Origin of the sequence: Stenotrophomonas sp. TD3 (assembly GCF_001939825.1) — a bacterium.
GTDB lineage: Bacteria > Pseudomonadota > Gammaproteobacteria > Xanthomonadales > Xanthomonadaceae > Stenotrophomonas.
In genome coordinates this window covers 455509-542087 of record NZ_MOYM01000002.1, presented here as the reverse complement: position 1 = coordinate 542087, position 86579 = coordinate 455509, and the positions used below count along the sequence as shown (strand labels likewise).

82 protein-coding genes (1 of these 82 running past the window's edge) are annotated in these 86579 nt (G+C 67.0%); 41 read left to right on the top strand and 41 right to left on the bottom strand.

Annotation, left to right across the window (positions count from 1 at the left end):
* Nucleotides 1-211 precede the first annotated feature (211 nt).
* The 5 genes from BKE09_RS19340 to lpdA all read left to right on the top strand — a co-directional run bounded on the left by BKE09_RS19340 (nt 212) and on the right by lpdA (nt 8291).
* Nucleotides 212-1624 (top strand): cupin domain-containing protein, encoded by a 1413-nt coding sequence (locus BKE09_RS19340; RefSeq protein ID WP_075677347.1) that lies wholly within the window; start codon nt 212-214, stop codon nt 1622-1624.
* A gap of 9 nt (nt 1625-1633) precedes the next feature.
* Nucleotides 1634-2530, top strand: a complete 897-nt coding sequence (locus BKE09_RS19335; protein WP_075677346.1) for a GNAT family N-acetyltransferase — start codon at nt 1634-1636, stop codon at nt 2528-2530.
* Nucleotides 2531-2716: 186 nt separating this feature from the next.
* Nucleotides 2717-5548 carry a 2-oxoglutarate dehydrogenase E1 component gene (locus BKE09_RS19330; RefSeq protein WP_075677345.1) on the top strand — a complete coding sequence of 944 codons (2832 nt, stop codon included), beginning with the start codon at nt 2717-2719 and terminating at the stop codon, nt 5546-5548.
* A 40-nt stretch (nt 5549-5588) separates the two neighbouring features.
* Complete coding sequence (sucB, locus tag BKE09_RS19325; RefSeq protein ID WP_075677344.1) at nt 5589-6791, top strand: dihydrolipoyllysine-residue succinyltransferase; 1203 nt, start codon at nt 5589-5591, stop codon at nt 6789-6791.
* Nucleotides 6792-6854: 63 nt separating this feature from the next.
* Complete coding sequence (gene lpdA / locus BKE09_RS19320) at nt 6855-8291, top strand: dihydrolipoyl dehydrogenase (RefSeq protein WP_075677343.1); 1437 nt, start codon at nt 6855-6857, stop codon at nt 8289-8291.
* Nucleotides 8292-8430: 139 nt separating this feature from the next.
* On the opposite strand, the gene BKE09_RS19315 is transcribed toward lpdA, so the two are convergent.
* Complete coding sequence (locus BKE09_RS19315) at nt 8431-9336, bottom strand: LysR family transcriptional regulator (RefSeq protein ID WP_240502942.1); 906 nt, start codon at nt 9334-9336, stop codon at nt 8431-8433.
* Nucleotides 9337-9459: 123 nt separating this feature from the next.
* Between BKE09_RS19315 and gstA the strand changes: the two genes are divergently transcribed.
* Entirely contained in the window at nt 9460-10062 is a 603-nt protein-coding gene (gene gstA, locus BKE09_RS19310; protein ID WP_075677339.1) for a glutathione transferase GstA, read from the top strand.
* 25 nt (nt 10063-10087) lie between these two features.
* On the opposite strand, the gene BKE09_RS19305 is transcribed toward gstA, so the two are convergent.
* The 11 genes from BKE09_RS19305 to BKE09_RS19255 form a co-directional block, all read right to left on the bottom strand.
* The gene (locus tag BKE09_RS19305) at nt 10088-10336 is read right to left on the bottom strand and encodes a hypothetical protein (RefSeq protein WP_075677337.1); all 249 of its coding nucleotides are present in this window, start codon (nt 10334-10336) and stop codon (nt 10088-10090) included.
* Nucleotides 10333-10545, bottom strand: coding sequence for a hypothetical protein (locus BKE09_RS19300; protein WP_010486834.1), 213 nt, complete (start codon nt 10543-10545; stop codon nt 10333-10335). Before BKE09_RS19300 ends, BKE09_RS19305 begins: the two co-directional genes overlap by 4 nt.
* Before the next feature lie 169 nt (nt 10546-10714).
* Nucleotides 10715-12304, bottom strand: coding sequence for an alkaline phosphatase D family protein (locus BKE09_RS19295; protein WP_075677335.1), 1590 nt, complete (start codon nt 12302-12304; stop codon nt 10715-10717).
* Nucleotides 12304-14541, bottom strand: coding sequence for a TonB-dependent receptor (locus BKE09_RS19290; RefSeq protein ID WP_075677333.1), 2238 nt, complete (start codon nt 14539-14541; stop codon nt 12304-12306). The genes BKE09_RS19295 and BKE09_RS19290 overlap by 1 nt, the downstream gene beginning before the upstream one ends.
* A 173-nt stretch (nt 14542-14714) precedes the next feature.
* A complete protein-coding gene (locus BKE09_RS19285; RefSeq protein WP_075677331.1) occupies nt 14715-16145 on the bottom strand; it encodes a replicative DNA helicase in 1431 nt (476 codons plus the stop codon).
* A gap of 298 nt (nt 16146-16443) precedes the next feature.
* Complete coding sequence (locus BKE09_RS19280) at nt 16444-17004, bottom strand: NAD(P)H-dependent oxidoreductase (protein WP_075677329.1); 561 nt, start codon at nt 17002-17004, stop codon at nt 16444-16446.
* A gap of 66 nt (nt 17005-17070) precedes the next feature.
* The gene (gene asnB / locus BKE09_RS19275; RefSeq protein ID WP_075677327.1) at nt 17071-19014 is read right to left on the bottom strand and encodes an asparagine synthase (glutamine-hydrolyzing); all 1944 of its coding nucleotides are present in this window, start codon (nt 19012-19014) and stop codon (nt 17071-17073) included.
* A gap of 3 nt (nt 19015-19017) precedes the next feature.
* A complete protein-coding gene (locus BKE09_RS19270; RefSeq protein ID WP_075677325.1) occupies nt 19018-21297 on the bottom strand; it encodes a thiamine pyrophosphate-dependent enzyme in 2280 nt (759 codons plus the stop codon).
* 78 nt (nt 21298-21375) lie between these two features.
* A complete protein-coding gene (locus BKE09_RS19265; protein WP_075677379.1) occupies nt 21376-22032 on the bottom strand; it encodes a glutathione S-transferase family protein in 657 nt (218 codons plus the stop codon).
* 176 nt (nt 22033-22208) lie between these two features.
* A complete protein-coding gene (locus BKE09_RS19260; protein WP_075677323.1) occupies nt 22209-22751 on the bottom strand; it encodes a GNAT family N-acetyltransferase in 543 nt (180 codons plus the stop codon).
* A gap of 125 nt (nt 22752-22876) precedes the next feature.
* Nucleotides 22877-23722: a glycine zipper 2TM domain-containing protein gene (locus tag BKE09_RS19255; RefSeq protein ID WP_075677377.1), complete on the bottom strand. Its 846-nt coding sequence runs from the start codon at nt 23720-23722 to the stop codon at nt 22877-22879.
* A 163-nt stretch (nt 23723-23885) separates the two neighbouring features.
* Between BKE09_RS19255 and BKE09_RS19250 the strand changes: the two genes are divergently transcribed.
* Together BKE09_RS19250 and BKE09_RS19245 are read left to right on the top strand one after the other, a co-directional pair.
* Entirely contained in the window at nt 23886-24101 is a 216-nt protein-coding gene (locus BKE09_RS19250) for a DUF6116 family protein (RefSeq protein ID WP_075677321.1), read from the top strand.
* The gene (locus tag BKE09_RS19245; RefSeq protein ID WP_075677319.1) at nt 24098-24871 is read left to right on the top strand and encodes a TatD family hydrolase; all 774 of its coding nucleotides are present in this window, start codon (nt 24098-24100) and stop codon (nt 24869-24871) included. Before BKE09_RS19250 ends, BKE09_RS19245 begins: the two co-directional genes overlap by 4 nt.
* Nucleotides 24872-24949: 78 nt before the next feature.
* Here the strand turns inward: BKE09_RS19245 and BKE09_RS19240 are convergent, their stop codons facing one another.
* Complete coding sequence (locus BKE09_RS19240; protein WP_033835434.1) at nt 24950-25777, bottom strand: tRNA threonylcarbamoyladenosine dehydratase; 828 nt, start codon at nt 25775-25777, stop codon at nt 24950-24952.
* Between the two features lie 79 nt (nt 25778-25856).
* On the opposite strand from BKE09_RS19240, the gene BKE09_RS19235 reads away from it, so the two are divergent.
* Both BKE09_RS19235 and BKE09_RS19230 read left to right on the top strand, forming a co-directional pair.
* Nucleotides 25857-26291, top strand: a complete 435-nt coding sequence (locus tag BKE09_RS19235; protein WP_075677317.1) for a cytochrome c — start codon at nt 25857-25859, stop codon at nt 26289-26291.
* 136 nt (nt 26292-26427) lie between these two features.
* Nucleotides 26428-26922, top strand: coding sequence for a glycine zipper 2TM domain-containing protein (locus tag BKE09_RS19230; protein WP_005410289.1), 495 nt, complete (start codon nt 26428-26430; stop codon nt 26920-26922).
* 72 nt (nt 26923-26994) lie between these two features.
* Here the strand turns inward: BKE09_RS19230 and BKE09_RS19225 are convergent, their stop codons facing one another.
* Nucleotides 26995-27204, bottom strand: coding sequence for a cold-shock protein (locus BKE09_RS19225; protein ID WP_014647720.1), 210 nt, complete (start codon nt 27202-27204; stop codon nt 26995-26997).
* Nucleotides 27205-27439: 235 nt separating this feature from the next.
* Between BKE09_RS19225 and BKE09_RS19220 the strand changes: the two genes are divergently transcribed.
* The 3 genes from BKE09_RS19220 (at nt 27440) to arsC (ending at nt 29539) form a co-directional block, all read left to right on the top strand.
* The gene (locus BKE09_RS19220; protein WP_075677315.1) at nt 27440-27925 is read left to right on the top strand and encodes a DUF456 domain-containing protein; all 486 of its coding nucleotides are present in this window, start codon (nt 27440-27442) and stop codon (nt 27923-27925) included.
* 118 nt (nt 27926-28043) lie between these two features.
* Nucleotides 28044-29198 carry a phospholipase A gene (locus tag BKE09_RS19215; protein WP_014037794.1) on the top strand — a complete coding sequence of 385 codons (1155 nt, stop codon included), beginning with the start codon at nt 28044-28046 and terminating at the stop codon, nt 29196-29198.
* Entirely contained in the window at nt 29198-29539 is a 342-nt protein-coding gene (arsC, locus tag BKE09_RS19210) for an arsenate reductase (glutaredoxin) (RefSeq protein WP_075677313.1), read from the top strand. Before BKE09_RS19215 ends, arsC begins: the two co-directional genes overlap by 1 nt.
* A 74-nt stretch (nt 29540-29613) precedes the next feature.
* Here the strand turns inward: arsC and BKE09_RS19205 are convergent, their stop codons facing one another.
* The 3 genes from BKE09_RS19205 to BKE09_RS19195 all read right to left on the bottom strand — a co-directional run bounded on the left by BKE09_RS19205 (nt 29614) and on the right by BKE09_RS19195 (nt 32285).
* Nucleotides 29614-30249, bottom strand: a complete 636-nt coding sequence (locus tag BKE09_RS19205) for a glutathione S-transferase family protein (RefSeq protein ID WP_075677311.1) — start codon at nt 30247-30249, stop codon at nt 29614-29616.
* A 57-nt stretch (nt 30250-30306) separates the two neighbouring features.
* Nucleotides 30307-30645: a hypothetical protein gene (locus BKE09_RS19200; protein ID WP_075677309.1), complete on the bottom strand. Its 339-nt coding sequence runs from the start codon at nt 30643-30645 to the stop codon at nt 30307-30309.
* Nucleotides 30646-30767: 122 nt separating this feature from the next.
* Entirely contained in the window at nt 30768-32285 is a 1518-nt protein-coding gene (locus BKE09_RS19195) for a fumarate hydratase (RefSeq protein WP_008268808.1), read from the bottom strand.
* A gap of 155 nt (nt 32286-32440) precedes the next feature.
* On the opposite strand from BKE09_RS19195, the gene BKE09_RS19190 reads away from it, so the two are divergent.
* The 4 genes from BKE09_RS19190 to BKE09_RS19175 all read left to right on the top strand — a co-directional run bounded on the left by BKE09_RS19190 (nt 32441) and on the right by BKE09_RS19175 (nt 36919).
* Nucleotides 32441-33337, top strand: a complete 897-nt coding sequence (locus tag BKE09_RS19190) for an RNA polymerase sigma-70 factor (protein ID WP_075677307.1) — start codon at nt 32441-32443, stop codon at nt 33335-33337.
* 36 nt (nt 33338-33373) lie between these two features.
* On the top strand, nt 33374-33823 hold the full coding sequence (locus BKE09_RS19185; protein WP_075677305.1) for a carboxymuconolactone decarboxylase family protein: 450 nt from the start codon (nt 33374-33376) through the stop codon (nt 33821-33823).
* A gap of 364 nt (nt 33824-34187) precedes the next feature.
* Nucleotides 34188-36059, top strand: coding sequence for an ABC transporter ATP-binding protein (locus tag BKE09_RS19180; RefSeq protein ID WP_075677303.1), 1872 nt, complete (start codon nt 34188-34190; stop codon nt 36057-36059).
* A gap of 80 nt (nt 36060-36139) precedes the next feature.
* Complete coding sequence (locus BKE09_RS19175; RefSeq protein WP_075677301.1) at nt 36140-36919, top strand: ferredoxin--NADP reductase; 780 nt, start codon at nt 36140-36142, stop codon at nt 36917-36919.
* A gap of 77 nt (nt 36920-36996) precedes the next feature.
* On the opposite strand, the gene BKE09_RS19170 is transcribed toward BKE09_RS19175, so the two are convergent.
* Complete coding sequence (locus BKE09_RS19170) at nt 36997-37476, bottom strand: glutathione peroxidase (RefSeq protein WP_075677299.1); 480 nt, start codon at nt 37474-37476, stop codon at nt 36997-36999.
* 130 nt (nt 37477-37606) lie between these two features.
* On the opposite strand from BKE09_RS19170, the gene BKE09_RS19165 reads away from it, so the two are divergent.
* On the top strand, nt 37607-39775 hold the full coding sequence (locus BKE09_RS19165) for a M3 family metallopeptidase (protein WP_075677297.1): 2169 nt from the start codon (nt 37607-37609) through the stop codon (nt 39773-39775).
* Nucleotides 39776-39951: 176 nt separating this feature from the next.
* On the opposite strand, the gene cfa is transcribed toward BKE09_RS19165, so the two are convergent.
* The 3 genes from cfa to BKE09_RS19150 are packed head-to-tail and all read right to left on the bottom strand — an operon-like array spanning nt 39952 to nt 42308.
* Nucleotides 39952-41067: a cyclopropane fatty acyl phospholipid synthase gene (gene cfa, locus BKE09_RS19160; protein WP_075677295.1), complete on the bottom strand. Its 1116-nt coding sequence runs from the start codon at nt 41065-41067 to the stop codon at nt 39952-39954.
* Nucleotides 41068-41086: 19 nt separating this feature from the next.
* Nucleotides 41087-41968, bottom strand: coding sequence for a DUF3298 and DUF4163 domain-containing protein (locus BKE09_RS19155; protein ID WP_075677375.1), 882 nt, complete (start codon nt 41966-41968; stop codon nt 41087-41089).
* Nucleotides 41969-42005: 37 nt separating this feature from the next.
* A complete protein-coding gene (locus BKE09_RS19150) occupies nt 42006-42308 on the bottom strand; it encodes a GNAT family N-acetyltransferase (protein WP_005417588.1) in 303 nt (100 codons plus the stop codon).
* Between the two features lie 209 nt (nt 42309-42517).
* Between BKE09_RS19150 and BKE09_RS23560 the strand changes: the two genes are divergently transcribed.
* On the top strand, nt 42518-42679 hold the full coding sequence (locus tag BKE09_RS23560; RefSeq protein WP_014037806.1) for a hypothetical protein: 162 nt from the start codon (nt 42518-42520) through the stop codon (nt 42677-42679).
* Between the two features lie 43 nt (nt 42680-42722).
* Here BKE09_RS23560 and BKE09_RS19140 read toward each other — a convergent pair whose 3' ends face one another.
* Nucleotides 42723-43346 carry a rhomboid family intramembrane serine protease gene (locus tag BKE09_RS19140; RefSeq protein WP_075677293.1) on the bottom strand — a complete coding sequence of 208 codons (624 nt, stop codon included), beginning with the start codon at nt 43344-43346 and terminating at the stop codon, nt 42723-42725.
* Between the two features lie 7 nt (nt 43347-43353).
* Nucleotides 43354-44919 carry an oligopeptide:H+ symporter gene (locus BKE09_RS19135; RefSeq protein WP_014037808.1) on the bottom strand — a complete coding sequence of 522 codons (1566 nt, stop codon included), beginning with the start codon at nt 44917-44919 and terminating at the stop codon, nt 43354-43356.
* Between the two features lie 162 nt (nt 44920-45081).
* Here BKE09_RS19135 and BKE09_RS19130 point away from each other — a divergent pair, with 162 nt between their 5' ends.
* Entirely contained in the window at nt 45082-45924 is an 843-nt protein-coding gene (locus BKE09_RS19130) for an endonuclease/exonuclease/phosphatase family protein (protein ID WP_075677291.1), read from the top strand.
* 133 nt (nt 45925-46057) lie between these two features.
* On the opposite strand, the gene BKE09_RS19125 is transcribed toward BKE09_RS19130, so the two are convergent.
* Nucleotides 46058-46669 carry a superoxide dismutase gene (locus BKE09_RS19125; protein ID WP_005410310.1) on the bottom strand — a complete coding sequence of 204 codons (612 nt, stop codon included), beginning with the start codon at nt 46667-46669 and terminating at the stop codon, nt 46058-46060.
* Nucleotides 46670-46888: 219 nt separating this feature from the next.
* Here BKE09_RS19125 and BKE09_RS19120 point away from each other — a divergent pair, with 219 nt between their 5' ends.
* The gene (locus BKE09_RS19120; RefSeq protein ID WP_041863621.1) at nt 46889-47341 is read left to right on the top strand and encodes a ribonuclease domain-containing protein; all 453 of its coding nucleotides are present in this window, start codon (nt 46889-46891) and stop codon (nt 47339-47341) included.
* Nucleotides 47341-47754 (top strand): barstar family protein, encoded by a 414-nt coding sequence (locus BKE09_RS19115; RefSeq protein WP_075677289.1) that lies wholly within the window; start codon nt 47341-47343, stop codon nt 47752-47754. The genes BKE09_RS19120 and BKE09_RS19115 overlap by 1 nt, the downstream gene beginning before the upstream one ends.
* Before the next feature lie 132 nt (nt 47755-47886).
* On the opposite strand, the gene BKE09_RS19110 is transcribed toward BKE09_RS19115, so the two are convergent.
* Entirely contained in the window at nt 47887-49647 is a 1761-nt protein-coding gene (locus BKE09_RS19110) for a hypothetical protein (RefSeq protein WP_075677287.1), read from the bottom strand.
* A gap of 10 nt (nt 49648-49657) precedes the next feature.
* Entirely contained in the window at nt 49658-50257 is a 600-nt protein-coding gene (locus BKE09_RS19105) for an NfuA family Fe-S biogenesis protein (protein WP_014037813.1), read from the bottom strand.
* Between the two features lie 90 nt (nt 50258-50347).
* On the opposite strand from BKE09_RS19105, the gene BKE09_RS19100 reads away from it, so the two are divergent.
* From BKE09_RS19100 to zupT, 3 genes are all read left to right on the top strand, one after another.
* A complete protein-coding gene (locus tag BKE09_RS19100) occupies nt 50348-50698 on the top strand; it encodes a 4a-hydroxytetrahydrobiopterin dehydratase (RefSeq protein ID WP_006456031.1) in 351 nt (116 codons plus the stop codon).
* The gene (locus BKE09_RS19095) at nt 50695-51111 is read left to right on the top strand and encodes an energy transducer TonB (protein ID WP_014037814.1); all 417 of its coding nucleotides are present in this window, start codon (nt 50695-50697) and stop codon (nt 51109-51111) included. Before BKE09_RS19100 ends, BKE09_RS19095 begins: the two co-directional genes overlap by 4 nt.
* A 98-nt stretch (nt 51112-51209) precedes the next feature.
* Nucleotides 51210-52019, top strand: a complete 810-nt coding sequence (zupT, locus tag BKE09_RS19090) for a zinc transporter ZupT (protein ID WP_014037815.1) — start codon at nt 51210-51212, stop codon at nt 52017-52019.
* 126 nt (nt 52020-52145) lie between these two features.
* Here the strand turns inward: zupT and BKE09_RS19085 are convergent, their stop codons facing one another.
* Entirely contained in the window at nt 52146-53120 is a 975-nt protein-coding gene (locus tag BKE09_RS19085; RefSeq protein WP_049401092.1) for an RluA family pseudouridine synthase, read from the bottom strand.
* A 407-nt stretch (nt 53121-53527) separates the two neighbouring features.
* Here BKE09_RS19085 and BKE09_RS19080 point away from each other — a divergent pair, with 407 nt between their 5' ends.
* Nucleotides 53528-56809, top strand: coding sequence for an Rne/Rng family ribonuclease (locus tag BKE09_RS19080; protein WP_075677285.1), 3282 nt, complete (start codon nt 53528-53530; stop codon nt 56807-56809).
* 186 nt (nt 56810-56995) lie between these two features.
* On the opposite strand, the gene BKE09_RS19075 is transcribed toward BKE09_RS19080, so the two are convergent.
* From BKE09_RS19075 to BKE09_RS19030, 10 genes are all read right to left on the bottom strand, one after another.
* The gene (locus BKE09_RS19075) at nt 56996-57883 is read right to left on the bottom strand and encodes an endonuclease/exonuclease/phosphatase family protein (protein WP_075677283.1); all 888 of its coding nucleotides are present in this window, start codon (nt 57881-57883) and stop codon (nt 56996-56998) included.
* A gap of 2 nt (nt 57884-57885) precedes the next feature.
* Nucleotides 57886-61053 carry a discoidin domain-containing protein gene (locus tag BKE09_RS19070; RefSeq protein WP_075677281.1) on the bottom strand — a complete coding sequence of 1056 codons (3168 nt, stop codon included), beginning with the start codon at nt 61051-61053 and terminating at the stop codon, nt 57886-57888.
* Entirely contained in the window at nt 61050-61886 is an 837-nt protein-coding gene (locus BKE09_RS19065; protein ID WP_053496316.1) for a carbohydrate ABC transporter permease, read from the bottom strand. The genes BKE09_RS19070 and BKE09_RS19065 overlap by 4 nt, the downstream gene beginning before the upstream one ends.
* Nucleotides 61883-62764 (bottom strand): sugar ABC transporter permease, encoded by an 882-nt coding sequence (locus tag BKE09_RS19060; RefSeq protein ID WP_005410323.1) that lies wholly within the window; start codon nt 62762-62764, stop codon nt 61883-61885. The genes BKE09_RS19065 and BKE09_RS19060 overlap by 4 nt, the downstream gene beginning before the upstream one ends.
* Nucleotides 62761-64101 (bottom strand): sugar ABC transporter substrate-binding protein, encoded by a 1341-nt coding sequence (locus BKE09_RS19055; RefSeq protein ID WP_014037820.1) that lies wholly within the window; start codon nt 64099-64101, stop codon nt 62761-62763. Before BKE09_RS19055 ends, BKE09_RS19060 begins: the two co-directional genes overlap by 4 nt.
* Before the next feature lie 4 nt (nt 64102-64105).
* Complete coding sequence (locus BKE09_RS19050) at nt 64106-65710, bottom strand: glucoamylase family protein (RefSeq protein ID WP_049442664.1); 1605 nt, start codon at nt 65708-65710, stop codon at nt 64106-64108.
* A 248-nt stretch (nt 65711-65958) separates the two neighbouring features.
* A complete protein-coding gene (locus BKE09_RS19045) occupies nt 65959-69015 on the bottom strand; it encodes a TonB-dependent receptor (RefSeq protein ID WP_014037822.1) in 3057 nt (1018 codons plus the stop codon).
* A 76-nt stretch (nt 69016-69091) separates the two neighbouring features.
* Nucleotides 69092-70129: a LacI family DNA-binding transcriptional regulator gene (locus BKE09_RS19040; protein ID WP_042358849.1), complete on the bottom strand. Its 1038-nt coding sequence runs from the start codon at nt 70127-70129 to the stop codon at nt 69092-69094.
* A gap of 148 nt (nt 70130-70277) precedes the next feature.
* Nucleotides 70278-70553, bottom strand: coding sequence for a BolA family protein (locus BKE09_RS19035; protein ID WP_014647753.1), 276 nt, complete (start codon nt 70551-70553; stop codon nt 70278-70280).
* Nucleotides 70550-70849, bottom strand: coding sequence for a YciI family protein (locus BKE09_RS19030; RefSeq protein WP_014037825.1), 300 nt, complete (start codon nt 70847-70849; stop codon nt 70550-70552). The genes BKE09_RS19035 and BKE09_RS19030 overlap by 4 nt, the downstream gene beginning before the upstream one ends.
* A gap of 376 nt (nt 70850-71225) precedes the next feature.
* Here BKE09_RS19030 and BKE09_RS19025 point away from each other — a divergent pair, with 376 nt between their 5' ends.
* The 4 genes from BKE09_RS19025 (at nt 71226) to BKE09_RS19010 (ending at nt 75102) form a co-directional block, all read left to right on the top strand.
* Nucleotides 71226-72131 (top strand): ScpA family protein, encoded by a 906-nt coding sequence (locus tag BKE09_RS19025; protein WP_075677279.1) that lies wholly within the window; start codon nt 71226-71228, stop codon nt 72129-72131.
* Nucleotides 72132-72144: 13 nt separating this feature from the next.
* Nucleotides 72145-73020, top strand: a complete 876-nt coding sequence (gene scpB, locus BKE09_RS19020) for an SMC-Scp complex subunit ScpB (protein WP_075677277.1) — start codon at nt 72145-72147, stop codon at nt 73018-73020.
* On the top strand, nt 73013-74650 hold the full coding sequence (locus BKE09_RS19015) for a pseudouridine synthase (RefSeq protein ID WP_075677275.1): 1638 nt from the start codon (nt 73013-73015) through the stop codon (nt 74648-74650). The genes scpB and BKE09_RS19015 overlap by 8 nt, the downstream gene beginning before the upstream one ends.
* 209 nt (nt 74651-74859) lie before the next feature.
* Entirely contained in the window at nt 74860-75102 is a 243-nt protein-coding gene (locus BKE09_RS19010; RefSeq protein ID WP_075677273.1) for a protein L, read from the top strand.
* Nucleotides 75103-75176: 74 nt separating this feature from the next.
* On the opposite strand, the gene BKE09_RS19005 is transcribed toward BKE09_RS19010, so the two are convergent.
* From BKE09_RS19005 to BKE09_RS18995, 3 genes are all read right to left on the bottom strand, one after another.
* Complete coding sequence (locus BKE09_RS19005) at nt 75177-75611, bottom strand: hypothetical protein (RefSeq protein ID WP_075677271.1); 435 nt, start codon at nt 75609-75611, stop codon at nt 75177-75179.
* Nucleotides 75612-75702: 91 nt separating this feature from the next.
* Nucleotides 75703-76509, bottom strand: a complete 807-nt coding sequence (locus BKE09_RS19000) for an amidohydrolase (protein ID WP_075677269.1) — start codon at nt 76507-76509, stop codon at nt 75703-75705.
* A 14-nt stretch (nt 76510-76523) separates the two neighbouring features.
* On the bottom strand, nt 76524-77672 hold the full coding sequence (locus BKE09_RS18995) for a pyridoxal phosphate-dependent aminotransferase (RefSeq protein WP_075677267.1): 1149 nt from the start codon (nt 77670-77672) through the stop codon (nt 76524-76526).
* 188 nt (nt 77673-77860) lie between these two features.
* Here BKE09_RS18995 and ccmA point away from each other — a divergent pair, with 188 nt between their 5' ends.
* From ccmA to BKE09_RS18940, 11 genes are all read left to right on the top strand, one after another.
* Complete coding sequence (ccmA, locus tag BKE09_RS18990; RefSeq protein ID WP_014037834.1) at nt 77861-78490, top strand: heme ABC exporter ATP-binding protein CcmA; 630 nt, start codon at nt 77861-77863, stop codon at nt 78488-78490.
* The gene (ccmB, locus tag BKE09_RS18985) at nt 78487-79182 is read left to right on the top strand and encodes a heme exporter protein CcmB (RefSeq protein WP_075677265.1); all 696 of its coding nucleotides are present in this window, start codon (nt 78487-78489) and stop codon (nt 79180-79182) included. The genes ccmA and ccmB overlap by 4 nt, the downstream gene beginning before the upstream one ends.
* A gap of 43 nt (nt 79183-79225) precedes the next feature.
* Nucleotides 79226-79996, top strand: a complete 771-nt coding sequence (gene ccmC, locus BKE09_RS18980) for a heme ABC transporter permease CcmC (protein ID WP_049442658.1) — start codon at nt 79226-79228, stop codon at nt 79994-79996.
* Nucleotides 79993-80181, top strand: coding sequence for a heme exporter protein CcmD (gene ccmD / locus BKE09_RS18975; RefSeq protein ID WP_075677263.1), 189 nt, complete (start codon nt 79993-79995; stop codon nt 80179-80181). Before ccmC ends, ccmD begins: the two co-directional genes overlap by 4 nt.
* On the top strand, nt 80178-80639 hold the full coding sequence (gene ccmE, locus BKE09_RS18970) for a cytochrome c maturation protein CcmE (protein ID WP_014647764.1): 462 nt from the start codon (nt 80178-80180) through the stop codon (nt 80637-80639). The genes ccmD and ccmE overlap by 4 nt, the downstream gene beginning before the upstream one ends.
* A complete protein-coding gene (locus BKE09_RS18965) occupies nt 80640-82559 on the top strand; it encodes a heme lyase CcmF/NrfE family subunit (protein ID WP_075677261.1) in 1920 nt (639 codons plus the stop codon).
* An 8-nt stretch (nt 82560-82567) separates the two neighbouring features.
* Nucleotides 82568-83185: a DsbE family thiol:disulfide interchange protein gene (locus BKE09_RS18960; RefSeq protein WP_014037838.1), complete on the top strand. Its 618-nt coding sequence runs from the start codon at nt 82568-82570 to the stop codon at nt 83183-83185.
* A gap of 4 nt (nt 83186-83189) precedes the next feature.
* Entirely contained in the window at nt 83190-83639 is a 450-nt protein-coding gene (locus tag BKE09_RS18955) for a cytochrome c-type biogenesis protein (protein WP_014037839.1), read from the top strand.
* Nucleotides 83633-84622, top strand: coding sequence for a tetratricopeptide repeat protein (locus tag BKE09_RS18950; RefSeq protein ID WP_075677259.1), 990 nt, complete (start codon nt 83633-83635; stop codon nt 84620-84622). The genes BKE09_RS18955 and BKE09_RS18950 overlap by 7 nt, the downstream gene beginning before the upstream one ends.
* Nucleotides 84623-84774: 152 nt before the next feature.
* Nucleotides 84775-85887: a homoserine O-acetyltransferase gene (locus BKE09_RS18945; RefSeq protein WP_075677257.1), complete on the top strand. Its 1113-nt coding sequence runs from the start codon at nt 84775-84777 to the stop codon at nt 85885-85887.
* The gene (locus BKE09_RS18940) at nt 85888-86232 is read left to right on the top strand and encodes a DUF1294 domain-containing protein (protein ID WP_014037842.1); all 345 of its coding nucleotides are present in this window, start codon (nt 85888-85890) and stop codon (nt 86230-86232) included. It begins immediately after the preceding gene.
* Nucleotides 86233-86330: 98 nt separating this feature from the next.
* Here the strand turns inward: BKE09_RS18940 and cydC are convergent, their stop codons facing one another.
* Nucleotides 86331-86579: the 3' portion of a thiol reductant ABC exporter subunit CydC gene (cydC, locus tag BKE09_RS18935; protein ID WP_075677255.1), read on the bottom strand. It continues 1425 nt past the right edge of the window; the window shows 249 of its 1674 coding nt (coding positions 1426-1674); the start codon falls outside the window, past its right edge; its stop codon occupies nt 86331-86333.

Here is an 86579-nt window from a genome sequence, read left to right as displayed (position 1 = left end):
CCCCTGCATGGCCCACCCGCCCGGCCCAGCTCATGAAGACGGTCGACTAACAGTCGACCCTACCAAGATGTCGCCACGAGAGGGTCCGCCGCTGGCCGGACACCCCGCGACAATCCCGCGCACGTGCGCAATCCCCACGAACGGCGGACAATGGAGATCTCAGGCGGCCCGCCGTGCCGCCCCTCCCGCTTTCCGCTGCAAGGATTCCCCCATGGCCGCCCGCAAGTCCTCCGCCCCCCTGATCGAAGTCACCGCCCGCCCCGGCCAGCCGCTGGGCATGGCGCCGGCCACCTTCCTGCGCGACTTCTGGCAGAAGCGCCCGCTGCTGATCCGCAATGCCTTCCCGGACTTCCAGACCCCGGTGCAGCCGGAAGACCTGGCCGGACTGGCCTGCGAAGAAGGCGTGCTGGCACGCCTGATCGAGCACGACAAGACCCAGGACGGCTGGCGCGTGCGTACCGGCCCGTTCCAGGAAGACGTGTTCCCCGCCCTGCCCGACCACGACTGGACCCTGCTGGTGCAGGACGTGGACAAGTGGGACCCGGACGTGCGCGCCCTGATCGAGCACTTCAGCTTCCTGCCGCGCTGGCGCATGGATGACGTGATGATCAGCTTCGCCGCCACCGGCGGCTCGGTCGGCGCCCATGTCGACCAGTACGACGTGTTCCTGCTGCAGGCCCACGGCCACCGCCGCTGGCAGATCGACGCCAGCGAATCGATCAAGGGCAAGCAGCCGCCGCTGGGCTTCCGACCGGACGTGGAGCTGAAGCTGCTGAAGGTGTTCAAGCCGACCCACGACTGGGTCCTGGCGCCGGGCGACATGCTGTACCTGCCGCCGAACGTGCCGCACCACGGTGTCGCCGAAGATCCCTGCCTGACCTTCTCGTTCGGCATGCGCGCACCGGCGTCGGCCGAGCTGATCAGCGACTACCTGGACACCCTGATCGCCGATGCCGACGAGAACATCCGCTACCAGGATGCCGATCTGAAGGTGCCGGCCGACCCGAACGAAATCGACACGGTGGCGATGGCACGGGTGATCACCGCCCTCAACGCCATCCGCATGAACGACCCGGACAAGCTGGGCGACTGGTTCGGCCGCTTCATCACCACCTACCGCGCTGCCGGCGAAGTGATGGCCCACCAGGCCGCACCGGCCGCGGAGGAAGTGGTCGAAGCGCTGGCCTCGGGCCTGCTGCTGCAGCGCCACCCGTGGGCCCGCCTGGCCTGGCGCCGGGCCAAGCGTGGCGCCAGCCTTTACGTCAGCGGCCAGGACTTCGCGCTGCCGGTGAAGGACGCGCAGCGCCTGGCCGGTGCCGAGCAACTCGACGCCGCCGCCTATCGCGGCCTGTCCGACAAGGGCCGTGCCGTGGTCCAGCAACTGCTGGTCGGTGGTGTGTTCCAGCTGATCGACCCGAATGAGGTATACGAGGCCGAAGACGAGGAAGACGGCGAGGATGCCGTGGTGCTCGGCGAGGTCGTCGAAGGCCGCGACCGCGTGGATGCGATCGACGCTGAAGCGATGTCCGACGATGTCCACTCCGTGACCGTGCACGACGACGGTATCGAGGTCATCGTCAACTTCGAGGACGACGAAGAAGACGACAGCGCCGGCCGGGCCTGAGCCACCGCCATGATCCGGGTCCAGCAGGTCAGCCACGCCGATGCCCACGCCGCCATCCACGAGGTGCGCCAACGCGTATTCGTGCAGGAGCAGGGCATCGCCGCCGAGCTGGAACGCGATGCACTGGACCCGGTCAGCGCCCATGTGCTGGCGCTGGACAGTGACGACCAGCCGGTCGGCACCGGCCGGCTGGCCCCGGACGGCCGCATCGGCCGTATGGCCGTGCTGGCCAGCCATCGCAGCAACGGGGTCGGCGAGGCCCTGCTGGCGGCACTGGTCGAAGCCGGGCGCCGGCTCGGCCTGGCCGAGCTGCACCTGCATGCCCAGCTGCCCGCCCGCGACTTCTATGCACGCCAGGGCTTCCTGCCCGAGGGCGAGGTGTTCGAGGAAGCCGGCATCGGGCACCAGCAGATGCGCCGCCGGCTGGGCGCGGCCAGCGCCATCGACAGCCGCGCCGAGGCGGCGGCGATCACCACGGCCATCATCCACCGCGCCCGTCGCAAGCTGTGGCTGCACAGCCGCCAGCTGGACCCGGGCCTGCTCGACGCGCCCCCGGTACAGGCCGCCCTGCGCCGCTTCGTCACCGCCCGCCACGACAAGCAGCTGCGGGTGATCGTGCACGACGCCGCCGCGATCGCCGCTGCCGGCGCGCCGCTGCTGGCGCTGGCCCAGCGCCTGCCAAGCGTGATCCAGTTCCGCGAGGTCAGCGATCCGGTCGACCGCGCGCTGGCCTCGGCCTGCCTGCTCAACGATGCGGGCGACTTCTACTTTCGTCTGATCGGCCATCGCCTCGACGGCGAGGCCGGCATCGCGCTGCCAGCACGTTCGCAGCCGTTCGAGCAGCAATTGCAGCGTGTCTGGGACCGTTCGCGCGATTGCAGCGAACTGCGTGCGCTCGGCATCTGAGTCGGCACGGCTGACCCAACCTGTCTGGAACCGGCACCGGCGGACGCGGGATGCCTGTGGTGGTGCCCCTTCGTGTCCGGTTGGGGGTACAATTTGGCTGTTTGAACGCGCCCGCGCAGGGCTATTCATCTTCCTGCCGGGTCCTTCTGAAGCCATACCCCACAAAGCGAATCAACACCCTCCATCGTGGACAATCAACTGAAGCAGTTTGCGCAATCTTCGCAACTCGCCGGCGGCAACGCCTCCTATGTCGAGGACCTGTACGAGCAGTACCTGGTCTCCCCGGATAGTGTCGATCCCAAATGGAAAACCTACTTCGACGGCTTCAAGGGCCGCGAAGCAGGTGACATTCCGCACTCGGCCGTCATCTCCCACATCGCGGACGCGGCCAAGGATGCGCTGAAAGCCGGCACCGGTAACGGTGCGGGCGACGAGCGTGAGCGCAATGTCGGTCGTCTGATCACCGCCTACCGTTCGCGCGGCCACCTGGACGCCCGCCTCGACCCGCTGGGCCTGGCCGCGCCGGTCAACACCCCGGACCTGGGCCTGCCGTTCCACAGCCTGTCCGATGGCGACCTCAACAGCGAGTTCAGCACCGGCGGCGTCGGCGGCCAGCCGCGCATGAAGCTGCGCGACCTGCTGGCGCGCCTGAAGGCGACCTACACCGGCTCGATCGGTGCGGAGTTCATGCACATCTCCGAGGTCGAGCAGCGCCAGTGGATCTACAAGAAGCTGGAAGCGGCCGGTGGCAACTACCAGCTGGACGCTGACACCCAGCGCCGCACCCTGGAGCGCCTGACCGCGGCCGAAGGCCTGGAGCGCTACCTGCACACCAAGTACGTCGGCCAGAAGCGCTTCTCGCTTGAAGGCGGCGACTCGCTGATCCCGATGATGGACACCATCATCCGCAGTGCCGGCAAGGATGGCGTCAAGGACGTGGTGATCGGCATGGCCCACCGCGGCCGCCTGAACGTGCTGGTCAACACCCTGGGCAAGAACCCGCGCAAGCTGTTCGACGAATTCGAAGGCAAGTTCGAGCACGACGAGCACGCGTCGGCCGGTGACGTGAAGTACCACATGGGCTTCTCCGCCGACGTCGCCACCGATGGCGGCCCGGTGCACCTGGCGCTGGCGTTCAACCCGTCGCACCTGGAAATCGCCGACCCGGTCGTGGCCGGCTCCGTGCGTTCGCGCCAGGAGCGCCGCAAGGACACCGCACGCAAGCAGGTCATGCCGATCCTGATCCACGGCGACGCGGCCTTCTCCGGCCAGGGCGTGGTCATGGAACTGTTCCAGATGTCGCAGGCCCGCGGCTTCGCCGTCGGCGGCACCGTGCACATCGTGGTCAACAACCAGGTCGGCTTCACCACCTCCAACCCGCTGGATACGCGTTCCACGCGCTATGCCACCGACGTGGCGAAGATGATCGCCGCACCGGTGCTGCACGTGAACGGCGATGATCCGGAAGCGGTGGTGTTCGCCGCACAGCTGGCCTTCGAGTTCCGCCAGACGTTCGCCAAGGACGTGGTCATCGACCTGATGTGCTACCGCCGTTGGGGCCACAACGAGGCCGACGAACCGGCGATCACCCAGCCGCTGATGTACCAGGTGATCCGCAAGCACGCCACCACCCGCGAGATGTACGCCGAGCAGCTGGAAAAGGCGGGCGTGATCGCCGCCGGCGCCGGCAAGGCGATGGTCGATGCCTACCGCGAGAAGCTGGACGCCGGTGAAGTGACCACCGAGCTGGCGAAGGTCGAGAAGACCCCGCCGACCAGCCCGCTGTTCGTCGATTGGCCGAAGCTGCTGGAAGGCAAGCTGTCCGACCCGGTCTCGACCAAGGTCGAGAAGAACAAGCTGGTCGAGCTGGCCAAGCTGATCAACACCATTCCGGACGAAGTGCAGCTGCACTCGCGCGTGGCCAAGGTCTACGACGACCGCCGCAAGATGGCCGCCGGCGAGATCCCGGGCGACTGGGGCTTTGCCGAGAACCTGGCCTACGCCACCCTGCTCGACGAAGGCCATGCACTGCGCCTGGTCGGCCAGGACGTGGGCCGCGGTACGTTCACGCACCGCCACGCGATCCTGCACGACCAGAAGACCGACAACTACTACATGCCGCTGCGGCAGCTGGTGGATTCGCCAGAGAAGGCCACCGTCATCGATTCGCTGCTGAGCGAAGAAGCGGTGATGGCCTACGAGTACGGTTTCTCCACCACCGATCCGAACACGCTGTGCATCTGGGAAGGCCAGTTCGGCGACTTCGCCAACGGCGCCCAGGTGGTGATCGACCAGTTCATCGCCGCCGGTGAAGCCAAGTGGGGCCGCATCTCCGGCCTGACCCTGCTGCTGCCGCATGGCTATGAAGGCCAAGGCCCGGAACACAGCTCGGCGCGCCTGGAGCGCTTCCTGCAGCTGTGCGCTCTGGAGAACATGCTGGTGGTGGTGCCGTCGACCCCGGCACAGGCCTTCCACATGCTGCGCCGCCAGCTGCACCTGACCACCCGCAAGCCGCTGGTGGTGATGTCGCCGAAGTCGCTGCTGCGCCACAAGCTGGCCGTGTCGACCCTGGACGAACTGGCCAACGGCGAGTTCCAGCACCTGATCGGCGACGCCAACGCGGACGCCAAGAAGGTCAAGCGCGTGGTGCTGTGCTCGGGCAAGGTCTACTACGACCTGCTGGAAGACCAGACCAAGCGTGGCCAGGACGACGTGGCGATCATCCGCGTGGAGCAGCTGTACCCGTTCCCGCGTGCGCTGCTGGCTGCCGAACTGAAGAAGTACGGCAAGGCCACCGACGTGGTGTGGACGCAGGAAGAACCGCAGAACCAGGGTGCGTGGTACCAGATCCGCCACCACCTGCAGTTCTGCCTGGCCGATGGCCAGAACCTGCACTACGCCGGTCGCGCACGTTCGGCTTCGCCGGCTGCCGGTCACATGGCTGACCACGTCCGCGAACAGCAGCAGCTGGTCGCCGATGCACTGGTCAACCCGTTCAACGACACGTTCGCTGAATAATCCTCCCCCTATTTAGAAGACAAACCAGGAAGCTCCCGCAATGGCCACCGAAGTCAAAGCCCCGGTACTGCCCGAATCCGTCGCCGACGGCACCATCGCCACCTGGCACAAGAAGGTGGGCGACGCCGTCAAGCGCGACGAAAACCTGCTTGACCTGGAAACCGACAAGGTCGTCCTGGAAGTGCCGTCGCCGGTCGACGGCGTGCTCAAGGAAATCAAGTTCGCCGAAGGCTCGACCGTGACCTCCAGCCAGGTCGTGGCGATCATCGAGGAAGGCGCCGTCGCTGCTGCCCCGACTCCGGCCGCTGAAGCCGCTCCGGCTGCCGCCGCTGCCCCGGCCGCCGCGGCTCCGGCCGCTGCCGCTGCTCCGGCCCCGGCTGCCAAGTCGGCCGCCGACGCGCTGCCGCCGGGCGCCCGCTTCACCGCCATCACCGAAGGCGTGAACCCGGCCGACGTCGACGGCACCGGCCGTCGCGGCGCGGTGACCAAGGAAGACATCGTCAACTTCGCCCGCAACGGCGGCGCCGGCAAGGCCGGTGGCGCACGTCCGGAAGAACGCGTGCCGATGACCCGCATCCGCAAGCGCATCGCCGAGCGCCTGATGGAGTCGAAGAACTCCACCGCCATGCTGACCACCTTCAACGAAGTCGACCTGTCCAAGGTCTCGGCGGCGCGCAAGGAACTGCAGGACGAGTTCGTCAAGGCGCACGGCATCAAGCTGGGCTTCATGAGCTTCTTCGTGAAGGCCGCTGCCAACGCGCTGCAGCGCTTCCCGCTGGTCAACGCCTCGATCGACGGCGACGACATCATCTACCACGGCTATTCGGACATCTCGATCGCCGTGTCGACCGAGAAGGGCCTGGTCACGCCGGTGCTGCGCAACGTTGAGCGCATGTCGTTCGCCGACATCGAGAAGACCATCGCCGACTACGCCAAGAAGGCCCGTGACGGCAAGCTGAGCCTGGAAGAACTGCAGGGCGGCACCTTCACCGTGACCAACGGCGGCACCTTCGGTTCGCTGCTGTCGACCCCGATCATCAACCCGCCGCAGAGCGCCATCCTGGGCATGCACGCCATCAAGGAGCGTCCGATCGCCCAGAACGGCCAGGTCGTGATCGCGCCGATGATGTACCTGGCGCTGTCGTATGACCACCGCATCATCGACGGCAAGGACTCGGTGCAGTTCCTGGTGGACATCAAGAACCAGCTGGAAAACCCGGGCCGCATGCTGTTCGGCCTGTAAGAAACCTCCCGCCCCTCCGCGCCTGCGCGGAGGGGTTCTGGTAATGCATCAAGGAATAATTCAATGGCTGAACAATTCGACGTCGTCGTCATCGGTGCCGGCCCGGCCGGTTACCACGCTGCCATCCGCGTGGCCCAGCTGGGCCTGAAGACCGCCTGCATCGACGCAGCGCTGGGCAAGGACGGCAAGCCGGCGCTGGGCGGCACCTGCCTGCGCGTGGGCTGCATCCCGTCCAAGGCGCTGCTGGATTCCTCGCGCCAGTTCTGGAACATGGGCCACATCTTTGGCGACCACGGCATCAGCTTCAAGGATGCCAAGATCGACGTCGAGGCGATGGTTGGCCGCAAGGACAAGATCGTCAAGCAGTTCACCGGCGGCATCGGCATGCTGTTCAAGGCCAACAAGGTCGCTGCCTATTATGGTTTTGGCGAACTGCAGCCGGGCAACGTGGTCAAGGTCACCCAGCATGACGGTTCCATCGTCGAGCTGAAGGGCACCAACGTCATCATCGCCGCCGGTTCGGATTCGATCGAACTGCCGTTCGCCAAGTTCGACGGCGAGACCATCGTCGACAACGTCGGCGGCCTGGACTTCACCGAAGTGCCGAACCGCCTGGCGGTGATCGGCGCCGGCGTGATCGGCCTGGAACTGGGCAGCGTGTGGAAGCGCCTGGGCGCTGAAGTCACCATCCTGGAAGCACTGCCGGAGTTCCTGGCCGTGGCCGACGCCGAAGTGGCCAAGACCGCTGCCAAGGAATTCAAGAAGCAGGGCCTGGACATCCGCCTCGGCGCCAAGGTCTCCAAGACCGAGATCACCGGCAAGGGCAAGAAGAAGGAAGTCGTTGTCACCTACACCGACAGCGAAGGCGAAAAGACCCTGACCGTGGACAAGCTGCTGGTGGCCGTTGGCCGTCGCGCCGCCACCAAGGGCCTGCTGGCCGAAGGCACCGGCGTCAAGATCAACGAGCGCGGCCAGATCGAAGTCGACGCACACTGCCACACCGGCGTCAACGGCGTGTGGGCAGTGGGCGACTGCGTGCGCGGCCCGATGCTGGCGCACAAGGGCTTCGAGGAAGGCATCGCGGTGGCTGAGCTGATCGCCGGCCTGCCGGGCCACGTCAACTTCGACACCATCCCGTGGGTCATCTACACCGAACCGGAACTGGCGTGGGTCGGCAAGACCGAAGCCCAGCTGAAGGCCGAAGGCATTCCGTACAAGGCCGGCAGCTTCCCGTTCGCCGCCAACGGTCGTGCCGTGGCGATGATCGAGCCGGCAGGCTTCGTGAAGATCCTGGCCCATGCCGAGACCGATCGCATCCTCGGCATGCACCTGGTCGGCGCCAACGTCTCCGAGCTGGTGCACGAAGGCGTGCTGACCATGGAATTCAGCGGCTCGGCCGATGACCTGGCCCGCATCTGCCACGCCCACCCGTCGCTGTCGGAAGTGATCCACGACGCGGCGATGGCGGTCAGCAAGCGCGCCATCCACAAGGCGAACTGATCTGCACCCAGGTGGGTGCCGACCGTTGGTCGGCACACTCCTGCAAACAGAAAACCCCGCTTCGGCGGGGTTTTTTGTTGCCCGCAACCCTGCCGGGCAGCTGACGCCCCCACGCTCGGGCTCCCCGCCGGTAGCGGGCTCACGCTGATCCAGTCGCACTGCCCGCAACGGCCGTGGCCAGCTCCTGCATGAAGACCTGCGTTGCACGCGATGCGCGACCCGCCGGCGAACAGACCAGGCCAAACAATCGACGGATGGCCGGCTTCACCGGCAGCACGCGCAGACCGTGGAGACCGTGGAGATCATCCGGCAACGTCGATTCCGGCACCAGCGAGACGCCCAGTCCCTCGCGCGCCAGCACGCACGCGCTGGCCCAGTCGCGCACGGTCACCCGTACGTCGCTCAGCTGTAGACCAGCGTCCGCCATCAGGCGCTGACCGTTCACCGCACAGCCCCCTGTTGCGAGGATGAAGGGTTCGCCCGCCAGCTCGCTCAAGGCCACACCGCTTTCCGTGGCGCGACGCCCCAGCGGATGCGCCTGCGGCAGCACCGCCATCCACCCATCGCTGCCCAGCATCAACGGGACGCGATCGGCAGCGGGGTTCATCACCACGCCGGCATCGACCGTGCCCGATTCGAGCCAGCGCTCGACCTCCTCGTCCGTACCCTCCACGATCACCACCTCGATGCCCGGGTGGCGGCGCTGGAAATCCCGCAGCAGCGCTGGCAGCACGCTGGAAACGAGTGACGGGAAGGTCGCCAGACGGATGCGTGCGCCACTGAACCCCTGGCTGTCATCGGCCAGCGCACGGATCGCCTGCAGGCCGCCCAGCATGATGCGTGCGTGTTCGATCACCCGCTGCCCAAGCGCGGTGATCTCCACCTGGCGCCGCTCGCGCACGAACACCGCAAACCCCAGGGAGGACTCCAGCTGGGCCAGAGCCTGGCTGGCACCGGACTGGCTGATGCCGACCCGGCCAGCGCCACGCGAGATGGTTCCCTCGTCGGCCACCGCAACCAGCAGGCGCCAGTGGGCAAGATTCATCATGACAGGCAGTAGCCCAGCTTATGGGAGGAAAATCGAAGATTGATTTTACCGGATACAGCTCGCACAGCAGACTGCCTCGTACCGGCTGACCCGGCCGTCCTTTCTCCCTCGAGACCGTCCATGAAGCTGTACTACGCGCCCTACACCTGCTCGCTGTCGCCCCATATCGTGCTGCGTGAGCTTGGCCTGCCCTTCGAGCTGGTCAAGGTCGACAACACCACCAAGCAGACCGCGGATGGCCGCGATTTCCGCACCATCAACCGCAAAGGCTATGTCGCGGCGCTGGAACTGGATGACGGGCAGGTGCTGACCGAAGGCCCGGCCATCGTCCAGTACCTGGCCGACCTGAAACCCGGATGCGCGCTGGCCCCACCCGTCGGCAGCTGGGAGCGGGTACGACTGCAGGAATGGCTGAACTTCGTGACCAGCGAGATCCACGCCGGCTCGGCGCCGCTGTTCAATGCCGATCTGCCGGAAGCGGCCAAGGCCTTCTTCCGGCAGAAGCTGTTCAAGCGTTTCGACCTGCTGCAGGAGACGTTGGCAACGCAGGACTTCCTCATGGGACCAGACTTCAGCGTCGCCGATGCCTATCTTTTCACCGTGCTTGGCTGGTGCCGCTTCTTCTCCATCGAGCTGGCGGCGTGGCCGGCGCTGCCTGCCTATGTCCGCAGGATCAACGCGCGACCGGCCGTGCAGGCGGCGTTGCGCGCAGAGGCAGCGTGATGTAGAGCCGAGCACAGGCTCGGCGCTACACCTTTCCGGCTGGCTTCTTCGGTGGATCCTCACAGACCCTGTGCTGCACAACCGTATCGCCGACCTTCCATTCCTTCGCGACCCTGCAGCGCTCCTTGGCCTTCTGCACAGAGACCGCTGCAGCGTTCGCCTCGTCAGCCGCGGCGGTCTGCTGGCGTTCCAGCCACACCGAGGGCGGCGCTGGAGGCGCGGCCAGTACCGGCCCCGCAAGCAGGACCAGACCGACCAGCAGCACCGTCCTCATGCAGCCACCGCCCGGCCACCGAGCAGGCGTGCCGGCAGCATGAACAGCGCGCGCAGGAAGGCGAACAGCGCCGAGAAAGTGATGCCGACCAGGCGGAACGGCAGGCTCAGCAGCCACACGAACGGCCAGGCGATCAGGGCGAGGATCGCCAGCGGCCAGCACAGCACGAACAGCAGGCACCACACACCGAGCGCGAACAGGGTCTTCATCACGGTCTCCTTGGGGCGGCACCCTGCCGCCTGCGGACACCTTGGCGCCCCACCCTGGCCGCCCGCAAACGGTTTGCGACGAAACCCGGGCTGGGAGCGATGAAACCGATGGTGGGGAAACCGGAGATTCAGGAGGTTGCCGGCCAGCGGCCGGCACTACCGAACGGATTCACACCGGCAGTGCGCCCGGGCGGCCGTGGGTCACCTGGAAACGCGCCGCTGTATGCACCGCCGCATCCGGGCGCAGTACGCTGTCGGCGAAGCGCAGCTCGGCGTCCACGGTCTGCCGGTTCAGCTGCAGCTTCCACCAGCCACGGCGGTCGCCGTCGAAATAACGGATATGCGGATTCTGCGGAATCGACGGCCCGTAGTACGGCCCGTAGGGCGTGTCGTCGCCGCCACTGCTGATCGCCGGGGCGATGAATTCGGTGGCCACGACCGGCGCACTGGCCGCGTCGAAATCCAGCTTCAGATCGTTGACGAAAGAGGAATGCCAGTCACCGCCCAGCACGATGGCATTGCCCTGCCCGCCCGCCTGCATCGCCTGCAGCAACCGGTTGCGTGCGGCGGGATAGCCATCCCAGGCGTCATTCCAGAAGCGCTCGCGTGGCGTGCCGCCGTCCAGCCGCAGCTGCGCCATCAGCAGCTGCTGCACCACCACGTTCCAGCGCATGCCTTGCGCCGCGGCCATCGACTGCGCGAACCACGCTTCCTGCCCCACGCCGAGCATGCTCATGCGCGGGTCCAGTGCGGCATCACAGCGTGGCGACTCGCCGACGCCACAGGGATTGGCCGGGCGGAACTGACGGCAATCGAGCAGCGTCAGCTGTGCCAGGTCGCCATAGCGCAGGCGCCGATGCACGCGCAGGCCGCCATTGCCCACCGGCGAGCTGCGCATCGGCAGGTGTTCGTAGAACGCGCGATAGGCTGCCGCACGACGCACGATGAAATCTTCGGTCGATACGCCCGGCTTTTCCGGGTGGATGCCGGAGTAATCGTTCTGCACTTCATGGTCGTCCCAGATCACCGCGAACGCGTGTGCGGCGTGCGCGGCCTGAAGATCCGGATCGAGTTTGTAAAGCGCGTACTGGTCACGGTAGCGCTCCAGACTGACGGTCTCGCCACTGAAGCGCTCGGCATCCAGCGTAAGACCACGCGCGTTCTGCAGCGGGCTGTACTCGTACAGGTAGTCACCGGCATGCAGCACCAGGTCGACATCACTCTTCGCGATATCGCGCAGGACCGGGTAGTAGCCACTGTTCCAGGCCTGGCAGGTGCACAGGGCCAGCCGCAGCTGCTGCAGCGGCGTGTCCAGCAGCGGCGCGGTGCGGAAGTGGCCGACCGCGCTTTCCTCATCGCCGTCGCAGGCAAAACGATAGTAGTAGTCGCGGCCTGGGCGCAGGCCGTTGACCTCCACGTGCACCGAGTGGGCCAGCTCGGGCACCGCGGCCGCAGTCCCCCGCTGCACCAGCCGGCGCATGCCGGGGTCTTCGGCCACGAACCAGCGCACCGGCACCGCCCGCGACGGCATGCCGCCGCCATTGAGCGGGTCCGGTGCCAGCCGCGTCCACAACACGGCCCCCTGTGGATCCGGATCACCGGCGGCGACACCGAGGGTGAACGGATCACGCCCCAGCCGCGGCCGTGGGCCGGCCGTGGCCAGCCCCGGCATCGCCGCCAGCGCGATCGCCGCCCCCGTGCCCTGCCACGCCATGCGCAGCAGGCGACGACGGCGTTCCGGATCGACAGGCCCGCGCATCAGAAGCGCACGGTTGCGGTAGCCATCACCTGGCGCGGCGCACCGACCTGCATGGTCGCCAGGCTGCGGGTCGGGTCGGCGGCGTAGGTGCCGTTGGTGTTGATCGAGGACAGGTAGCGCTTGTCGGTCAGGTTGGTCAGGTTCAACGCCACGGTCAGGTTCTGCGCCGGGCCGAGCTTGCCGAAGTCATAGGCCACCGAAGCGTTGACCAGCCAGTAGCTCGGCACCGACACATCGTTGGTGTAGGTCACGTAGCGCTTGCCCACGTGGTTGGCCGACAGGCGCATGTCCCACGGGCCCGGGGTCCAGGCCAGGGTGCTGGCGAACATCCATTCCGGGGTGTCGACGGTCTTCTTGCCGCGGGTCGGCACCACGCCGTTGTTCACGTAGTCGTTGTCGTAGGTGCTGTCATTCCAGGACAGCGCGTTGGACCACGACAGGTCCTGCATCGGCTTCAGCTGCAGCGTCGCCTCGGCGCCACGGCTGGTCACCGACCCCACGTTGGAGAACAGCGCCGGGCAACCGAGGATGCCCACGCACTGTGCGATCGCCAGCAGGCGGTTGTCGAACTTGACGTCGTACACCGCAACCGAGGCTTCATAGCCACGGCCGTAGCCACGCCAACCCAGCTCGATCGTGCGCGACTGTTCCGGCTTCAGGTTCTGCGCGCTGGCATCGAAGGCGGCCTGCGGCACGTTGAACGGACTGCCCACGCCCAGCGCATAGGCCGCGATGTTCTTGGCGAACGAACCGAAGATCTCGTTGCCTTCGTTGAGCTTGAAGTTGAAGCCGGCCTGCGGCAGGAAGCCCTTCTTCGAGGTCAGGCTGCTGTTGTTGGCATAGCTGCCCAGCGGCGTGCGCACGCTGGTGCGGGTGTGCGGTGACTTGGCGCCGATGTCGATGGTCAGGCGGTCATCGAACAGGCGGAAGCGGTCCTGCACGTAGAACTGGCGGGTAATGGTGGTGTAGCGCTGGTGCCACACGCGCTGGTCCGGGTTGCGCAGGAAGAAGTCGTCGGTGATCGGGCCATCGATGTAATAGAAGTTGCGCTGCACGCTGTGGCCGTTGTCCTCGTACCAGAGGCCGGCCTCCAGTTCGTGGCCACCGACGTTCCAGGTGAACGCCGAGGTCACGCCAGTGCGGTCGATCGCGTACTCGGTGGTGCGGATCGAGATCGGGATCTCCCGGCTGGTACCCGGATTCGACGGATTTGACGGGCTGAACCAGTGACCCTGGCCACGGTTGCTGTGGTTGTAGACGTTGACCTTCAGCCGCATCGACTCGTTCAGGCCGAAATCGCCGGCGATGCTGGACAGGTCGTCATTGCGCAGGCCGTGGCCGGAGTAGTACGCATCCCACGGGCTGTTGACGCCGCCGCTGAACTTGCCGCGCGCGGCGGCGACGGCACGATCCCAGTCCGGCGCGTAGTTGTCCCAGTCCCAGCCGAGGCGACCGATCATCTCCAGCGACAGGTCCTGATAGTCGGCCTCGACGCGGCGCGAGGCGTTGAACAGCGCGGTGATCCTGCTGTCCGTTCCGAAGTTGTAGGTGGCCTTGCCGTTGAACTGCTTCAGCTCCTGCGAGCCCTTGCCCTTCCACTTGTCGCCTTCGGAGTACACGCCGGACAGGTAGGCAGCAAAGCCCTGGTGCTCACCGGTCTCCAGGCGCGCATAGCTGCGTCGCGCACTGTCACTGCCGAAGCCCTGCGCCAGCACCACGCCGTACTCGGTGGACGGATCGATCGAATAGAACTGGAACACGCCACCGAGGTTGCTGGTGGACGGCGTGCCCAGCGCGCCGATGCCGGTGGACACCTCGGCACCGCCCAGGTTCTCGCTGATCACCGCACGGCTGATGTGCAGGCCGTTGCTGTTGCCATAGGCCATGTTGCCCAGCGGGATGCCATCGAGCGTGTAGCCCAGGCGGTTCTGGTTGAAGCCACGCAGGCTGATGGTGGTGGACCATTCGTAGGCGCCGGTGGCATCGGCCGACTCGAAGTGCACGCCCGGCTTGCTGGCCAGCAGCTTCAGCGGGTTGGCACCGGGCGGCAGGATCTTCATGTCCTCGGCGGTCACGCGCTGCACCTGGCGGGCTTCGCCGCGGCCGATCACCGAGATCGAATCGAGGGTGGTCGCCGACTGCGCGTCGGGGGCGGTTTCAGCGACAGCGAGCGACGGCAGCGAAGCACAGACCAGCAGGGCCAGCAGATTGCGGCGAAGCGGAGCGTGGGACGACATGAAGGCGGATTCCTTGGGCACGCTGGACGCCGAAGGGCGGCGTCGAAGGGCAGCAGCGGCGGAATCGTAGAAGCGGCGCGTTACATGTCATTTACACGCCACATACGGAATTTTTGCGTTCCGAATGGTTTGTCGGCCGGTAGGTGATTGCCGGCCAGTGGCCGGCATCACCGTTACTCGAACGAGCCGACCGAATCGTGGGCCAGGTTGTCGAAGCGGGTGTACTCGCCGAAGAACTTCAGCTTGCACGAACCGGTCGGGCCACCACGGTGCTTGCCGATGATGATCTCGGCCAGGCCCTTGTCCGGCGAGTTTTCCTTGTTGTAGTAGTCGTCGCGGTAGATGAACACGATCATGTCCGCATCCTGCTCGATTGCGCCCGACTCACGAAGGTCGGCCATCACCGGGCGCTTGTCGGTACGCGTTTCCAGCGAGCGGTTGAGCTGTGACAGCGCGATCACCGGCACATTCAGTTCCTTGGCCAGGCCCTTCAGCGAACGCGAGATCTCCGAGATTTCGGTCGCGCGGTTCTCGCTGTTGCCCGGCACGCTCATCAGCTGCAGGTAGTCGATCACGATCAGGCCGAGATCATGCTCGCGCTTGAGGCGGCGGCACTTGGAGCGCAGCACTTCCGGCGACACGCCCGGCGTATCGTCGATGAAGATCTTGGTTTCCTTCAGCATCTTGATCGCGCTGGTGACGCGGCTCCAGTCCTCGTCTTCCAGCTGGCCGGTACGCAGGCGCTGCGCGTTGATACGGCCATTGGAGGAAATCAGGCGCATCGCCAGCTGCGATGCCGACATTTCCATCGAGAACACCGCCACGCCCTTCTTCGACTTGATCGCCGCGTACTCGGCGATGTTCAGCGCGAAGGTGGTCTTGCCCATTGCCGGGCGCGCCGCGAGGATGATCAGGTCGGTCGGCTGCAGGCCGGCGGTCATCGCATCGAAATCGTTGTAACCGGTCGGCAGGCCGGTGATGTTGCCGCCGTTCTCGAAGCGGTTGCGCAGCTCCTCGAAGGCATCCTTCAGCGCACCAGGCATGGCCACGAAATCGGTACGGCCACGCGCGCCCTGTTCGGCGATGGCGAACACGCTCTTTTCCGCCGAGGCCAGCAGCTCGCTGCTGTCACGCCCTTCGGGCTGGAAACCGTCGTTGACGATGTCGGTGCCGACCTGGATCAGCTGCCGCAGCACCGCCTTGTCACGCACGATCTCGGCGTAGGCCACGATGTTGGCAGCCGACGGCGTGGTACTGGCCAGTTCGATCAGGTAGGCGCCGTCGCCCACCAGTTCCATCTTGCCCTGCGACTCAAACCACTCACCCAGCGTCACCGCATCGAACGGCCGTTCGCGCTCGGACAGCTCGCGGATCGCCCGGTAGATCATCTGGTGATCGCGACGGTAGAAGTCGCCTTCGGTCAGCTGGTCGTTGACCCGGTCATACGCCTCGGGCGCCAGCATCAGGCCACCCAGCACCGCCTGCTCGGCTTCCACCGAATGGGGTGGTACCCGCAACTGGTCGATGCGCGACTCGTCGCGATCGCGATCGAAGCCATCACCGCGCTCTCTGCGGTTGGAACGGAAGCCGGGACGAGCGGACATGCTGCGGTGTTTCCTGCAAAAGTGGGCCAGACGAGTGTAGGCATGCGCCGACCCCGGCGGCCATGGACAAGCCTGTGGATAAGCCGTGGAGAAACGGGGGATATCCGCCGGCGCCTGGCCAGACTGGCGTGGGGGCGTCGCACTGCCTGCGACAGGCGCCATTGCGGCGCCCGAGCAGAGCATTATCGCAGATCAGGCGACCAGGGTCGGATCCCGTGCAACGTACAGGCTCTGGCCCGCTCAGCTGGACGTGGGGTCGGATCCCTCTGCGAAGCAGAGGGCGCTGACCCCATCGGCCTCAGTCGCCCTTCACGTGCACCGCGATCAGCGCCAGGAACCGGTCCACGTAGCCCTGCAGGAACTTCTGCGTGCCCTCGTTGTGGATCGTGCCGTCGGCATCGATCAGTCCATCCTTGAAGTGGATGAACGCCTCGGGCTGGCCCAGCACGTGCATGTCCAGGAAGGCCAGGCTGTTGCGCAGGTGCTGCTGGGCCACGGCGGTACCGATCTGGCCGATGGAGGCGCCGATCACCGCCGCCGGCTTGCCGGCAAACGCACTGTCACCGTAGGGGCGCGAGCCGATATCGATGGCGTTCTTGAGTACGCCCGGCACCGACCGGTTGTACTCGGGGGTCACGAACAGCACCGCGTCGGCGGCGCGCACCTGGTCCTTCAGCCGGGTACCCTGCGGCGGATAGTGCGCGTCGAAGTCCTGGTCGTACAGCGGCAGGTCGCCGATCTGCACGTACTGGAAGCGCGCGCGATCGCCGGCGATCTTCTCCAGCGCATGGGCCAGCTTGCGGTTGCAGGAGTCCTTGCGCAGGCTGCCGACGAACACGGCGATGGTGGGGACGGACATCGGGACATACTCCTCACGGTGCGGGAGGCCCAGCCTAGTCGCCGGGCCCGTGCAGGCCGGTGAAGATCAACCGCCCGCAACGCCTGCGCGCACCTGCCGCCAATGCGCCTGCCAGGCCTGGAACATCAGCACGTTCCACAGATGGGTATGCCACTTGCGCTGCCCTCCCAGGAACTGCTGCCACAACGGCTGCACCGCCGCCGCCGACAGCACGCCCTCACGCTCCAGCCGCGCCGGCTGCAGCAGGTCCTCGGCCCAGGGCCGCAGGTCACCCATCAGCCAATCGCTGACCGGTGCGCCGAAGCCGCGCTTGGGACGATGCACCATCGAATGCGGCACGTAACGGCCCAGCACGCGCTTGAGCAGCACCTTGCTGGTGGTTTCGCTGCGCTTGAAGCCCAACGGCAACGACCACGCGAACTCGGCCACGCGCCAATCCAGCAGCGGCGCGCGTGCCTCCAGGCTGACCGCCATCGAGGTCCGGTCGACCTTGCACAACAGGTCGTCCGGCAGGTAGGTCACGAAATCGGCCAGCATCATCGCATCGGCCGGCGTACCCGCGCCGTGCAGCGGATCAGCCAGGTCGTAGAAGCTGCCGGCGGCCTGCGCGCCGGGCACCGCCGCGGCCGGGTCGCGCCAGCGCGAGATGCGGTTGCGATAGACGTCGCCGATGCCACGTGCGCCGGTCTCGGCCAGCAGCGCGGCCAGGCCACCGGTCCGCGAGGCCTCGCCCTGCTGCTGCGCGCGTGCGCCCATCCAGCGCCGCAGCGGCCCCGGCACGCGGCCGAGCATCTGCCAGTTGCGCAGCGCGCGTACATACCGGGTGTAGCCGAAGAACAGCTCATCGCCACCGTCGCCGGACAGCGCCACGGTCACCCCCTGCCGTGCCAGCCGGGCGACCAGCGCGGTCGGCACCTGCGACGCATCGGCAAAAGGCTCATCGAACATCGCCGGCAACTGCGGTACCACCGCCAGCGCATCGGCGCCGCTGACGTACAGCTCGGTGTGATCACAGCCCAGGTGGGCCGCCAGCTCCCTCGCCAGCGGCGCTTCGTCATGCCCCGAATCGGTGAAGCCGATGCTGAAGCTGTGCACCGGCTGCCCGCTCTGGGCCTGCATCAGCGCCGCCACCAGTGAAGAGTCGGTACCGCCGGACAGGAATACGCCGACCGGCACGTCGGCCACCATGCGCAGCGCCACTGCATCGCGCAGCAGCGTGTCCAGTTGCTCCTCAGCGTCCTCGATACGGCCCTGGAACGGAGCGGCCAACGCCGCCTGCATGCGCGCGCGCGCATCCCAGTACGGGCGCTGTGCCTGTTCCGGGCGATGTGCTGCGGCACCTGCAGCCACAGCCGCCGCGTCCAGGCGCAGCACGCGACCCGGCATCAGCTTGTAGCAGCGCTGGTGGATGCTGTGCGGCGCGGGAATGTAGTCGAGCCGCAGCAGCAATGTGAGCGCATCGCGGTCGATGTCGTTGTCGAACGCCGGGTGCTGCCAGAGCGCCTTCAGTTCCGAACCGAACACCAGCGTGTCGCCGGCCCAGCCGTAGTACAGCGGCTTCTTGCCGACGCGGTCGCGGGCCAGCCACAGGCAACGCTCGTGGCGGTCCCACAGCGCGATGGCGAACATGCCGTTGCAGCGCTGCAGGGTGTCTTCCACGCCCCATTGCAGGATCGCCGCCAGCAGTACTTCGGTGTCGGAATGGCCGCGGAAGGCATGCCCCAGCGGCTCCAGTTCCTCGCGCAGGGCGGCGAAGTTGTAGACCTCGCCGTTGTAGGCCATCACGTAGCGGCCGTCGGCCGAGGCCATCGGCTGGTGGCCCAGCGGGGACAGGTCGAGGATGCTCAGCCGCCGATGCGCCAGCGCGATGCCCGCCTCGGCATCGACCCAGCTGCCGCCATCATCGGGCCCGCGGTGGTGCAGCGCCTGGCCCATGGCCAGGGCCTGCGCCTGCAGCGCCTCGGCCGACGCCAGCGGCGCCGGCAACAACATTCCCGCCAATCCACACATGCATCAGGGTTCCTGCGCCAGGTCGAGGGCGGCGCCAATCACCGCATTGTCGCTTGGAAGCCCGAACATTGCTGCCCCCGCCAGTGGCGTGTAGGTATCGGCACCACAGACCCGGCGCAACGGCAGATGGCCGAATCCCGCCTCGACCAGCGCGGTGACCACGCCCTCCCCCACCCCGCCACTGTGGCGCCCTTCGTCCAGCACCAGCACCCGCCGAGCGCTGGCAGCCTGGGCGGCGATGAAGCCGGCGTCCAGCGGCACCAGCCAGCGCAGGTCGACCACCCGTACCTGCCAGCCCAGCTGCTGCTCGATCGCCCGTGATGCGCGCAATGCCATCGGCACGCCGTTGCCATAGGTATAGATCACCAGGTCGCCGGCCTCCGGCGCATAGACCCGGCCCTCGCCCGGCACCAGCGCCTGGCCCTGTGCCGGGTAGTCGAACAGCCACTGGCCATCACCCGCTTCGTGCAGGTCCTTGCTCATGTACAGCGCGATCGGCTCCAGGAACACCGCCACGCGCCCATCGACCCGCGCCAGTGCGGCCAGCGTGCGCAGCATCATCACCGCATCGTCGCCACGCGACGGGCAGCCCACCACCAGCCCGGGGATGTCGCGCAGCGCGGTGATCGAGTTGTCGTTGTGGAAGTGGCCACCGAAGCCCTTCTGGTAGCCCAGCCCGGCCACCCGCACCAGCATCGGGTTGCGGTACTGGTCGTTGGAGAAGAACTGCAGCGAACACGCTTCGCCGCGCACCTGGTCGATGGCGTTGTGCAGGTATGCCAGATACTGGATCTCCGGAATCGGCAGCATGCCCAGGTTGGCCAGGCCCTGCGTCATGCCCAGGATCATGGTCTCGTCCAGCAGGGTGTTGAACACCCGGCGTGGGCCGAAGCGACGCAGCAGGTCCTTGGTGACGGTGTAGACACCCCCCTTCTGTGCGACGTCCTCACCGAACAGCAGGCTCTGCGGATACTTCGCCAGCAGTTCCTGCAGGGCATGGTTGATCTGGATCGCCAGGTGGCGTGGCGCCTGCCGTTCGGGCAGGGCCTCCGCACCGCCGTACAGCGCTTCACGCGTCCCGGCGGGCACCTCGCGCCGTGCTTCGGCCTGCACTGCAGCCGGCGTATAGGGCGCAAGCGGCTCCATCACTTCCCGCAGCGACTGCAGCTTCGGGCGTCCTTCAGCATCGGCGGCGGCGGCCATGCAGCGCGCGCGCATCGTCTCGTAGGCCACCTCGATGGCAGCCGCATCCATCCAGCCCGATTCCATCGCGATCTGTGCCGAGCGCAGCAGCGGATCCTGCGCCTCGGCCGCACACAGCTCCGGCAACGCGCGCCATTCCACCTCGAAGTCGGTGCCGGCGTGCCCCATCAAGCGCGTGGTACGCAGATGCAGGAAGGTCGGCCGCCGCGTGCGCCGGCAGTGTTCCACCGCAGCCTGCACCTGGGCGTGTCCGGTGGCCAGGTCCAGACCATCGGCGAAGAAATAGTCGAGCCCCGGCTGGCGGCTGAAGCGTTCGGCGATCCAGCCTTCAGGCGTTTTCACCGAGATGCCCAGCCCATTGTCCTCGCAGACGAACAGGACCGGTGCCGGCAGCTTCTGGTAGGCCGACCACATCGCGGTATTGAACGCGGTCTGCGCGGTGGCATGGTTGGCCGAGGCGTCGCCGAACGAGCACAGCACGATGCTGTCGGCCGGAATCGGCAGTTCGTGGCCCAGCCGCTTGCCACTTTCGATGGCCAGCGCGGTGCCCAGCGCTTTCGGCAGATGCGAGGCGATGGTCGAGGTCTGCGGCAGCACCCACAACGGTTTGCTGCCCCACACCTTGTGGCGCCCCCCGCTGGCCGGGTCATCGGCGCTGGCAGCAAAGGACAGCGCGGCATCGCGCAGCGGGTCGATCCCCGGCACCTGGCGCGAACGCTCGGCCATGAAGGCTCCGGAGCGATAGTGCAGGAATGCCGGGTCGGTATGCCGGCAGGCCCGCGCCAGCAGCGCGTTGCCCTCGTGGCCGGACGAACCGATGGTGTAGAAGACCTTGTTCTGCACTCGCAGCACGCGCGCCATCAGGTCCAGCTGGCGGCTGGCCAGCTGCGAATCGAACAGCTCGCCAAACGCGCCGGCAGTAAGCGTGCTGCCCGGCAGGATCGGCGCATCCGGCGCCGGGCGCGGACGCGGGGTGCCGCGCCAGCCACGTACCGCGTCGAGGAAATTGGCGTCGCACACGTCGGCGCGGTTGAGCACGCGCATGCGTGCGGGAATCGGATCTGGAACCACAGCGAACATCGAACACCCTCCGTGTCGTTGCTGTATTCCGCCCGGCGTTGGCCAGGCGCTACTCTGTGGGGGCCACCTTGGTGAGAGTCACGCGGCCTCGAAGCGTGCGCGCACCTCGGCGGTCACCGCCGGCATCGGCAGGAAGCGCGGTTGCCCGCGCACCCGTTGCAGCCAGGCACGCACCTCCGGGAATGGCTGCAGGCTGATTCCACCCTCGCCTGCAACGTCGGTGTAGGCGAACAGCGCGATGTCGGCGATGCCGTACCCGCTGCCGGTGAACCATTGCGCTTCACGCAGATGCTGCTCCATCACCGCCAGCGCGGCGGCGGCGCGCTCGTGCAGGCGTGGCAGTTCGGCACGGCGCGGCGACTCAGGCGGGGTCCAGCCGCGGATGAAGCGCGCGACCGCCACGCACGGCTCGTGCGTGTACTGCTCGAAGAACATCCAGCTCAGTGCCTGCGCACGCTCCCAGCCATCGGTGGGCAGGTAGGGCGTGCCCTCGGCCAGCCAGAACAGGATCGCGTTGGATTCAGTCAGCACGCGGCCATCGTCGCGGACGATCAGCGGCACCTTCGCATTGGGATTGAGCGCGAGGAACTCAGGGGTGTGGGTCTGGCCATGGGCACTGTCCACTTCCACCCAGCGGTAGCGGCTGCCGAGCTGCTCCAGCAGCAGGCGGACCTTGTGGCAATTGCCTGACACCGACATGCCGTGCACCGTCAACGGGACGCGCTCTTCCACCATTGCCTGCTCCCTCGGATCCGGCCGGCGGCCGGCTGCATGCAGTCTGGCAAGCACGCCGGTGAATGCCAAGCGCGGGTGCAGCATGGCTACACCGTGGTGCCGGCCGCTGGCCGGCAATCGCATGAATCCTGCTGCAAGGAGATTGCCGGCCAGCGGCCGGCACTACCTGGCAATGCTCAGCGTGTGCGCTGCCGCCACTGTTCGCGCGACTGGCCCCAGATCTGCATGGGCTTGTCGTTGTACGGCGCCGGCAACTCCCCCATGCGCAGCAGGGTGCTGCCGAGCTTGCGTGCCACGGCCCGCGAGTTGTCGTTGTTCTCGGCGATGGTGTGGATCACCTCCTCCCAGCCCAGCGTGTCGAAAGCCCAGTCGATCGCCGCGACCGCCGCCTCCGGCGCATAACCCCTGCCCCAACTGGCATGGCGGATGCCCCAACCGACCTCGGTACCCGGCCAGTCCTGCGGCTGCCACGGTCCCATCCGCCCGATCCAGTCGCCGCTGGATTTCTCGATCACGCTGAACATCGAGAAGCCGAACAGCTGCCAGGCGCCGGCCAGGCTGCAGAAGCCGCGCCAGGCCACCGAGGGCGGCTGCACGCCACCGAGAGTGCGCATCGTGTCCTCGTCGGCGCAGAACGCCAGGTACGGTTCGTAGTCCTCGCGCAGCAGCGGGCGCAGGATCAGCCGCTCGGTTTCGATGCGCAGGTCGAAGATGCTCATGCCGGCTCCATGTCGAAGGGGCATCCATGATGGAGGATTGCTTCCCTGCGCGGATGAATATCGCCGGCCGCAACGAAACGGGCCGGCATGCGCCGGCCCGTCAGGTACTGCGTGCTGCGCCGGGATTACTGGCGCGTGGCTGCGGCAGTGGCACCGGCGGCAGCGGTCTGCGTGACCAGCTGGCCATCGACCACCGGCAGGCGATCGCTGGCCGGCTTGTTGTCCATGCGCACGGTCTTCTCGGCGCCGTCATAGCGGTAGGTCACGTTGTAGCCCTTGACCACATCGGTGTTGCCCATGGCGATGCGGTTGCCCGGCTTGCTGGCCATGCGCATGGTGCCGGTGGTGCCGTCCTCGTTGCGATAGGTCACGTTGTAGCCGGTGACGCGGCTCGACTCGGAGGTGGCGGTCTCGGTATGGCACTGACGCTCGGTACGGTTGACCACGCGGCCACCCACATGGCGCTTGTCGATCTCGTTGCCGATGAAGCCACCGGCGACGGCGCCGGCGGCGGTCGCTGCCTTGCGGCCATTGCCACGACCCACCTGGTTGCCGAGCAGGCCACCGACCACAGCGCCAACCACGGTGCCGCCCACATTGCCATCACGCTCCGGCAGGCGTTCCTGCACCGTCACGTCCTCGCAGACCTCATGCGGGGTCTGAGTGGTGGAGGTCTCACGCACCGGATCGGTGCCGATCACGGTGGCGTACGCCTTCTGCTTTTCGGTGATCGGATCGACCTTCAGCACATCGGCGTACTCCAGGCCGCGCGGCGCGGACGGGTCGAGCTTGTCACCACGCGCGCCATCGTCGGTGGCACTGCCATCGACCAGGCGCGACTCGCCATTGGGGGTTGCGGCGCTGATGGAATCGGGCGATTTGTCGCCACTCTTCATGAAGGCGGCGGTGGCGATGCCACCGACCAGCAGCGCGCCCGCTGCGACCAGGACAGTTGTAGTTGTGCTTTTCATGACCTGCTCCTTGCGGACCATCCGCAACGTTCTCGGGCCAGATTGCAGCATGCGCTGCCTGAACGGAATCTCCACATTTCCTGCTCATTCCTGTAACCCATTCAGCATCGGGAAATGCTGGGCCCGTGGTAGCGTTTGCATATTCCCCACGAGGATTCCCGCCTTGGCCAACCCGATGCTGCTGCCGGTACTGCAATGGGCCCGCCGGCTGCGCTACCCGACCCTGTTCAAGCTCACTGCCGGCCTGTTCGTGCTGACGCTGTTCATCCCGGACCCGATCCCGTTCGTCGATGAGCTGGTGCTGGGCTTCGGCACCCTGCTGCTGGCCAACTGGAAGAGCCGCAACACGGTCACGCCTCCGCCGCTGGAACAGCCTTGAGCGTGCTGGTCGACAGCCACTGCCATCTGGACGCCAGCGAGTTCGACCGTGACCGCGACGCCGTGGTCGAGCGTGCGCAGGCGGCTGGGGTGCGCCTGCAGGTGGTACCGGCGGTGACCGCAGCCAGCTGGCCGAAGCTGCGCGAGGTCTGCTGGCAGGCGCCGGGGCTCTACCCGGCCTACGGCCTGCATCCGATGTTCCTGGCCGAGCACCAGCCTGGGCACCTGCCGCTGCTGCGCGAGTGGATCGAACGCGAGCGCCCCTGCGCGATCGGCGAATGCGGCCTGGACTTCTTCGTCGAAGGACTGGATGCCGAGGCTCAGCAGGCGTGTTTCATCGGCCAGCTGGAACTGGCCCGAGAATTCGAGCTGCCGGTGATCGTGCACGCACGACGCGCGGTGGATGCGGTGATCGCCGCCATCCGCCGCATCGGCGGCCTGCGCGGCGTGGTGCACAGCTTTTCCGGCAGCCCCGAACAGGCCGCGCAACTGCACCGGCAGGGCTTCCTGCTGGGTCTCGGCGGTCCGCTGACCTACGACCGCGCGCAACGACTGCAGCGGCTGGTGCGCGAAATGCCGCTGGAACAGCTGCTGCTGGAAACCGACGCGCCCGACCAGCCCGACGCCGGCATCCGCGGCCAGCGCAACGAACCGGCGCGGCTGGCGACCATTGCCCGCCATGTGGCCGCGCTGCGCGGGATGGAACTGGACGCCGTGGCCCAGGCCACGACAGAGAATGCGCGGCGGCTGTTCGCGCTGCCGGCAATGTAACGGTAGGCGCCGGCCGCTGGCCGGCATCTGCGCTGATTCATACATTCCGGCGTTGCCGGCCAGCGGCCGGCGCTAGCGTCACGCGTCGGCGTGATCTTCGACCACTTCAGCCTTCACCTTCTTCGGCTCCAGCAGCATCTCCAGCGCCTTGCCGACCGCCGCGAAGGCGAACGCGCCGGTGATGTGGGTTGCTGCGCCGAGGCCGGCGCCGCAGTCCAGCTTCAACGCCGCATCAGCGCCCAGGTTCGGTCGGATGCCGCAGACGCTGCCATCGGCCTGCGGGTACTTCACATTCTCCAGCGAATACACCGCCGGCACGCCGAAATAGCGCTTGGCGTTCTTCGGGAAGTTGAATTCGCTGCGCAGCTTCTTGCGGATCAGCGCCAGCATGGCGTCGTGCTCGGTGCGAGAGACATCGCGGATGCGCACCAGGGTCGGGTCGGTACGGCCACCGGCGGCGCCAACGGTCAGCAACGGCAGCTTGCGGCGGCGGCACCAGGCGATCGTCTCGACCTTGACCCGGAAGCTGTCGCAGGCATCGATCACCAGATCGAACCCCCGGTCCAGCAGCTCGGCCATGTTGGACACGGTCAGGAACGCCTGCACGGCGTCGACCTCGATGTCCGGATTGATCGCCCGGCAGCGCTCGGCCATTGCTTCGGCCTTGTTGCGGCCGTAGTTGCCTTCCATCGCCGGCAGCTGCCGGTTGGTATTGGACACGCAGATATCGTCGGCATCGATCAGGGTCAGGTGGCCGACCGCCGAACGGGCCAGCGCCTCCACCACCCACGAGCCGACGCCGCCCATGCCGACCACCGCCACGCGGCTGCCCTGCAGGCGCTCGAGCGCGCCCACGCCATACAGCCGTTCGATGCCGGCGAAGCGTTGTTTGACCTGTTCGTTCATCGGGCTATTTTAACGTGCAGGTGCCGGCGCCCGCAGTACGCCGGCATCGAACCCACCGTTGCATGCCCGGAGAGCCCGCATGAATGCCAGCCCGCCCCGCCGCCTGTCCACCGCCCATCGTTACCTGTTCGTGCTCTGCCTGGGCCTGCTGATCGGCCTGATCGCCACGGTGATGGTCAGCCGTGCCCTGCAGGCCCGCCGTGACCCGTTCCCGGACAGCCTCATGCAGGTGATGCAACGGCAGTCGCAGCTGCTGCAGCAGGCCCAGCAGCAGAACCGCTGCAGCCTGGCCGACAGCGTGCCGCGCCTGCAGGCGCTGCGCCTGCTGTCCAATGACCTGGATCTGGCCTTTCCCGGGCTGAAGGACAGTGCGCAGTTCCAGCAGCACGCCAGCCAGCTGCGTGGCAAACTCAACACGGCGCTGGCCTCACCGCCAGGCGATTGCAAGGCCCTCGCCCAGGTGGTGGAAACACTGCAGGCGGACTGCCGTGCCTGCCACCAGGACTTCCGCTGAGGCGCATTCATCCTGCAGCCGGGCATCGCGCGCACGGTTGGCGCGTTGTTCACGTTCGAAAGGAGAGGATTCCTCCACCCTGCTGCATGACGCAGTACCACCCAACACACCCGCCTTCACGGCCAGGAGACGCCCCATGAAGATCCAGCTCATCGCCGCCAGCGCCATCGCTACCCTCGCGCTGGCTGGCTGTGCCACCTCGCCCGGTTACGGCGGCGGTGGTTACAACAACGGCTACAACAACGGCGGCTACGGCAACAATGGCGGTTACAACCAGGGCCGCTGCGCCGACTGCGGCATCGTCACCCGCATCAACACTGTGCCCTCGGGCCGCACCGCGCCCAGCGCGACCGGCGCGATCCTCGGCGGCATCGTCGGCGCCGTGGCCGGCCATGAAATCTCCGACCACACCGGTGGCAGCCGTGGCAACAAGAACATCGCCGCCGCTGCAGGCGCGGTCGGTGGCGCCCTGGCCGGCAACCAGATCCAGAAGAATGTCACCAGCGATACCTATGACATCAGCGTGCGCATGGATGATGGCCGTACCATCGTGGTCAACCAGCGCGATCTCGGCGGCATCCGCGAGAACACCTACGTGCGCGTGGTCAATGGCAAGGTCATCCTGCGCTGACCTGCACCGGGCCAACGGCAAAGAAAAAGGCCCGCTTGCGCGGGCCTTTTTCATGCCGACGGGCGGCGGGTATTACACCGGCTGCACCTTGTCAGCCTGCAGGCCCTTCTGGCCCTGCACGACTTCAAAGCTCACAGTCTGGCCTTCCTTGAGGCTCTTGAAGCCCTGGGTCTCGATGGCGCGGAAGTGCACGAACACGTCCTCGCCATTCTGCCGGCTGATGAAGCCGAAGCCCTTCGCATCATTGAACCACTTTACGGTACCGGTCTCGCGCTCAGCCATCTCACTAACTCCCTTTGACTCTCTCTTGTTGTTGGAAACGCCCGGTGGGCGGCTGACAAGCAAGGGGGAAGCGAGGTGCATCGATGCAGCGGATCGGAAAGATCTTGCTTCATCAGGCCACGATCCACGGTGACCTTGCCAAGCTCAGCGACTGCAACTTAACCCGCCCAAAACGAAAAAGCAACTGGCAAAATCTTTCACTGTCAACCCCAAAACGGACACCATACGGGACAGCATGGGACTCTCATTCATCTTACATCTGCTAGCGGTCATTTTTGTCCTGATCGGCATCGCCGGCATCGTCCTGCCAGCCCTTCCAGGCATCCCGCTGGTGTTCATCGGACTGCTGCTGGCGGCCTGGGCCGACGGCTTCGCCCATGTCGGCTGGCCGACCCTGGTCGCGCTGGGTGTGCTGACCCTGCTTTCACTGCTGGTGGACGTGCTGGCCACCGTGGTCGGCGCGCAGCGCGTCGGCGCCAGCCGCAAGGCCCTGTGGGGCACCTTCGTCGGCAGCATCGTCGGCCTGTTCTTCATGCCGATCGGCCTGTTTGCCGGACCCCTGATCGGCGCCCTGCTCGGCGAGTACTGGCACACCCGCGAACTCGGCCGCTCGACCAAGGTCGGCCTGGCCACCTGGCTCGGCATCCTGCTCGGCCTGGCACTGAAACTGGCGGTGGTGATCGCGATGCTGGGCCTGTTCGCGTTCGCCTGGCTCTTCTGAGCCACCTGGCCTTCACGCCACGCGCACGCCGTGGCCGTGCATAAACCGTGGGGCTGGCCGCGATCCGGTGCAGCCGCCACACTGTGCGATTCCCGTATCCACCGAAGGGCCTGCTGCAATGACCCTCCCCACGCTGCTTCCCCGTCTGGCGCCGCTGGCGCTTGCCCTGGCCAGTGCACCGCTGGCCGCGCAGGAGTTCGTGCCCAGCACCGACACCTCGCCGGCCGCCTGCGCGGCGATCACCACCGACGCGGCGCGCTTGGCCTGCTATGACCGCCTGTTCGCGCACACCCCGCAGGCCACCGCCGCTGCCGACGCCGCTGCCGAGGCAGCCGCGCAGGCCCGTCGCGAAGAGCGCCAGACCGCACGCGTGAGCCAGGGCGAAGAGAAACTGCGCGAACGGGTCAGCGATCTGTTCCGCCCGGCGGCACCGGACAGCGCGCTGGCCAACGCCGGCCGCGGTTCGCTGCTGGATAGCCGCTGGGAGCTGGCCGAGGACTCCAAGCTGGGCCCGTTCCAGCTGCGCGCTTACAAACCGGTGTACCTGCTGCCCGCGTTCTGGACCAGCGACCGCAACACCATGCCGCACTCGCCGAACCCGGCCAACAGCGTGACGACCCCGCAGGTGCTCGACAGTGCCGAGCTGAAGTTCCAGATCAGCTTCAAGACCAAGATCGCCGAGAACCTGTTCGGCGACAACGGCGACATCTGGGCGGGCTACACCCAGAGTTCGCGCTGGCAGGCCTACAACAGCGAGGATTCGCGCCCGTTCCGCGAAACCAATTACGAACCGGAAGTGATGATGGTGTTCCGCAACGGCTACTCGATCGGTGGCTGGCGCGGGCGCATGACCGGCATCAGCCTCAACCACCAGTCCAACGGACGGGCCGATCCGCTCTCGCGCAGCTGGAACCGGGTCATGCTCAACATCGGCCTGGATCGCGAGAACTGGGCGCTGGTGCTGCGCCCGTGGTACCGCATCCCGGAAAGCCGCAGCGAAGACAACAATCCGGACATCGAGGATTACATGGGCCGTGGTGACGCGACCCTGATCTGGAACCGCAACGGGCATGAGGTCGCGCTGATGGCACGCCATTCGCTGCGCACCGGCAGCCGCTCCCACGGTGCACTGCAGCTGGACTACGGCTTCCCGATCAGCAACCTGCTGCGTGGCCATGTGCAGATCTTCGACGGCTATGGCGAGAGCATGATCGACTACAACCACAAGGCCACCTATGTGGGCGTGGGCGTGTCGCTGCTGGAGTGGTTCTGATGGACGTGACGATCTGGCACAACCCGGCCTGCAGCAACTCACGCGGCGCACTGAAGCTGATCCGCGATGCGGGCTTCGATCCGGTGGTGATCGAGTACCTGGGCAACCCACCCGACGCGGCCACGCTGCGCCAGGTGCTGGCCGAGTCGGCACTGAGCGCGCGCGATCTGGTGCGCAGCAAGGAAGCCCAGTTCGCCGAACTCGGGCTGGAAGATGCCGACGATGCCACCCTGCTGGCCGCGATGGCCGAACACCCGCATTTGATCAACCGTCCGGTGGTACGCACCCCCAAGGGCACGCGGTTGTGCCGCCCACCGGAAACGGTGCTGGAGATCCTGTAACCCCCAAAAAGGGGACGGAGGGAATCAAGTCGTTTGTGCACAAGCGACTTGATTCCCTCCGTCCCCTTTTGGGGTTACCGCCAGTCGGTGATGCCTTCGCGGCGGTACACCTCTGCGAACGCCGGGCGGGCCTTCATCGCCGTGGCATGCGCCTTGAGCGGCGGCCAGGTGTCGCTGGGCCTGGGCATGTTGCGCGACCAGCGCATCAGCATCACCAGCATGTAGTCGACCACGCAGGGCGTTGCGCCCAGCAGGTAGGGCCCATGCGCCAGCAGGTGCGTGGCCACATGCTGCCAGGCCGCTTCCAGGCGCTGCCGCGCCATCTCGCGACTGGCCTCCACGTTTGCCTCACCCGCCATCTCGTTCGGATAGAACCAGGCGCGATAGGCCGGCTGCAACGTATTGGCACACCAGAACATCCAGCGGTAGGCATCGGCGCGCTGCGGCGTGCCCACCTCAGGCAGCAGGCCGGCCTCCGGATGGCGGTCGGCCAGGTACAGTGCGATCGCCGCCGCTTCGGTCATTACCAGGCCATCGATCAGCAGCGTCGGCACCACACCGGCGGGATTCAGTGCCAGGTATTCCGCCGACTTGTGCTCGCGCGCGTCGAAATCCAGCAGCACCAACTCATGCTCGATGCCGAGCTCGATCAGCAGCCAGTGCACCACCAGGGCGGCGGTGCTTGTCGAACCATACAGCGTGGTGCTCATGCGGCGGATCCTGTGCAGGTGGGCCGGCCGATTATGCGCCCGTGCGAGGGCCGTTGCTCAGCCGCAGCTGCTCATGCAGGTATCGCGGCGTTCGCCACAGGACATCATCGGCGCGCGCATCGTGCAGTCATGCGCCTTCAGCTCGCAGGCGCGGCGCAGCTCGGGGTTGGCAACGTCCTTGCAGCGCTTGTCTGGTGCTGGCACCAGCTGCTGTTCGCAGCTGCTCTGGCGGCCGCCGATGGAATCGCCCTGTGCCATGCAACTGCGGTAGCCTGCCTGGCACTGCATTCGGCACTGCGAGGACGCGGAAAAATCCGCACCTTCGTACGATGCCGGGGTGCTGCAGCCGGCCAGCGCCATCACGACGCCAACCATGATGTATCGAAGCAGGGTCATCGACACGTCCTGTGTGAGGTCGCGCCGAGACTAGCAGGCAGACGATGGCAGGATCGTTGATCCGGCCCGCACACAACAACGGCGCCACACAGGCGCCGTTGTCTGAGACGGAGCGGGAGGACTTACTCCACCACGACCGGAATCTTGCCGATGCGGGCCTGCCATTCGCGCGGGCCGGTCTTGTGCACCGATTCGCCGGTGGAGTCGACGGCCACGGTCACCGGCATGTCCTGCACGGTGAACTCGTAGATCGCCTCCATGCCCAGGTCAGCGAAGCCGACCACCTTGGCCGCCTTGATCGCCTTGGACACCAGGTAGGCCGAACCACCGACGGCCATCAGGTAGGCCGACTTGTTGTCACGGATCGCTTCGATCGCCGCCGGGCCGCGCTCGGCCTTGCCGACCATGCCCAGCAGGCCGGTCTGCTCCAGCACCTGGCGGGTGAACTTGTCCATGCGGGTCGCCGTGGTCGGGCCGGCCGGGCCCACCACTTCGTCACGCACCGGATCGACCGGTCCGACGTAGTAGATGAAGCGGCCCTTCAGATCGACCGGCAGCTGCTCGCCCTTGTTGAGCATGTCGACCATGCGCTTGTGCGCGGCGTCGCGGCCGGTCAGCAGCTTGCCGTTGAGCAGCAGGGTCTGGCCCGGCTTCCAGCTGGCCACGTCTTCGGGGGTGATCGTATCCAGGTCCACGCGGGTGCCCTTGGATGCGTCGTAGGTCAGCTTCGGCCAGTCTTCCAGCGACGGCGGGTCCAGCATCACCGGGCCGCTGCCATCCAGGGTGAAGTGCGCATGGCGGGTGGCCGCGCAGTTCGGGATCATCGCCACCGGCAGGTTGGCCGCGTGGGTCGGGTAGTCGTTGATCTTGATGTCGAGCACGGTGGTCAGGCCGCCCAGGCCCTGCGCACCGATGCCCAGCGCATTGACCTTCTCGTACAGCTCCAGGCGCAGCTCTTCGATACGGTTGGAGGCACCGCGAGCCTGCAGCTCGGTGATGTCGATCGGCTCCATCAGCGCTTCCTTGGCCAGCAGCATCGCCTTCTCGGCGGTGCCACCGATGCCGATGCCGAGCATGCCCGGCGGGCACCAGCCGGCGCCCATGGTCGGCACGGTCTTCAGCACCCAGTCGACGATGGAATCGGACGGGTTGAGCATGGCGAACTTGGTCTTGGCTTCCGAACCACCGCCCTTGGCGGCGACGATCACATCGACCGTGTTGCCCGGCACCACCTTGACGTTGACCACGCCCGGGGTGTTGTCCTTGGTGTTGATGCGCTTGCCGGCCGGATCAGCCAGCACCGAGGCGCGCAGCTTGTTGTCCGGGTGCATGTAGGCGCGGCGCACGCCTTCATTGGCCATGTCTTCCACGCCCATGGTGGCGTCGTCCCAACGCACGTCCATGCCGATTTCCAGGAACACGGTGACGATGCCGGTGTCCTGGCAGATCGGACGGTGGCCTTCGGCGCACATGCGCGAATTGATCAGGATCTGGGCCATCGCTTCCTTCGCGGCCGGCGACTCCTCGCGCTCGTAGGCGGCGGCAAGGTTCTTGATGTAATCGACCGGGTGGTAGTACGAGATGTACTGCAGCGCGTCGGCGATGGACTGGATGAGGTCTTCCTGCTTGATCGATGTCACGACTTGCTCGCTTGCTGGAGGCTGGCGGGGGTAATCCGCCCATTTTACCCCCTCCCCCGGCCGCAGGATCACAATCTCGGGGTCGGATCCCCTGCAAGGAGCTCTGACCCCACACTCCCTGTCACGCGTGCTCCCTTCCCGGCGTCCTGGTCGACATGAACCCTGAAACCGCTTTCCAGACCCACCGTCCGCGCCTGATGGCCCTCGCCTACCGCCTGCTCGGCAGCCGCGCCGACGCCGAAGACGTGGTCCAGGACGCCTGGCTGCGCTGGTCGGGCGCCGACCCGGCCAGCGTCCGCGACCCCGAAGCCTGGCTGGTCACCACCACCACCCGGCTCGGCCTGGATCGGCTGCGCGCGGCCAAACGCGAGCGCGTGCACTACGTCGGCCCATGGCTGGCCGAACCGCTGGCGGTCAGCCTGGAGCCCGACCCGGCACCCGGCCCGGCGCAGCTGCATGCGCTGGCCGACGACGTCTCGGTCGCCTTCCTGACCCTGCTTGAACAGCTCGGCCCTGAGGAACGCGCCGCGTTCCTGCTGAAGGAGGCCTTTGATCACGATTACCGCGAGATCGCCGACCTGCTCGGCCACAGCGAGGCCAACTGCCGGCAACTGGTGCACCGCGCGCGGCAGCGCCTGCAGGCCGGGCGGCCGCGCTTCAACGCCGACGCCAGCCAGCACCGGCAGCTGCTCGCACGCTTCATGGACGCCTCGCAGCGCGGCGACAGCGAAGCGATCCAGGCCCTGCTGCACGCCAACGCCGTACTGGTTTCCGACGGCGGTGGCGTGGTCACTGCGGCGGTGCGGCCCCTGCTCGGTGCCGAACGCATCGGCCGCTTGTTCTGGGCCATCGCCCGCCGCGGCGCGGTGCATCCGGCCCAGCTGGGCTATGTCAACGGCGAGCCGGCGATCCTGCGCTTTGTCGGTGATCGCCTGCACTCGGTCACCACCATCGAGGTGGTCGATGGCCGCATCGCCAACGTGTACAGCGTGTTGAATCCGGAAAAGCTGCCGGGTGTTGTCACGCGCGATGACGGTGCGGCGTCCTTGTAGTGAAAGGCGGCCATCGTGGCCGCCGTGGAGCCCACGATGTCGAACCACGCCTCTCCCCGCGTTCCCTATACCCGCCTGGCCGCCGAGGCCTTCAAGGGCCTGCTGGCCACCAGCAAGGCGGTGCATGAAAGCTCGATTGATCCGACCCTGATGGAACTGCTGTTCCTGCGCGTGTCGCAGCTCAACGGCTGCGGCTACTGCATGGACATGCACGGCACCGCGCTGCGCAAGGGCGGCATCGAGCCGCGCAAGCTGGACACCCTGCCCGCCTGGCACGAAAGCCGCTTCTTCGATGCGCGCGAACGCGCGGCGCTGGGCTGGGCCGAGGCACTGACCCGGCTGACCGACGGTGCACCGTCGCAGACGGCGTTCGATGCACTGGCACCGCATTTCGACGAGAAGGGCATCAGCGACCTGAGCATGGGCATCGCGGTGATCAACGCCTGGAACCGGTTGGGTGCGGGGCTGCTGCCGCCGCTGCCGTAAAAGGGGGGCGGCCGGGCTGCCGCCCGGCACCCGCAGAGGCCAGAGCAACCGCTGGAGCAACGGCAAAAGCTGGCTCTTCTGCGGGTTGGCAGGGTGGGTCAGGTCGCAGGGGACGCTGCAAGTACGTCCATGTAAGCTCGGTCGCCGCATCCATGCGGCTCACGCCCCTGCGAGCTGACCCACCCCGCCTTCGACAGTTCCCTGGTGCTGTTGGTAGGTGTCGACCTCGGTCGACACGGTAGATCCACGCCAGGCGTGGATGTGGTGGGCCGCCCCCTTTCGCATTGCAAAGGGATCTGACCCCGGCGCGGCCACACGGCTGCACTGACCCCATCTGCACGTATCAGGCGCGCACAATACGCGCATGCCTGCTACCCCCACCGCTGGCGCTGCCGCCGCGAAGAAACCCAGCCTGCGCCAGCGCTTCAAGGCGATGCGCAACCTGCCGCCGTTCCTGCGCATGGTCTGGCAGACCAGCCCCGCGCTCACCCTGGCCAGCCTGGGGCTGCGCCTGATCCGTGCACTGCTGCCGGTGGCGATGCTGTACGTCGGCAAGCTGATCATCGACAGCGCCCTGCACCTGAGCCAGCACGATACGGGCTTCCCGCCGCTGGGCGAGGCACTGTCCAGTGGCGTGCTCAATCCACTGCTGGGCCTGCTGGCGCTGGAATTCGGCCTGGCCATCGCCTCGGATCTGCTCGGCCGCCTGGTCAGCTACGCCGATGCGCTGCTCTCGGAACTGTTCGCCAACGTCACCAGCATCCGGCTGATGGAACACGCCGCAACGCTGGACCTGGAGGACTTCGAAGACCCGGACCTGCAGGACAAGCTGGACCGTGCGAGACGCCAGACCATGGGCCGGATGAACCTGATGAGCCAGCTGTTCGGCCAGGTGCAGGACGCGATCACCGTGGCCAGCCTCGCCGTCGGCCTGCTGGTCTACGCGCCGTGGCTGATCCTGCTGCTGGCGCTGGCACTGGTGCCGGCCTTCATCGGCGAATCGCACTTCAACGCGGCCGGCTACAGCCTCAACTTCCAGTGGACGCCCGAGCGCCGCCAGCTCGACTACCTGCGCCAGCTCGGCGCCAGCGTGGAAACGGCCAAGGAAGTGAAGATCTACAACCTGCACCGCTTCCTGGTGGAGCGCTATCGGCGGCTGTCGGTGGCGCTGTTCCAGGCCAACCGCGCCCTGGCCCGGCGCCGCGCGTTCTGGGGCACGCTGCTGGCCGCACTGGGTACGCTGGGTTACTACACCGCCTACGCCTACATCGCGTGGCGCACGGTGCGCGGCGACTTTTCGATCGGCGACCTGACCTTCCTCGCCGGCAGCTTCCTGCGCCTACGCCAGCTGCTGGAAGGCCTGTTGATCGGGTTCTCGCAGGTGGCCAGCCAGGCCTTGTACCTGGATGACCTGTTCTCGTTCTTCCAGATCCAGCCGGAAATCCACTCGCGCGAAGGTGCGGTGCGCGTGCCGCAGCCGATCCGCGAGGGCTTCGTGTTCGAGAACGTCGGCTTCCGCTACCCGGATGCCGAGCAATGGGCCGTGCGCCACCTCGATTTCCAACTGCAGGCCGGCGAAGTGCTGGCCCTGGTCGGTGAGAACGGCGCCGGCAAGACTACGCTGGTGAAGCTGCTGGCGCGGCTGTACGAACCGGACGAGGGCCGCATCCTGCTCGATGGGCGCGATCTGCGCGACTACGACCTGGACGACCTGCGCGCCAACCTCGGGGTGATCTTCCAGGACTTCGTGCGCTACAACCTCAGTGCCGGCGAGAACATCGGCGTCGGCCAGGTCGAGGCGATGGCCGATCAGGCGCGCATCGCCGACGCCGCACGGCGCGGCATGGCCGAGGAAGTGATCGACGACCTGCCCGGCGGTTACGACCAGCTGATCGGCCGCCGCTTCAAGCAGGGCGTGGACCTGTCCGGTGGCCAGTGGCAGAAGATCGCCATCGCCCGCGCATGGATGCGCAATGCGCAGGTGATGATCCTGGATGAGCCAACGGCAGCGCTGGATGCGCGCAGTGAGTTCGAGGTGTTCCAGCGGTTCAGGGAACTGGCGGATAATCGCACCGCAGTGCTGATTTCCCACCGTTTCTCCTCGGTCCGCATGGCCGATCGCATCCTGGTGCTGGCCGATGGCCGGATCGAGGCCAGCGGCACCCATGAGCAGCTGATGGCACAGGGCGGCCGCTACGCCGAGCTGTTCGAACTGCAGGCGGCCGGTTACCGCTGAGAACGCCTCTCGTTCCGCCTAATGAGAACCTGTCTCATTTGAGATAGAATCACCCCCGACGACTTCCGATAGATACGCCCATGTCCTCCGCTTTTGGCGCCGAAACGGTGCTTGAGGTCCGTCACTGGACCGATGCCTACTTCAGCTTCACCCTCACCCGCGACAGCGGTTTCCGCTTCGAGAACGGCCAGTTCGTGATGATCGGGCTGGAAACCGAGACACGGCCGCTGCTGCGCGCGTATTCCATCGCCAGCGCCAACTGGGAAGAGCACCTGGAGTTCTTCAGCATCAAGGTGCAGGACGGCCCGCTGACCTCGCGACTGCAGCACATCAAGCCGGGTGACAAGGTGCTGGTCGGCAAGAAGCCCACCGGCACCCTGCTGATCAGCGACCTGCACCCGGGCAAGAACCTGTACCTGCTGGGCACGGGCACCGGCATGGCGCCGTGGCTGTCGGTCATCAAGGACCCGGAAACCTACGAGCGCTTCGAGAAGGTGATCCTCTGCCACGGCGTGCGCTACGAAAAGGATCTGGCCTACCGCGATTACTTCGAGAAGGAACTGCGTGAGCACGAGTTCCTGGGCGAGATGATCGGCGACAAGCTGCTGTACTACCCGGCCGTCACCCGCGAGCCGTTCGCCAACCAGGGCCGCCTAACCTCGCTGATGGAAAGCGGCGAGATGCAGCGCACCCTCGGCCTGCCGGAACTGAGCCCGGAAAACGACCGCGCGATGATCTGTGGCAGCCCGCAGATGCTGGCCGACCTGCGCGCTGTGCTCGATGCCCGTGGTTTCCAGGTTTCGCCGCGCATCGGCCAGCCGGGCCATTACGTGTTCGAGCGCGCGTTCGTCGAGAAGTAAGCAAAAAGGGGACGGAGGGGATTAAGTCGTTTGTGCACAAACGACTTAATCCCCTCCGTCCCCTTTTTCGGTTCATCTCACAGCAGCGCTTCAATCTCGCCGCGCAGCTGCTCCGGCCTGGTGGTGGGCGCATGCCGCGACGCCACCCGCCCCTGGCGGTCGACCAGGAACTTGCTGAAATTCCACTTGATGCGGGCACTGCCGAGCAGGCCACGCTTTTCGCGCGCGAGCCACGCCCACAGCGGGTCGGCACCGTCGCCGTTGACCTCGATCTTCTCCGACAGCGGGAAGCTGACCGGATAGTCCAGTGAGCAGAACTGGCGGATCTGTGCGGCGTCGCCGGGTTCCTGCGCGCCGAACTGGTTGCACGGGAAGCCGATCACCACCAGGCCGCGCTCGCGGTAGTCCTGCCACAGCTGTTCCAGCCCGGTGTATTGCGGGGTGAAGCCACAGCGGCTGGCGACGTTCACCAGCAGCAACGGGTGGCCCTGGTACCGGGCCAGCGCCTGCGGCTGGCCGTCGAGGTCGCGGAAGCTGAAATCGTAGGCGGTGGTCATGATGGCGGGCCGTGGGCGGTGACTGCATGGTACCCGCGCCCGGCCCCGGCAACATGCCTTTTGACACAAGTGCAGGCGCCGCCGGCCGGGTTACCCTCGGGCCCTTGTTTGCCTTACCGGAGCTTCTACCTTGACCACTCGACTTGCCCTTGCCGTGGCCATGTCCCTCGGCCTTGCCCTGCCCGCCTTCTCGGCCGGCGCCGCCACCCCGGCCGCCAGCACCACCGCCCAGCAGGCCAACCCGTTCTTCGCCGAAAGCCCGCTGCCGCTGCACTTCCCGCAGTTCGACAAGATCAAGGACAGCGACTTCGCCCCGGCCTTCGACGCCGGCATGGCGCAGCAGCTGAAGGAAGTGGAGGCCATCGCCAACAACAAGGCCAAGCCTACCTTCGACAACACCATCATCGCCCTGGAAAAGAGCGGTGACATCCTCGACCGTGCGACCACCGTGTTCTTCAGCCTGGTCGGCGCCGATACCAACGACACCCGCAAGAAGCTGCAGGCCGACTACTCGGCGAAGTTCGCTGCGCACAGCGATGCGATCGCGCTGAACGGCAAGCTGTTCGCCCGCATCCAGGCGCTGTACGACACCCGCAGCCAGCTGGGCCTGGACGCCGAAGGCGTGCGCCTGGTCGAGAAGTACTACGACAACTACGTGCGCGCCGGTGCCAAGCTGTCCGAGGCCGACAAGGCCAAGCTGAAGGCGATGAACGCCGAGCTGGCCAACCTGGGCACCAAGTTCAGCCAGAACGTGCAGTCGGAAGTGAACGCTTCGGCGATCACCGTCGACGACGTCAAGGAGCTGGCTGGCCTGTCCAAGGAGCAGATCGCGGCCGCCGCCGAAGCCGCCAAGGCCCGTGGCCTGGAAGGCAAGTACGTGATCACCCTGCTCAACACCACCGGCCAGCCGCCGCTGACCAACCTGGCCAACCGCGCCCTGCGCCAGAAGATCTACGAAGCCTCGACCACCCGCGGCAGCCGCGGCGGTGAGTTCGACAACACCGCGCTGGTCTCACGCATCATGCAGCTGCGTGCCGACAAGGCCAAGCTGATGGGCTTCCCGAACTTCGCCGCCTACAACCTGACCAACCAGACCGCCAAGACCCCGGAAGCGGTCAACACGATGCTGGGCAAGCTGGCTCCGGCCGCGGTGGCCAATGCCAAGCGCGAAGCCGCCGACCTGCAGGCGATGATCGACAAGGAACAGAAGGCCGCGCGCAAGCCGACCTTCCAGCTGGAACCGTGGGACTGGGCCTTCTACAGCGAGAAGGTGCGCCAGGCCAAGTACAACTTCGACGAGTCGCAGCTGAAGCCGTACTTCGAACTGAAGAACGTGCTGGAAAACGGCGTGTTCTACGCTGCCGGCCAGGAATTCGGCCTGACCTTCAAGCAGCGCACCGACCTGCCGGTCTACCACGATGACGTCACCGTCTACGACGTGTTCGACGCCGACGGCAGCCAGCTGGCGATCTTCATCTTCGATCCGTATGCGCGCGCCTCCAAGCGTGGCGGTGCGTGGATGAACTCCTACGTCTCGCAGTCCAAGCTGACCGGCTTCAAGCCGGTGGTCGCCAACCACCTGAACATCCCGAAGCCGCCGGCCGGCCAGCCGACCCTGCTGACCTGGGATGAGGTGAACACCACCTTCCACGAGTTCGGCCACGCCCTGCACGGCATGTTCTCCAACGTGAAGTACCCGTACTTCTCGGGCACCTCGGTGCCGCGTGACTTCGTCGAGTTCCCGTCGCAGGTCAACGAGATGTGGTCGGACAACCCGGTCATCCTGAAGAACTACGCCAAGCACTACCAGAACGGTTCGGCGATGCCGCAGGCGCTGCTGGACAAGGTGATTGCCGCATCGAAGTTCAACCAGGGCTTTGCCACCACCGAATACCTGGGTGCGGCGATGCTGGACCAGAACTGGCACCAGATCGGCCCGGACCAGGTGCCGGCGGCCAAGGACGTGATGGCCTTCGAGCGCGCCGCGCTGGAGAAGGACGGCATCTACTATGCGCCGGTTCCGCCGCGCTACAAGACTCCGTACTTCAGCCACATCATGGGCGGCTACTCGGCCGGCTACTACGCCTACATCTGGTCGGAAGTGCTCGACGCCAACACCCAGAAGTGGTTCAAGGACAACGGCGGCCTGAGCCGCAAGAACGGCGACCACTTCCGCGCCACCCTGCTGTCCAAGGGCGGCAGCGTCGACGCGATGCAGCTGTTCCGCGATTTCGCCGGCCACGAGCCGCAGATCGAACCGCTGCTGGAAAAGCGTGGCCTGACCGGCGCCGGCAACTGATCGCCCGCGCAGTCGCCTGAAACGAAAACCGCCCGGGAGACCGGGCGGTTTTTTTTTGTGGACCATCCACGCACGGCGTGGATCTACGGGTGGGTGCCGACCGTTGGTCGGCGCGATCCTTCCGGGCCATGAACCCCGGTATCGTCCATCCACGCATGGCGTGGATCTACTGGCTGTCAGCGCGGTGCCACGTACCCACCGGGCACGCCCTCCGGCGACAGCACCAGCTGCCACAGCTGCGCGTGCCGGCAACGGAAGGTGGCCATCGACCCGGCCAGGTAGAAGCGCCACATGCGGCGGAAGTGCTCGTCGTAGTGCGCATCCAGCCGTGGCCACGCCGCTTCCACGTTGCGTCGCCAGGCCTGCAGGGTCAGGTCGTAGTCGGTGCCGAAGTTGTGCCAGTCCTCCAGCACGAAACGGCCTTCGAACGCCCTGGTGATCTGCACCGCCGATGGCAGCATCGAGTTGGGGAAGATGTAGCGCGCAATCCACGGATCGGTGCGATGCCGGGAGATGTTGGTGCCGATGCTGTGCAACAGCAGCAGGCCGCGCGGTGACAGGCAGCGCTTGGCCACCTCGAAGAAACTGCCGTAGTTCTTGTCACCGACGTGCTCGAACATGCCGATCGAGAAGATCGCATCGAACGGTTCGTCCAGCTCGCGGTAGTCCTGCAGGCGGATCTCGATCGGCAGGCCCGCACACAGTTCGCGGGCGAACTCGGCCTGCTCCTGCGAAATGGTCACGCCTACTCCGCTGACACCATAGCGCTCGGCGGCGAACTTCAGCGCTTCACCCCAGCCGCAACCGATATCCAGCACGCGCTGGCCCGGGCGCAGGCCCAGCTTGCGGCAGACCAGGTCGAGCTTGGCCTCCTGCGCTGCATCAAGGTCATCAGCGTTGCGCCAATAGCCGCAGCTGTAGACCAGGCGCTGGCCGAGCATGGCCTGGTAGAGATCATTGCCGAGGTCGTAATGGCGGCGACCGACTTCGTAGCTGCCCTGCCCCGCCTGCAGGTTGAACAGGCGCGCCTTCAGCGCGTCTGCCACTTCGCGCCAGCCGTGCACCCGCTCATCCAGGTGCGCCTGCATCAGGTGGACGAGGAATTCATCCAGAACGTTGGCATCCCACCAACCTTCCATGTAGCTCTCGCCCAGGCCGAGCGAGCCGTGGCCCATGACCCGCGCGAAAAAGCGCGGGTCATGCACCTGGATGTCCTGTGGCTGGGTGCCGCCGATGCGGACCCCGGCTTCGTGGAGCAGGCCGGCGACCCGCTCCTGCAACCCTGTATCCACGCCACCTCCTCGACTGCGGTCAACCGCGTGCGAACAGCTCCACGTAGTCCTTGGCCACGTGCGGCAACAGCACCGCCGCCGGTACATCGGCGGTCTGGGTGCCGTCCGAGTATGGACCCACCTGGTACGGCGGGAAAACAAAGCGCAGCGCGGTGATCTGCCCCTTGTCGTCGGTCAGCGGCTGGAACTGGCTGAAATTGTCGGCCTGCGGGCCGGTACCGTCGGCGATCATGCGCGATGCATTGCGCAGCGATTCCTGCAGCTGGGCCGGGTCCATGTCCTCGCCGCTGAGGCGCGTGGCCACACGTTCGCGCAGCTGGTCGGCGACGAAATCGCTGATTGCCTTCCAGCCCTTGGCGTCGGCCACCAGCTTTTCGGCGCGGAGCATCTGCTGATGCTGCGGCAGCCACACGAAGCGGGCCACCAGCGGTTCACCGTGGGCGCCACCGGTGTAGCGGCTGCCATCGGCACTGACCACCACCAGCTGCGGGGTTTCCAGCAGCTTCTCGAAGCTCAGCGACAGCTCGTAGGGCATGGTCGGCTTGTCGTTGCCCAGCCCGTCCAGCGCCTGCTGCAGGTCGCTGCGCGCGCTCGTCGCATAGCTCTGCAGCGCGCGGGCCAGGCCCGGATAACGGTCGATGCCGGCCGGGTAGCTGATGCCCACCACTTCGCGCTCGTTGTTCTCGATCACGTCGCGCAGGTCCAGCGGCGCGTCCGTGGCCGGCGTTTCGCCTGCGGCGGTGGCTTCGGCGGCGGGCGCCGCGTCGGTCGCCGGTGCCGGCTCGCTTTCACGCTGGCAACCGGCCAGCAACAGCACGCCCACCACGCCGGCCAGCACGCTGCCGTGCAGTGGCCGGTTGTTTCCAATCTTCATCGGGATCCCCTGTTCATGTTTGTACATCATCGCCTGCCATGGCTGAAGCGTGGCCCGCTGGCATTCAGCCAACGAGCAGGTCGTGGTACTCCTCGTGCCGCTGCAGGAAAGCCTCGGCGTAGGAACATGCCGGCACCACCTTGTACTTCTGCTCGCGGGCGAAACGCAGCGCCACACGGGTCAGCTCACCGGCGATGCCACGGCCCGCGATCGGCTCGGGCACCTCGGTGTGGGTGATGACCATGCGCTTGCGCTTGATCTGGTAGTCCAGCACCGCCAGCTGTCCTCGCACACGGGCGGTGAAGCGGTGGTTGGCCAGGTCGTGTTCGACCTCGTAGGCCAGACCGGGGGGCGTGACCGAAGCCATGGAACTGTCTCCTGCGGCGACTGCGTGGATGGTGCGCAGCCGGGCGCCATGATCGCGTGAAGCCTGAACAGGGGCAAGTCCAGTCCATTCACGTCAGTTTTCGCCCCTCAAGCTGGAGGCGGGCCGGCCGCTATCGCCTATGGAGGGGTACGGCCAGGCTGGCACGACCCTTGCGACCGTTGACCATGCGCACCACCGTGGAGGCTCCCATGCACGCCAGCAATTCCCATTCCGATACCGACCGCGCCCTGCTGGAGGGCCTGCTGCAACTGGCGGTGGAAGGGCAGACCGAGGATCAGGATTTCCAGCGCATCGGCGAGGAAGTGTTCGCCCGCCTGCTGGATACCTACGGCCAGCAGACCGCAGCCTGACCCGGCCGGGGCGGATCGGGCCCGATCCGCCCCGCTACCTGCATCAACCGCCGAGGCGGAAGGTCGGGTTGGAGAGCTCGCGCAGGAAGTGGTTGAAGATGCTCGGCTGCATGGCCAGCATGAAGATCACGCCGAACGCCGCACCTGCCAGGTGCGCGCTGTGGTTGATGCGGTCGCCGCCGCGCTTGTCCATCCAGATGCTGTAGCCGACGTAGAACGCGGCATAGATGATCGCCGGTGCCGGGATGAAGAACACCAGGATGATCGACCACGGCTTGATCAGGATGAAGGCGAACAGCACCGCCGACACCGCCCCGGACGCCCCGAGGCTGAGGTAGTTCGGGTTCTTCTGGTTCTTCAGGTAGCTGGGCAGGATCGAGACCAGCAGCGCGCCGATGTAGAACGCCGGGTAGGTCAGGTAGCTGCCGGTCAGCTGCACCATCACGCTCTCGATGAATCCCCCGAAGAAGAACAGGGTGATCATGTTGAAGATCAGGTGCGACCAGTCGGCGTGGATGAAGCCATAGGTCACCAGCCGGTCGTACTGGCGGTGACGGTCGATGGCCGGCGGCCACAGGATCAGGCGGTCGGCCAGCTTGCGGTTGTTGAACGCCATCCACGACAGGATGGCGGTGATGGCGATCAACAGCAGATTGACGGGGGTCATGTCAGGCTCAGGCGCTACGGTAGTTGTCGACCATACGATAGCGTTTCGCGTACCAACCGAAGGCCAACGCCGCGACGAAGGCGAAGCCGGCGAAGAAGAACATCAGGAACGCCGCCTCGCTCAGGCCCGTGCCGGCGATCTGGTGGGTCACCGTGTCGTTGCGCACCGCCGCGTTGGACAGCAGCACCCAAAGGTTGCCGATGGTGGTGGTCAGGTTCCAGAAGCTCATCACCACGCCCTTCATTGCCTGCGGCGCCTGGCTGTAGGCGAACTCCAGGCCGGTGGCCGAGACCAGCACCTCACCGAAGGTCAGCAGCGCGTACGGCAGCATCTGCCAGAAGATCGACATGGCATTGCCGCCGTCCATCACCACCTGGATGCCACCCACCACGATCCAGGCCAGGCCACTGAAGGCGATGCCGGCGGTCATGCGGCGCAGCGCGGTCGGTTCGAAGCCGAAGCGGCGCAGGGCCGGGTACAGCACCAGGTTGTTGAACGGAATCAGGATCATCACCAGCAGCGGGTTCAGCGCCTGCATCTGCGAGGCGGTGAACCAGCTCGGCATCTGCATCTGCTGGCCCTGCAGGACCCAGGTCGAGGCCTTCTGGTCGAACAGCGAGAAGAACGGCGTGGTCAACGCGAAGATCACCAGCACGCGCAGTACCGAGCGCACGCCTTCCACGGCTTCGGCCGGATGCTGGCCACGGGCGCGGTCCAGCTGCAGCCAGGTGCCACCACCGATGCCGGCAAGGATGGCCACCAGCGCCAGGCACAGGCAGATCACGATACCCAGCGAACCAACCAGGCCGAACGAGGCCACCGCCAGCACCAGGCCAAGCACAGCGATCACCAGGCCCGGACGGCCCTGGCCGGCCACGCGCGCGGTCAGCGCGGTGCGCACCACGTTGGCGAACGAATGCGGATCCTTCGGCGGCAGCGGCACCAGCACGTAGCGCTTGCGGCCCAGCCAGAACACGAAGGTAGCGATGAACATCAGGATGCCCGGGATGCCGAACGCCCACTGCGGGCCCCAGTTCTTCAGCACCAGCGGAATCAGCAGCGAGGCGAACAGCGAGCCGAAATTGATGATCCAGTAGAAGGCGTCGAAGACGATCTTGGCCAGGTGCTTGTTGCTCTGGTCGAACTGGTCGCCCATGAACGAGGCCACCAGCGGCTTGATGCCACCGGCGCCGAGCGCGATCAGGCCCAGGCCGAGGAAGAAGCCTTCGCGGCTGTTCTCGAACAGCGCCAGGCACAGGTGGCCGGCGCAGTAGACCAGGCTGAACCAGAGGATGGTGTGGTATTTGCCGAAGAACCTGTCGGCCAGCCAGCCACCGAGCAGCGGGAAGAAATACACGCCGATCATGAAGCTGTGCATGATGTCCTTGGCTTCACCGGCACGGCCTTCTGCAGTGATTTCCTGCAGCAGCAGCGAGGTGATCAGGAACTGCACCAGGATGTTGCGCATCCCGTAGAAACTGAACCGTTCGCAGGCCTCATTGCCGATGATGTACGGAATCTGGCGCGGCATCTTTCCTTGGCCGGCGATGGGGGCGACTGCGTCGTGGCTCATCCTGTAAGGCATTCCTGCAAAGCGAAAGGCGCAAGGTTACCGGAACCGGGGCTTGCGAAGCACGCTGCAGGGCTGCATGACAACGGTGCCAATCCATGGCAGGCCATCCCGGCCGTGCCGGAAGTCACGGCACCTGCACGACAAAAGCGTAAACTTATCGTTATGCGCCCCCTCGCCCACGCCCGCCTCCTGCTCAGCTGTCTCTTGCTGCTGGCGTTGCAGGCACAGGCCCGCCCGCAGGCGCCGGCCGCCGCCAGCGAGAGCGAGCCCCGGCAACTGACCGTGGCCGCGCTGGAACTGCCCAGCCGCGATGACGCGCAATGGAAGCAGCGCCGCGAGCAGGTCGCACAGCTGCTGACCGAGCTGCAACCGGACGTGATCTCGGTGCAGCAGGTGCTGCAGCAGCAGGGCCGCAACCCGGCCTGCTGGCTGGCCAGCCGGCTGCGCTACAGCTGCGACTTCGTTACCGCCGATCCGCCGAGCCAGCCACTGCGGCATGGCAACGCCATGCTGACCCGGCTGCCGGTCAGCGAGGACGGCGTGACCCTGCTGCACCCTCCCGGCACCTTCAGCGCGGCCGGCATGATGCGGCTGAAGCTGGGCGAGGCGCTGGTCAACATCTATGTGGCGCGGCTGCGCCCGGACCCGGACGAGGCCACCGCCCGCCAGCACCAGACCAGCGACCTGATGACCTGGATCGGCGCCACCGCCGAAGGCATGCCCAGCCTGATTGCCGGCGATTTCTCGGCCAACACGGTGGAACTGGTGCGCAGCACACCGGGTTTCCAGCCGGCCCGGCGCAATCCCGGCGGCCGCGCCGAAGCGCCGGCGGCCAGTGGGGGGGGCAGCAGCGGCCACGGCCTGGACGTGCTGTTCCAGGTCAAGCACTTCGGCGGCATCCGCCAGCAACCGATCCTGCTGCCGGCCGACGGCGACCTGCCCGGCCTGCGCCTGGGCGTGTTGGCCACCCTGCGCCTGCAGGGCGATACGGCCACCGCGGAATAGGCAGTGCCGGCCGCTGGCCGGCTCCCCCGGCACCACACGGTTGCCGGCCAGCGGCCGGCACTACCGAATGACTGCTGCAACAAAAAAAGGCCGGGGTCTCCCCCGGCCTCTTCAGTTCATCCCGCTACCGCGATCAGGCGATCGCTTCCTGGTAACGGCGCTCGACTTCGTTCCAGTCGATGACGTTGAAGAACGCGCCGATGTATTCCGGGCGGCGGTTCTGGTACTTCAGGTAGTACGCGTGTTCCCACACGTCCAGGCCGAGGATGGGGGTGTTGCCTTCCATCAGCGGGCTGTCCTGGTTGCCGGTGCTCTCGACCACGACCTTCTTGTCCGGGGTCACGCTCAGCCACGCCCAGCCGCTGCCGAAACGGGTCAGCGCTGCCTTGGTGAAGGCATCCTTGAACTTGTCGAAGCCGCCCAGGTCCTTGTCGATGGCCTTGGCCACGTCGCCCACCGGGTTGCCGCCGGCATTCGGGGCCATCACGGTCCAGAACAGCGAGTGGTTGGCATGGCCACCACCGTTGTTGCGCACCGGGCCCTGCAGGTTCTCCGGCAGCGACTTGAGCTTCTTCACCAGCTCTTCGACCGGCAGGTCAGCGTACTCGGTGCCTTCCAGCGCCGCGTTGACGTTGTTGATGTAGGTCTGGTGATGCTTGGTGTGATGGATTTCCATCGTCGCCGCATCGATATGCGGTTCCAGCGCGTCGTAGGCGTAGGACAGCTTGGGCAGGGTGTAGGCCATGATGCATCTCCTGATTGCGAGGGCACCCGACGGTGTCGGGCGGTGCGCGGTGAATGATGGGGACAGACCGCCAGATTACCAAGGGGGATGTAAAGGAAATTGCGTCCTGCCAGTGAGCACGACGGCAATTGTTACGCAGCAGTGACGCAGCGCTCTCCTCATGCACCGTGCAGCGCACAGGCGCTACAGTGCGTGCACTACCCTTGCCCGCCCCTGCCCATGCGCAACCCCCGGCTGCTGATCACCGCCATCGCCCTGCTGCTGCTCGGCCTGGTCGCCAACCATTTCCTGCAGCGGCCGCCGGCGCCGCAGTTCGCGCCCGACCTGCAGGGCACGCCCGTCGCACGCGCGCCGGCCACCGCCTCGCCCGGCAAGGACAGCGGACTTCCCGCGTTCCTGCCCGCCGAAGCGCGCGCGACCATCGCCCTGATCCAGCGTGGCGGTCCGTTCCCGCACCGCCAGGACGGCAGCACCTTCGGCAACCGCGAGCAGCAACTGCCGCAGCGCGCACGCGGCTATTACCGCGAATACACCGTCGATACCCCCGGCGCGCGTACCCGCGGCACGCGCCGCATCGTCACCGGCGGCGATCCGCCGGAAGCGTGGTACTACACCGACGACCACTACGCGTCATTCCGCAGCTTCACCGTACCGGCCCAGGGAGCGCAGTGATGAGCCACGATGATTTCGGCCTCGGCCTGCACGACATCAACAATGCCGGCGTCTACGCCATCGACAGCGATGACATCGGCGCACTGGCGGCGGCGATGCGCGATGCCGGCCTGAAGGTGATCCGCATCGATCTGGAGGGTGTCGCGGACAAGCGCACCCTGCTCGCCCGGCTGGCCGCACAGCTGGATTTCCCGGCCGGCTTCGGCGGCAACTGGGATGCGCTGTCGGACAACCTGCGCGACCTGCAATGGCTGCCGGCCAATGGCTACGCGCTGTTCCTGGCCGATGTGGACACGTTGCGCGCCGGTGCGCAGAAGGACTTCGACACCCTGCTGGACGTGATGGACGAAACCAGCCGCGACTGGGTCGGCCGCGACGTACCGTTCTGGGTGTTCCTGTCGCAGAGCGCGTAAGGTCAGCGCCCTGGTAGAGGCCGACCTTGGTCGGCATGGGCGTGTCCCCGCATGGATCATCCACGCATGGCGTGGATCTACCCGGCGCAGCTGGATGCACAGTAGATCCACGCCATGCGTGGATGCGCCGTCCTACCGGCTGCCGTTGTCTTCCTGCAGCTCTTTCTTGAACGGAATGTCCGGCGGCGGTCGTGCCACGGCCGGCTGGTCCTGCATGTTGGGGTTGGTCAGGCCACAGCCCCCACCGGCCTGCAGGATCGAAATGACGCAGGAGATCCTTGTGTTGGTGCCCGGCAATGGAATCTCCATCGCTTTGACGCCCTTGCGCACCCATTCGGCCAGCAGCGATTCCTGCGGCACCCAGTACTTGTCGAACGACGTCGGTGTGTAGTCGTACGGCGGGCGCTTCAGCCAGGTGCCGGACTGCGCGATGCGCTCCTTGCTCCAGCCGTCGTTGGCCCCACCGGGCGCACCGCGCTCGGCGTGGCCATCGCCTTCCCGGCCCGGCACGCGCACGCTGCCATCGGCATTGAACAGGCCGCTGCCCTTGCCGGCAGTGCTGGCCTGGCGGGCGCCACTGCTGGCACCGTCACGGTTGCGGCTGGAAGACCCCCAGTCATCGCCCTTGGCAGGTGTCGCCCAGTTGCCTGGATCGGGCGCCGGGCGCGCTCCTGCGTTCGCCGGTGTATTGCTGGACGCTGACGGACGCGTGCTGCTGCTCGCCTGCGTCGCGCTGCCCTGGGCCGCAGTTGCAGGCGCCGCCGTGGCACTGCCACTGGAAGATGCCGGTGCTGTTACCGGTGCCGAGGCCACCTCCCGTTCGCGCACCTGCACGTCGCGGCCGGTGGGCGCGCGTACGGCGGGCTCACGCCCGGCCACCGCCGCCATCCGCACCTGCGGATCGGCCACGGCCTGCACTTCACGTTCGCGCACCTGCACGTCCTGCTGCGGCACGCGCACCTGCATTTCCGCGCTGCGCAACGGTTGTGGTGCGACCGGCGCATCGACCGTACTGACTTCGCGTTCGCGCACCTGGATGTCACGCACCTGCGGCGTGCGCACGGCCAGTTCCGGGGTGCGCACCTGGCTTGGCGTCGGCGGCGCCTGCACCGGCTGCACGCTGCGCTCGCGCACGCTGGGCGTGCTGTCACGCGGCACGACGCTGACTTCGGTACGCGGCACACTGACCGGCGGCACCACGAAATCCGTGCTGGCCTGCGCCACTTCGGTGGCCTGGACGGGCGAAGGCGGCGGCGCGGCAACCGGCGCGGGCTCGGCTTCGGCCGGCGGCGGTGGAACGCTGGCGGTCGGCGCGGATGCCGGGGATGAGGCGGCGGCTTCGGCAGCCACCGGACGCGGCGCAGGGGCCGTGGCAGCGCCCGCCTCCTGGCCCGTCGCAACCCGACCCGCCGCCGCGGCCGCAGCCGCTTCGGCGCCCGGCTGATCGCCACCGCCTTCCTGCGTGGCGCGGCCGACGAACTCCACCTGCACGCGCTCGCCCTCGGCGCCCTCTTCGTCCGGCGCGGTGGTACGGATCACCGCCACCCATAGCAGCAGCATGAAGAACAGCAGGTGCAGCAGTGCACTGACCAGTGCCGAGGTCCAGCGCATCCAGCGCTGGTCGCGCGGCGCGGCGTCCCAGTCCTGCCAGAACAAACGGCGCAGCGCCTGCCACGGCGACAGCCGCGGCGACTGGCCGGGCGGGCCCGGCAGCGGGCGCGGCAGGAAAACTGCGATCACGTCGCGGGCATGGAACGGCCGCGGCAGCGGCCCCAGCGAGCGCAGCCACAGCGCCCAGCCATAGGGCAGGCGCGTGGTCTTCTCGAGGACGGCGCGGGGCTGCTGGCGCGCCAGCAGCAGGTCAATGAGTTGCTCGGCCCGGGTCAGAGGCACGCGTCAGCGATCAGGCGACGTTGCCGCGCGGAATGTACGGCGCGTGGCCGCTGTCGTGGTCGGTCGCGTCGCGCACGGCGGTCACACCCGGCACGCGGCCCATCAGGGTCTTTTCGATGCCCTGCTTGAGCGTCACGTCGGCCATGCCGCAGCCCTGGCAACCACCACCGAAGCGCAGCAGCACCACGCCGTCGGACGAGACTTCCTGCACGGCCACCTTGCCGCCATGCGAGGCCAGCTGCGGATTGACTTCGTTCTCCACCACCCAGTGCACGCGTTCGACCAGCGAGGCGGCGTCACCGGGCGCTTCACCCTTGATGCGCGGCGCCTTGATGGTCAGCTGCTGGGCACCGGCGGTGCCGGCGACGATGTCGATCTCGGCGCCATCGAGCCAGCCAACGCTGCCGGCGTCCACATAGAGGGTGAAACCATCGCAGTCCACCGCCCACTCGTCACCGAGCAGGTCGGTCGGTTCGGCGAATTCCAGCCGGGCATCGGCGCGCGGCGTACCGGGGTCGACCGCGCTCAGGCGCACGCCCATGCCGGGCACGCCCTCGCGTTCGATCAACTTGCGGAAATGGGTCTGGGCAGTGTCGGAGATCTGGATCATCAGGCTATTCTAGCCAAGTAAGCGTCAGCCGCTCATTCGGTTTATACACCGTCCGGCGCATTGTTCAGTCAACACGAGGTGGAGATTCCCATGGCCGACCTGATTCCACTGGCCCAGGCCCGTTGCGTGCCACGCAAAGGCAGCGACCACAAGCTCGGCGAAGCCCGCCTGGCCGAACTGCTGCCGCAGATTCCCGGCTGGGAGCTGAGCGAGGGTGGTCAGGCCCTGTCGCGCACCTTCCGCTTCAAGGATTACTACGCCACCATGGCCTTCGTGAACGCGCTGGCCTGGATTGCCCACCGCGAGGACCACCATCCGGACCTGGGCGTGCACTACGACCGCGCGGTCGTGCGCTTCTCCACCCACGATGTGGGCGGCCTGAGCGAGAACGACTTCATCTGCGCGGCAAAGACTTCGGCCCTGACGGAGCAACTGCCATGAACGTACGTTTGCTGAGCCTGTCCCTGATCGCTGCGACCGGCCTGGCCGGCTGTGGCACGTCCGAACCGCCGGCACCGCCACCGCCGCCGCCGACCGAAGTGGCCGCGGTGAAGACGCCGCCGCCGCAGTACCCGCTGGAACTGGCCTGCATGGGCGTGGGTGGCACCAGCACCTTCAAGGTGACCATCGGCACCGACGGCAAGCCGAGCGAAGTGGCGCTGCTCACAGGCGCCGGCAACCCGCAGCTGGACGAACTGGCCAAGACCGCCGTGCAGGGCTGGCAGTTCAATGCCGCCACCCGCAACGGCCAGCCGGTGCCGGCCACCATCCAGGTGCCGGTCAGCTTCAACCCGCCGCAGCCGAAGCCGGACCAGTGCTTCGCCATCGAAGAACGCCTGCGCCGCGGCGGCTGATCGCGCGCACCCCGACGAGGCCAGCCGACGCCCGCCTCGCCCTCGCCGCCCCGGCACTGCCCGGGGCGGTTGTCTGTTGACCAGGACCGCGTCGGTAGATGCTGCAGATTCCCCCCGAAAACATCTGGATCGCGCTGGCGGTCACCCTTGCGGCCGGCCTCGCCACCGCGATCGGCAGCCTGCTGGTGCTGTTCTCGCGCCGGCCGAATCCGCGCCTGCTGGCCTTCGGCCTGGCCTTCGCCGGTGGCGCGATGGTCTATGTGTCGCTGTCGGAGATCCTCAACAAGTCCATTGCGTCGTTCGCCCTGGCCTATGGCGAGCGCACCGGCTTCACCTACGGCACCCTGGCCTTCCTGCTGGGCGTGATCGTGATCGTGCTGATCGACCACTTCATTCCGAACCCGCATGACAGCCTGGACAAGCAGGACCCGGCGTTCCGCGAGAACAGCCGCGAGTACCTGAAGCGCGTCGCTCTGCTGACCTCGATCGCGATCACCGCGCACAATTTCCCGGAAGGGCTCGCAACCTTCTTCGCGACGCTGGAGAGCCCGTCGGTGGGCATGCCGCTGGCCTTCGCCATCGCCATCCACAACATCCCCGAGGGCATCGCCATTGCGGTGCCGGTGTACTTCGCCACCCAGAACAAGTTCTACGCGTTCAGCGCCAGCCTGCTGTCGGGCCTGGCCGAACCGGTGGGCGCGGCGCTCGGCTATTGGCTGCTGTCCGGATCGCTGTCGCACGCCACGTTCGGTTGGGTGTTCGGGCTGATCGCCGGCGTGATGGTGTTCCTGGCGCTGGATGAACTACTGCCCGCGGCCAAGCGCTATGCCAAGGGCCACGAGACGGTGTACGGGCTGGTCGCAGGCATGGGCACGCTGGCGATCAGCCTGGTGCTGTTCAAGTGGTGAGGGGTCGGCGACCCGCCCAGTAGAGTCGAGCCATGCTCGACTGCTCTTCGGCCGGGGCGCGCGAAAAGCCAGTCGAGCATGGCTCGACTCTACAACGGGAGCGCCGGGCATGGCCCGGCGCCAGCTTCAGCGAAGCCGGTCCAGCGCCTCGACCAGCTCATCGGCCAGCGGCGCGTTCAGCACGTACGGGCTCTTGCCGTCGTCCAGCGCGAACTCCAGCGAGGCCGCGTGCAGGAACAGGCGCTTCAGCCCGATCTGCTCACGAAGCCGCTTGTTGACCGCAGGATCGCCGTATTTATCGTCACCGGCCACCGGATGCCCCAGATGCTGGGCATGCACGCGGATCTGGTGGGTACGACCGGTCTCGATGCGGACTTCGCAGTAGGAATGACCGCCGCGACGCTCCAGCACGCGGAAGTGGCTGATCGATTCCTTGCCGATCGCATTGACCTGCACATGGCGCTCGCCCCCCTGGCGCAGGCCCACGTGCAGCGGCGCATCGACCGTCATCACGCCGTCGGGCATGCGCCCGGCCAGCAGGGTCAGGTAGCGCTTGCGGATGCCGGCGCCGTGGTCTTCACGCAGCAGCGCCTGCAGCTCGCTCAACGCCGAACGCTTCTTGGCGACGATCAGCAGGCCCGACGTGTCGCGATCCAACCGGTGGACCAGCTCCAGGGTCTGCCCCGGGCGCAGCGCGCGCAGGGTCTCGATGGCGCCGAAGCTGATGCCGCTGCCGCCGTGGCTGGCCACGCCGGTCGGCTTGTTCAGGGCCAGCAGGCGGGCATCCTCGAAGACGATGGCCTGCTCCAGGCGGCGCATGAACGCCTCCGGCGGACCGGCCTTGTCTCCCTCTTCGGTGAGACGAACCGGCGGCACACGCACCTCATCACCCGCCTCGAGCTTGCGTTCGGCCTTGGCGCGGCCACCATTCACCCGTACCTGGCCGCTGCGCACCAGCTTGTAGACCAGGCTGCGCGGGGCACCCTTCAGCTGGCCGAGCAGGAAGTTGTCCAGGCGCTGGCCGGCGCGGTCGGCGGGAACGGTGATCATGCGCACGGAGGGCTTGTCGCCAGCGGGTTTGGTCGGGTCTTGGGCAGTCATCAGGCTGTTTATTCTGTTACACTCGGGGGGCGAGATAAGGGATTGATTTCGTTGGAAGTTACTCAGGGCCAGAAGCCCAGCTTCCGACGAATCCGGCACAGTGCGCGACCACCGCCCGCGGGGCGGCCATGTTAGCGGCTCACCGGCCTTCCCGGCCATCGCCGGATGCCTGACACGCAACCGTGCTGAACATGTCCCGCGTGGCGCTCCAGCCTGGCTGACAGCTGCCTGCGGCCTGTAACACCCCAAAACCCATAAGAGTGAAGCGCTCCCGCGGCCTGCCGTGGTGTCGTAGCGCTGGAAACCCAAGCCGCCCTCCCCGCGCTTGCGCGAATGGGCGGCGAACCGTGTCCAGAGGCGAAACCCCATGGCGTTCCGCGCGGTAGCCGCTTGCGAGGAACGCAACAATGAAGCGAATGCTGATCAACGCCACGCAGGCTGAAGAGCTGCGTGTTGCCATCGTGGATGGCCAGTCGTTGTATGACATCGACATCGAACAGCCGTCGAAGGAACAGAAGAAGTCCAACATCTACAAGGGCCGGATCTTCCGCATCGAGCCCTCGCTGGAAGCCGCCTTCGTCGAGTACGGCGGTGGCCGCCATGGCTTCCTGCCGCTGAAGGAAATCTCCCGCGACTACTTCCAGGCCGGTGTCGACCACAACAAGGCCGGCATCCGCGAGCTGCTGAAGGAAGGCCAGGAGATCGTCGTCCAGGTGGACAAGGAAGAGCGTGGCAACAAGGGCGCCGCCCTGACCACGTTCATCTCGCTGGCCGGCCGCTACATGGTGCTGATGCCGAACTCGCCCAGTGCCGGCGGTGTCTCCCGTCGCATCGAGGGCGAAGACCGGGCCGCGCTGAAGGACGCCCTGGACAAGCTGAACATCCCCGACGACATGGGCGTGATCATCCGTACCGCCGGCGTCGGCCGCGATGCGGAAGAGCTGCAGTGGGACCTGGACTACCTGCTCAACGTCTGGCGCGCCATCGCCGAAGCCGCGCTGAGCAAGCCGGCCCCGTTCCTGATCTACCAGGAATCGCGCCTGATCGTGCGCGCTCTGCGTGACTACCTGCGCGCCGACATCGGCGAGATCCTGGTGGACACCGAGGAGATGTACGAGCACGCCCGCGAGTTCATGCAGCAGGTGATGCCGCAGACCCTGCGCAAGCTCAAGCACTACAAGGACGACATCCCGCTGTTCAACCGCTTCCAGATCGAATCGCAGATCGAAGGTGCCTACGAGCGCAACGTGCGCCTGCCGTCGGGCGGCTCGATCGTGGTCGACCAGACCGAAGCGCTGACCGCGGTCGACGTGAACTCCTCGCGCGCCACCAAGGGCAGCGACATCGAGGACACCGCCTTCCAGACCAACCTGGAAGCGGCCGAGGAAGTGGCCCGCCAGCTGCGCCTGCGCGACCTGGGCGGCCTGGTGGTGATCGATTTCATCGACATGGCCTCCAACAAGCACCAGCGTGAGGTCGAGAACCGCCTCGCCAACGCGCTGAAGTACGACCGTGCCCGCGTGCAGGTCGGCCGCATCTCGCGCTTCGGCCTGCTGGAAATGAGCCGCCAGCGCCTGCGCCCGAGCCTGGGTGAATCCAGCCAGATCGTCTGCCCGCGCTGCGACGGCCACGGCCGCATGCGCAGCGTCGAGTCGCTGTCGCTGTCGATCATCCGCGTTGCCGAAGAGCACGCGATGAAGGAGAACACCGGGCAGGTGCTGGTGCAGGCCCCGGTGGAGATCGCCAATTACCTGCTGAACGAAAAGCGCAGCGCCCTGCGCGAGATCGAACAGCGCCACGAGGCGCCGATCGTGATCGTCGCCGACGAGCAGCTGCACACCCCGCACTACACCGTCACCCGCCTGCGCGAGAACGAGCTGGGTGAAGAGAGCAACAAGCCCAGCTACCAGCGCGGCACCCCGCGCAAGCTGCCGGTGCACGCCCTGACCAAGGGCCAGCTGAACATCCCGCCGCCGGCGGTGACCCAGGTCAAGCACACCTCCCCCGCCCCGGTGCGCGAGGAAGTGGAGCCGGCCGCAGCGGCCCCGGCCCCGGTCGTGGCAGCGCCGGTTGCAGCGGCCCCGAGCGGCGGCGTGATCGGCTGGCTCAAGCGCGTGTTCGGTGGCGAACCGGCACCGGCACCGGCACCGGCGGCCCCTGTCGCCCGCCAGCAGCAGGACGGCGGCCGCAAGGACCGCAACAAGGATCGCAACAAGGACCGCAAGGAGCGCCGCGACGACAACCGTGGCAACGGCGGCAACGGCAACGCGCAGCAGCAGAAGGATGGCGGCAACCGCAAGGAGCGCGGTGAGCAGCGCAAGGACGGCCGCAACGGCAACAACGGCAATGCCCAGCAGCAGCCGCAGCAGGGCAAGCAGAAGGAGCCGCAGCAGAAGGACGGCCAGCAGCCGCAGCAGCAGAACAAGCCGCGCAACGAGCAGCAGGGCCAGAACCAGAACCAGCAGCAGCCGAAGCTGAAGCAGCCCAAGCAGCCGCGCCAGCAGCAGGACGGTGACAAGCCGGCCGAGAAGCCGCAGCGCAGCGCCGCCGAGGCACCGGCCGAGGCCGTGACCGCGGCTGCCGCCGTGGCCGCCACGGCGGTCGCCGCCAACGTGGTGACCGCTCAGGAAGCGACCGCGCCGGTGGCGCCGGTTGCACCGGTGGCTGCCGCTTCGCCGGAGGCCGCCGCACCGGCCGACACCACTGCCAACGCCGGCAACGAGGCCGAGGCGAATGCCGTGACCGGTGAAGAGGCTGCCCTCGACGCCAACGGCGAGCAGGCCGGTGAAGGCGCGACCCGCCGCCGCCGTGGCCGTCGTGGTGGCCGTCGCCGTCGCCGTGGTGGCGCCGAGAACGCTGCCGGCAACGACGGCCTGGGCGATGACCAGGATGACGCGGACGACAGTGATGACACCGATGTTGCTGATGTCGCCGAGCCAAGCAACGACAACGCTGCCGGGGCCACTCCGGTCGCCGCTGCGCAGCCGGCCCGTTCGCAGCCGGAATTCGATTTCGATGACGAAGCCGAACCGGCCGCTGCCGAAGCCGAGAAGCCGGTCCGCGCCGCCGCCGCTGTTGTCGCCGCACCGGTCGCGGTGGTGAGCAGCGCGGTGGTCGATGCCCCTGCGCCGGTCGTGGCCGAGGCACGGGCCCCGGTCGAAACCGTGGCCAAGGCCGAACCGGCGTCGTCGCCGGTGCAGACCAGCATGCTCGATGCCATCGACGCTGCGACCCCGGCCCAGCCGGTGGTAGCCGCAGCCCCGGCGGTCGAAGCGAAGCCGGTGGTGGTTGAGGTTGCCCCGGTCGCTGAAGCCACTCCGGTGGCCGAAGTGAAGCCGGTCGTGGCCGAGGCTGCTCCGATCGTGGAATCGAAGCCGCAGGTTGTTGAAGCGGCCCCGGTGGTTGAAACCCAGCCGCTGGCGGTCGAGGTTGCCCCGGTGGAGGAGGCCGCTCCCGCGGTTGAAGCCAAGCCGATCGTCGAGACCGCCCCGGTCGCCGAACAGCCGGTCGCTCCGGTGGCGGTCGAAGCTGCGCCGGTGGAAGCTGCGGCCCCGGTCGCCGAGGCGGTGGTGACGCCGTCGATCGATCCGGTCGCCGATGGCCACGCCGACGCCGCCGCGCAGGCCGCTGAAGCCAAGGCCGAGGAAGAAGACGAAGACGCCGCCAAGCGCACGCCGCCGGCGAACTGATCGCGCTTTGATCGCGTAGAAAGCGAAACGGCGGGGATCGATGATCCCCGCCGTTCTTGTTTGTGCGTCGGGCGCGTGCAGCGCTCTGGCAGAGGCCAAGCTTGGTTGGCGCCGTTGATTCAACGCATGCGGACACGCCCGTGCCAACCAGGGTTGGCTCCTACCAGAGCATGACGCCCCGCGGCGTCAGCGCGCCGGGGCGAACTGCAGGCGGGTCCAGACCCCGTAATGATCCGACGCCCAGCGACCGCTGTCATCGGGCTGGTCGAACAGGAGTTTGGCCTCGCGCGCGACCATCCGGTCCTGCTGGAAGAAGATGTGATCGATGCGCGAGGGCGCCTGGTAATAGTGCCGGTTCAACGTACTGACGCCGGTCAGGTCGGTGTTGACGTGCACGCTGCCATAGCTGTCGCCGTAATGGCTGCGCAGCTCGCTCAGGTCGCCTGCGTCCACCAGCGCATTGAAGTCGCCGGCGATCACCACCGGCGCGCCGGCCGAGGTAGCGGTGATGAAGCGCAGCAGGTCCTCGACCTGGCTGCGACGGATGCGCTGCCCACTCTCGTCGTTGCGCTCGTTCAGATGCGTGGCGTAGACGTTCACCGGCGTGCCGTCGACGTCGATGCGCAGGTGAGCGACCGTGCGGTAATCATTCAATGGCTGCAGCAGATGATCGCCCTCGGCAAGGATCGGGCGGCGGCTCAGCAGCGCGTTGCCGTAGCGCTTGGGTGCCCCGACCGGATCGGTGGACACGAACACATACTTGTAGCCGAGCTGGCTGGCCAGCCATTGCGCCTGGTTGCGCACGTTACGGCGCTGGATCACCTCCTGCAGGGCAACCGCATCCGGCTGCAGGCGCTTGAGCTCGGCCAGGATGGTGCGGCGCCGGCTCGGCCAGTCTTCGCGGTCATGATGCAGGTTGAAGGTGACCATGCTCATGCCCGGCGCGCTGGCAACGTCGGACGCCGCGGTCGTCGCAGCCGGTTCGGCCGCCATCATCACGCCCGGCAATGCCAATGCAATGGCCAGCCCCAGGGCGCGCACCGTCGCGCGCACCCCTGCCCCCTGTTGCTTCATCGCTACTGCCCCTTGCGTTCGGCGCGGCGCACCGCGCTCGGTACGTCGATCTCGACCCGCGCCGGCAGCTGGTGCACGTGCAGTTCCTTGTTGACCCACTCGGCCGCTTCGCCATTGATGGTCGCCTCGCCCGGATCGCCCGCATACGGCCACGGCAGCACCACGCCACCGACCGGTGGCACCAGGCCCGGCTGCACCTCCAGCACCAGCTGCTTGTCGCTGCGCTGCAGGCGGTAGTTGAGCTGGCCCTGCGGCGTGCGCAGTCCCTGCACGGCGATGCCCTCGCCCTGAAGCCAGGCGGTCGGAATGCCGGCGGCAAGCACCAGTGCATCGTCCATGTCACGGCTGTAGGCGAACATGTCCAAGGCCGAGCGCACGAAGTCCGAGGCCACCCAGGCATGCGGCAGGTCACCGACGAAGAACGGCTTGCGTGGCGTGCGCGAAACCACTTCGGCCCACTGGTTCCAGGCCTGCGGCGCACGGTCCTTGAAGAAGAACTCGGTCGCCTGCCAGGCGCGATCACGCCAGCCCAGGCGGACGAAGGCAGCTACGTTGCGCCACTCATAGGGCGTGTAGTCCTTCCACTCGCGCTTGCCATCGCGACGCGCCACGAATTCCTTCCAGTAGCGCTCGAAGGTTGCGTCCAACGCCTGCTGCGGGAGGCGCCCCTGCTCACCGCCCGGGGCCAGCGCGATGGTAGTCGAGGTCGCATCGAAATCGCCAAGCTCGGCCGAACCCGGCAGGTAATCGATGTTGTGCTGCTGCATCGCCGACAGCAGCGAAGCCTGCAGGTCATCACGGAACTGATCACGCGATTCGGCGATCTGCATCGCCTCGACCTTGCCCAGCTGGGCCGCCAGCGATGCCGCGTCCTTGTAGCCGCGCAACGCCCAGAAATTATCCCAGTACGAATGCATCGGCTTGGCCGAATAGCCTTCGTGGCTGATCGAGGCCGGCATCATCCCGTAGAACGCCGGATTGCGCGCACGATTCTCGTCCGTGCGCTCGCTGGCGCGCAGCTGCTCCATGTAGCTGTAGGCGCCCTGCACATGCGGCCACATCAGCTCGGCGAAAGTGCTGTCACCGGTATAACGCCCATATTCGGCAATGCTGTAGATCAGCTCGCCATGGCTGTCGTTCTCCGGCACCGGGTCGCTGCCACGTGCATCGACACAGCACGGCACCTTGCCGTTCTCGAACTGATACGGCGCATACCAGTTGATGTAGTCACGCACGGCATCGCTGCGCCCCATGCGCAGCAGGCCTTCGGAAATCATCGCGCCATCGCGGATCCAGCTGCGCGCGTACGAGCGCGTGCCCGGCTGCAGGCGTGGGCCAACCCGCGAGATCAGCATGTGCGCCACTGCGGTGCGCAGGGTGTCGACCAGTGCCTGGCCCGCCGCCGGCACCTGCAACGAGACCACGCCCAGCTTCTGCCGCCACTGCTCGGCCACCTGCGCCTGCGCCTTGGCCACGTCCAGTACCTGTGGCGCCCAGCCGCCGGTCTGCGGCAGCACCACCGCCACTTCGCGGCTCTGGCCGGGTTCCAGCTTGATCGTGTACAGCAGCGCGCCGGACGCCATGCCGGTGCTGTCCTTCACCGCCGTGCTGGCCGGGTACTTTCCGGACGCCAGATGCATCGCATCGAGCTTGCCATCGAACGTGCTGGCGAAGCGGGCATCCGGCACCTGCAGCGGGTAGATGCGCGGCTCACCGTTGATGCGCACCAGCTGTTCACCCACATCCAGCGCATCGATGCGGCTGAAGCCGCCAACGGTGTTGAGGAACTGGGTCGGCGGGTTGACCTGCCACGGGCGGATCGCCAGCGCCAGGGTGTATTCGTGCGCCACCTTGTCCGGATTGCTCAGCCGGTAGCGGCCGATCAACTGCGCGCGCTCCGGCGTGCCCTGCACGAAGCTGGTCACCGCCAGGCCGGCCTTCTCGTGCACCCAGTCGACGTTGGCGATCGGCAGGTAGTGATCCTGCAGCGACTGGGTGATGGCCACCTTCGACCAGTCCAGCAGCTTGCCGTCGAGACGGATGAACGGCTCGATGCTGAAGCTGCCCTTGGCCGGCTCCAGCGCACCGTCCTCGCTGATCAGCGCCTGTTCCTGGCCGCCATCGAGGCCGAGCAGGGTCCAGTACGGCTGTTCGCCCACGTACGCACGCGGCAACGACCCACGCGGCAGGTCGGCCGCCACCGAGGACAGGAACGCGTTCGGCGTGGCGGCGAAGGCCAGCGGCTTGAGCGTGATGTCACGGATGCCATAGCGCCAGTTCGGGCCATCGAGCAGATCGAAGCGCACGTAGCGCGCGTCGGTGTCCGGCAGCGCCAGCCAGTCGCGGCCTCCCGCGCCGCCGGTCACCTCGCGCACAGTGCGCCAGTCCCGGCCATCCTCGGAGGTCCGCACGGTGTAACGGTTGGCTTCCAGGTTCGGCAGCCAGTCGATCACCGCACCACCGATCTCGCGGCTCTTGTGCAGATCCAGGCTGATGGTCTGCTGCTTGACCCCGCCACTGATCCAGAACGTGTCGCCCTTGCCATCGATCATGCGGTCCTGCAGCGCGGTGGCGGTGTCGGCGATCACCGATGGCACCAGCGGCGAATCATCCTGCGGCGGCAGGCCCTGCAGGGTCAGCTTGTCGAAGCAGACCGTGCCGCGGCCACCAACCTTGCTGTAGATCGTGAACTCGACCGCGGCGCTGCGTGCCATCTCCTTCTCGGGCGACGGCCCCCACGCCTTGTCGATCTGGCGACGCCGGTATTCGACCGGCGTCCACGCCTTGGGGAAGCTGTAGCCCGGGCGGTTGACCCACCAGACGTTGTCGCCGCTGGCGTCGATCAGCTTGAACTGCAGGTCGTTGGCCGGCGAATCACCGCGCAGCTGGAAGCCGAAACGGTAGTTGACCGGGTAGTCGATGTTCAGCGCGCGGCGGATGCCGACGTAGCCGGAGACCTTGTGGAAATCGTAGTCCAGGCACAGCGCGCGGCCACCGCCGGCGCCGCTGACCGGCCGCAGCGAACCACTGACCTGGTCGGACAGCACCAGTTTCCAGGCGCCGATATCGTCGAAGTCGTCCAGCACTTTCGGCGCCGGCAGTGCCGGTGGTGCGGCGATCGCCAGGGAGGTCCACAACAGTCCCAGTCCAACGGCGATCGCTCGCTTCATCCCTTGACGCTCCCCAGCAACAGACCTTGGATGTAGTACCGCTGCAGCACCAGGAACAGCGCCAGCACCGGAACCACGGTGACCACCGCGCCGGCCATCATCATTTCCACGTCCATGATGTGTTCGCGCGAGAGGGTGGCCAGCGCCACCGGCAGAGTGTAGTGCTCCTGGTCGGTCAACACGATCAGCGGCCACATGAAATCGTTCCATGCGCCCATGAAGGTGAAGATCGCCAGGGTCACCAGCACCGGCTTGAGCATCGGCAGCACAATCTGGAAGAAGATGCGCAGCTCCCCTGCCCCGTCGATGCGCGCCGCTTCAAGCAGCTCGTCCGGGATCGAACGCGCGTACTGGCGTACCAGGAAGATGCCGAACACGCTGGCCAGCGCCGGCACGATCACGCCGCCGAAGCTGTTGACCAGCCCCAGCTGCTTCATCAGCAGGAACAGCGGCAGCATCGCCACCTGCGCCGGAATCACCAGCGCCGCCATCAATACCTGGAACAAGCGCTCGCGGCCGACGAAATTGAGCTTGGCGAACGCATAGCCGGCCATGGTGTTGAGCAGCAACGAGCCGATCGTGATGCCCAGCGACACCAGGAGGCTGTTGGCGAAGTTGCCGCCCATGCCGGTACGCGCGAACAGCTCATGATAGTTGTGCGTGGTGACGCTCGACGGCAGCAGCGGCGGCGGGAAATGACTGGCCTCGCCCTGCGGCATGAACGAGACCGAGACCATCCACAGCAGCGGTGCCAGGCTGACCAGGGCCAGCACCAGCAACGCACCATTGATCATCCATGGGTACCAGCGCGACTGGCCGATTTCACGACTCATACCAACTGCCTCTTGCGGCCGAAACGCAGCATCACGGTGGTCACCGCCAGGATGATCAGGAACAGCAGGAACGCCACGGCGGAGGCGCGTCCCAGGTTCCACCACTTGAAGCCTTCCTCGAACATGAAATACAGCACGCTGACGGTGCTCTGCAGCGGGTCGCCGCGGGTCATCACGTAGGGCTCGGCGAACAGCTGGAAATAGCCGGACACGGTAATCACGCCGACCACCAGCAGCACCGGGCCGAGCATCGGCAGGGTGATGTGCAGGAACTGCTTCCAGCGCGAGGCGCCGTCGATGCGCGCCGCTTCGTACAGGTCATGCGGGATCGCCTGCAGGCCGGCCAGGAAGATCACCATGTTGTAGCCGAAGTTCTTCCACACCGCGAACAGCATGATGGTCGGCATCGCCCAGTTGGGATCACCCAGCCAGTCGATCGGGCTGATGCCCAGATGGCCCAGGCCATAGTTCACCAGGCCATAGCTGGTATGGAACAGGTAGCGCCAGATCACCGCCACCGCCACCAGCGTGGTCACCACCGGCGCGAACAGGGCCGTGCGGAACAGGGCCTTGAAGCGCGCGGCCGGCGCATTGAGCAGCATCGCCGCGCCCAGCGACACGCCGATCGACAACGGCACGCCGATCAGCACGAAGTAGGTGGTGTTCCACAGCGACTTCCAGAACATCGGCGTCTGCAGCAGGTCGATGTAGTTGCCCAGGCCGACGAAGCGCAGGTTGCTGCTGTCGGCCAGCGCATAGAGGTCGAAGTCGGTCACGCTCAGCGCGAGCGCCGAAGCGACCGGCAGGCCGAAGAACACGCCCAGCACGATCAGCGAGGGGCCGGCGAAGATCCAGCCGGCCAGCGAAGTACGTTTCATTGCGCGCTCCCGGCGGCCACGGCGCTGCTCGATTGCGGCGACGGCGCGCGCTCCTGCAGGCGTTGTTGTTCATGCATCCAGCGGCGCTTGGCCAGCACCTTGTCCACGCGCTGGTCCAGCTCTTCCACGGCCTTGTCCTGCGCCAGGCCACCACGCACCACTTTCTCGGTGACGATGCGCATTTCCTGCACGATGCGCTCCCATTCGAGCACCTTCGGCGTCGGCTTGACCCGCTCCAGCTGATCACGGAACGCGGCCGCCAGCGGATCATTGGCCAGCGACGGCGCGTTCCAGGCACTGCGGCGCGGCGGCAGGTCGCCGATGATGGAATGGAAGCGCGCCTGGATCTCCGGCCGCGACAGGAACTCGATCAGCTTCCAGGACGCCTCCTTCTGCTGCGACTTGCGGAAGATCACCAGGCTGGTACCACCGGCGATGCCCGCGCCCGGGCCGTCCGGCCCCGGCAGCGCGGCGGTGCCCCACTGCCCTTCCAGTTCCTTCGGCTGCAGTTTCTTGAACTCGCGGATGTTCCAGGGGCCGGAGATGTAGAACACGTTGAAGCCGCGGAAGAATTCGTCCCAGACGTTGGAGATCTGCGTTTCGGACATCTTCGGCGCCCAGCCCTGCTCGAACATGTTGGCGTAGAAGGCCAGCGTGCGGCGGAACCCCGGGCTGGCGAAATTGCCGCGGGTGTCGTCGTCGCGCAGCAGCGGGTCGGGCTGCTGCAGGGCCAGCGACAGCTGCTGCTCGAATTCGTTGATCGGCATCAGCACCGCATAGCGGTTCGGGCCCTGCATGCGCTTGATCGCCGCCATCTGCTCCTCCCATTCCTGCCACGTACGCGGCGGGTGGTCGTAGCCGGCCTTGGCCAGCAGGTCCTTGCGGTAGTAGATCAGGCGCGTATCGACGTACCACGGCACGCCGACCAGCTCGCCGTGGATCACGTTGGTATCCCAGATGCCCTGGAAGTAGTCCTTCGGGTCGACCACGGTGGAGCGCTGCACGAACGGCTGCAGCGGGGTCAGCGCGTCGAGTTCGGCGAACTCCGGCACCCAGGTGTTGCCCAGCTGGCACACGTCCGGCAGGCCGTCGGCGGCGAACGCGGTCAGCAGCTTCTCGTGCGCGGCGGTCCACGGGATGTTCTGCACATCCACCTTGATGCCGGGGTTTTCGGCCTCGAATTCGTGGATCAGCTCGCTGACCACCTCGGCTTCGCGGCCCATCGCCCAGAAGCGCACGGTGGTGGTGCCCGGTTCGGTACGGGCGCAGCCGGCCACGGCCAGGGCGGCCAGGGCAGGCAGCGCCCAGCGGCGCAGGCGGTCGATCCAGTTCGGCATCGGGTTACTTGCCCTGGCCTGTGGTGCGGTTGGCATTGTTCTTCTGTTCCTGCGCGGCAGCCGCGCGTGATTCGGCGATACCCACCGCGCGTGCCGCCGCGGCCTTTTCGTCCTTCTGCAGTTCCAGCGGCTGGAACGAGCCTTCCGGCGCCAGCCAGCCACCGCTGAACCCGGCCCGCTCAAGGCCCTTGCGGATGTACGGGTTCTTCTTCATCACTTCCCAGACGAAGTCATCGCGGTAGTTGGCGATCATGGTCAGGATCGGGCCCTGGTCGATGGCGATGTAGTCGCTGGCGACCCAGCCGCGATCCGGAACCAGGCGGCCGGTCTTGATCGGGATGTCGTAGTTGAAGCTGGGGTTGAACGAATCCAGGAAGCCGTAGCTGGAATAGATGTAATCGCCAAAGCGCTTGTGCATCTCCAGCGTGGCCGGGATCACCTGCTCGGGGGCGAACACCACCGAGGCGATCGCGGCGGTCGGGGCGATCGTGCCGTCATCGAAGTTCTCGCGCAGGCCGGCGCCGCGCGAAGAGTAGTGGCGGAACTGGCGCTGCTCGCCACGGTAGTCCTGCGTGGTGTTCTGCGGACCATCGCTGGCGGTCAGGCCCCACACGTTCTCGCCATACTCCTTCCACTGCATCGGGTTGGCGATGGCGTACTCGCGCTGGGCCAGCGCGGCCGAGCGGCTGTTGAGGAAGTAGGTGCTGCCACGCTCGCGCATGTACGCGTCCTGGATGTCGCGGAAGTCGATCCAGACGTGGCTGTACTGATGGCCGAACAGCGGGCCGAAGGACAGGTATTCCTGCCCCTGGTAGACGCCCCAGTCGTTGTCGTAGGTACGCGTCCACACCGTCCACGCGTCCGGGCTGACCGGGTGCGTCGGCGAGCCCAGGGCGAGGATGTAGACCATCATCGCCTCGTTGTAGCCCATCCAGTCGTGGTCGATGAAACCGCTCTCCGGGAACCAGCCCATCGAGATCAGCGGTGCACGCTGCTGCAGCCACGGCCAGTCGACCTTCTTGTACAACGTATCGGCGATCTGGCGGATTTCCTTCTCGCGCGGATCGTCACCGTCGTAGTACGACTGCGCGAACAGCACGCCCATCATCAGCAACGCGGTATCCACCGAGGACAGTTCGACCCAGCTGTCGTAGCGACGGCCTTCCTGCATGTCCAGGAAGTGGTAGTAGAAGCCCTTGTAACCGGCCTTGCCGGTGCGCTGCGGGCCCATCGGCACGTCGCGGAAGAACTTCAGCGTGGTCAGCGTGCGGTCGATCGCCTGGTTGCGGCTGACCCAGCCGTTCTCGATGCCGATCGGATAGGCGGTCAGCGCGAAGCCGACCGAGGCGATGCTGGCGAACGGCCGCGACGGGTAGCGGTCCGGGGTCAGCCCGTTGATCTCGTTGGTGGTATCCCAGAAGAACTGGAAGGTGCGGCGCTCGATGTCATCGAACAGCGGCGGCAGCTCCGGCTTCATCGGCCGTGGCGGTGCGTCGGCTTCGATCAGAATCACCGGCGGGCGAGGCTTGGCAGGCTCCTGCTGGGCCGGCTGGCAGGCAGCAACGGCCAGGCTCAACGCCGCGGCGGACAACAGATGGCGTGCCTGCATGGCGCGATTCCTCCGGTGGTCTGATCGATGGGAAAGCATAACGTCCAATGATCTGAAATCGTTTACAAGGTGCGTCCTGAAAAAACCACGAAAAACGTGGTTTGACACCGCGATCATTGCCCACGCCGCTGCCCCCTGCCCGGCAGCGGCGTGGGCAATGGACCGGCGCGGGGCCGGCCATTGCCGTTTTCACGCGCCCGATGCCGCTGGCGGAGCGGCGGCATCGGGTCGTACATCGACATCCGGGCTTAGAAGCGGAAACCCACTTCGGCCTTGACCTGACGCGGAGTACCGATGATTTCGCCGGTCTCGTTGTAGCTGGCCTGCAGCTTGCCGTTGGTCTTGACGTAGTTGTAGGTGGAGAAGTTGTCGAAGTTGAACACGTTGATGATGTCGATACGCGCGTACAGCTCGGTATCGCCCGGCATCTTGAACGTCTTCGTCGCCTGCAGGTCGACCGAGCGGTAGCCGAAGATCTTGCCACCCACCAGGAACTTGCCGGTGGCATTGGGCACGGCGGCCTGCGGGGTCGGCAGGGTATAGCCGCTGGCCTGCATCACCGGGTACCAGTCGTTGACGGCCGTCGGCGTTGCCAGGGTGATCTTGCCGCCGAAGGTGATGCCCCAGAAGCCCGCGTACGAACCGGTCACCACCAGGCGGTGACGCGGCGCGCCGTTGGAGCGGATGGTCGGGTAGTCGCCGATCAGGCCGCGGTCGAAGGCGTACTTCTCGTTGATGTCACGGTTGTGGCGCGCGGTCGTCCAGGTGTAGGCGATCGAGGTGCCCCAGCCGCTTTCCTTGGTGAACGGCTTCTGCGCCGACAGCAGGACCTGGGTGGCACGGGTCTTGATGCCCTGCTGGCCAATGATCAGGCTGCCGAAGCCCGGCACGTTGCAGCTCCAGGCCTGGCTCAGGCCCGGGTCGGTGCCGCCGCACAGGCGCGGATCATCGAAGAACTGGCCGGTCGGGTAACGGTTGCCCAGGGTGAAGGCGAAACCATCGTAGCTCAGGGTGCGGGCGATGGTGGCGTCGGTCAGCCAGTCGCCGATCTGGTTGCTCATGCCCAGGCTGAACTGGTCCGAATACGGAGCCTTCAGCTTGTTGTTCAGCAGGTCCACTTCCAGGCCGGCATTGCTGGTCGCACCGACCAGCGACTGCAGGTTGCCGATGCCGTTGAGCAGGTTCGGGTTCCAGTCGTAGCAGGCGGCCTGGCCGTTGATGCAGGCGCCGGTGGCCGGGTTGCGGAAGTAGATGGTCGGCTGCGGCAGGGCCAGCTTGGTGGTTTCCAGCTGCAGGTTGTCGAACAGGTCACGGTCGTAGGAACGGCCGGCACCACCGTGGATCACGTGCTGCTCGTCGGCGTTGATGTCATACGAGAAGCCCAGGCGCGGCTGCCAGGCATCCTTGAACGCCTTGCGGTTGTGACCGTTGCTGATGTAGTCGCCGATGTCCAGGCCGCCCAGCGCCAGCGAATCGGCGTAGGTCTGGCCGGCGGGCGCGCGCGGGTCCTGCGAATAGATGGCGTCGACCACCTGCTGCGGGGTCACGAAGTCCAGGTAGGACGGGGTCTTTTCGTAGTCCCAGCGCAGGCCGATGTTGAGCTGCAGGTGGTCGTTGACCTGCCAGTCGTCCTGGATGAACACGCCGTACTGCTTGGACTTCGAACGCACTTCACCGGACACGCCCGACACGCCGGTCACCGGCTTGACGAACTGCGCCTTGTACGGAATCGAATCCGGGAAGTCCGGATCGCCCAGCGAATAGGTAAAGGTCGGATTGATCTGCGCCGCATCGGACGCGTACAGATCAATCGCCTTGTACTTCACGCCCATCTTGATGGTGTGATCGCCGGCCCACTGGATGCCATCCAGGGTCAGGTTGTCTTCGATCGACCAGCCCTTCTGGCCCTTCACCTGCGAGTCCAGAGCCGAGGCGCCACCGATCTTCACCACCGTGCGGTCTTCCGGACCGTCCGGTGCGGTGTAGGTAATGCCGTTGGCCAGCGTCAGCGGGGTCGGGTTGTTGAACGAATCTTCGTGGGTGAGCATCAACTCGTTGTAGTAGCGCTCACCGCTGTGGTTCCAGCGCAGGGCGTAACGACGGTCGGTGTTGACCACTTCGCGGCCGGCTTCCGGCGAGGTCTGGCCACTGAACTGCGACTGGGTTTCGTCGCGGTCCTGGAAGGTCAGCTCGATGCGATCATTGTCGGTCGGCTCGAAGTCGATCTTGCCGAAGATCAGGTCCTGCTGGAACGGCTGGCTGGCCGGGCCGAGGCCGGCGGCGCCGGCAGGCGGCAGCAGACCGGCAGCACCGGTGACCGCACCGTCCGGCGCGATGGTGACCGGCAGGTCGAAGCGCTTGGCTTCATAGGTCACGAAGAAGTGGGCCTTGTCCTGGATGATCGGGCCACCCAGCGCGAAGCCGTATTCCTTCTCGGCCGAATCCTCCTTGCCCTTGTTCGGCTGGCGCTCGGCCGGGGTCATCGCGCGCATGCTGTCATTGGTGTAACGGTAGAACGCTTCACCCTTGAACTCGTTGGTACCGGACTTGGTCGCGGCGGTGACGGCAGCACTGGACACCTGGCCGTACTCGGCCTTGTAGTTGCCGCTGATGACCTTGTACTCGCCGATGGCCAGCTGCGGGAACGGGTTGCCGGCGCTGCCGGACTGGCCAGCGACGCCGCCGCCCTTGACGTAGCTCTTCTGGCCCACGCCGTCGATGTACACATTGGTGCCATCGGAGTTGGTGGCACCGCCGCGCAGCGAGGTGTTGCCCTTGGCATCGCGGGTGAAGATCAGGCCCGGCACCGCGTCAGCGAACTCCAGGAAGTTGCGCGAGACCTGCGGGGTGGTCTGGATCTGCTGCAGGCTGACGGTCTTGCCGACTTCGGAGGTACGCACTTCCTGCAGCAGGGTCGGCGCGACGACGTTGACGGTGTCAAGGTTGGTGGCCGCGGTCGAGCCCGGGGTGCTGCTGGCCGCGCCGGCGAAGTTCAGGGTGGCGGTCGATGCCACGGTGACGGTGACCTTCTGGGTCTGGCCATTGGCGACCACGTCGTAGGTGCCCGGATCCAGGCCCATCAGCGAATAGCTGCCATCGGCGCGGATGGTGCCGCGACGGACGGTACCGGTGGCCACGTTGGTGGCGGTGACTTCGGTGCCTGCCTGCGCGCCGGCAACCTGGCCGCGAAGGCTGGCATTGGCCGACTGCGCCATGACGTTCGGAGCAGCAGCCAGCATCAGGCAGCTGACCAGCGCGGTGCTCAGCAGCCGGCGTGCCGGCGTGCGGAAGGTGGTATGCATCATCAACTCAATCTCCGGGTGGCGGTAACCGCTTGCGCGGTCCCTGCGATCAATCAAAAAAGAAGGAACGCCTCTGGCTTCAACGGCCCGATGGCGGAGTGGTGGAATCGCGAACTATCAAGCGGGGAACCAGGGTCTGCTTGTCCCCTGTCCCATCCGTGGAGGTGCCGTCCATCAACTGCAGCAGGCGCGTCATGGCCCGGTCGCCGAGCTCGGCGATGCTGACCTGCATGGTGGTCAGCGACGGGTGGACGAAACGCGCCAGTGGAATGTCATCGAAACCCGCCAGGGCCACATCGGCCGGGACACGGACCCCTGCCTGCGTGAACGCATACAGGCAGCCCAGGGCCATCATGTCGTTGGCGGCGAACACGGCATCGGGCAGCGCTCCGGCTGCCAGCAACTCCTGACCGGCACGATGGCCGGAAGCTTCGTCGAAATCACCGGGCAGCTCGATGCCCTCGGCGCCACTGCCAAAAGCCACCAGCGCGTCACGGAAGCCGCGCAGGCGCTCGCGCGCGTCGAAGTTGAGGTCCGGGCCAGAAATGAAGGCAATGCGGCGGTGGCCGGCGTCCAGCAGGTGGCGGGTCATCGCCATCGCGCCGGCGTGGTCGTCGATGCTCAGCACCGGATGGTCCTGCCCGGGCAGATAGGTGTTGATCAACACCGTCGGCAACGACTGCGGCAGGTTGTCGGTCAGGAAGCCCGGGCTCTCGGCATAGGGCGAAAGCACCAGCAGGCCGTCGACGCGGCCGCGCATGGCACGCAGGGCCGCGCCCTGCTGTTCCTGGTCACCGTGGTAGCTGGACACCAGCAGGTGCTGGCGGCGGTTGCGGGCCACGCCGTCGATGCCGCGCATCAGTTCGGAGAAGAATTCGCCGTACAGGTCAGGCAGCACCACGCCCACCGTATTGGTGCGGCGGCTGCTCAGGCTGCGGGCGGCGGCGTGCGGGGTGTAACGCAGCCGTGCGGCCACCTCCAGCACGAGCTGGCGGACCGGTTCGGCGACATTTTCATGCCCGTTGAGCGCGCGGGAAACCGTGGCCACGGAGACCCGGGCTTCGCGTGCGACGTCTTTGATTGTGATAGCTGCCTTGTTCACGAAGCCGCCCTCCACGGCTTGGACCTACCAGCATTGGCGCGGAATGTAAGCGTTTCCATCTGGGCTTGTAAACAGTCCGTTAGGCGAATGTCCCGAAATGGACATGAAAATCTGTCCGTGGCGAGGCCCGTAGGGACCGGCCAGGACAGTGCGGGACAAGGGCTCAGCCCTGTTCTGACGGGGTATGTGCGCGGATGGACAGCGCGTGGATATCGGTGTCCATCATCGACCCCAGCGCGGCATAGACCGCGCGATGCCGGGCCAGCGGAGCCAATCCGGCGAAGCGTTCACTCACCACATGCACGTTGAAATGACCGCGCCCGTCGCGGGCACCGGCATGGCCGGCATGGCGATGGCTGTCATCCTCGATCTCGAGCACGCTGGGCGCCAGCGCCTGCTGCAGCGCATCACGGATCCGTTCGATCCGTTCCGCGTTCACGGCAGGACCTTGCGGAACGGGCGTACCTGCACGCGGGTGTAGACGCCGGCAGCCACGTACGGGTCGGCATCCGCCCAGGCCTGGGCCTGCGGCAGCGACTCGAACTGCGCGATCACCACCGAGCCGCTGAAACCGGCCGGGCCCGGGTCTTCACTGTCCACCGCCGGGCACGGCCCGGCCAGCAGCAGGCGTCCCTCGTCGCGCAGCGCGTGCAGCCGCGCCAGGTGTTCCGGCCGCGCCTGCAGCCGCTGCGCCAGCACATCCTGGCCGTCATACCCTTCGATCACATACCACACCGGCATTTCCTCGCTTGCGTTGTCGGGTCCGCAGATTCTAGCCAATGCCGGCCCTGTCCCGGCCCCGGCTGGACACTGGCGCGGCAAAGGCTTACCCTAGACTCCATTGCACGTGGCTGGATGCAGCAGCCCGTCGGTTTTTGCGGCCAACGCAGCCCCCGACGACCGTCCCGCTGCTTCAAACCGGACCACCCGGCCGGGCCACGTAGACGACCTCCCCGTAGTTCTGTCGCTGCCGTTTACTGCGGCGCGTCCTGCTGTTTGATATGTGTGGAATCGCGCCGATCCCGGCGTGTCTGGTGCCCTGGGGCTCCGTGGCGTTGGCCCGGCGAACCCGGTGCCGCGACTGGTCCGTTGCAATCCTGATCTCCATTAGATGACTTCCGAACTCGCGCTCGACGCGAACCCGCCAACCCGGCCGCCCGCCCCCCAGCAGCAGGAAATGCCGCTGGCCGTGGTGCATGGGCAACCGGTCCTGCAGATTCCGCAGGACCTGTACATTCCGCCGGACGCGCTGGAAGTCATCCTGGATGCCTTCGAAGGCCCGCTGGACCTGCTGCTGTACCTGATCCGCCGCCAGAACCTGGATGTGCTGGACATTCCCGTCGCCGAGATCACCCGGCAGTACGTGGAATACATCACCGTGATGCGTGAGCTGCGCTTCGAGCTGGCGGCCGAGTACCTGGTGATGGCCGCGATCCTGGCCGAGGTGAAGTCGCGGATGCTGCTGCCGCGCCCGGTCAGCGAGGAAGGCGACGAGGCCGACCCGCGCGCCGAGCTGGTGCGCCGGCTGCAGGAGTACGAACGCTTCAAGCAGGCCGCCGAGGACATCGACGCCCTGCCCCGCCAGGACCGCGACACCAGCCTGGCACACGCCTTCATGCCCGAACGCACCACGGTGAAGCTGCCGCCGCCGGTGGACCTGAAGGAAATGCTGCTGGCCCTGCACGACGTGCTCAAGCGCGCCGAGCTGTTCAGCGGCCACGCCATCAAGCGTGAGGCACTGAGCGTGCGGCAACGCATGGGCGAAGTGCTGGGACGCCTGGAAGACGGCAAGTTCTATCGTTTTGAAGGGCTGTTCACGGCTGAAGAAGGCAAGCTGGGCGTGCTGGTCACGTTCCTGGCGGTGCTGGAACTGGCCAAGGAACAGCTGCTGGACATCGTCCAGGAAGAACCGCTGGCGCCGATCTACGTGAAGTCGCTGGCGGCCGGCAACACCAACGCCCCGCTGCAGTTCAGCAGCGAGTTCGACGACAACGACGCCGCCAATGCAGACGAGTGAGCGCTGACTGCCGATGGATCAATCGCTGATCAACCGCATTGTCGAGGGTGCCCTGCTGGCTTCCAGCCAGCCGCTCACCCTGGCCCAGCTGAAGGACCTGTTCCCGGAAGAGGAACCGGCACCGCCGGGCAGCATCGAACGCGCGCTGGAACGCCTGCGCGAAGCCTGCGAAGGCCGCGGCGTGGAACTGGTCGAGGTCGCCTCCGGCTTCCGCTACCAGGTCACCGGCGAAGTGCATGGCTGGATCAGCCGGCTGTGGACCGAGCGCAAGACCCGCTACACCCGTGCCACCCTGGAAACCCTGGCGCTGATCGCCTACCGGCAACCGATCACCCGCGGCGAGATCGAACAGGTGCGCGGCGTGGCGGTCAGCAGCAACATCATCCAGGCGCTGGAAGAACGCGAATGGATCCGCGTGGTCGGCCACCGCGACGTGCCTGGCAAGCCTGCCCTGTTCGGCACCACCAAGGGCTTCCTGGATTATTTCGGCCTGAAGCGGCTGGACGAACTGCCGCCACTGTCGGAACTGAAGGACCTGGGCGAGCTGGAACCGCAGCTGTCCCTGGACCGCGATGCACCTGCCGTCGCCGGTGCCGAGGGCCCGGACATCTCGGCCGGCGCCGATGGCGCTGCCGCGAACGATGACACCGGCCTGGCCGGCAGTGACACCCCTGATTCCGTCGATGCAGCCCCTGCGTCGGCCACCGATGAGCAAGCACCTTCGCCCCTCGATGATGGGCACCCCGATTCCGCGCCGGGCGAGCGCGCGGTGCCAGTGAACGAACGCGAAGACAACGCCGTCGCGATGACGACCGTGGCTGTTGACCAAGCCGATTCCGAACCAGAGGCCGACCTCGAAACCGTCGGCCGGAGCAAAACTGATGAGTGACACCCCCCGTAACAAGCTCTCGCTGAAGCGCGAAGCCACCTCCGAACAGTTCAAGCTGGAAGAGCGCCTGCACAAGGTGCTGGCCCAGGCCGGCCTTGGCTCGCGCCGCGCGCTGGAACAGCGCATCGCCGAAGGCCTGGTCAAGGTCAACGGTGAAGTCGCGCAGACCGGTATGTCGGTCAAGAGCGGCGACAAGATCGAGCTGGACGGCCGCGGCTTCGTCGCCACCGCCCTGGCCGAGCCGTCGCGCGTGCTGGTCTACAACAAGCCGGAAGGCGAAGTGACCACCCGCGATGATCCGGAAGGTCGCCCGACCGTATTCGAATCGCTGCCGCCGCTGAAGGGCGCGCGCTGGATCGCCATTGGCCGCCTGGACATCAACACCACCGGCCTGCTGCTGGCCACCACCGACGGTGAGCTGGCCAACGCCATGATGCACCCGTCGTTCGAGGTCGAGCGCGAGTACGTGGTGCGCGTGCGTGCGCCGGAAGGCGAGGAAAAGGTCTCCGACGCCATCGTCGACCGCCTCACCCGTGGCGTCGCGCTGGAAGACGGCCCGGCCAAGTTCGATGAGATCGAACGCATCGGCGGCACCGATTCGCACGACTGGTTCCGCGTCGTGGTGAAGGAAGGCCGCAACCGCGAAGTGCGCCGCCTGTGGGAATCGCAGGGCTGCCAGGTCAGCCGCCTGAAGCGCACCCGCTATGGCAAGGTGAGCCTGCCGCGCGAACTGGCCCGCGGCCATTCGGTGGAACTGGGCACCGCGCAGGTTGAAGCCCTGCGCGCGCAGCTGAAGCTGGAAGAAGGCGCACCGTCGGCACTGACGCTGCAGCCGGTGATCGGCCAGCGCCGCGCCGCCAAGACCACCGTGCGCGTGCGCGAAGGTGGCCGTGGCAACGCCTACGTCAACGGCCACAACACCGCTGACGAAGGCCGCGAGCTGCGTCGTTTCGACAACGTCCGCGAAGATCGCGGCCGTGGTCGCGGCGGCAAGGGTGGCGGCTTCAAGGGCGGCCTGACGGTCAGCGGTGAAGCGGCAGCCAAGCAGTCGCAGAAGCCGTTCAAGCAGCGCGCCCAGAAGAACGATCGTTCGCTGCCGGAAGGCAACCCGGCCGCGTTCCGCACCTGGTACGTGCCGGATGGCGTGAGCACCGGCCCGAGCGGCCATCGCAACGCCGGTCCGGGCGCACGCGGCCCCGGTGCCCGTGGTCCGGGTGCAGGCGGCCAGGGCCGTCCGTACGGCAAGCCGAAGGGTCCGGGCGCTGGCGCCGGTGGCGGCCAGGGCCGTGGCGGTTTCGGTGGTGAAGGCCGTGGCGGCGCAGGCGGCCAGGGTCGTCCGGCCGGTGCCGGCAACCGCTCGCAGGGCCAGGGCAACAAGCACCCGTACGGTCATCCGGGCAACGCCCCGAGCTTCCCGTCCGACCACGCCACGCCGGGCTTCAACCCGTATGGCAGCCCGAAGCCGGCACAGGGCGCCCGTCCGGGCGGTCGCGGTCCGGGCGGTGGCAACAACCGTGGCCCGGGCGGTAACCGTGGTCCCGGTGGTCCGGGTGGCAACCGTGGCCCGGGTGGCCCCGGCGGCAATCGTGGTCCGGGCGGCCCGCGCCGCAGCGGCCCGCGCGGCGGCTGATCGGCAGCCACGCTGACATGAAAAACCCCGGCGCAGGCCGGGGTTTTTCTTTGTCTGGTGGGTCGATCCGTTGGTAGACCCACGCCATGCGCGGATGAAAAGCGTGAACTAGGAATTCTTTGAAAACGTGCAATTAGTGCCATAGGTCGACGCGAGCAACGCGATGAACGCCTATCGTGAAGCCTCATCCCCAACATGAGGCAGTGACGATGGCGTGGTACACCGTAGCAGCGCACCTGCAGGCAGAGAAGGTCACACAGGTATGGACTGACACGCATGGCCCGGCTGAGAAGGTCCAGGTCTCGGGCATCTATCGGTGCAAGGGCTGCAAGCGTGAAGTGACGTGCAACAAGAACGATCCATTCCCGCCCCAATCCCATCACCAGCACGCGCCCCACGAGGGCGACATCCGCTGGAAGCTGATCGTGCGCACCAACACCGACGGCATCTGATACAAAAAGGGGACGGAGGGGATCAAGTCGTTAAAGGCACAAACGACTTAATCCCCTCCGTCCCTTTTTTGTTGTCAGCGGCGGCTGATGGTGAAGGCGGCGCCGTCCACGCCCAGGTCCCAGCCCTTGCCGGTGCCGGACAGGGCCAGCGAGATGTCGCCCTTGGTCATCACCTGCGCATTGCTGGACTTCACGGCGCCCGCATGCGCGCCCACCGAGGCGTAGGTGCCCAGCAGCTCGTTGACGCTCACGGCACCAGTGAAGCTGCCACGGCCATTGGTGATCTTCGACTTGCCCACGGTCAGGCCGCCGCCCTTCACTTCGATGCGCACCGGCAGGCTGGTGCCGTTGCTGCAGCTGACCGTGCCATTGCCGGAGGCGGTCTTGTAGATCAGTGACCAACCGGACAGGTTATAGCGCAGCTGGCAATCAAGGTTGCCGGCAGCGTGCGCGGCCGGGGCCAGCGTTGCAGCGGACAGGGCCAGCAGCAGGGCGAGGGGCTTGTTCATGGCAGGACTTCCAGTTCGGTCGGACTGCCGGCGAATCTAGCAGCGCGCACGTGCACGTTGGATGCAGGCGCGCACGCTGGTGCGGCGACGTTCAGGCCTGCTCGTCCAGGTGGAAGGCATCGGCATCGAGCATCGCCGGGAAGCGCGCGCGGTGCGCGGCCAGCGCCTCGGACGAGATGGTGGTGGTGACCACCTGTTCGCGCTCGCGGATCTCCACCTGCGGCTGGCCAAGGAAATCCAGCACGGCGCTGTCGCCGGCGTAGTGCAGCTGGTTGCCATCCACGCCGATGCGGTTCACCGCCGCCACGAAGCACAGGTTCTCGATCGCCCGCGCACGCAGCAGGGTCTTCCACGCATAGGCGCGCGCCGACGGCCAGTTGGCAACGAAGATCTGCAGGTCGAAATCCAGCTGCTGCGGACGCTCCACATTGAAGCGGTTGCGGCAGAACACCGGGAAACGCAGGTCGTAGCAGACCTGCGGATTGATCCGCCAGCCCTTCCATTCCACGCTCAGGCGCTCACGGCCGGCGGCATAACGCTCGTGCTCGCCGCCGTAACGGAACAGGTGGCGCTTGTCGTAGTACTGCAGCTCGCCATCGGGCGTGGCGAACAGCAGGCGGTTGTAGACGCCGTCGCCCTCGCGCAGCTGCACGCTGCCGATCACCGCTGCGTTCAAGGCCTGGGCCTGTTCACGCACCCAGGCCACGGTCGGGCCATCCATGCCTTCGGCCTGGGCGATGGCGTCGTTGGAGAAGCCACTGGTGAAGGTCTCCGGCAGGATTACCAGGTCGGTGGTGCCGGTCAGCGGTGCCAGCAACGCACCGTAGTAGGCGCGGTTGCCCGCCGGGTCATGCCAGCGGGTGTCGCCCTGGACGAGGGAAATGCGCAGGTCCTGCATGTCCGTGCCTCCGCTCACAGCAGGCGCAGGCGTTCGATCGCCGCGTCCATGGTCGCTTCGTTCTTGGCAAAGCACAGCCGCACCAGGCGCTGGCCGGCCGGCGGGTTCTCGTAGAACGGCGACAGCGGGATGGCGGTGACGCCCTTCTCGATGGTCAGCCACTTCACGAACTCATGGTCCGGCAGGTCGCTGATGGCCGAGTAGTCGACCAGCTGGAAGTAGCCGCCCGGCACCGGCAGCGCCTTCAGGCGGGTGCCGGCCAGCTGCTCGCGGAAGCGATCGCGCTTGGCCTGGTAGAACGCACCCAGCTCCAGGTGGTGTTCGGGCTCGTCGCGGATCATCGCGGCGAAGCCATACTGCGCCGGGCCGAAGCTGGTGAAGGTGTTGTACTGGTGCACCTTGCGGAACTCGGCGGTCAGCGCCGGCGGGGCGATCGCATAGCCGATCTTCCAGCCGGTGCAGTGGTAGGTCTTGCCGAAGCTGGAGATGACGAACGCGCGCTCACGCAGTTCCGGGTAGCGCAGCGCCGATTCATGGCGGCGCCCGTCGTAGATGATGTGTTCGTACACCTCATCGGAGATCAGGTAGATCTGCGTGCCGCGCAGCAGCTCGGCCAGCGCCTGCATGTCCTGCGCCGACAGCATCGCGCCGGACGGGTTGTGCGGGGTGTTGACGATCAGCATGCGGGTGCGCGGGGTGATCGCTGCACGCACGCGATCCCAGTCGACCGCGAACGTCTGCGGATCGAGCGACACATGCACGGCCTTGGCGCCGGCCAGGTCGATCGCCGGTTCGTAGCAGTCATACGCCGGGTCGAGCACGATCACTTCCTCGCCCGCACGCACCACGGCGTGGATGGCGTTGAAGATGGCCTCGGTACCGCCGCTGGTGACAGTGATCTCGCTGTCCGCGTCGACCTGCGCACCGTAGCAGTCCAGCGCCTTCTGCGCGATGGCCTGGCGCAGCGGTGCCACACCGGTCATCGGCGGGTACTGGTTCAGCCCGGCGGCCATCGCCTTGGCGGTCTCGTCGATCAGGCGCTGCGGCGCCGAAAAATCCGGAAAACCCTGGCCCAGGTTGACCGCGCCGTGTTCGGCGGCGAGCTGGGACATCACGGTGAAGATCGTGGTACCGACCTTGGGCAGCTTGGTGGTGGGTTGCATCGGCCTGGGCTGTGGGGGAACAAGGGATCCGAGTTTACGCAATCCGCGCGACGGTAGTGCCGGCCGCTGGCCGGCAACCTCGGCCCACGCGACTGGCACCCTGGGGAATTGCCGGCCAGCGGCCGGCACTACCGCAGGCATTCACCGCTACAATTGCCGCCGCACTCCGGCATGAAGACCTTTGCCCCTTGAACACCCCTGCATTGCTGGCCGCCAGCGGCCTGAGCTTCTCCCGCAATGACGAGCCGGTGTTCGGCCCGCTGGACTTCCATGTGGATGCCGGCGAAGCCCTGCTGGTGCAGGGCGGCAATGGCGCCGGCAAGACCACCCTGCTGCGCGTGCTGGCCGGCCTGGCCCGGCCCGGTGCTGGCCAGGTGCGGATCGACGGCAAGCCGGCCAGCAATGCCGAGCGCGCGCGGTATGTCGCCTACCTCAGCCACCTGCCGGCGCTGAAGCCGGACCTCGGCACGCTGGAAAACCTGCATTTCCTGTGTGGCCTTCACGGACGGCGTGCGCGGCAGATGCCCGGCAACGCACTGGCCATCGTCGGCCTGGCCGGTTACGAGGACACCCTGGTACGGCATCTGTCGGCCGGACAGAAGCGGCGGCTGGCACTGGCGCGCATCTGGCTGTCGCCGGCGCCGCTGTGGCTGCTCGACGAACCCTATGCCAACCTCGACCTGGAGGGCATCACCCTGGTCAACCGGATGATTTCGGCGCACCTGCGCGCCGGAGGCGCTGCGCTGGTCACCACCCATGGCGCCTATGCCGCACCGCCGGTGCGTACCCGCCAGCTCGACCTCGGCGGTGCCGCATGATCGCGCCGGGTACGGAACCGGGCCTGTGGCAGACCGCGGGCGCCCTGCTCAAGCGCGACCTGCGCCTGCTCTGGCGCCGCCGCGGCGATGCGCTGCAGCCGCTGCTGTTCGCCCTGCTGGTAGTGGTGCTGTTCGCGCTGGCCCAGGGCCGCGAGCCGCAGCTGCTGGGCGCCACCGCCGGTGCGGTGCTGTGGCTGGCCGTGCTGCTGGCGGGACAGCTGTCGCTGGATTCGCTGTTCCGTTCCGACGCCGAGGACGGCTCGCTGGAACAATGGCTGCTGGCGCCGGTGCCGCTGGCCTGGCTGGTGCTGGTGCGCGTGCTGCTGCATTGGGCCACCACCGCGCTGCCGCTGATCGTGGTCAGCCCGCTGCTGGCCGAAATGCTGCATCTGCCGCATGACCAGCTGCCGATGTTGCTGGCATCGTTGCTGCTGGGAACACCATTGCTGAGCCTGATCGGTGGCGTGGTCGCCGCGCTGACCGTAGGCATCCGACGCTCTGGTATTCTCGTGGCGCTGCTGTCGTTGCCGCTGTACGTGCCGGTGCTGGTGTTCGGCGCAGGCAGCCTGGCGGCAGCCGGACGCGGGCAGGATCCGGTCGGTGCGCTGCTGATGCTGGGCGCCGGCCTGCTGGTCGCGTTGGTGCTGGCGCCGCTGGCCACCGCCGCTGCAATACGTATTTCTCTGAGTTGACCGAGCTGAGAGCCAATCCACCCCTGCTGGATAGCCGCCACGCATGAATCCGATTGTCCGCTGGTTCCACCAACTCGGTTCGCCCCCCACGTTCGACCGTTTCGCTGCCCGCTGGTCGCGGGTGTTCTACCTCGCGGCGGTGCCGGTGCTGCTGGTCGGCATGTGGCAGGCGCTGCTGGTGGTACCGCCGGAAGCCAAGCAGCTGGACAGCTTCCGCATCCTCTACATCCACGTACCCAGTGCCTGGATGAGCCTGTTCGTGTTCGCGCTGATGGCGCTGTATGCGGCCATCGCACTGATCTGGCGGATCAAGGTCTGCGAGATCCTGGCCATGGCCTGTGCGCCGATGGGTGCCGGCTTCACCCTGATCACCCTGTTGACCGGCAGCATCTGGGGCAAGGGCACCTGGGGCACCTGGTGGGACTGGGACCCGCGCATGACCAGCGAGCTGGTGCTGCTGTTCCTGTACCTGGGCGTGATCGGCCTGTACCACGCCATCGAGGACCGCCGCAGCGCCGCGCGCGCGGCGGGCCTGCTGGCCATCGTCGGCGTCAGCCTGCTGCCGGTGATCCGCTACTCGGTGGACTGGTGGGGCGGCCTGCACCAGCGCCAGTCGATCAGCGTGTTCGGTGAATCGGCGATCAGCAGCGCGATGATCGCGCCGCTGTGGTGGATGGTGATCGGCACCAAGTTCTGGTTCGCCGGTTCGGTGCTGGCCAAGGCCCGCGCCGACAATCTCGACCGCGAGGCCGGCAAGGCCTGGGTCGGCGGCCGCGTCGATGCCGAACGCCCGGCCCGGGAGGCCCAGCCATGACCCACCTGCCCTATGTGATCGGCGCCTACGCCGTGTTCGTGCTGGTGCTCAGCGCCGATGCCATCGGTTCGTGGCTGCGCCTGCGCGTGGCGCGTCGGCTGGCACTGGCCCGGCAGCAGCGGCAGCAGACCCGCGCCGGCAGGCAGGACGCAACGGCGCCGTTGTCGACGGAGCTGGAACGATGACCCCGGTACAGCGTCGCCGCCTGGTGTGGGTGCTGCTGGCCCTGCTCGCCTCCGGCCTGGCCACCGCGCTGGTGGCGATGGCACTGGAGCGCAACATCGCCTACCTGTACACGCCTTCGGAAGTGCTGCGCGGCGATGTCGATGCGCAATCGCGCTTCCGCCTCGGCGGCATGGTGGTGAAAGGCTCCTTCAACCGACCGGTCGGCTCGCTGGAGGCACGCTTTGAAGTGACCGACGGCGACGCGCAACTGGCGGTGACCACGTCGCGGATCCTGCCGGACATGTTCGCCGAAGGCACGGCGGTGGTCGCCAGCGGCCGCCTGCAGGACGGCACCTTCGTCGCCGACGAAGTGCTGGCCAAGCACGATGAAAAATACGTACCGAAGGAAGTGGCCGACAAGATGGGCGACGCCCATCGCAAGCACGACGTGCCGGTGACGGCACCCGAGGTGCGCTGAGTGTTGCCCGAACTGGGTCAGATCCTGCTGCTGTGCGCGTTGCTGGCCTCGCTGCTGCAGGCCGGCCTGCCGCTGGTCGGCGCGCAGCGCAACAACACCGCGTGGATGGCGGTGGCACGACCTGCCGCGTTCGCGCAGCTGCTGCTGGTCGCCGGCGCGTTCGCGGTGCTGACCGCCGCGTTCGTGCAGCAGGACTTCTCGGTGCGCTACGTGGCCGAGAACTCCAATTCGCTGCTGCCGATGGTCTACCGCTACTCGGCGGTCTGGGGCGCGCACGAGGGCTCGCTGCTGATGTGGGCGCTGGTGCTGGCGCTGTGGACCGGCGCGGTGGCGCTGTTCTCGCGGCACCTGCCGGCGCCGGTGCAGGCGCGCGTACTGGCGGTGATGGGCGTGGTCAGCGTCGGCTTCCTCGCCTTCCTGATCTTTACCTCCAACCCGTTCCTGCGCCTGAACCCGGCGCCGCTGGAAGGCCGCGACCTCAATCCGCTGCTGCAGGACCCGGGGCTGATCATCCATCCGCCGATGCTGTACCTGGGCTATGTCGGCTTCGCGGTGCCGTTCGCATTCGCGGTTGCCGCACTGCTGGAAGGCCGCGTCGACGCACGCTGGCTGCGCTGGACGCGGCCGTGGACCAACGTCGCCTGGGGGTTCCTGACCCTGGGCATCGCGCTGGGCAGCTGGTGGGCCTATTACGAGCTGGGCTGGGGCGGCTGGTGGTTCTGGGACCCGGTGGAGAACGCCAGCTTCATGCCCTGGCTGGTCGGCGCCGCGCTGATCCATTCGCAGGCCGTCACCGAAAAGCGTGGCACCTTCGGCAGCTGGACCCTGCTGCTGGCGATCGCCGCCTTCGCGCTGTCGCTGCTGGGCACGTTCCTGGTGCGCTCCGGCGTGCTGACCAGCGTGCATTCGTTCGCCGCCGATCCCTCGCGCGGCCTGTTCATCCTGGTGTTCCTGTCGGTGCTGGTGGGCGGCAGCCTGCTGCTTTATGCGTTGCGTGCCAGCCAGCTGAGCGTGGACGCCGACGATCCGCGCCGTGGCTTCACCGCCACCTCGCGCGAGACCCTGCTGCTGGCCAACAACCTGCTGCTGGCCACCGCCTGCGCGATGGTGCTGCTCGGCACGCTGTACCCGCTGCTGGCCGATGCGCTGTCGCTGGGCAAGATCTCGGTCGGACCGCCCTACTTCGGCAGCCTGTTCCTGCTGCTGATGGCGCCGATGATCCTGCTGCTGCCGTTCGGCCCGCTGGTGAAGTGGCAGCGCGACCAGCCTTCGCGCGCGTTCGCGCTGCTGGCACCGTGGCTGGGCCTGGCGCTGCTGCTGGGCGCGCTGGCGTGGTGGCAGGCGCCGCAGAACGGCTGGAAGGCCGGCATCGGCGTAGCCGCTGCGGCGTGGGTCGGGCTGGGTACCGCGCGCTTCGTCTGGCAGCGCCTGCGCGGCAATGGCCGCTTCACCGCCGAAATGCTCGGCATGATCGTCGCCCATGCCGGCATCGCCGTGTTCCTGGCCGGCGCGCTGCTGGTGGAAGCGTTGAACGTGCAGCGCGAGGTGGCACTGGCACCGGGCCAGCAGCTGGTGATCGGCCGCCATGAAGTGCGCTTCGAGGGCGTGGACCATCGCGAAGGGCCGAATTTCATCGCCGACCGTGGGCACCTGCGCGTGTTCCGCAACGGCCGCGAGCTGGCGCTGCTGCACCCGGAGAAGCGCCAGTACGCCAGCGGTGGCCAGGTGATGACCGAGGCGGGCATCGATGCACGCTTCGATGGTGATGTCTACGTGGCATTGGGCGAGCCGCTGGGCAACAATGCATGGGCGGTCCGGGTGCACATCAAGCCGTTCGTGCGCTGGATCTGGCTGGGCGCGCTGCTGATGGCCCTGGGCGGATTCATCACCGCCGCCGACCGCCGTTTCCGTCGTCCGTAGGAGTTCCCATGTCCGAGTCCCCCGCCCCGCGCCCCTCCCGCCCGCTGCCGCCGGTAGCCATCGTGATCGGCGTGCTGTTCTTCTTCGGCCTGCTCGGGCTGATGATCTACGGGGTGATGAAATCGGGTGATCCGCAGCGCGACGTGCTGCCGTCGGCGCTGATCGACAAGCCGGCGCCGGCGTTCGCGCTGCCGGTGCTGCACGACCCGGAAATGATCGTGCACAGCGACGACCTGCGCGGCGCGCCCTACCTGCTGAACGTGTGGGGCAGCTGGTGCGCGGCCTGCCGCGAGGAGCACCCGGTGCTGACCCGTTTCGCCGAGAGCAAGCGCGTGCGCGTGATCGGCTACAACTGGAAGGACGACCCGACCGACGCGCTGCACTGGCTGGAACAGCTGGGCAACCCGTTCATGGTGGTGCTCAGCGACGTTGAAGGCCGCACCGCGATCGACTGGGGCGTGACCGCGGCACCGGAGACCTTCCTGGTCGATGGCAGCGGCATCGTGCGCTGGAAGTACAGCGGTGCGATGACCCAGCGCGTGGTGGACGAGAAGCTGATCCCGGCGCTGCAGAAGATCGAGAAGGCCCAGGCCAGTGCCGGCAACACCCTGCATACGGCGCCCTGAGCCCATGCGCTGGCTGCTGGCGCTGCTGCTCCTGATGCTGCCGCTGGCCGTGCTGGCCCAGCAGCCGCTGCACGATCCGCAGCCGCTGCAGTTCCGCGATGGCGCCGAAGAACGCCGCTTCCATGACCTGGCCGCGCAGCTGCGCTGCGTGCAGTGCCAGAACCAGTCGCTGGCCGACTCCAACGCGCAGATCGCCCAGGACCTGCGTCGCGAGGTGCTGCAGCTGATGCAGCAGGGCCACGACGACGCGCAGATCAAGCAGTTCCTGGTCGCCCGCTACGGTGAGTTCGTGCTCTACCAGCCGCCGTTGCAACCGGGTACCTGGCTGCTGTGGGGCGGCCCGCTGCTGGTGCTCGGCGCCGGCGCACTGGTGGTGCTGGGCATCGTCCGCCGCCGTGGCCGCGCGGTCGCCGCCGTGCCGGCCAGCAAGGCCGATGAGGGAGACGGATGGTGAGCCATTGGCTGCCGATGCTGGCTGGGCTGGTGGCCGCGCTGATGGCGGCGCTCGTGCTGTGGCCACTGCGCCAGCATGGGCGCCGCGGTTTCGTGGTGGGCGTGCTCGCGCTGGGCGTGGCCGGTGCCTGCCTGTATCTGCTGGTCGGTGATCCGCGTGCAGCACAGGTACAACCGACGCCATCGGTAGCCACCCTGCGCGATGGCGTGCAGGCCCTGCAGGAGGCACTGAAGCGCGACCCGCAGCGGGCTGATGGCTGGGCGCTGCTGGGCCGGTCGCAGGCCGAACTGGGCAATGTCTCGGCCGCGGCAGACGCCTTCGCGAGGGCCGCCGCATTGGCACCGGACGATCCGGGCGTGCTGGTAGAAGCCGCGCAGGCGCGCGCGCAGGCCGATGCCGGCAAGCAGTTCGATGACACCGCGATGGCCTGGTTGCAGCAGGCCCGTGCGCAGGCACCCGATGCCGAGCGCGCCAGCTGGCTGCTGGGCATCGCGCTGCGCCAGCGCGGAAAGAATGCCGAGGCCGCGGATGTGTGGAGCGGCCTGTTGCCACGACTGGAACCGGGTGCCGCGCAGGCGCTGCAGGCACAGATCGCCATCGCCCGCGAGGCCGCCGGCCAGGCGCCCAATGCTACCGCTGCGGCGCCACCAGCGCTGCTGCAGGTGCGTGTGCAGCTGCCTGCGCTGAAGAACGCCGAGTGGCCCGCCAGCACCCAGGTGTTCGTACTGGCCCGCGCCGTAGGCGGACCGCCGATGCCAGTGGCCGCACGCAAGCTGCCCCTGGCCGGTTTCCCGGCCACGGTCGGGCTGGGCGACGGTGACAGCCCGATGCCAACCGCACCGCTGTCGGCCCATCGCGAAGTGGAAGTGCTGGCACGCATCTCGCGCAGCGGCAGCGCCAACCGCAGCGAGGACGACCTGCAGAGCGTTCCGGTGAAGGTGAGCCTGCCGCATGAAGGCGTGGTGGAATTGCGGTTCCCTTGACGCTCCGCAGGTAGTGCCGGCCGCTGGCCGGCAACCACGCGGGCGCATCAAGGTTCATGAGGTTGCCGGCCAACGGCCGGCACTACCGGGTGCATCGTCGATGGAAACCAGCGTGTCGCCAGCTCCACATGCGGCCCCGCTAGAATGACTGCATGACCGAATTCATCCCGCCCGGCACCCGCTTCCACGCCCTGCCCTCGCCATTCCCGTTCAAGCGCGGTGGCGCCCTGCATGGCGCACGCGTGGCCTATGAAACCTGGGGAACGCTGGCGGCGGACGCCAGCAATGCGATCCTGATCGTGACCGGCCTGTCGCCGGACGCGCATGCAGCGGCCAACGAGGCCAACCCGGCACCGGGCTGGTGGGAAGGCATGGTCGGCCCCGGCAAGCCGATCGATACCGATCGCTGGTTCGTGGTGTGCGTGAACTCGCTGGGCAGCTGCAAGGGCTCGACCGGCCCCGCTTCGCTCAATCCGGCGAGCGGTGAGCCCTATCGCCTGGACTTCCCCGAGCTGTCGATCGAAGACGGCGCACGCGCCGCGATCGAAGTCGTGCGTGCACTGGGCATCGGACAGCTGGCCTGCGTGGTCGGCAATTCAATGGGCGGCATGACCGCACTGGCGGTGCTGATGCTGCATCCGGGCATCGCGCGCAGCCACGTCAACATTTCCGGCAGTGCGCAGGCACTGCCGTTCTCGATCGCGATCCGCTCGCTGCAGCGCGAGGCGATCCGTCTCGATCCGCGCTGGAATGGCGGTCGCTACGACGATGTCGAGTACCCCGAGTCCGGCATGCGCATGGCGCGCAAGCTCGGCGTGATCACCTACCGCTCGGCACTGGAATGGGATGGCCGTTTCGGCCGCGTGCGGCTGGATTCGGACCAGGCCGACGACGATCCGTTCGGCCTCGAATTCCAGGTGGAAAGCTATCTGGAAGGCCACGCACGGCGCTTCGTGCGCTTCTTCGATCCGAACTGCTATCTGTACCTGAGCCGCTCGATGGACTGGTTCGACCTGGCCGAGTACGCCGACGGCGACGTGCTGGCCGGGCTGGCGAAGATCCGGGTGGAGAAGGCGCTGGCGATCGGCGCCAACACCGACATCCTGTTCCCGGTGCAGCAGCAGCAACAGGTCGCCGACGGCCTGCGTGCCGGCGGTGCCGATGCGCGCTTCGTCGGGCTGGAATCGCCGCAGGGCCATGATGCCTTCCTCGTCGATTTCGAGCGTTTCGGCCCGGCCGTGCGCGGCTTCCTCGACGCGCTGTAAGTGGCGTGGCGGCGTAACCTCGCGCTGGCCGCATTCGGCGCGCTGGCCGCCTTGATGATCAGCGGTGTGCTGCCGCTGTGGCTGGGTGGCTGGTGCCTGCTGGCCAGCGCGGTGTCGTTCGGGCTGTATGGCCACGACAAGCGCGCGGCACAGCGAAAGCAATGGCGGATTCCCGAGCGCACCCTGCAGCTGCTCGCCTTCGCCGGCGGTTGGCCCGGCGCGCTGCTGGGTCAGGCGCTGTTCCGCCACAAGCACCGCAAAGCCGAGTTCCAGTGGGTGTTCTGGCTGTGCGTGCTGGCCAACGTCGCCTCGATCGCGGTGATGCTGCGCGAGTTCTCGCGGTAACCCTCGCAATCGGTAGTGCCGGCCGTTGGCCGGCAATCACGTATCCGCGTGAAACGCCATAAGGTTGCCGGCCAGCGGCCGGCACTACCGGGATGTTTTCACGCTTCGCGCTCCAACACCCCATCACGCAACCGGTACTGCGCATCGACCACGCCGTCGGGCAGGTCGTCGTGGGTGATCATCAGCAGGCTGCGCCCGTCCAGCAATCCGGAAAGGTCCTGCAGCAGCGCGCGTGCGGTATCCACGTCCAGGCCTTCGGTCGGTTCGTCCAGCAGCAGGATCGGCGCATCGCGCAACAGCGCGCGCGCCAGCGCCAGCCGTCGCGCCTGGCCGGCCGACATCGTCGC

Coding starts and splice junctions, on each gene's coding strand:
- BKE09_RS19340 (WP_075677347.1), top strand. CDS start 212: ATGGCCGCCCGCAAGTCCTCCGCCCCCCTGATCGAAGTCACCGCCCGC.
- BKE09_RS19335 (WP_075677346.1), top strand. CDS start 1,634: ATGATCCGGGTCCAGCAGGTCAGCCACGCCGATGCCCACGCCGCCATC.
- sucB (WP_075677344.1), top strand. CDS start 5,589: ATGGCCACCGAAGTCAAAGCCCCGGTACTGCCCGAATCCGTCGCCGAC.
- lpdA (WP_075677343.1), top strand. CDS start 6,855: ATGGCTGAACAATTCGACGTCGTCGTCATCGGTGCCGGCCCGGCCGGT.
- BKE09_RS19315 (WP_240502942.1), bottom strand. CDS start 9,336: ATGAATCTTGCCCACTGGCGCCTGCTGGTTGCGGTGGCCGACGAGGGA.
- gstA (WP_075677339.1), top strand. CDS start 9,460: ATGAAGCTGTACTACGCGCCCTACACCTGCTCGCTGTCGCCCCATATC.
- BKE09_RS19305 (WP_075677337.1), bottom strand. CDS start 10,336: ATGAGGACGGTGCTGCTGGTCGGTCTGGTCCTGCTTGCGGGGCCGGTA.
- BKE09_RS19300 (WP_010486834.1), bottom strand. CDS start 10,545: ATGAAGACCCTGTTCGCGCTCGGTGTGTGGTGCCTGCTGTTCGTGCTG.
- BKE09_RS19295 (WP_075677335.1), bottom strand. CDS start 12,304: ATGCGCGGGCCTGTCGATCCGGAACGCCGTCGTCGCCTGCTGCGCATG.
- BKE09_RS19290 (WP_075677333.1), bottom strand. CDS start 14,541: ATGTCGTCCCACGCTCCGCTTCGCCGCAATCTGCTGGCCCTGCTGGTC.
- BKE09_RS19285 (WP_075677331.1), bottom strand. CDS start 16,145: ATGTCCGCTCGTCCCGGCTTCCGTTCCAACCGCAGAGAGCGCGGTGAT.
- BKE09_RS19280 (WP_075677329.1), bottom strand. CDS start 17,004: ATGTCCGTCCCCACCATCGCCGTGTTCGTCGGCAGCCTGCGCAAGGAC.
- asnB (WP_075677327.1), bottom strand. CDS start 19,014: ATGTGTGGATTGGCGGGAATGTTGTTGCCGGCGCCGCTGGCGTCGGCC.
- BKE09_RS19270 (WP_075677325.1), bottom strand. CDS start 21,297: ATGTTCGCTGTGGTTCCAGATCCGATTCCCGCACGCATGCGCGTGCTC.
- BKE09_RS19265 (WP_075677379.1), bottom strand. CDS start 22,032: ATGGTGGAAGAGCGCGTCCCGTTGACGGTGCACGGCATGTCGGTGTCA.
- BKE09_RS19260 (WP_075677323.1), bottom strand. CDS start 22,751: ATGAGCATCTTCGACCTGCGCATCGAAACCGAGCGGCTGATCCTGCGC.
- BKE09_RS19255 (WP_075677377.1), bottom strand. CDS start 23,722: ATGAAAAGCACAACTACAACTGTCCTGGTCGCAGCGGGCGCGCTGCTG.
- BKE09_RS19240 (WP_033835434.1), bottom strand. CDS start 25,777: ATGAACGAACAGGTCAAACAACGCTTCGCCGGCATCGAACGGCTGTAT.
- BKE09_RS19235 (WP_075677317.1), top strand. CDS start 25,857: ATGAATGCCAGCCCGCCCCGCCGCCTGTCCACCGCCCATCGTTACCTG.
- BKE09_RS19230 (WP_005410289.1), top strand. CDS start 26,428: ATGAAGATCCAGCTCATCGCCGCCAGCGCCATCGCTACCCTCGCGCTG.
- BKE09_RS19225 (WP_014647720.1), bottom strand. CDS start 27,204: ATGGCTGAGCGCGAGACCGGTACCGTAAAGTGGTTCAATGATGCGAAG.
- BKE09_RS19220 (WP_075677315.1), top strand. CDS start 27,440: ATGGGACTCTCATTCATCTTACATCTGCTAGCGGTCATTTTTGTCCTG.
- BKE09_RS19215 (WP_014037794.1), top strand. CDS start 28,044: ATGACCCTCCCCACGCTGCTTCCCCGTCTGGCGCCGCTGGCGCTTGCC.
- arsC (WP_075677313.1), top strand. CDS start 29,198: ATGGACGTGACGATCTGGCACAACCCGGCCTGCAGCAACTCACGCGGC.
- BKE09_RS19205 (WP_075677311.1), bottom strand. CDS start 30,249: ATGAGCACCACGCTGTATGGTTCGACAAGCACCGCCGCCCTGGTGGTG.
- BKE09_RS19200 (WP_075677309.1), bottom strand. CDS start 30,645: ATGACCCTGCTTCGATACATCATGGTTGGCGTCGTGATGGCGCTGGCC.
- BKE09_RS19190 (WP_075677307.1), top strand. CDS start 32,441: ATGAACCCTGAAACCGCTTTCCAGACCCACCGTCCGCGCCTGATGGCC.
- BKE09_RS19185 (WP_075677305.1), top strand. CDS start 33,374: ATGTCGAACCACGCCTCTCCCCGCGTTCCCTATACCCGCCTGGCCGCC.
- BKE09_RS19180 (WP_075677303.1), top strand. CDS start 34,188: ATGCCTGCTACCCCCACCGCTGGCGCTGCCGCCGCGAAGAAACCCAGC.
- BKE09_RS19175 (WP_075677301.1), top strand. CDS start 36,140: ATGTCCTCCGCTTTTGGCGCCGAAACGGTGCTTGAGGTCCGTCACTGG.
- BKE09_RS19170 (WP_075677299.1), bottom strand. CDS start 37,476: ATGACCACCGCCTACGATTTCAGCTTCCGCGACCTCGACGGCCAGCCG.
- BKE09_RS19155 (WP_075677375.1), bottom strand. CDS start 41,968: ATGTACAAACATGAACAGGGGATCCCGATGAAGATTGGAAACAACCGG.
- BKE09_RS19150 (WP_005417588.1), bottom strand. CDS start 42,308: ATGGCTTCGGTCACGCCCCCCGGTCTGGCCTACGAGGTCGAACACGAC.
- BKE09_RS23560 (WP_014037806.1), top strand. CDS start 42,518: ATGCACGCCAGCAATTCCCATTCCGATACCGACCGCGCCCTGCTGGAG.
- BKE09_RS19140 (WP_075677293.1), bottom strand. CDS start 43,346: ATGACCCCCGTCAATCTGCTGTTGATCGCCATCACCGCCATCCTGTCG.
- BKE09_RS19135 (WP_014037808.1), bottom strand. CDS start 44,919: ATGAGCCACGACGCAGTCGCCCCCATCGCCGGCCAAGGAAAGATGCCG.
- BKE09_RS19130 (WP_075677291.1), top strand. CDS start 45,082: ATGCGCCCCCTCGCCCACGCCCGCCTCCTGCTCAGCTGTCTCTTGCTG.
- BKE09_RS19125 (WP_005410310.1), bottom strand. CDS start 46,669: ATGGCCTACACCCTGCCCAAGCTGTCCTACGCCTACGACGCGCTGGAA.
- BKE09_RS19120 (WP_041863621.1), top strand. CDS start 46,889: ATGCGCAACCCCCGGCTGCTGATCACCGCCATCGCCCTGCTGCTGCTC.
- BKE09_RS19115 (WP_075677289.1), top strand. CDS start 47,341: ATGAGCCACGATGATTTCGGCCTCGGCCTGCACGACATCAACAATGCC.
- BKE09_RS19105 (WP_014037813.1), bottom strand. CDS start 50,257: ATGATCCAGATCTCCGACACTGCCCAGACCCATTTCCGCAAGTTGATC.
- BKE09_RS19100 (WP_006456031.1), top strand. CDS start 50,348: ATGGCCGACCTGATTCCACTGGCCCAGGCCCGTTGCGTGCCACGCAAA.
- BKE09_RS19095 (WP_014037814.1), top strand. CDS start 50,695: ATGAACGTACGTTTGCTGAGCCTGTCCCTGATCGCTGCGACCGGCCTG.
- zupT (WP_014037815.1), top strand. CDS start 51,210: ATGCTGCAGATTCCCCCCGAAAACATCTGGATCGCGCTGGCGGTCACC.
- BKE09_RS19085 (WP_049401092.1), bottom strand. CDS start 53,120: ATGACTGCCCAAGACCCGACCAAACCCGCTGGCGACAAGCCCTCCGTG.
- BKE09_RS19080 (WP_075677285.1), top strand. CDS start 53,528: ATGAAGCGAATGCTGATCAACGCCACGCAGGCTGAAGAGCTGCGTGTT.
- BKE09_RS19075 (WP_075677283.1), bottom strand. CDS start 57,883: ATGAAGCAACAGGGGGCAGGGGTGCGCGCGACGGTGCGCGCCCTGGGG.
- BKE09_RS19070 (WP_075677281.1), bottom strand. CDS start 61,053: ATGAAGCGAGCGATCGCCGTTGGACTGGGACTGTTGTGGACCTCCCTG.
- BKE09_RS19065 (WP_053496316.1), bottom strand. CDS start 61,886: ATGAGTCGTGAAATCGGCCAGTCGCGCTGGTACCCATGGATGATCAAT.
- BKE09_RS19060 (WP_005410323.1), bottom strand. CDS start 62,764: ATGAAACGTACTTCGCTGGCCGGCTGGATCTTCGCCGGCCCCTCGCTG.
- BKE09_RS19055 (WP_014037820.1), bottom strand. CDS start 64,101: ATGCCGAACTGGATCGACCGCCTGCGCCGCTGGGCGCTGCCTGCCCTG.
- BKE09_RS19050 (WP_049442664.1), bottom strand. CDS start 65,710: ATGCAGGCACGCCATCTGTTGTCCGCCGCGGCGTTGAGCCTGGCCGTT.
- BKE09_RS19045 (WP_014037822.1), bottom strand. CDS start 69,015: ATGATGCATACCACCTTCCGCACGCCGGCACGCCGGCTGCTGAGCACC.
- BKE09_RS19025 (WP_075677279.1), top strand. CDS start 71,226: ATGACTTCCGAACTCGCGCTCGACGCGAACCCGCCAACCCGGCCGCCC.
- scpB (WP_075677277.1), top strand. CDS start 72,145: ATGGATCAATCGCTGATCAACCGCATTGTCGAGGGTGCCCTGCTGGCT.
- BKE09_RS19015 (WP_075677275.1), top strand. CDS start 73,013: ATGAGTGACACCCCCCGTAACAAGCTCTCGCTGAAGCGCGAAGCCACC.
- BKE09_RS19010 (WP_075677273.1), top strand. CDS start 74,860: ATGGCGTGGTACACCGTAGCAGCGCACCTGCAGGCAGAGAAGGTCACA.
- BKE09_RS19005 (WP_075677271.1), bottom strand. CDS start 75,611: ATGAACAAGCCCCTCGCCCTGCTGCTGGCCCTGTCCGCTGCAACGCTG.
- BKE09_RS19000 (WP_075677269.1), bottom strand. CDS start 76,509: ATGCAGGACCTGCGCATTTCCCTCGTCCAGGGCGACACCCGCTGGCAT.
- BKE09_RS18995 (WP_075677267.1), bottom strand. CDS start 77,672: ATGCAACCCACCACCAAGCTGCCCAAGGTCGGTACCACGATCTTCACC.
- ccmB (WP_075677265.1), top strand. CDS start 78,487: ATGATCGCGCCGGGTACGGAACCGGGCCTGTGGCAGACCGCGGGCGCC.
- ccmC (WP_049442658.1), top strand. CDS start 79,226: ATGAATCCGATTGTCCGCTGGTTCCACCAACTCGGTTCGCCCCCCACG.
- ccmD (WP_075677263.1), top strand. CDS start 79,993: ATGACCCACCTGCCCTATGTGATCGGCGCCTACGCCGTGTTCGTGCTG.
- ccmE (WP_014647764.1), top strand. CDS start 80,178: ATGACCCCGGTACAGCGTCGCCGCCTGGTGTGGGTGCTGCTGGCCCTG.
- BKE09_RS18960 (WP_014037838.1), top strand. CDS start 82,568: ATGTCCGAGTCCCCCGCCCCGCGCCCCTCCCGCCCGCTGCCGCCGGTA.
- BKE09_RS18955 (WP_014037839.1), top strand. CDS start 83,190: ATGCGCTGGCTGCTGGCGCTGCTGCTCCTGATGCTGCCGCTGGCCGTG.
- BKE09_RS18950 (WP_075677259.1), top strand. CDS start 83,633: ATGGTGAGCCATTGGCTGCCGATGCTGGCTGGGCTGGTGGCCGCGCTG.
- BKE09_RS18945 (WP_075677257.1), top strand. CDS start 84,775: ATGACCGAATTCATCCCGCCCGGCACCCGCTTCCACGCCCTGCCCTCG.